The organism is Microlunatus sp. M237, assembly GCF_056896895.1.
Genome location: NZ_JBXHBL010000005.1, coordinates 57,672 through 173,014, shown reverse-complemented (window position 1 = coordinate 173,014; position 115,343 = coordinate 57,672). Strand labels below are relative to the sequence as shown.

Here is a 115,343-nt window from a genome sequence, read left to right as displayed (position 1 = left end):
CGACGGATCCGAGCGATCCGACTGGCCCGGTGGATCCGTCGATCGCCGACGGCAGCGAGCTGGTGGCCGAGGCGCGCCGACGGGCCGACGGTCCAGACGACGTGGCCCAGCACGACCCGACCGGGCTCGGCCTGGCCAAGTCGATCGCCGAGTCACTCGGCGCTTCGGCCAAGCGTCGCCGGACTCGGCCGCAGACCCGACGCCGGACCGAGCCTCAGTCCTCCGGTGCGCACCCCGATGACCGTGATCCGCAGCCACTGGGATCAGCGCTGAGCCGGCTGGTGGACAGCAAGGGGTGGTCGACCGACATCAGCGTGCACACCCTGCTCGCCCGCTGGCCGGCTCTCGTGGGCCCGACCAACGCCGCCCACTCGCACCCGGTGAGCTATCGCGACCAGGTGCTGACCGTCCAGACCGACTCCACCGTCTGGGCCAGTTCGCTGCGTGCGATGGCGCCGCAGCTGGTTGCCATCCTCAACGACCAGCTCGGGGACAACACGGTTCGACTGGTGAAGGTGCTGGGACCCCAGGGGCCGTCCTGGAAGCGCGGCCCGCTGTCGGTCCGCGACGGACGCGGACCTCGCGACACCTACGGCTGAGTCGACCGCGCTTGCGCGACGTCAGCCGCGGAACGGGGCGGCGCCGTCGCCACCGTTGAGCTCCATCGTGTCGAACGTGGGTGCCGGCGGCCTGGTGGTGACCGGTCGGTCCAGATAGAACCACGAGGTCGAGGCGATGTCGTCGGCCAGCGGCAGATACCGACCGCCGCTGTGCCAGCCGAGTGCCTGGACATCGACGCGGCTGATCCCCGTGCTGAAGTGGATCGGGTCCAGCACGTGCCAGCGATACAGGCCGAACCGCTGCTGACTGCGATACAGCCCGTCGGGGCGGATGACCTGTGGCATCCCGAGGTAGGGCGTAGTGAACTCGACGTAGCCGCGGCCGGGCACGTCGAAGTTCCAGGCGCCGCCGAAGTAGTCCTCGGTGCCCGTGCCGCAGATGCTCGGATAGTCGGTGTCGTCGTCGAGATAGAACTTCAGCTCGCCCTCACCCCACCAACCTGGCGAGTTCACCCCCCAGGCCAGGTACGTCCCCACGTAGTGCCCCTGGCCTTCGATTCCTTCCAGCAGCACATGCGTGGTCTGCCGCTCCAGCGGGTTGCTGCGGCGCCATTGGGCGTGCAGCCGGCCCTGGTCGGGCGCGGTGTCGTCGCCGACCTCGTACGTCAGCTGGTAGTAGACGACGACGTCGGCGGTGGAGGTGTTCTCGATCGTCAGCCGCGCCCCGTCCCCGAACGGCATCGGCCAATAGCAGTTGAAGCCGCCGTGTGGGTTGGCGGCGACCGGCTGGGAGGACACCTGCGCGAACTCGCCCCAGCCCTGGGCGAAGAAGTCCCCGTACGGCACCTCGATGGCCGGCTCGTCCGCACCGTCCCAGTAGGCCCGCAGCACCAGCGTCCGCCAGTGGTCGCGGTGGGTGGTGATCCACAGGTGGGTGATGGTGCCCGCGCCCTCGATCACCGCGAGGTCGAAGGTGGAGCCCGGTGCCACCACCACGCTGGGGGAGAGCTTCCAGCCCTCACCGAGCTCGCGGGCGGCGTGCGCGCCGGTCCCGTCGGTGGCCCGACCGCCGCCACCGGGGGCGCCGTCGAAGTTCTCCGGACTGATCGAGCGGGTCCGGACCGGGCGCAAGGTGGACAACGACGTCAGGCCAGCACTGGTCACGGACCACATCCAACCACCGCTGCTGTCCAGTGTGGCGCAGGCCGCACCGCGCGTCGCACCCCCGTGCGGCGCACGTCACACCCGCGGTGGACCGCGGGGGCATAGGATCTCGCTCGATGCGTCCCCTGGCCATGCTCTGGACCGAGCTGAGGATCCTTGTCGTCGACACCGGCAAGGTGTGGTGGCGACTGCTGCCGCGGATCCTCACCATCTATCTGCTCGGCTGGCTGGGCTTCCAGGTCGCCCTCAAGGTCGCGGCGTACGGCGGTGACCTGTTGGGCGCCTGGGCCTCGCTAGCCGTCTTCGCGTTCGGTTTCGTCGCCCAGCTGGCCGCCGTCGTCGTGATCTTGCGGATGGCGGGCCGCGAGCTGGGCATCCGGGAGATGATCCCCGAGGACGAGGCGGCAGCCGACGAGCGGGACACCAGCCTGACGCACCTGCTCGCGGTGACGTTGCTGCCGTTCCTCGGCATCTACGCCGCCTTCGGTGAGGTGTCGGAGGCAGCCACGCAACTGACCAACGAGCAGTTCTTCAAGAACGGGATCTTCGGCAGCCAGTCGGGTGTGCTCGCCGTGCTCAACGCAATGGCCACCAACCATCCGTGGCGGCTGGGCGCGATCGTCGTCGGCGTCTACGTCTTCCGCCGAATCGTGGACCACCTGCATCAACGCACCCGGTGGCGGCCGTTGGGCATCTCGGTGGCCCTGATCGAGGCGTTCTTCGTCTTCGTCGTGGTGGTCGGCGGTATCCGGATCTGGCAGCGGCTGCAGATCTGGCTCGAGGACCGTGCGGTCATCGGTTGGATCGTGGCGGCCAAAAACGCGGTCGTGGACGCGCTGTCGATCTTCTCGGTCGAGCTGCCGGAGCTGGTCGGTCGGGCCGCCTCCTTCGTGGCCGAGCAGGTGTGGCCGTTGTTCTGGGAGGAGATCAGCCAGCCAATCATCTGGCTGGCGGTGGCCGCACTGATCTATGGGTCCCGGGTGATGTCGGTGGCCGAGCTGTGGCGCAAGGGCCAGCCCTTGGCGCAACGGGTCACCGTTGTCACCCCCTTCGCCAGCCGCGCCGCCAAGCTGGCCGAGCGTCGGCCGGGACCGCCGCCGGCCGGGCTGACCAAGGTCGCGATCGAGATCCGCGAGGCGTTCCTGGGCGACATCGACGACAAATACCTGCCGACGGTGCACTCGGTACGGCTGGTGCTGCGCGCCGGTGCGGTCTTCCTCGGGGCCTATGTCCTCGTCTACTCGGTGCTCGCCATCCTCAGCAACTATCTGCGCAGCCTGCTGCAGTTCATCATCGGCGGCCGCGACGTCACCTTCTGGGTCGTCGCCTCACCCTGGACTGATCTGCTCTACACACTGCCGATCGAGCCCTTGCGGCTCTGCCTGCTGGCCGTGGCCTTCCGCCGCTGCCTCGAGGTGTTCCGCTCCCGGGCGGCGACCCCGGTCAGCCGGCCCACGGCCGCGCCCGCCCAGGTGCCCTCCGGTGCCCCGGCGGCCGGGCGGTCGGCATGAGCGTACGGACGGCGCGGCTGCAGCGCTCCCGGCTGGTGGCCCTGCTGGTGGCCCTGGCCTGCCTGACCGTCTCCGCCCTGGGGCTGCGGCTCAGTGAGCCCGGTGACGAGTTCCGGGTGCTGGACGCCCAGGTCGGCCAGCCGCTGCGGATCGAGCAGGGTGTGCTCACGGTGGAGTCGGTGCGGGTCGGCACCAGCCTGCTGCTCGACCAGGAGAAGCGGCTCGAGACCCAGGGGATGTATGTCGTGGTCACCGCCACGATCGCCAACACCGAGCGGATCGATCCGCTCAGCCTGAACTCGGTTCGCCTGCTCACCGAGCAGCGGACGTACGAACCGATGACCTCCACCGACGCGCTGCGGGCCGCGCCCGGCTTCGTCACTCGCGGCGACCTCGCGTTCGAGGTGGACCCGGCGCAGTTGTCCGGTCTCACCGTCCAACTGTGGAGCTCGGGCATCCTCGTCGGCTACCACGACCGCGCGCGGGTCCCGTTGGGCATCACCGAGGACAACGCCGACCAGTGGCGCGCTGCGGCCGACGGGCAGCAGGTCGCGATCACCGAATACCCGGTGTCGAAGGGAGCACGATGAGCGACCAGCGGCCGTCGACGCCGAACACCGGGTCGACACCCCCGCCAACGGCGGCAGGATGGGACGCGCCAACGGCGGCAGGATGGGACGCGCCAACGGCGGCAGGATGGGACCCGCCGGCGGCGGCAGGATGGGACCCGCCGGCGGCGGCAGGATGGGACCCGCCGGCGGCGGCAGGATGGGACCCGCCGGCGGCGGCAGGATGGGCCCCGCCCGCGGTAGCCGACTGGAAACCGGCCGCGTCGGCAGGAGCGGACCGGGCGGCGGCCCGAACGCCGATGTCGAGCATGCTGACCAACCGGGCCCGGAGCTGGTTGCTGCTGTTCTCGGCGGCCTGTCTGGTGCTGATCTATCTGGTGATCTGGACGACCTACTCGGTCACCCACGTGGTGTCACGGTTCGAACAGCTGGAACCCGGTGCGGCGGCCACGCTGAACGACGCGCAGTTCCGGGTGGTCAGCCTGCAGCAGTCGTCCGAGATCGGCAGCAGCAACGGCAAGAACGCGGTGGCCGAGCCGGGCACCGTGTGGGTCGTCGCGGAAGTGGAGGTGCTTCGCAGCGCCGAGAACGACAGCTTCCTGTGCAATCTGAACCTGGTCGGCGCCGACACTCGGGAGTGGGAGGTCGCGTCCGGGGTGTATGTGGATCGCGACCTGCCCAACCGCTGCGACACCGACGACATCGTGATCGGCCAGCCCTATCGCTATTCGGCCATCTACGCCGTGCCGGAGCAGCTGGCCGAGGAGTTCTACGGACTGGCGCTGGAACCGTACGACGGCAGCCCTTTGCTCGTTCTGCGCCCGCCCGCCTGATGCGGCCCCGGCGGAGTCTCAGTCAGTCAGCTCGGCGGCGAAGGTGTGCCGCCCGGCGCCGCGGATCTCCGCCGCGCCCGGCAGCTCCACCAGCGCCCGGACGCCGACGGGGACGGTGAGGTCGACCTGCAGCTGTCCGGCGCGTCGCTGCCACGCCACCCGCAGCTCTCCGTACGGCGTCCGCACAGTGGCCTCGGCGCCGTCGAGCGTCAGCACCGAGGGACGGACACGGGCGGTGCGCCACCCCGGCTCGACCGGCGACATGCCAGCAACGGCGCCGAACAGCCAGTCGTCCACCGTCCCGAGGAAGTAGTGCCCGCGCGAGCGTGACTCCAGCTTCCAGTGCTCCCAGAGGGTGTTGGCGCCCTCGGTGACCCAGTAGCCCCAGCTGGGGAAGGTGGTCTGCTCGGCGACCCGCCGGGCCACCTCCGGATGGCCGTAGCGCGTCAGCACCGGCAGCAGATACTTGGTGGCCAGCGCCCCGGTGGACAGATGGAAATCGCGCTCCGTCACGTCCCGTGCCAGCCGGTCGGCGACGGCCTGGGTGTGTTCGGCGGGAATGAGGTCGAAGGCCAGCGACAGGGCGGCGTGCGCCTGTCGATAGCAGCTGTCACCGGTGCCGCGGACCTCGGCCGTGGCCGGGTCGAAGAAGGCGGCCAGGAAGGCGGCCCGACACGTTCCCGCGGCGGTGCTCCACTCGGTGCCGTCCTGGCCGAGCACGCCGGCGACCTCGGCCAGCGTCTGGCAGGCCGCGATCAGATACGCCGTGGCCGAGACGCGGCTGTCCTCGGGCGGGTTGCCGCCGCCGGCGTCGGTCTCGGGGCTGACCCAGTCACCCAGGGATGTGTCGGCCAGGAAACCCTCGGTCCGGGCCAGCTCGAAGCGCAGCCAGTCCTGGGCGTCCGGCCACATCTCGGCCAGCACCCGCCGGTCACCACGCTGCCGGTAGATCTCCCACGGCACCAGCACCAAGGACGCGTGCCAGGTCGGGGCCGGGATGTCTGCGGTCCAGCCACCATGCGGCGCAATCACCTCCGGCGCGCCCTTCCCGTGGCGCGACGCGGCGATGTCGGCGGACCACTTGGCGAGCAGCTCGTGCGAGTCGAGGTTGAGCAGCATCAGCTCCGCCCCGACCATGCCGTCGCCGGTCCAGCCGTTCTTCTCATACTTCGGGGTGTCGGTCGGGATCCCGTGCAGGTTGTTCACCACCGAACGGACCGTCAGCTCGTGCACCGTGTCGAGCAGCTCGCTGCTGCTGTGGAACGACCCGGTGCGCTCGACGGCGGTGTGCACCAGCTTGGCCCGCAGCCTCGGCAGTGACGAGGCGCGGACCTCGACGTGCTGGAATCCCTTGTAGCCGAACCGGTTCTCCCAGCGCAGCGGTCCGCCGGCCAGGATGATCCGGTCGGTCTGGAACCGGCCGTCGAAATAGCCCTTCTCGTCGTCGTAGTTGGGCGTTCCGTCGGCCCGCAGCTGCTCGCCGTAGCGGAGCTCGACGACGTCGCCGGCCGCACCCTCGGTCTCCACCTCGACCCAGCCGGCGATGATGCGGGGAAACGAGACCACCCACCGATCGGGGCCGAGCTCGGTGACCTGCTCGGGCTCAAACTCCTCGATCACCTCGATCGGCTGCTGTCGCTGGTGCACCAGCCGTCCCCGGGGACCGGGGCGCAGCTCCGCCGCGATCCAGTCGGCGTCGTCGAAGCCGGCCCGGTCGAAGTGCGGCGCGGCCAGTCGGGCGTCGAAGTCCTCACCGGCGTAGAGGTCGTCGCTCCGGGTCGGACCGTCGGTCGCCCGCCATTCCTCGGTGGAACAGATCGTCTCGGTCCTGCCGTCGGCGTACCGGATGACCAGCAGAAGCCGCAGGCAGGGCTCGTCGTGCCAGGGCGCGGTCTCCCAGTTCCAGGTGTTGGCCCCGAGCATGCCGTAGAAGCCACGACCGAGCTCGGCGCCGAGGGCGTGCGTACCGACCGTCAGCCGGTGCGTCACGTCGGTCACCGTGTACTGCGCGGTCACGTCGTAGTCGGTGAAGCCAGGACTCAACAGATACGGCTCGCACGGTTCTCCGTCCAGCCCGACCCGGGCGTAGCCGCCCGCCGCGACGACCAGGAACGCCTCGCGCGGCTGCTCGGGGATCGCGAACTCTGTCCGCAGCAGCGGGGCGGCGCCGCTCTCGTGCGGTGAGCCGATCCAGGAAGCGCCGTGCCAGTCACCGTCCAGCACCCCGGTGCCGAAGGTGGACTCGGCGGTGAGCGCACCGGCAGTCGTCTGCACCTCCAGCTGCCACCGATACCGGGTCAGCGAAGCCAGCGGAGCGCCGCCGTACTCGATGTCGACCTGGTCGGCGGAGTCCACTCGGCCCGAGCGCCACACCTCACCGTCGGCGCCGATCACGGTGATCGACCAGGCGAGCTGCTCGACGCCGTCCTGATCCGTGTCGACCATCCAGCCGAAGCGCGGCACCACGTCCACACCGAGAGGCTGGCAGACGTGCTCGACGACGAGCCGGTGCAGGGCGAGGGTCATTCCGGACTACCTTCCGTTGGGGTGTGGCCGCAGTGGTGACACACCCGAGCTGGGTGAGGGGCGGCGCGGCCCGTCATCCTGCCAGCGCCCTCCCGCCACGCTGACCGGCACTCTCTCGTCGAGACGGCTGGGTCTCCGCCGGCGACCTCAGGAGTACGCGGCTGCCGGATCTGAGGTGCGGTTGCGGTAGGTGATGGCGGCCACCACGACCGTGCACAGGCTCAACGCCGCGGCGCTGAGGGCGAGGGAGGTGTGGATTCCGGTGAGGATCCCGAGCATGCCTACGGTGAGGCCGCTGCCGGCCCGGAGGCCGCCGGACGACATGCCGTAGAGCCCGACGATCCGACCGCGCTCCTCCGGTGGAGCGGTCAGCTGGACCACGGTCTGACCGACCGAGGTGGACACCATGTTGGCGACGCCGGCCACGACGAGGAACACCAGCGCCAAGACATAGGAGTGGATGAGGGCGAAGCCGACGGTGCTGAGGCCCATCACGAACGTCCCCACCATGGCGGTGCGGACGCTGGGCACGACCCCGCCGGCTGCCTCGAGGACGAATCCGCCGACCACACCACCGACGCCGGTGGCGAAGAGCAGCAGCCCGTACGCGGCGCCGGCACTGCCGACCCCAAGGTCGCCGGCCAGCGCCGGCATCGCCGCCTGGACCGCGGAACCGATGAAGAACGACCCGAGCCCGGCCAGCACGATCATCGACATCAGCACCCGGTTACCGCGAACCCGTCGCAGCGTGAGCATCGCCTCCCGGAGACCGAGCCTGACCCGCGGCCGGGCGTCGCCCCGGCTGTGCCCGGTGAACTTCGTGATCATCAAGAAGATCGTCAGCGGGAGATAGAGGGCGGCGTTGACGAAGATGCCGGTGGTCGGGCCGAGGCCGAGCAGCAGGGCTGACCCGACCACTGGGCCGCAGAGGACGCCGAGGCTCTTGAAGGTGGCGTTCAGACGTACCGCGCTCGGCAGGTCCCGAGTGCCGACGAGATCGTGCAGCATCAGCTGCTCGCCCGGGCCCCACATGGCTCCCGCCATGCCGTGCAGCACCAACAGGACGCACGCGTGCCACATCTGGAGCGAGTCGGTGAGGAACAAGATGCCCCAGGTGATCGACACCGTCATGAACAGCGCCTGCCCGGCCTGCACCACACGGCGGCAGTCGAACCGGTCGGCGAGGGTGCCGAAGTAGACGGAGAACAGCAGGAACGGCACCCAGTGGCTGATGACCTGGAACCCGACCAGGGATTCGGAGTGGAAGGTCTGCCACAGCACCCAGTAGGTGATGACGTGCTCGATGTTGTCGGCCATCATCGCGATCCCGCTGCCGAACAGGTACGGCCGACAGTCCTTGTTGCGCAGCGCCGCGAACCTGGCAGGTCGTTCGGGAGCCGGCCGGTGCGCGGTCGTCGAGTCACACGAGGCGCACATCGGTTCGCCCCCTCCGATCTAGTTGCGGTCAGTCGACGTCAGCCGGCAGCACCTTGACGGGCAGCTGGAGGTCGTAGGCGTAGTTCGAGTTGCCCCACTCCTCCTCGCCGGTCTTCAGCAGCGAACGGTCACCGAACTTCTGGTCGAAGACGACGAATCGCAGCGTCTCGCCTGGCTGGTAGTCCTCGGGGTATTCGAACTTCACCGAGTAGGTCGTGGCCGGCAGACCCGGCTGGAACTTCGCCGAGCTGCGGAACAGCTCATTGGGTGGGCCGATGGCCTGGGCGGTGGCGACCTGGGTCTGGCCGGAGGCGGGGTCGCGGCTGGCGAACATGCCGCGCTCGCCGACCGTGGGAGCGATGCTCTCGTCGCCGGTGGTCCGGCCGGTGCCGTGGACCCGCACCTCCCAGCGGATCTCGTCATCGAACTGCTTCTTCTGCTGGGCGGTGACGTGGGTGAAGGTGAACTCGTACGGGCCGGTCGCCACCACCGCACCGGGCTCACGGGGGCGGAGCAGGTCGGTCCGCCGCTCGAAGCCACCGAGGGCGTAGACCAGGCCGACCAGCAGAGCCACGGCGGCGACCACTGCAATCACGACCAGGCCGGGGGAGAGGCGGCGACGCGGTGTGGAGACCTCGCTCGGCAGTGACCAGTTCGCGTCGACGTCGTCGGAGTCGATCCACAGCACCGGCGCCGTCGGGACGGGCGAGGGCGTCGGGTGCACGGACGACGGTGTCGAGCGCTGGGGAGGCTGGGGGTCCGACACGGCGCTCAGTCTAGAGCCGGACCGGCTCGGAGGTGGTGGGGATCGGCAGTGTTCGGCAGGCTCGATGCAACCAGTGGGCGGCCTGGTCTGTGTGGCGCCACGAGGCCCGCAGAGACCCCAGGGCCGTACCGGGACTATCGGGCCACCCCCACAGAAGTCCAGAGACTGCTTCTGGTGGCTCTGAATCCCATTTCTGCTCACGTTGTGGGCCCCAGGAATGCCGGAATCACTGTCTAACCGGCTAGAATAACTATGTTAAACGAGCGGTCGGGCTCTGTGGTCCGGCTGGTGTGCACCCACCGTGCCGCCTGACCTCCCAGCCATCGGAGTCGGTGCGGCGCACGTACGACAGGAGCCCAGATCCGGTGACGGACGAGACCCCCACGACCAGTGTCCAACCCGATGACGAGTCCTTGAAGGGTTTCCTCGCCAAGGAGACCACCACGGAGCTGCCAGTCGAGGAAGAGCACCCAGCGTCGGTGCACGGGACGTCCGCCTCCTCCGGTCACACCACCAACGCGTACGACTCCGAGTCCATCACGGTCCTCGAGGGTCTTGAGGCGGTCCGCAAACGTCCCGGCATGTATATCGGCTCCACCGGTGAGCGCGGGCTGCACCACCTGGTGTCCGAGGTGGTCGACAACGCGGTGGACGAGGCGATGGCCGGCTACTGCGACGACATCCAGGTCTCGCTCCTCGACGACGGCGGCATCCGGGTCAGCGACAACGGGCGCGGCATCCCGGTCAAGATCCACCCCACCGAGGGCATCTCCGCGGCCACGGTCGCGCTGACGGTGCTGCACGCGGGCGGCAAGTTCGGCGCCGGTGGTTACAAGGTCTCCGGTGGCCTGCACGGCGTCGGCGTCTCCGTGGTCAACGCGCTGTCGACCCGGCTCAACGTGGACATCAAGCGTGACGGGCACCGCTGGAGCCAGGACTTCGTGCTCGGCGTGCCGACCGCCCCGCTGGCCCAGCACGAGGAGACCGACGAGACCGGCACCACGGTGACGTTCTACGCCAGCCCCGAGATCTTCGAGACGACCGTCTACTCCTACGACACGCTGGCGACCCGGTTCCGCGAGATGGCGTTCCTGAACAAGGGCCTGTCCATCAGCATCACCGACCGGCGCAGCGGCCGGGTGGACGAGCACGGCAAGGTCATCACCGACACCTTCCGCTACGACGACGGCCTGATCGACTTCGTCAAATACCTGATGAAGGCGAAGGAGCCGGTGCACACCTCGGTCATCGCCGTGGACGCCGAGGCGCCGGAGTCGGGCATGAGCCTCGAGCTGGCGATGCAGTGGAACACCTCGTTCACCGAGTCGGTGCACACCTTCGCCAACGCCATCAACACCCATGAGGGCGGCACCCACGAGGAGGGCTTCCGCTCCGCGCTCACCAACACGGTGAACAAGTGGGGCGAGACCTGGGGCATGATCAAGAAAGCGGACGACCGCGTCTCCGGTGACGACATCCGCGAGGGTCTGACCGCGATCGTCTCGATCAAGCTGGCCGAGCCACAGTTCGAGGGCCAGACCAAGACCAAGCTGGGCAACACCGAGGCCCGGTCGTTCGTGCAGCGGATCGCCAATGCCGAGCTCGGCGACTGGTTCGAGAAGAACCCGTCCGAGGGCAAGGACATCGTCCGCAAGTCGCAGGCTGCCGCGGCGGCCCGGATCGCTGCCCGCAAGGCGCGCGACCTGGCCCGCAACCGCAAGGGCCTGCTCGGCGGCGGCGGGCTGCCCGGCAAGCTGAGCGACTGCCAGTCGACCAACCCCGAGGAGTGCGAGGTCTTCATCGTCGAGGGCGACTCGGCCGGTGGCTCGGCGAAGGGTGGTCGCGACCCGCGGATCCAGGCGATCCTGCCGATCCGCGGCAAGATCCTCAACGTCGAGAAGGCCCGGATCGACAAGATCCTGCAGAACAACGAGGTCCAGGCGATCATCTCCGCCCTCGGCACCGGGGTGCACGACGACTTCGACATCGAGAAGCTGCGCTATCACAAGATCGTCATGATGGCCGACGCCGATGTTGACGGCGCCCACATCCGTACCCTGCTGCTGACCTTGATGTTCCGGTTCATGAAGCAGCTGATCGAGGCCGGGCACGTCTATCTCGCTCAGCCGCCGTTGTTCCGGATCGGCTGGTCCAACGCTCCGCACGAGCTCGCGTACACCGATGCTGAGCGGGATGCGCTGCTGCGGCTGGGCGCGGAGGCGGGCAAGCGGCTGCCGCGCGAGAACGCGATCCAGCGCTACAAGGGTCTGGGTGAGATGAACCCCGACCAGCTCTGGGACACCACCATGGACCCGGAGCACCGGATCCTGCTGCAGGTCACGCTGGACGACGCCGCCCGGGCTGACGAGATGTTCTCGATCCTGATGGGCGAGGACGTCGAGCAGCGCCGGACCTTCATCCAGCGCAACGCCAAGGACGTCAGGTTCCTCGACATCTGACCCCGACGCGCTCGGGCTGATCGCCCGGGCGCGTTCTGCCCGAACCCCCGAGCCCCACACTGACGGAGCAGCTGCATGACTGACATCCCTACCCCTCCCGCGGACCGCCGGGAGCCGGTGGACCTGCAGGACGAGATCCAGAAGTCCTATCTCGACTACGCCATGAGCGTCATTGTCGGACGGGCCCTGCCAGACGTCCGCGACGGCCTGAAGCCGGTGCACCGGCGCATCCTCTACGCGATGTACGACGGCGGCTACCGCCCCGACCGCGGCTGGAACAAGTGCGCCCGCATCGTCGGCGAGGTGATGGGTCAATATCACCCGCACGGCGACTCCGCGATCTATGACACCCTCGTCCGGCTGGCACAGCCGTGGGTGATGCGCGCCCCGTTGGTCAGTGGCCAGGGCAACTTCGGCTCACCGGGCAACGACCCAGCCGCCGCCATGCGCTACACCGAGTGCAAGATGGCGCCGCTGGCCATGGAGATGGTCCGCGACATCACCGAGAACACGGTGGACTTCAAGGCCAACTACGACGGCAAGGAGCGCGAGCCGGTCGTCCTGCCGGCCCGGTTCCCGAACCTGCTGGTCAACGGCTCCACCGGTATCGCGGTCGGCATGGCCACCAACATCCCGACCCACAACCTCCGCGAGGTCGCCGCTGCCGTGCAGTGGTCGCTGGAGAACCCGGAAGCCTCCCCCGAGGAGCTGCTCGAGGCGGCGATGGAGCGGGTCAAGGGCCCGGACTTCCCCAACGGCGCGCTGATCGTCGGCCGCAAGGGGATCGAGGACGCCTACCGCACCGGTCGCGGCTCGGTCACCATGCGCGCGGTGGTCAACATCGAGGAGGACAAGACCGGCCGTACGCTGCTGGTGGTCAACGAGCTGCCGCACATGGTCAACCCGGACAACCTGGCGCTGAAGATCGCCGAGCTCGTCAACGGTGGCCGACTGACCGGCATCGCCGACATCCGCGACGACACCTCCGCCCGCACCGGGCAGCGGCTGGTGATCGTGCTCAAGCGCGACGCGCAGCCCCGGGTGGTGCTGAACAACCTCTACAAGCACACCCAGCTGCAGGACACCTTCGGCTGCAACATGCTCGCCCTGGTCGACGAGGTGCCGCGGACGCTGCGGCTGGACCAGTTCATCTCCTACTGGATCACCCACCAGATCGAGGTCATCCAGCGGCGTACGCAGTATCGGCTCGATGACGCCGAGTCGAAGGCCCACATCTATCGCGGTCTGGTCAAGGCGCTCGACGCCCTGGACGAGGTCATCGCCCTGATCCGGCGCAGCGCGAGCACCGACGAGGCCCGCGAGGGCCTGAAGGAGCTGCTGGAGATCGACGATGTCCAGGCCGGCGCCATCCTCGACATGCAGCTGCGGCGGCTGGCCGCTCTGGAGCGGCAGAAGATCATCGACCAGCTGGCCGAGTTCGAGCGGATCATCGCCGACCTCAAGGACATCCTGGCCAACCCCGACCGGCAGCGGCGCATCATCGCCGCCGAGCTGACCGAGATCGTCGACAAGTACGGCGACGACCGGCGGACCGAGATCATCTCCGCCGACGGTGACCTGTCGAACGAGGACCTGATCCCCGACTCCGAGGTGGTCGTCACGATCACCCGCGGTGGCTACGCCAAGCGCACCAACACCGATCAATACCGGGTGCAGCGTCGCGGCGGCAAGGGTGTCCGCGGCGCCACGCTGCGTACCGCCGACGAGGTGGAGCATCTCTTCGCCACCACGAACCACCACTGGATCTTGTTCTTCACCAACAAGGGCAGGGTCTATCGCGCCAAGGTGTGGCAGCTGCCCGAGGCCGGCCGCGACGCCAAGGGCGGCCACGTCGCCGGGCTGTTGTCGTTCCTGCCGGATGAGCACATCGCGCAGGTGCTGGCGATCCGGGACTACGACCCGGACTCCTACCTGCTGTTGGCCACCAAGCGCGGGCTGGTGAAGAAGACGGCGCTGCCGATGTATGACTCGCCGCGCCAGGCGGGGATCATCGCCATCAACTTCCGCGACGACAACGACGAGCTGATCGGTGCCGAGCTGTGCACCACGGCGGACGACGTGTTGCTCATCTCGCGCAAGGGTCAGGCGATCCGGTTCCCGGCCGACGACAACCAGCTGCGGCCGATGGGCCGAGCCACCTCCGGTGTGACCGGGATGAAGTTCCGGGCCGACGACGAGCTGTTGTCGCTGTCGATCATCTCCGCGTCGATGGAGGAAGACGACCGGTTCGTCTTCACCGTGACCGACGGCGGCTTCGCCAAGCGCACGCTGGTGTCGGACTACCGGCAGCAGGGACGTGGCGGTCTGGGTATCAAGGCAATGAAGCTGAATGAGGACCGCGGGTCCCTGGTCGGTGGTCTGATCGTGTCCGAGAACGACGAGGTCATCGCCATCCGGCACAGCGGGCAGATCACCCGCAGCGCGGTGAACGAGGTGCCGGTCAAGGGACGTGACACCATGGGGGTGAAGTTCGTCGGCGTACGCGACAACGACTCCGTGGTCGTCATCGCGCTCAACCCCGAGACAACTGCAGAGGTAGTAGCCGATCTGGGCACGCCGGCCACCGATGACGACGCGACCGCGGCGGCACCGGCGGAGGTCGAGGACGAAGACGCCGACGGCGCCTTCGACGTCACCCCGGGCCAGGTCGACAGCCAGCTCGAGGGAGTCGAGAACGAGGCCGGGCCCGACAGCCTGGTTGAGGAGACGGGTCCTGAAGAGCCGGCGTCCGCGACGGACAGCACCGAACCAGACGACACTGTGTCCGACCAGACGCAGGCCGAGGAGGATGACAGTGAGTGAAGGCAACCGGGGCTCGGATGACCCCCAGAGCAAGCCTCCGCGCAACGGCCAGGCTCCTTCGGCAACCCCCGCCGGCCCTGACCTGACGGCCAGCCGGACCGAGTCGGCGGCGACCCGCAACCCGGCTGCCGGCGCGTTCCGGCCCAAGGGTCAGGCGGGGACCACTCCCCGCCCCGCCTCCGGTTCGGCCCCGGCCGCGCCGTCCGGCTCAGCCGGTGGCTCGTCTTCGGTGGCGCCGAAGCCGTCGCCCGGTCCGCGCCCCACTCCTCGGCCGACACCGGGTGGCGCCCCGCCGAAGGTGTCGAAGCCGTCGGCGGGCGGTTCCCCGGCGGCTCCACCCGCTCGGACCGCCGCCCCGCAGCCGTCGCCCACCCGCCCTGGCGGGGACCGGGCCGACCAGGCCCGGCCCGCTGCGCAGAATGGCACCGGAACCGAGGCGAAGAAGTCCGCTGCCGCCCCGTCCTGGGACCAGCCGAAGGAGGCTGGTGCGGCCAAGCCGTCCTGGCGTGACCGGCTCGGGTTGGGCCCGAAAGACCAGACCGAGGCTGACCGTCCCGGCGAGACGGCCAAAGCCGCCGAGCCGGCGAAGGTCTCGGCCGGTGCCCCGGCGGCCCGGGTCCAGCAGCCCGCCGCTCGCTCCGGCGCCGCCGCTCCGCAGCAGCGCACCGCCGAGCCGACACGCTCGGACGAGTCGGGACCGTCGACCGCTGTCATCCCGGCAGTGGGGGGTGCCACGGCCGGTGCCGCGGCCGGTGCCACCAAGAGCGAGGTCGAGACGCTGCGAGGGGCCGAGACCAAGGCCAAGGTCGGTCAGCCCCGTCGCACCCGTAAGGCGCGGCTCCGCCTCTCCCGTCTGGACCCGTGGTCGGTGATGAAGACGTCGTTCCTGTTCTCCATCGCCGCCGGCATCATGCTGGTCGTCGCGGTCTACGTCGTCTGGACGGTGATCGGCTCCTCGGGCCTGTTCGACTCGGTCAACGAGATTGTCAAGAGCGTCGTCTCGACCCCGGGTGACACCACGCCGTTCCGGATCGAGGAATACATCAACACCCAGAAGGTGATGGGCGTGACCGCGCTCCTCGCCTGTGTCGACGTGGTGATCTTCACCGCGCTCGCCACCCTCGGGTCGTTCCTCTACAACCTGGCCGCCACCATGCTCGGCGGGCTGGAGATCACCCTCGCCGAGGACTGAGTCCTCGCCATACGTTCGAAGGTCCGCCACCCGGCTGGGTGGCGGACCTTCTTTCGTTCTCAGGCGCTCGTTCTTTGAGCCCTCGCTCGCTGGGTCCCGGGGGTCAGTGACCTTCGCTGATCTCCCAGCCCTCGCCGCACGGTCCGCCGTCGGGGGACTCGTCGATCGTCACCTCGACACCGTCGCGGTCGAGCAGCGGCTGATAGAACCGAGCCACCTCGACGCTGGCCTCGGGGACGTAATGGAAGATCAGCGACCGGCGGAACCGGTCGGTGCTGCTGTTCGGCTCCGAGCCGTGCACCAGGCTGCCGTGGAAGAACAGTGCGTCGCCGGCCTTGAGCTGGCTCTGCACCACCTCCAGGCCGTCGGGGATCGAGACCTCGACGTTGGCGAATGACTTGGTCATGTCGGCCTCGTCCGGACAGACCACCGCGTAGCGGTGGGAACCCGGGACGACCTTGAGCCCGCCGTTCTCGGCGTCGCAGTCGTCGACCGCGATCCAGGCGGCGATGCAGGTCTCGGGGTGGGACTGCAGGAAGAGGTTGTCCTGGTGCATCGCCTGACCGCGGGCGGACGGTGGCTTGAAATAGAACATCGACTGCGCGGCGAGCGGGGTGCCCACCAGCTCGGTGACCACGTCGAACACCCGGGGGCCGAGCAGCCAGCGCCGGGCGAGCCTGCCGACGGCCGAGTCGAGTCGCCGGTGCGGCTGCACGAACCGGGGGTAGCGGGCCAGTGGGTCGTCGTCGGGAACGAGGTCATCGAACCCGAAGCTGCGGTCGGTCTCCACCTGCGTCATGAACGTGTCGCGGATCTCGGCGATCTCGTCGGCGGTCAACAGCCCCGGCACGTGGATGACGCCGTCGCGGGCGTACTGGGTCTGCCGATCGGTGTCGGGATGTACGGCAATATGGGACATGCTCTGAGTCTGATCGAGATTCCGGCTTGCCAACAGCCCGAGAACCACTGACTTCATGGAAGATCGTGCTGTGCCGCGAACTGAGTCGTTCATCCCCGAGGTGCACCGGGTGCAAGCCGGGACCCTCGACGAGGGCCAGGGCTATGAGACGTACCGGTCGCGCGGGACGCCCGACTGGTTGCTGATCCACACCGTGGCTGGTCGGGGGCATTTCGGCACCGCGGATCGCGACTTCGTCGCCGTGCCTGGTGACACCACGCTGCTGCGTCCCGGCGTGCTGCATGACTACGGCGTAGAGCAGACCGCCTCGCGCTGGAGCATCGCCTACGCGCACTTCTATCCGCGGCCGGAGTGGCTGCCGCTGCTGGATTGGCCCGAGCTCGCGCCGGGGGTCGCGCGCCTGCACGCCGGTCCCGAGGTCGCCCAGCGAATCCTCGACAGTCTCGCCGCGGCGGCGCGGTTCGGCCGCGGCCAGCTGGATCCGCATGAGCGCTTCGCCTACAACGCGCTCGAGGCGGCGCTGCTGTGGTGCGACACGGCCAACCCGCGCTCACGCGGCCTCGACGAGCGGGTGCTGCGGGTGGTCGAGCACATCGACCGCGACCTGCGCGCGCGACTGGACCTGCCCGAGCTCGCTGCCGTGGCCGGCCTGTCGGTGTCGCGGTTCAGTCACCTGTTCACCAGCCAGCTCGGCGTCAGCCCGCAGCGCTATGTCGAGGCGCAGCGGATCGCCGCCGCCCGCCAACTGCTCGACCTGACCAGCCGTTCGGTGGCCGCGGTGGCCCGCGAGGTGGGGTTCGACGACCCGCTCTACTTCTCCAGCCGGTTCCGGCTGCACACCGGCAGAAGTCCGCGTCAGTATCGGGCCCGCGCGACAGGTGATCCAAGTTGAGGCAGGTGTCCCCGATGGGCTAGTCTCTTCCTTCGTGCGCGTGGCTCATTGACGCTCACTTCCGCGAAGATGCGGGCCTATAGCTCAGACGGTTAGAGCGCTGCCCTGATAAGGCAGAGGTCAGTGGTTCAAGTCCACTTAGGCCCACCCAATCCAAACCCTCACTGACCAGGGCGCGGAGTATCGCACCTCCTGCGGGTCTCGGGGAGCAACCAACGCTCGGGGGCGTACGGGACTCACCGCAACCGTTCCTCGCGCAGATCGACCAGGTTCGACGGTCGTGTGACCCGTGTTTCCAGCAGTGCATCGAGCCGGCCTCCGCTCAGTCGGTGGGGACCTGGGCTACGGCGAAGAAGTGTGGCCTCTGGTCGAACCACGTCGAGCAGGCCCCCGCAAGCTTCCCTGGACGGCCATTCGCGCCACAGCCGAGCGGTACTGCTGAGACCCGGTCGTCCACGACGGCAACTTCCCGACGTGACACGGATGCTGACGCGCCCGTCACACACCTGCAGAACCCAGCCGTTGCGATCCACGCCGACGCCTGCAGCGCGGCTCCGACCGGACGACGAGGAGCCTTGCGCTCTGTGCCGCTTGGCCCCCCTCACTGCCACTGATCACCGAACCAGGCTTACGGGACACCGCGACTGCCCCGGCCCTCAGCAAGCGCTGACTCTGCTCCCGTGTCGCAGGACGGTCGTCAATCGAAAACCGGATCGCAGACGATTGTGTGCGAGTGGTCGAGCGCGCGGGCGCCACTCTGATACGCAAGAGTGGCGGACGGATGTCGGACACCCTGATTTGGTCGCGGCCGTCAGTAGCGGACGCGGAACCCGAAGAGCCGCAGCAGGAGGAAGACAGTGAGGACGGCGAGTCCGGCGACCCTGATGAACCAGTCGGTGGCGGGAGCGCGCCGACCGCGTGCGATGAGCCGGTAGGTCAGCAGTCCGACGAAGGTACCCAGGCTGTTCATCACAACGTCGGTTACATCCGACGCGCCGATCCGGAGGGCGTACTGCAGGGTTTCGAGCGTTGCGCTGAGCGCGAGGGCGACGAGGAGCAGCCGCCACCAGACCACTGTCCGGAACGTCATACCCAGCAGCAGGCCGAGCGGGACGAAAGTCACGAGGTTGGAGACCGCCTCGCTCCACCCGATCCGCTGGAGGCCGTGGAACGGGACGAGATTGAGGCTGCGGCTCTGGTGATTCAGCAGCACTCCCGGGATGTCGTACGAAAGCTTGAACAGGGTCAACCACAGCAGCGACAGCAGATAGAGGATCAGCAGCGCCCGGGACAACGGGCTGGGTGCCGCGCTCATCGCCCCAGCCGTGGGTCGTGGGTGGGATCGGCGTACGGGGTCGGGCAGCCCTGCTCGACGGCAGTCGGCCGGAGCTCGTAGTGCCACGGTTCGTTCCGGAAGATCTGACAGAGCCCGTACCGGTCGCCGTGCCGAGCGAGCCAGGACGCGGCTGCCGTCGGGCCGATGTCCACGGCATCGCCGGTCTCGTGGGGGGAGGTGCCCGGTCGGGCGACCCACCGAGCCGCCTCGGCGGCCGACCCGTAGGTCCTCACCGCGGCGCGGAAGAGTCGCTCCTGTTCGGCCGTGGATCGCCAGCCGCTGTTCACCCGGAACCGGATGAAGTCGTGGGCGGCGTCCGTCGAGGCCCGCCGCCGCGCGTTCAGCAGCTCGGGGTCGATTCTGGTCACCGCGAGTTCGCCGTCGAACTCCGTCGGATCACGGTCCGACGCTTCGCCCGGGGGTGTGGCGGCCGATCGGATGTCTGCTTCGGGGTCCGCTCTTTCGAGCTGGTTGGACCGGGTCGAGGTGTCGGGGTGGTTGACCGAGGCTCCGACCTCGTGAGCGGCGGCGATGACGGCACGGGCTGGGACAACGCCTGCAACGTCGGGTAGGCGAGGGCGACCGCCGCGATCGCTATCGCGACCAGCACCGCGGACACGAGAACGATCCGCCGGGCGGGTGACGTCGTACGGGACATAGCCGCCAGTCAACGTAGCCGCTCGTTGCCGTGGCATATGCGATTTTCGATACGCCGGCGATAGCAAACCACCGGTAGCGTCTGGTCATGCGCGTACTGGTTGTCGAGGACGAGCCCTATCTCGCGGAGGCGATCCGCGACGGCCTGCGGCTCGCGGCCATCGCCGCCGACCTCGCCGGTGACGGACACACCGCGCTGGAGCTGCTGGATCTCAACAGCTACGACGCCGCCGTCTTGGACCGCGACGTCCCCGGGCCCTCCGGTGACGAGATCGCCCGCCGGATCATCGAGTCGGCTAGCGGCACGCCGATCTTGATGCTCACCGCCGCTAGGCGGCTGGACGACAAGGTATCTGGGTTCGAGCTCGGCGCCGACGACTACCTGACCAAGCCGTTTGAGCTGACCGAACTCGTGTTGCGGCTGCGGGCGCTGGACCGGCGCCGCGCCACCAGCCGGCCACCGGTGCGCGAGCTGGCCGGTCTGAGACTCGATCCCTTCCGCCGCGAGGTGTTCCGCAACGGCCACTACGTGCCACTGACCCGCAAGCAGTTCGCGGTGCTGGAGGTCTTGGTTGACGCCGACGGTGGTGTGGTCAGCGCTGAAGACCTGCTGGAGCGGGCCTGGGACCGTAACGCCGACCCGTTCACCAACGCGGTCCGGATCACCGTCTCCGCGCTGCGCAAGCGCCTGGGTGAGCCGTGGCTCATCGCAACGGTACTCGGCGTCGGGTATCGGATCGACCCGGAGCCCGGAGGCGGCGGGTCGTGACCAGGCCCGCCGGGATGAGCGTCCGGCTTCGGCTCACCCTCAGCTACGCCGGCTTCCTCGTGCTCGCCGGCCTCCTGCTGCTGACTGCGGTGTGGTGGTTCCTGCTGCGTGGGCGGGTGAATCTGTTCCTACCCGACCTGGCCGACTTCCTCCGCGCACTCGACCCGCGCAACTTCGGGCCGCGCGTCTTCCTCCCCGCCGCGGTGCTGGTCTTGGCATTTCTGCTCGTGTTCGGCCTGGTCGGCGGCTGGATCCTCGCCGGTCGGATACTGGCTCCGCTGACCCGCATTACCGCCGCGGCCCGCCTCGCAACCAGCGGGTCCCTGACCCACCGGGTCGCATTGAACGGGCACCGAGACGAGTTCCGCGAGCTGGCCGACGCCGTCGACGCCATGCTCGCCCGGCTCGAGCGGCAGGTCGCAGAGCAGCAGCGGTTCGCCGCGAACGCCTCTCACGAGCTCCGTACGCCGCTCGCCGTCATCCAGACGATGCTCGACGTCGCCCGCGCCGACCCCGACCGCGACCCGGCCAAGCTGCTGGAGCGGCTGCGGGTGGTGAATGCCCGGGCGATCCACCTGACCGAGGCCCTGCTGGCTCTCAGCACCGCCGACCAGCGACCGGTCGGCGACGACGTGGTCGACTTGTCCCTGCTCGCCGACGAGGCGACCGAGATGTTGGTGCCGCTCGCGGAGAAGCTCGGCGTGGAGATCCACACCAGCGGGACAGTGGCGCGCACCGTCGGCTCGACGACGCTGCTGCTGCAGCTGACCACCAACCTCCTCCAGAACGCCGTCGTACACAACCTGCTCCGGTCGGGTCAGGTGTGGCTGACGACGGCGGAGCAGCCAACCGGCCCCGTGCTCGTCGTCGAGAACACCGGCCCGCCGCTCACCGAGTCGCTGGCGACGCTCACCGAACCCTTCTGGCGCGGCAGCGGCCGCGTGCACGACGCCGCCGGAGCCGGTCTCGGACTCACCATCGCCGAACGGATCACGTCGGCGCACTGCGGAACAATGACGCTCGCCGCCCGAGCCGGCGGCGGCTTGCACGTCACCATCCAGCTACCCAGGAGCCGGTGACGAACTAGGCGGTCCCGCGAGAGGGTCGTCTCGCGGGGCAGCACGACCAGTCTGATTTCGCGCTCGACCCTCGATATGCGGTAGTTCGCCGCGGTCGAATCCGGCGTTCTAGTAGAAGGGGTGGGGCAGTCGCGGAAGGACCGGCACTATGCAGTCCCACGCAGTACCCGGCATGTCTGGGTCCAGCCAGAGCACGCCGGCGGACGCTCCGTTGCAGGGTTACGTCCTGGTGGCGTCGTCACTCCTACCGCTGGACTGCTCTGGTTCTTGGTCAGCGGCACTGACGAACAGGGCAGGCCGACCGCCGCCCAGCAGTGGGTCCCTGCGGAGCGGCGTACCCGGCGCGATCTGACCCGAACAACGGGGGCCGCGTCCGCTACCTCGGCTGAGGACCGAGCCAACCGATGCAGTCCTGCGGAATCTGGCTCTTCTAGATCAAGGGCCTCGCTGCGCTCGGCCAGCCGGCGCGTGTCCTCGCTTCGCTGCTGGCCGCGCCGTCCGCGGGGGGCTCAGTAGATGATCGTCGGGTAGGGCCCAAGTGCCGCACCTAGTTGGTGAGCTACCACCAGAAGGTCCGCAGCACGGCGAGGAGAGGGCAGGCTAGTACTTCGCCTCGAACCCGAGAACTGACGGCCGTTCGGAGGGTGGGAGGCCGACGCGGAGGGGGCGAGAGCGACTCACGAAGTAGCGCACGAGTGCAGTTGGTGCGAACGAGCGCAGAATTTCTCGGCTGCGACCTGCTCAGCTACACGTGCCGGCTGCGGCACCGGAACGCTCTGCAAGGCAGAGGTCAGTGGTTCAAGTCCCGTTAAGCCCTCGGACTAGGGATTCACGAGATCGCCCTCTCGGTCATCCCGAGGTGAGTGTCTATCGCCCGCGGGCGCCCCAATCCGAATTGCCTGCATCGTCATCGATGTCCCCGGGTGCGCTCAGTGGCCGTGGCTCGACGATTCGTCGGAGTCGACGATCGTCCGAACACCCGGCCCCCCGGAAATGGCAGCCACGGTGGCGGACGCCGCCGCGTCGATCTGAATACGCGGGTGCTCGGGTCGTTCGTTCTCATAGAAGGTTCCTGGGCCATAGAACTGGCCGTACCGCAGCACGGTGCCGCCGGCACCCAGAACGAGGGCCTCCAGGTATGCGACCGCGTCGGCTCCAGGCCCCGTCGGCAGCTGCCAAGCGACACTCTGCGCAACGAGGCGGGAGACCTGTGCCTCGTGGGCGGCGGCGACGAGATTGCGCGTGCCCTCCCTCCGGAGGCGAGCGTTGTCATCGCGTTTCGACGGCAGAAGATCCCGTCGGTCAGGGAGGTCGGTCAGTTGATGAACGAGAGCATCGGGTGCGAACGCGACGATCGCAGCCATGACCGCGGCACCGTTGAACGCATCGACCTGGAACGCGGTCACCCCCTGGTTCCGGAGCCACTCGACCCCCGCGAGCGACCGTGACATCCGGGCGACGTCTTGTCCCTCTGCTCGCAGCAGCTGAACCATCCGCCGACCGATCACCCCGGTGGCGCCGGCGATGAAGATGCGCTGCGCCGAAGGACTCGGGTCGGGGGCATGCTCGCTGGGTGCGCTCATGCGGTCACCGCGGTTTCATCCCGGTCAAGGGAACTGTGATCGCGCCTGCAGTGCACCATCAGGCCCTCAGGGCAGCGGCGACGCGCGTCACGTCGGCCTCCGTGTTCCAGACATGGAACGCCGCCCTCAGATTGCCGGCGCGGGAGGACGCCCGGATGCCCGCCGCCTCGAGCGCACTCAGGTCGCCACCGCTGGTGTCGGGCCAGCAGATGATGGCCTGGTTCTGACGAGCGATCCCGAGCTCGTCGCACAGGCGGTTGCCGAGCCCGACGTTATGGGCCCACACTTCCTTGACATCCAGCCCGGCGAAGAGCTCCAGGGAGTGTTCCGCGCCCACCCACGCATGCCACGGCGGCGAGACATCAAAGCGCCGCGCATCCTGCGACAGTTGCATTGACGGTCCGTAGCAGTTGTCCCAGATCGTGGAACCTGCGTACCAACCGGCCTGGATGGGCAGCAGCAGCGACTCAATCTCGGGTGTGAGGGTCAGAAAAGCCACCCCGCGTGGAGCACAGAGCCATTTGTAGGCGTGACAGATCGTGGCATCGAAGAGCGACGCATCGACGGGAAGGCATCCTGCCGCCTGCGTCGTGTCGCACAGGGTGAAGGTGCGATGCCGCGCAGCTGCCTCGACGATGGACCGCGCATCCGCGACGGTGCCGCTGGCCGACTGGACCATCGAGAAGGCGACGAGCCAGGTGGAGTCGGTGATCGAATCCGCGAGCGCGATGAGCGGGACGGATCGGACCGTGAGATCGGTCTGCATGAAGGGGAAGATGATGGAGGAGAAGTCGCCATCGGCAACCAGGATCTCGGAGCCCGCGGGCGCCGCGAGGGCGAAGAGCGATGCGAGGACCGAAACCTGAGAGCCGGTGGCCACACGGGAGGCGGGAACGCCGACCAACTTCGCGTAGTGCCCCCGCGTGCGATTCATGAGGTGGTCGTAGGCCACCGGATCGGCCGTGCCCGTTTCCCAGTGCTCGAGGTCGGCGAGGAGCGCCGCCACCGTCTGCCGCGGAGGGAGTCCCATCGTGGCCGCCGCGAGGTATCCGCCGGTGGTGGAGAAGCTTGAGCGGGCTGCCTCGAGGTGCGTTCGTTTCATGCCTCCAGTACAGCCCAATGCTGCTTATGCCACCAGAGCATATGTTGCATGGAACCCATGCCTTACAGGAATATGAGGGAATGGAACCGGATCTCGACCTGGAGTCATTTCGAATCGTGCGTGCGATCGCCGAACGAGGGTCCATCACGGCGGCAGCGCACCTGCTCGGCTGGAGCCAGCCCTCCGTCAGCAAGCACCTCCGCAAGCTCGAAGCGCAGGTCGGTATGCCCGTCGTCCAGCGAGTCGGCCGTGGGGTGCGGCTGACGGAGGCAGGGGAAGCGCTCGCGACGCACGCGGGGGTCCTGACCTCCGCGGTCGATGCGGCCAAGCACGACCTCGCCGAGCTTCGCGGTCTGTCGACCGGACGAGTGCGGATCGTCGCGTTCCCGACAGCGTCGTCGATGCTGGTGCCCGAGATTCTCCAGCGGCTCCGAGAGCACTATCCCGGCATGACCGCGACCTACGAGGAGGCAGAGCCACCGGAAGCCCTCGGCATGCTCCGATCGGGCAGGGCAGACGTCGCGATCACCTTCCGTTACGCGGATGGCGACAGGCCCGACACGTCGGCCACGCCCCTGCTGTCGTTCCCGCTCTTCACCGAGGAAGTGCTCGCCGTGCTCCCGGCGGACCACCCGCTCGCGTCCCAGGATGCCGTCCCCCTGTCGGACCTTGCCGGCGAGCGCTGGATCGCGGGGTGCCCGGTCTGCCGGGGGCACCTCCTCGCCGTATGCCGCAGTGCCGGGTTCGAACCGATCGTGAGTCTGGCAACTGACAATGTTCTTGCAGTGCTTCAGCTTGTCTCGGCGGGCATGGGAGTCGCCCTGCTGCCCCGCCTGGCGTTGGCGTCGACCTCGTTGCCCACGGGCGTCGTGGTTCGCAGCACATCGCCGGCGGGTCAGCGCTCGATCGAGGCTGCGATTCAGCCGGGGTCTGAACGGATCCCCGCTGTCGCAGTCACCCTTCGGTTCGCTCGGGCCGTCCGCCCGAGCAGCGCTGGGGTGACCTCGGGCTAGGCGGTCGACTGCTGGCCGCTTGCTCACTGCGCCGCGGAGGAATGGCGCGCTACTGAGACGCCGCAGCTCGGGTCCTCCGCAGCACTGCGCGAGTCGATTGGTCGAGGCGAGCCGCCCCACCCGGGTCGAGTGTGCCGAAGGTGAGAGGGACCTCCCGACCGCGATCGATCGCAAGAAGCGGTTGATCAGGCGGCGCATCGATGAAGCCGTGAATCGGGGTGATCGATTCGGTCACGGAGCGGCCGAAGACGCGAGCGGCCCCTCGAATCGCCACCCGGAGGGGCGCGGGCAAGGGGGAGAGATCACCGCTTCGGGTGAATCCAGGGGAGTGAATGCCCTGCGTCACGGGCGCCAGTCGGTCGAGGCGTTCGCTGGATGGGCCTCTCGGAGGAGACGGTGCGTCCGCTAGTCGTCGCGCTGGACGCCTACACGATCGGATTCGCGCTCACCACTGGGCCTTGCGGCGACCTCACTCCCGCGCTGCTGACGACCTTCCGCGCAGGGCTGGACTGGATGCTGGACGGCTTCGAACGCGATGTGATCCGCCGCCGCTGAGGCGAGCGACGCGACTGTCCTAGCATCCAGCTTGGCTCCCCGAATCGTGGCGAAGAGATTCCCGACTCGTGCCGGTCATTGCCCGCCGCCAATCCTCAGCCATGGGGACGGCCCGATGCCGGCTCACGTTCTTCCCATCTGCACGGCCGCCTACCGTTCTGGGCTGGCGAGCGTTTTCATCATCCATTGGGCCCGTTCAGCTACGTGATGTTCTCGATGGTCCCCGTCGACCCACGTGTAACGGTCGATGTAGTCCACGCCCGAGTACGCATAGCCCAGCCGAAGGTAGAGCGCTTTCGCGCGCGGGTCATCGACGCCAAGGCCCACGCTGCGATGGCCGCGCGCTTGCACCTCGTGCTCGATGAGGGCCAGCATTTGCGTACCGATCCCTCGGGATTGAAGATGCTCGGGCCACACCTGCAGACCGTTGATCTCTGGACACCGGGGTACCTCCGTTGCAGCGCAACCGTCCCATCGGACCTCGCAGGATCCGACGAAGTGCCCGGGCGCCTGCTGACAGGACGCCAAGTAGTAGGTGCTGGTACCGGCTTCCTGGCGCGAGAACCTCAATGAGTGGGTGCGGCTGTTACCGGTTGGTGCCCACGCTTCCAGGTCGGGAAGGTCACCAGCGACGCACGGGCGCAAGAACACATCGCAGGTTGGCACGCCACCATCCTCAGCGATCTGACAGGCATCGTCCACCAGCCTGTGAACCTGAGAGGTTGGTCCCGCTCGCCGGCGATGCAGAAACTGAACCCCACGTCCTGGGCCAGCCGTGCGCGCCGTCGCTCGATGCATGCGGCGCGGTCATTTGTGTCCGCGCGAGAGGGTAGTGAAGACGACCCTGTGCCGGCCGCGCAGAAGGCGACGCTGCCCGGCCATCTCAGCCTCGATCACTGCGCTTGTAGTTTTGTCTCAAAATCACAATACTGCCCGCATGGCCATACCCGTGGAACAAGCCATGGCGCTTGCCGATGCCGTCCGAGCGGTGTCGAGGGCGACGGTCGCGGCGACTCGGGCGACCCAGGGCCTGCCGGCCTTGCCGGAGGCTCAGATCGCCGTGCTCCGCATCCTCCGATCGTCTCCGTCGATCACCCCGGCTGAGATCGCCGAACGGCTTGGGCTGGCCAGGCCGACCGTCAGCAACCTGCTGCGCGACCTCGAAGCTGCCGGTTACGTGACGCGTGCACGCTCAGACGCCGACCGACGCTCGGTGATCCTGAGCATCACCGAGCAAGCCCGCGACGTGCAGGACGCTTTCCATCGCGGCCGTGGCGAGGTCGTCACCTCCGCCTGGGCCGCGCTCGACGAGAGTGACCGCGTTGCCCTGGCCGCTGCTACGCCGTCGTTACGTCGACTGGCAGACCGGCTGCACGAGAGCACCCCTCCGACATCGAAGAAGGAGCCCAACCGATGATCAGCTCGATCGAGCTCAACCAAGGGATGGGCGGCGAATCATGACAGGTGTCGCGCACGCCTCGGCGGCGGAGAGCGTCGCTGATTACGCGGCGCTGCCCGGCCCGGGCGGACGAAAGTCCAAGATGCCGGCGCTGGATGCCAAGGCCTGGACGCTTCAGGTGGCACTCTCGCAGCGTCCGTGGAGCTTCGTCGCCTCCATTGCCATGGCGGCGTCCTTCGTCTGCAACGGCCTGACGCCGTTGGTGGTGGGCCGGGCCGTGGATGAAGCCATCGCCACGTCGTCGTTGAGTCGGCTGGGATTCTGGCTCCTCGTGCTGACCGGGCTGTATCTGGTCGCCGCCGGCGTGAACTGGGTCGCGCGCTTCATGCTGGTCCGCAGCCAGCAGCTGGTCAGCCACGACCTGCGCACCATGGTGACGGACCGGATCCAGGACCCGCGGGGGTTCGCGGGTCGGGAGCGCACCGCCGGGGGTCTGCTGTCGATCGCGTCCTCAGACACCCACCGGGTGGGCGAGATCGTGATGATGACGGTGATGCCGGTGGCGGAGGCGGCGTCGATCACCTACGGCGCCATCGTGATGTACACCATCAACCCCTGGCTCAGCCTGGCGACTCTCGTCGGCGGGCCGCTGCTGGTGATCGTGGCGCTGCGCGTGGGCCGCCCGCTGCAGCGGCGTTCGGTCGCCCGCCAGCAGGCCATTGCCCAGACTGCCGCCACCGCGGTGGACGTGGTCCAGGGACTGCGGATCCTCAAGGGACTGGGCGCGATCACCACTGTCCGTGGTCGCTACGACGCTGTGTCGGGGATCGCATACGCCAAGACGGTCCAGGCCAACGCGGCCGAAGCCCGTCTCAACGGTGCCACCGACGCCGCCGGTGCGATCTTCGTCTCCGGCCTCGGCATCGCCGCGGGTGTGCTCGCCCTCAACGGGACCGCGACGATCGGTCAGCTGATCACCGTCGTTGGCCTGACCCAGTTCTTGATCACCCCGATGACGATGCTGGGCAGGAACCTCGCCTCGCGATGGGCCTCGGCGGAGGCCTCTGGACAGCGGGTCCGCGAGGTTCTGGGCGCCGGGTTCGAGCGTACCGACGAGGTGGACGTGGCTCGGTCCAGCCGCTTCATCGACGCGCTGCCGACCGGACTCAGCGTCGTCCACGGTGTTGACCACGAGTTGATCTCTCGACTCGAGTCGCTGCCCCGGAGTCGGGTGATCGTCGCCCCGCACGCCGCCGACCTGTTCGATGGAAGTGTTGCCGACAACGTGTATCCCGACCGCGCCATCGCCGAGGAGGCTCTCCGGGTCGCCTGCTGTGACGACATCCCCGAGGGCGCCGACAAACGCGTGGGCGAAAGCGGACGCATGCTCTCCGGCGGTCAGCGGCAGCGAGTTGCCCTGGCCCGCGCCGTCGCCTTCGACCCCGAGGTCCTCGTCCTCCAGGATCCGACCACGGCAGTGGACTCGGTGACCGAGCAGGACATCGCCGATCGGGTGTCGCGTCACCGGGCCAACAAGATCACTCTCGTCTTCAGCCAGGCCCCCGCGTGGCACGCCGTGGCGGCCAACCACCTGAGCCTGGCGGACCTGCTCACCCTCACCGGCGAGCTGTCGGGGGAGGCCACCCGATGAGCGAGACGATCATGAACGGTTCCGCATCCGCCAAGCCAGATCAGGGGATGCGCTTCCCGATCGCCAACCTGCGGCAGGTCCGGCGCGAGGTGGCGCGTCAGCTGGGTCGGGTGCCGCATGCGCGGCGCTGGTTCGTGCTGGCGGTGGTGCTGCTGGGCGTGGGCTCGTACGCCACCGTGCTGGTGCCCCAGCTGATGGGGACGATCGTCGACCTGGTTCTCGGCGACGCAACCGCGCGATCGATGTGGCGGATCGGCGCCGAGCTGATCGTCGTATCCGTCCTCGGCGCGGTCCTGAGTGCTGCCGGCTTCTATCTGGTGGCGAGGCTGTCCGAGCGCGTGATCGCGACCTTGCGCCAGGACATGATCGGGACCGCCCTGGGACTTCCCACCCACCAGGTGGAGGACGCCGGCACCGGTGATCTGGTCAGCCGGTCCACCGATGACGTCGCGGAGCTCTCGGCCGCCGTGACCGAGACCCTGCCCACCCTGTCCACCTCGCTGTTCTCGATCGTCGCCACCGTCGTCGCGCTGTCAACGCTGGATTGGCGTTTCCTGATCATTCCGATCGTGGTCGCGCCGGTGTACTACGTCGCCGCACGCATGTATCTCGCTCGGGCACCGAAGCGTTACGCAGCCGAGCGCGCCGCGATGGCTGAACGGGCCCGCCGGGTGCTCGAGGCCATCCGGGGTCGTGCGACGGTACGCGCGTTCTCGATGGAGCACCGGATGCACACCGAGATCGAGACCGCCTCGTGGAGCGTGGTCCGCAAGGGGATCACGGCCCGCACGACCATGCTCGTGCTCAACACCTGGACGCTCGGGATCGAGCTGATCATGCTCGCCATGGCCCTGTCGATGGGGTACTACCTGGTGTCGACCGATGGCATCACGGTGGGTGGGGTGACGGCAGCCGTGCTGATGATCATCCGGTTGCGGGGGCCGATGAACACGCTGATGCGGGTGCTCGATGTCATCCAGTCCGGGTACGCCTCGCTCGCCCGCATCGTCGGCGTCGTCGCCGATCCACCCGTGCCGGTGCCCGACAGCGGTGCCGACGCACCGCGAGGTCGCGTCGAACTGCGGAATGTCAGCTTCAGCTACGGCGGCGACTGGGCCGTCCGCAACGTCAACCTCAGCATTGATCCGGGCGAGACCGTCGCCATCGTCGGGGCGTCAGGCGCCGGCAAGACCACGGTGGCAGCACTGCTGGCCGGCTTGCGGATACCCGACGAGGGCGAGGTCCTCGTGGACGGGTACCCGGTGTCACAGCTCTCCGACACCGAACGCATCGCCCGGCTCGCCACGGTCAGCCAGGAGGTGCACGTCTTCTCCGGGACGTTGCGCCAGGACCTGACGCTCGCCAAGCCGGACGCCACCGACGCGGAGCTCTACGCCGCACTCGAGCGCGTCCACGCCCACTCGTGGTTCGATCGGCTTCCCTCAGGTCTCGACACCGTGGTCGGCGCCCGCGGTCTCCAGCTGGATCCGGTCGCCGCCCAGCAGCTCGCACTGGCCCGCATCTTGCTCCTCGACCCGGCCATCGTCGTCATGGACGAAGCCACCGCCGAGGCGGGCTCGGCCGGGGCCGAGGCGTTGGAGGATGCGGCCGACGAGGTGACCCATGGCCGGTCGGCGCTGGTGGTGGCGCACCGTCTCGACCAGGCCTCCCAGGCCGACAACATCCTTGTGATGGACCACGGTGAGATTGTCGAACGGGGCACCCACGACCAGTTGCTAGCCCGCCGTGGCATCTATCACCGTCTGTGGTCGGCGTGGAGTGTCGGTCGACGGGAGCTCGACGCCGACCCTGTCTGAGGAGGCCTGTCCCGCTACGAGGTCCTTGGGTGGGGCCACCCGCCGATCGAAGGTGGCGTCGTCAGCGCTTGGTCTCGTACCTGGTCAGCAGTACGCCGTGGGGAAACGTCCGGGACTCCACCAGGTTCAGGTTCACCCAGTTGTCCAGGGCCGGAAAGAACGGTGCGCCGCCGCCCACCAGGACCGGGTGGGTGACGATCACGTACTCGTCGATCAGCCCGGCCCGCATGGCCGCCGCGGCAAGGGTCGGGCCGCCCACGTCCATCGGACCGCCATCCTCCGCCTTGAGCCGGGCGATCTCGGTGACCGCATCCCCGGTGACCAGGCGCGCGTTCCAATCGACCGGGATGGGCGTCGAGGAGAACACCACCTTCGGCATGTCCCGCCAGCGACCGGCGAACTCGATCTGGGCCGGTGTCGCGCCGGGCAGCTGGTCGCCGGTCGGCCAGTGGGAGCTCATGTTCTCCCACAGCTTGCGCCCGTACAGCATCAGTTCGGTGGAGGCGACCCGGTCGGACCACCACTGGAACCACTCGTCGCTGGGCACGCCCCAGCCGAGGTCGTTGTCGGGCGTGGCGATGTAGCCATCCAGCGTCAGGTTCATGCCATAGGTCAGTTTTCGCATGCGTCATCCTCGGTGAGTCGATACTGAGGTGTCCAGACAATTACGGCGGGCAAGAATCATCGGCTACACGGCACGGAGACCGGTTGACCACCGCGCCAAGCGGATGCCGCGTGCGGGGACGCCCAAGCGGACGAGACTCGCGGCGGCCATGACATTTCGGCTGCGTCGAGTGGGCGTGGTGTGATCGTGACATGGCCACCGAGCTGAACACCCCGGACGTCGGCGGGCTCGATGACGTTGTGCGCGCTCTTCGCAGCTGGCAGCGCGAGGAGGCGCCGGTCCAACTGCATCCAGGTGACCTGGGCTGGCAATGGCGGTTCGGCGCGGAGGCGGTGGCCGCCGCGGTGCGGACCTGGAGGCGCGACGGCGACATCCTCGCGGTTGGGTTCCTCGACGGCCCCGACGTGCTGCGGCTGACCGTTGCGCCGGCGGTGTGGGGCGAAGACGGAGTGGCCCGCGACGTGGTGTCAGATCTGTCCGATCCCGATCGTGGCATCCTGCCTGCGGGGAAGGTGTCAGTCGAGGTGCCCGACGGCACCCGGATCCAGGACCTCCTCTCCGAGGGTGTCTGGACTGCCGGCGAGTCGTGGGCTCCGTTGCGTTTGAGGCTGGCCGGGCCGGTGGACCGGCCGCGCCTGCGGGTGGAGGTGGTGGAGTCGGCTGAGCAGGTGTCCGAGTGCACGGCCGTTCACCGCTCCGCCTGGGGATCCGAGGGTTTCACCGACGAGAAGTGGCGCACGATGGCGGCTGGGTCGCCGTTCGCTGACGCCCGGTGCCTGCTGGCGCGTGACGCCCAGGGGATCGCGGTAGCCACGGTGACGGTCTGGTCGGCTGGACCGGACAGGCCGGCTCTGCTCGAGCCGTTGGGTGTCCACGCCGATCATCGCCGGCGCGGTTACGGCGCGGCGATCTGTGCGGCGGCGGCCGCGGAGCTCCGGGAGTTGGGCTCGTCGAGTGTGCTCGTGTGTACACCGAGCGCCCTCCACAGCGCTATCGCTACCTACGAAGCGGCCGGCTTCGAGAGAGGTTCCGAGCGTCTCGACCGCACCCGAGACGCTTGATCGACAACGTCCACTGCCTCGCTTGCATAGGGTGAGTCCCACCGGGCATCGATCAGAGCGCTCCCCCCAGTGTGGGTGGCCGCGCTCAAGTGCGCCGCGACCAACCCGCTCTCACGGCCGGAGAAGGTGGTCAATTGCCTGACACACGTTCTGTTCGATCACCGGCAAGAAGCGACTGCTGAGCAGGTAGTACTTGGTGGAGTCGTCCGCCTCGTACCCACCGTCGGCGAGCTGCCTCGCCGTCGGAATGTAGCCAACCATGCCGTTGCTGTAGGCCACCGGAAGAGTCCGGCCGCCGGAGTCGTTCTTGATCTTGACGCCGTACGGTGTGGTGACCTCACCACTCATGGCGAGCAGTTGGACGCCGTCCCCGAGGATGACCGTCTGCAACCGCAAGGTCTCGGCCGGGATCAGGCGGTGGGGATGAGCGAGCATCCCCCGGGCCCACTCGCCGGTGACCCCGGGACTGTCGGTCAAGCCCTGCAGCGTGGACAGCGCCGGAACCTCCTCGAACGGCAGTTCGGCCTCGGCCCACTCGGTTCGCAGTGCAGACTCCGCCACGCTCTGCTGCGGGCCCTGCACAATAGCCAACACCGCGGTGGCGAAGTCGTGGCCCAGCTCCGCAGCCCGAGCGAGCCCGGCTCCGGCCGCGTCTTGGGGGTTGATGTCACCACAGCAGCCTTGCAGCGGAAGGGCCATGCCGCCGGTGTGCTCCTCCAGCTCCGACATCGCATAACCGAGATAGTCACCACTGACGCGATTCTCCCCGGAGACGACCGGGTGACAGCTGTAATGGACCAGCATCGCCTTGACGTCCGCGCCGCGTCGAAAGGTCAGCACCGTCAGCTCGTCGTCGGTGAGCGGCTCGGGGTAGTCGGCCGAGATCGGCCGCCGGTGAGTCGCGAGTGCATGCGCCGCTGACCCGCGGCTCAGGGTCACCTCCTCCCGGTCGACCAGTGCAGCCGCCCCGGCCTGGCGCAGCCTGGCTTCCAGCAAGTCGAGATAGCGCGGATCCACCGCCCCCATGCTGGCGGCTTGGAAGTGGTTGGTCTGTGGGCCCGAATGGCTGTGCGTCGCCGTGAACATGATCGTGTCGGGAGCCAGGTCGAGGGTGTCGGCGAGTGCAGTCCGAAAGCGGTCGTCGTCCTCGGTGCTCCAGTTCAGCAGCTCGGCCGATACGACAGCGGCCGAGGACTCACCCGATTCGACGAGCGCCACCCGGAGCTTGATCGGGTGAGCCACCTCGTCGGTGGTGGCTCCTGCCCGCGCAGCGAACCCGGTGATGGCAAGAGGCCAATCGGGGGTGATGTCGGCAATGCCAATGCCAATTCTCATATGTTCAACCAATCTCGGGGGTGATGGAATTCGGTCACAACACCATCGAAGCGGTGTGCCCGCGTCGCGCCAGCCGGTGGCCGTCCGAGTCTGACTATTGCAGATCGCTGCGGCGGACAATCAACCGACCATGATCATCCGCCCCGCTGGCGCCGGGGGGCGTGTCGGCGCGTGACGCCACGTTGTATAACGTTCGTGATAGCCGATGCCCGGACGGCGACACCAGTCCAGGGCTGAAGATCATCGCGCCGCAGCGGTCTTTGTCGGAGAGCTCGAGCGAGGACAGCAGCTTGGCGGTGGCCCATCCGCACCACAAGGGAGACCATTGACCGGGGTGGAACCACAGACAGCGGATGTTGTCCGAGAGAGGCTCCGGGCGCGAATCGCCCGGTTGCCCGAGAACACCAAGCTTCCCAGCGAGCGTGATCTTTGCTTAGAACTCGGCACGTCACGGATGACACTGCGGCGGGCGATGGACGAGCTGGTGAGCGAGCATTGGATTTTGCGCCGACCCCGGCAGGGCAGCTTCACGCGTAAACCACCCGTCGAGGGCAGTCTCGGCGTGATTTCCTTTGCTCAAGACATGGCTAGGCGGGGGCACACCACCGCCACGACCACCCTCGAGTTCAGGCGGGTCCAAGCGTCGCGGGTGGTGTCGCGCCGACTGCGGATTCCAGAGTCCGATCCCGTCTACGTCTTCAAACGAATGCGTGCCGTCTCGGGAACCCCCGTCGCCGTTGAGGAGACGTCGGTGGCTGGCAGCACCGTACCGGGACTGAGCGAAGATGATCTTGACGGTTCCTGGTTCTCATTGTTGAAGCGTCGGTACGGGATCAGCATTGCTCGTGCTGAACTCTCAGTGTCTGCGGTGGCGGCCCCCGATCGGGAGACCGCTCGCGTCCTCGGCATCGACCCCTCGGGCCCGTGCTTGCAGGTGAGTGGTCCCAGCCTGAATGCTGACGGCCGCGTTGTCGATAGCTCGGTGGCGATCTATCGCGGCGACGCGTTCGAGCTCGCCTTCGAGTTACGCGGTGGTATCAGCCCTGTTACTCCCTGATTGCTCTCCTAGGGCACCAGGCATGGCTCTTCGGCGACCACGGGGTTCAGGTATACCAGCGCTGTAATAGTGGGCGGGCAGGGAGGCGGACGCGGCAGCATTTTCCCTAGCCAGCGCGCTATTTGCCGTTTGTGCGCCGGGAGAATGGATGGATCGCTGGTCTACCGAGATTGCTTGCTGGTGATCTTGGCAGCGTGCCAAGGTGACGGAGTCCGGCTGAGCAGTCGCCGCCGATTCCACTTCCTTAAGAGGGCCAACCATGACGCACGCCATCTCGCGCCGCTCGTTTCTCGCCGCCACGACAGCCACCGTAAGTCTGTCCAGCGCGGTCCTGATGTCGGGCTGTTCCGCCCTCTCAACAGACCCGAACAGCAAGAACAAGGGGTCCACTGATCCGGCTGCGCTCGATGCCAAGGAGTCGCCGATGCTGACCGAGCGGGTCAAGAAGGGCGAGCTGCCTCCCCTGGAGAAGCGGTTGCCGGCCGAGCCGCTGGTCCTGCAGCCCTTCAGTGAGGTCGGGCGGTACGGCGGCACCTTGAATCGTGTCCAGATCAGTCCATCCCAGAACGACCTGATGTACATCGGCCGGGGCAGTCTTCTCGAATGGGACAAAGATCAGCGGATGCCGGTGGAAGGGCTGGCGATCAAGAACGAGATTCTCGAGGACGGCAAGGCGTTCAAGTTCCAGCTGCGCAAGGGACTTCTGTGGTCCGACGGCAAACCCTTCACGACCGCCGACATCGAGTTCTTCATCGATCATGTCGCGTCCAACAAGGAACTGAACCCGTCGTTCCCGACCTTCCTGACCACCCACGGGGAGCCGGTCGAGTTCGAGAAGGTTGATGACGTCACCTTCGTCCTGCGCTTCAAGCACACCTACGGCCTGCTGCACGACTACCTCGCCGTGAACTACAACACCTTCAACCTGATCAAGCCGGCCCATTATCTGAAGCAGTTCCACAAGGAGTTCGCCTCTGCGGCCGAGCTGAAGGCCCAGCTGAAGAAGCACAAGATGGCCACCTGGGTCGATCTCTTCCAGGCGATGGACGACCCGTGGACCAACACGGAGCGGCCCATGATGGGTCCGTGGTTGCTGACCCGGGCCTACAACTCCGGGGCCACTCAGCGGGCCTCGCTGGAGCGCAACCCTTATTACTGGAAGACCGACCCCGATGGTCGGCAGTTGCCTTATCTGGATCGCATTGAATACACCTTCGGCGACGCGGAGACGAACGCCATCAAGATGGCCAACGGCGACATCGACCTCCAAGGCGTCGATGTCCCCTTCTCGGCTGTTCCGGTGCTGGTCGGCAACGAGGAAAAGGGGAACTACAAGGTCTATCGCTGGCAGAACGACAGCGGCATCCTGCCGATGTTCATCAACCAGACTCACAAGGACCCGGTCCTGCGCAAGCTCTTCCAGACGCTCGACTTCCGGGTCGGGCTGTCGCTCGCGATCAACCGCAAGGAGATCAACGACTCGCTGCTGGCTGGGCAGGGAACACCGGTTCAGCCGGTGGCCCAGCAGGAGGACATCTACTGGAAAGAGGGCTTCGGCCAGAAATACCTCGACTTCGATCCCGACGAGGCCAACCGGCGACTGGACGCGGCCGGCATCAGCAAGCGCGGTGACGACGGCATGCGCCTGCGGCCGGACGGCAAGAAGATGCAGATCAACGTCCTCACCTTCCCGTTCGCCGAAGCGGTCGACGTCCTCGCCGGCTTCGAGTTCGTCAAGCGGCATTGGGCCAAGGTCGGCATTCACATCGAGATCACCTCGGTGACGCCGGAGCTGTTCTACCAGCGGGCACCACAAGGTGACTACGACTTCTGCGGCTACGGAGGCATCGGTGGCTTCCACTGGGACATCGATCCGCTGTGGTACGTACCGACGTCATCGCTGACCTACTGGGCCAACGGCTTCGGGGTCTGGTATGAGTCCGGTGGTGAGTCGGGGATGAAGCCGACGGGCATCTACCGCGATCTTCAGCTGTGGTACGAGGATCTCAGCGCCACCAGCGACCGGGACGAGCGGATCAAGATCGGCCAGAAGATCCTGCAGGCCCACGACGACAACGTCTGGATCATCGGCATCGCCCGGGCACCGTTCCGGCCCGTGGTGGTCAGCAAAGACCTGAAGAACGTCCCCGAGAAGATGATCCACAGCAGCCGGGTCGGCATGGACGAGGCCGTCATGGTGGAGCAGATCTTCTACACCGACCCCAGCAAGCATGAGTGAGCTCGCCCCCGGGATCGGAAGGCTGATCAGGTGACGCGCTACATCCTCGTTCGGCTGGTTTACATGGTGCCGACGCTGTTTCTGATCTCGATCGTTGCGTTCGCTGTCATCCAGCTGCCGCCGGGGGACTATCTCGGCACTGTCGTCGCGGGCCTGCAGCGCCAAGGCCAGCGGATCGATCCGGCCTATCTGGAGGCGTTGCGACAGCAGTACGGGCTCGACGGCTCGATCATCACGCAATACACGAAGTGGATCACCAACATCGTGCTGCACCTCGACTTCGGGTATTCGTTCCAGTTCGGCCGTCCGGTGTCGGACGTGCTGCTGGACCGCCTCCCGCTGACGGTGGCGCTGACGGCGTCGACCCTGGTGCTGTCCTGGGCCATCGCCTTGCCGGTCGGCATCTATTCCGCAACCCACCAGTACTCATCGCTCGACTACATCGCCAGCGGCTTGACCTTCCTCGGGATGGCCATTCCGGGTTTCTTGATCTTGCTGGTGGCGATGTTCGTCCAGTTCAAGTTCTTCGACTGGAGCGTAGGTGGTCTCTTCTCACCGGATTGGATCGATGCGGACTGGAATCTGGGCAAGGTCCTCGATCTGGCCAAACATGTGTCGGTGCCGATCATCGTGCTGGCGCTGGAGGGGACCGCGGGGACGATCCGTGTGCTCCGGGCCAACCTGCTCGATGAGCTGCATCAGCCGTATGTCACCACGGCCCGGGCCAAGGGCCTCACGGAACGCACTTTGATCTTGCGCTACCCCGTACGCGTCGCACTGAACCCGTTCGTCAGCACCATCGGCTGGGTCCTCCCGGCTCTGCTGGGCGGAGAAGTGATCATCTCCACCGTCGCCGGACTGAACACGACCGGGCCGGTCATGCTGCAGGCCCTGAAGAGTCAGGACATGTATCTGGCCGGCGGCGCAATCCTGATCATCAGTGCGCTGACCCTGATCGGCACGTTGCTGTCCGACATCGCGCTCGCCGCGATCGATCCCCGTGTCCGCGCGGGCTACAACTAGATCGGAGATCGGAGACTCGTGCTCGACACCACAGTTCCGCCGCTCGACACCGCGGGCCCGCCGCAGGAGAAGAAGGACCCGGCAGCACTGGCCGAAACCTCTCAAGCCAAGCTGATCTGGCGGCGGTTCCGCCGACATCGGCTGGCTGTCGCCAGCCTGGGCATCATTCTGCTCGCCTATCTGGGTGCGATCTTCTGTGAGTTCGTCGCCCCGCACGGCAAGGACGTCTATCGTGCCGAGCTGTCGTCGGCGCCCCCTCAGTCCCTGCACCTGGACTGGGACGGCGGACCGCAGGTCTTCGTCTATGGCTACACGTCCGAGGTCAACCAGCAGCTGCAGCTGAGGGAGTTCGCGGTGGACGAGGGCCACCGCATCCCGCTGCGGTTCTTCGCCCGCGGGGACGCCTACGAGCTGTGGGGACTGATCCCGTCCACTGTCCATCTGATCGGTCCGGTCGATCCTCAGGAGAGGCTCTTCCTGCTCGGATCGGACAGCCAGGGACGCGACCTGCTGTCCCGGATCATCTACGGGTCGCGGGTGTCCTTGTCGATCGGCCTGCTGGGGGTGACGCTCAGCCTGTTCCTCGGGATCGTGGTCGGCGGTCTCTCCGGCTACTTCGCGGGTACGGTCGACGTGGTCCTGCAACGGGTGATCGAGTTCATCATGTCGATCCCAGCGTTGCCCCTGTGGCTGGGACTGGCGGCCGCAGTTCCTCCCGGCTGGGGCCCGCTGAAGACATACTTCGCCATCACGGTGATCTTGTCGCTGATCGGCTGGACCGGACTCGCTCGGGTGATCCGGGGCCGCTTCCTGCAGATCCGCAGCGAGGACTACGTTGTGGCGGCCCGCTTGGACGGTGCCGGGCAATGGCGGGTGATCTTCCGTCAGATCCTGCCGGCCTTCACCAGCCACATCATCGCCTCGCTGACGTTGGCCATTCCCGGGATGATCCTGGCCGAGACGGCTCTGTCCTTCCTTGGTCTGGGGATCCAGGCTCCGGCCGTCAGTTGGGGTTCGCTGCTTCAGGATGCACAGAACCTGCGGGTGGTCGCGACGGCGCCGTGGCTTCTCCTGCCGGGTCTCGCGGTGGTCATCATCGTGGTTTCGCTCAACTTCGTCGGCGACGGCCTCCGCGACGCCGCCGATCCGTTTGCCGCATGATGGGACAACAGCCTGTGGAGATAGCAATGACGGGGACCGAGCGAGCCCCGCTGCTTCAGATCAAGGATCTCAGGGTCGGGTTCGACACGACCGACGGCCAGGTGAGCGCCGTCGACGGCGTCGATCTCCACATCAACTACGGCGAGACTCTGTGTGTCGTCGGAGAGTCGGGTTGTGGCAAGAGCGTCACCGCCCGAGCGATCTTGAATCTCATCACGCCGCCCGGCCGCATTCTGGGAGGCGAGGTCCTCTTCAACACCTCACCGCGTGGCGTCGACGCCCCCGTGGTCGTGGACCTGGCCAGCAAGGCGACGCCAGGTGCGCAGCTGCGAGCCGTCCGCGGTAACGACATCGCGATGATCTTCCAGGAGCCGATGAGTGCTTTGTCGCCGGTTCACACCATCGGCCGTCAGATCATGGAGACGCTGATCCTGCACGAGGGCCTGAACAAGAAGGAGGCCCGCGCGCGGGCCATCGACGAGCTCGAGCGGGTGGGGATGCCGAGGCCAAGACAGGTCGTTGACTCCTACACCTTCCAGTTGTCCGGTGGAATGAGACAACGGGCCATGATTGCCATGGCGCTGGCGTGCCGGCCCCGACTGTTGATCGCCGACGAGCCCACCACGGCGCTTGACGTCACCACCCAGGCGCAGATTCTGGAGCTGATCGCCGGGCTGAAGGAAGAGCTCGACATGGCGGTCCTCTTCATCACCCATGACCTCGGCGTGGTGGCCGAGATCGCGGACCGGGTCAACGTGATGTATCTGGGCACCGTGGTCGAGGGGGCTGAGGTCAACACGCTCTTCGATGAGCCGAAACATCCGTACACCCGAGCGTTGCTGAAGTCGATCCCGCAACTGGGCAAGCCGAGGGGGGTGCGTCTCCAGACGATTCGCGGCATGGTTCCCAGCCCGCTGGAGCGGCCGCCCGGCTGTCCGTTCGAGCCACGATGCCCAGAAGCGTTCGGCGAACCGTGCCGGACCATCCGGCCGGAACCGGTGTCGGTCGGCGGCTCGACGGCACGCTGCCTGCTGCACGAGCCTGCCGAGAACCTGATCAAGATTGAGGAACGAGCCTCGTTGGTGACCGTCGACGATCATGCTGAGACCACGGCACATGGCCGAACCAGGGGAGACGCCCGATGACGACAGATCACCAGCCGGCGCCGACGCGGCGACCGGAGCGGGACGACCGGGTGCTCTTGGAGGTCAAGGACCTGTCGCTGGCGTTTGCCTCGCGATCGAGCATGTTCTCGCGGCGGCGGCCGGCCGTCCAAGCCCTGAGCGAGGTCAGCCTCGAGGTCAAACAGGGGGAGACGCTGGGGATCGTCGGCGAATCCGGTTGTGGCAAGACGACACTCGGACGCTGCATCCTCCGTGCCCATAAGCCGGACAGCGGCCAGCTCCGCTATTTCCCAGAGCCTGGCTCAGACGGCGTGGACCTGGCCCAGCTGTCGCAGCGAGAGCTGCGGCCCTACCGGCAGCAGCTGCGCGCCGTCTTCCAGGATCCGAGCTCGTCGCTCAATCCACGCATGACCGTCTTCCAGATCATCGCCGAGCCGTTGCGGCCGATCGCCGACACGATCCCCGAGGGGGTGTCGGCCCGGGTGGCAGAGACGATGGAGCTGGTCGGACTCCGTCCCGAGATGCTCCGGCGCTATCCCCATGCCTTCTCCGGTGGGCAGAAGCAGCGGATCGGGATCGCCCGCGCCTTGGTGACCCGGCCACGGCTGATCGTCGCGGACGAGGCAGTCAGCGCCCTCGACTTGTCCATTCGGAGTCAGATCCTGAACCTGTTGCAGGACCTGCAACAGGAGATGGGGCTGACCTACATCTTCGTGTCGCACGACCTGTCGGTGATCGAGCACCTCTGCGATCGCATTGCCGTGATGTACGGCGGCAAGATCGTTGAGACGTCCGATCGGTCTCTGTTCAGCCGACCGCGCCATCCCTACACCGAGAGTCTGTTGGCCGCCGTGCCGGCCAGCCATCCGCGGCTGCGGCACCTGAGCGGCAGGTCCGCAGCCAGCGGTGAGGTGCCTGACTTGTCGGCGCTGCCGTCGGGCTGCGCCTACCATCCGCGCTGTCCCTATGCGATAGATGCGTGCCGCGAGACCGTCCCTCCGCTGGAGGGCGTCGATGACCATCGCAGTCGCTGCATTCGCTCCGACGAACTCAGGCTGAGCGGCATTGTGGCGATCCCGGATGCCTGATGCCGTGACGACAACCCGAACCCACCAACCCAGAGGAAACCCATGAACACCCTTGCTCTTCACGGAGGAACACCTGTCCGGCAGCAGCCCTATCCCTCCTGGCCACAGGCGGACGAGAAAACCGAGGCCCGAGTCCTCGACGCGGTCCGAGCCGGCATCTGGGGCGATGTCGACGGCCCGAACAAGGCCGCGCTGGAGGGGGGCTTCGCCGAGTTCCATCAGGCCAAGCACGCCATCGCTGTCTCCAACGGAACTGTGTCGCTGGAGATCGCCCTCGCGGCGTTGAACATCGGCGTCGGCGACGAAGTGATCGTCCCCAGCTATACCTTCTTCGCCACCGCCGCTGCGGTCATCGCGGCCAATGCCCGACCCGTCTTCGTCGACGTGGACCTGAACACCGGCTGTATTGACCCAGTCGCCGTCGAGGCCGCGATCACCCCGCGTACCCGAGCCGTCATCCCGGTCCACTTCGCCGGCCATCCGGCCGATCTGGATGCGCTGACTGCGATCTGTGCGGCGCATAGCCTCGCCCTGATCGAGGACGCGGCGCAGGCCCACGGAGCGGAGTATCGAGGGCGACCGGTCGGATCCACGGGCGACTTCGGGTCATTCTCCTTCCAGGCGTCGAAGAACATGTCCTCGGGCGAGGGCGGCATTCTGCTCTCGAACGACGACCGGCTGGCGGAACTGGCCTGGAGCCAGCATCACTGCGGCCGGCTGCCCGGTCGCCCCTGGTATGAGCATCACAGGCTCGGCGGAAACCACCGCTTGGGCGAACTCGCCTCAGCCCTGCTCTTGCCGCAATTGGAAATGTTGCCGCAGCGACTGCAGCAGCGGGAGGCGAGCGCGCGGATCCTCGACGACGGGCTCGCCTCGATCGAGGGAGTGATGGCCGCCGGGCGGGCTGAGAGCACCACGGTCCACGCCTACCACCTCTATCCGATGCGTCTCGACTCCGAAGCGTTCGGCGGCATCACCCGGAAGCGCTTCGTGGAAGCGCTGCAGGCCGAAGGCATCCCTGCCGGAGCGGGCTACGGGACGCCGCTGCACCTGCAACCGGTGTTTGTCGACCATCGCTTCGACACGCTGCCTGGGGACGAGCGTGCCGACGGTCCGGTGGCCGGCTATGCATCCCTGGAGCTGCCGGTCACCCAGCGGCTCTGTGACGAGCAGGTATGGCTTCCACAGACGGTGCTGTTGGCCGACGCTGATGCCGTCGGCGATGTGGTGACAGCGATCAAGAAGGTGCAAGCCAATATCGCCTCGCTGCGCTGAGTTCGACCTCCACGGCTCGGCTCGTACGGAAAAGACGACGATGGCGTCCAATTCGCGTTTCTCGGTCGGCCTGATCGGGGCGGGAAGCATGGCCGAGGTCCATGCTCGAGGGTGGCAACACGTTGGCGCGCAGGTGCTGGTGTTCTCACCGACCCGTGGTGAGGCATTCGCTGGCCGGCTGGGCTGCCGCTGGGTTCCCAGCCTGGTGGAGCTGCTGGAGAACTCTGACGCGGTCGACGTCTGTACACCTACCGACTCCCATCCAGAGCTGGTGCTGGCCGCTGCAGTCGCAGGAGTCGATGTCCTGTGCGAGAAGCCGCTGGCCACGAGCTCGCAGGTCGCCGAGGAGATGATCAGCACCTGCGCCGCCCGTGGGGTCAAGCTGGTGCCGGCCATGGTGGGCCGCTACTTCGATGCCTACGCGGTGCTGCAACGCCACGCGTCCCAAGGGCTTGTGGGGACCGTGGTCGCCCAACGCTTCGACCGGTTGGGGGCATCGCCACAGGCCCGGTGGTATCACGACGAGGAGAGGTCGGGCGGTTTGATCTTCGACCAGATGATTCATGATCTTGACCTGGCCCGGTGGGTCGGTGGCGAGGTGAAGAGCGTGTATGCGCGCGACTCGGTGTCGGCTGCACCGGGAGCGCCGTCGGCAGCAGCGCCACCCCTGCGGACGGCCTCGGTGATCCTTACGCACGAGAACAACGCCATCAGCACTGTGACCGGCACCTGGGGACCCCCGAGCACCCAGTTCCGCTCCGGTTGTGAGATCGCCGGCAGCCAAGGACTGCTTCAGCATGACAGCGCGGCGCATCCCGCTCTGCACTTGCAGGTGGAAGCCACCGACTCGGCATCGGAGACCGACGCGGACGCGGCCCCACAGCTGTTGCCCGACACCGGCCTGATCAACGATCCGTACGTGGCCCAGATCAAGGACACGTATGCCTACTTCCAGGGCGGGCCAGCACCCCGCGCGGTCGCGGCGGATGCACTGGCGGCGGTCCGTATTGCCGAGGCCGCGTTGGCATCACTCGCCTGCGGACATGCGGTTCCCGTCGCGAAACCAGGGGTGCGATGAAGATCGGCATCATGTCGTTGGCTCACGAACGTGCCGATCACTATCTGCGCAGTCTGGCGGAGATGGCCGATGTTCAGGTGTTGGCGGCAGATCCCGACTCTGGACAGCGACCCGGCGGCGCGCTGCACGGACCTGATCAACAGCGGCGCGTCGGAGTCGACTATGCCGATTCCTATCGTGACCTCCTGACCTGGGGGCCGGACGCTGTCCTGGTCCTCTCCGAGCCGGCACATCGTCGTGAGCTGGTCGAGTTGGCTGCCGCGGCCGGGGCACACATCTTGTGCCCCGCCCCGCTGGCCTCGTCGGTGTCGGACGCCGAAGCCATTCTTTCTGCCTGCCGGCGGGCAGCCGTCGGGCTCACCATCGCTCAGCCGGCCGCCTATTCACCCGCTGTCGTTCTGCTCAATCGTCAGCTTCGACAGGGGCAGCTCGGGACAGTGATCGCGCTGCACGGCAAGAGTGTCAGCAAGGTTCCGACTCACCGGTCCGGCGGCGGAGCGCTGATGGATCGCGCCCCCGCCGTCCTGGGCCTTCTTGATGATCTGCTCGGAAACGTGATGCCCGATGAGGTCTACGCGGCGACCAATCCGACGCTCGGGCCCAGCTACGCGAGCGGTGAGTCTGCGGCCGCGATGTCTCTGCGTTACCCCGGGAACATCGTGGCGACGATCGAGAGCTCGTGGTGCCTGCCCGACTCCTATCCCACCGACCAGGTCCTGAAGCTCCAAGCGGTAGGTACCCGTGGAACGGTGCAGCTGGACGTCTTCGGACAACGGGTCGACGGCCACTCCGAGCTCACCCGCAACCAGGTCTGGTTGGGCTACGACCTCGACCTGGAGACACAGGTGCTGACGGAATTCGTCGCGTCGCTCCGGCAGGGAGTGGCCACCGACCAAGGCGATGGCGCCTCCGGACTACGCCTGCAACGCATCATCGCGACGGCGTACGACTCGGCCCTGTCCGGCCGATCGGCCCAGCCACTCTGACGGCCTCTGACGTCGAGTGCGCGCTTCGCGCCCATCGCTGTCAGGACAGTGGGCGCGAAGTGCGCAGTCGGAGTCGGGCAGCCCGCCGGACAGTCAGTGAGACACGCCGAGATTCGACGTCGGAGCCGATGAGATCGGAGTTCGTACCAGGTCGTACCAGCCATGACTGATATCGACACTGAGCTGGGCAAGGTCGTAGTGAACCGGGCGATGTCGCTGGACGGGTTCATCGCCGGACCGGACAACTCCATGGACTGGATCTTGGAATACACCAGCGACGACCTCTTCCCCGAGGTCATGCGGGCCACCGGCGCCATGCTCGTCGGCCGGGGCACCCACGAGGTCTCCAAGCAGATGGCGCCCGAGAACACCGACTACGACGGCGGACCGATCTTCGTCCTGACCCACCGGCCGCCGGCGGAGCCCGAGGAAGGGATCACCTTCCTCACCGGCGACCTGGCTGACGCCATCGAGACGGCACGTGCCGCCGCGGGCGGAAAGAACCTGGAGATCCTGGGCGCCGACCTGGCCACGCAGTGTCTGAAACAGGGTCTGGTCGACGAGGTCCTGGTCTACGTCTTGCCGGTGCTGATCGGCGACGGGGTGCGGTTCTCGACCTCGGGTCTGGGCAGGATCGAGCTGGAGCCGCTCAGCAACGCGCAATCGGGGCCGGTGACGATGCTTCGCTTTCGGGTACGCGGATAAGCGATTGGCGCCCGAATCGAAGGTTTCGGGGTGCGTGGGGAGATGTTCCACGAGAAAGACGGTGTTGTTAGCCGATGCTGATGGCGTCCGTGACGTGGTGGCAGCGATCGAAAAGGAGCACGCCAATACGCAAGCCTGCGCTGAGATCGCCTCAAGCTCCCGCGGGGTCGAGGTAGTGCGCGATCGCTTCCCGGGGGCCGTCGCCAAGCGCGAGCGAAGCAGCGTGCAGCTCTGACACGAACGATTCGTTGTCGCCGAGCTCGCCGAAGACCTCGCGTTCGGTCAGCAGGGGGCGGGGGTCCGGTCCGTCCTGGCGGGCGAGCGAGCCGAACTGGTCACGTCGTACGCCCTCGACCTTGATCGTGTCCCCGGCGTAGTCGGTGCCCTCGAGATAGCGGAACCAGCCGGCGACGGCCAGAGTCATCAGCGAGTGAGGCCGTTCCGCGGCGATAGCCTCGGCCACCGACGGCAGCAGGTAGGAAGGCATCTTCGTCGAGCCGCGCCGGCACAGCCGGGACAGCTGGTCAGCCATCAGCGGGTTGCTCAATCGCTCCAGGAGCGAGGTCTTGTAAAGGTCGAAGTCCAGGCCCTCGACCTGCGGCAGCAGTGGGATCACCTCGTCGAGGAGACCCAACACGAAGCGGGTGAAGAGGGGGTCGGCCATCACCTCAGCGCTCGTTCGATGTCCTGCGAGGTAGCCCAGGTAGCCCAGAGCGCAGTGACTGGCGTTGAGAAGGCGTTTCTTGGCGAGCTCGTACGGTGCGACGTCGCGAACGAACTGGACGCCGACCTCCTCCAGCGGTGGCCGACCGGCGCAGAAGTTGTCCTCGATGACCCATTGGGAATACGACTCCGTCACCACCGGCCACCGGTCCGCCACTTTGAACTCGGCGGCGATCTGGTCGCGATCCTGCGGCGTCGTCTCCGGGGTGATGCGGTCGACCATGCTGCTGGGGAACGTGACATGCTCCTCAATCCAGAGCGCCAGCTCGGGATCGCGGAGCCGGGCGAACGACGTGACCATCGAGCGAGCTGCCTCGCCGTTGCTCGGAATGTTGTCGCACGACAAGATCGTGAACGGCCCGGTCCCGGCCTGCCGGCGTCGGTCCAGCGCCTCGACCAAGAACCCGAACACGGTGTCCGGACGGCCAGGGTCCTCCATCTCTGCCGTGACTGTGGGGTCGTCCGCGATGAAAGTGCCCGTCGGGTCCAAGACGTAGCCGTTGCCGGTGATGGTGAGGGTCACCAGCCGAGTCCGCGGGTCGGCGAGCACCTCGAGGACCTGCTCCCGCTCGGTCGCTCCATGCAGATAACCCACGATGGACCCGATGAGGCGAGGTCCGGATCGCTGGGGACCCCGCTCCACGACAAGGTAGAGGCAATCTTGCGCCCGGAGGACCTCCCCGATCTCGACGCTGCGCAGCCCCACCCCCACCACACCCCAGCCGTCCGCGAGCCCACGTTGGGCGAGCTCGTTGAAATACACCGCCTGGTGCGCACGATGGAATGCGCCGACACCGATATGCACCACACCGGGACCCAGCGCTGACCGGTCGTAGCCCAGTGCTCCCACCCGCTCTGAGACGGCCTCCAGCGTCGCGTTGCTCAACGGCACCTCCGAGTCGAAGCCGGAGACCGACGAACCCAGGTCCTCCTCCGATGAAGTCATCCACTCCGCTCCTCACTAGGCCGGCTGTCCAGCTTTGCCTCATTGGCGTTCGTCGACTGCCCTGGACGGCCATACCCATGTTGCTCCCTGGCCAGCGAGTGCCCGTGCGGCCGCCCACTGGCGGCGGGAGACAAGCCCGCCATGAGGCCCACCGCGCGGACCTTGTGACCGGTGCCACCGGAGGTTCCGTTGTCATGGGTCCTGCCGGTAGCCGTCCCAGCTGGGAGGGCTGACGACCGTTGGTCCCGCTTTCAGGCCGTTGTTCTCGACCGAACCCTTCTGATACCCGGCGAGCCGTTGTTCAAGCGGCCTTGCCACGCCGGAACCTCGCGTGGCGTCAGCGCGCTGACCACCCAACCGCCACCACTGCGCGCCGTACGGGCAGCTGGAAAGTTCTGGGTGCCAACCTGGCCACCCAGTGCCTACAGCGAGATTCGCATGGCCTTCTCCGACGCCGACCTGCCGGGGACCATCCGCAGCGTCGGGGCGATGACCCGGACGCTCAGAGCCAGTCGGCCAGCTGCACCGGCTGCCGGGTCTGCGACGACGCCACCGCCGCGTACGTCGTGGCCAGGCTGCCGAGGTTGTTGCGACCGGAGATCCCCGGCTCGTAGCCGCCCTGGATGGCGGTGACGAACTCGGTCAGGCTGCCCGCCCGGTCGGTACGCTCCACCGTCGGCAGATCCAGCTTCTCCACCGAGTCGCCGCGACGGATCCGGACCTCGTCGGACCGCCAGCCCTGGGGGCCGTCGCCCCGGCTGGTCCACCACACCTCGGCGTCGGCGAAGTCCATCCGCCACTCACCGGCCCAGGTGGTGCGTACGCCACTGCTGACCCAGCTGCCGCGATAGCTGACCACCAGGTCGTCGCCGCACTCGATCAGGGCCACGCCCTCCGACGGTCCGGTGAACAGCGACCAGGCGGGATCCCAGGTGCGGCAGTCGATCGCCGTGACCTCGCGGCCCAGCACCGTACGGATCAGGTCGAAGTGGTGGATGGACATGTCGACCAGCAGCGGCTCATCGAGGGCGTGGTGCGGCGTCGCCACCCCGTTGGCGCCGGACATCTGGCGGAAGTCGAGCTCGACGGCGTGCAGGTCCCCGAAGGTCCCCTCGGCGATGATGGCCCGCACCGCCGAAACGGCGGGGAAGAACCGGTAGTTCTGGCTCACCGCGACGGTCAGCCCACGGGAGTCGGCGAGCTCGATCAGCTCTTTGGCCTGCGCCACGCTCGGCGCGAACGGCTTCTCGATCAGGACGTGCCGGCCCGACTCGAGCGCCGCCTTCGCGGCGGGCACGTGCCCGACCAGGCTGGCGGTGACCAGCACCGCTTCGGGATCGGTGGCCTCGATCGCCTCCTCCACTGTCTCGAAGCAAAGCTCAGGGGTGGTCAGTCCGGCGGCGATGGCCAGCGACCGCGACCCCTCGAACACGTCGGCCGAGCCGACCACTTCGACCTCGGGGACCTGAGGGATGACGTTCTTGGCCCAGTCCCGGCCGAATCCACCCAGGCCTACTTGGACGATGCGCATGCGCTTCTAACCTCTCGTCGATGTGAGGCCGCCGACCGTCTGGACCCGGACCTCCTGTGTTGCCGCGGCGACCTTACTCGGTCGGAGTGAGAACTGAGACGGGAAGGTCAGCGTTTCGAGTGCGGGCGGCCCGAACCGAAGCGTTCTGACCCCTCGCCCGCGAATCTCCTACGGGAGCTCTCGGCCGTTACGACCGCCCCCTGTCCCGGAGTACGGGGCGCCGGGATCCCAGTCATCACCTTGCTGCGATGGCCCTGGGTCGAGCGGCAACTGGACGCTCGCTCCGACGCGGTTGGACAGGTAGGCAGCCTCCACCACCTCGAGCGCCCGCAGGGAGGTCTCGGGAATGCGGTAATCCACAACGCCGGACGAGATCTGGGCAGCCAGGTGCTCGAGATGGCGTTGGTGTCCGCTCGCAGCGAAAGGTGGCACGTCGACTCGGACCCGATGGCGATCCGGCGTCACCAGGGTGTACCAGCTTTCCCATGCGCCGTACTCGACATAGCCGGAGGATCCGACGATGCGTATCAGGCAGGCAGTCGGTCTGGCGACGGGAACGACGTCACCGGTGTTCAACAACAAGCGCACCCCAGCCGTCGTTCGCGCCATCGTCATTGCCTCGGTTTCGACTTGCATGCCGTCGCGAAAGGTCCGGGTCGAGCTGTCGGCGGCGGTCAGCACGACTTCTACCGGGTCCGGATCGACAAGAGACACGAAGTACTGGATCCAGTGGATACCCGCGTTGATGATGTCCCAGCCGGTGCACTCCATCTCGACGAAGATCAGTTGTCCGACCATGCCTGATCGCACGAGCCGCATCACCTCTAGAGCAGCGCTGTGGGCCATCAGGCCGTGCGGAACGACCAGAGGCAGATCACGGTCGCGAAGCAGGCTCAGAATCTCAGCCCCAGCGGCGGTGGTGTCTCCGAGCGGCTTCTCGACCAGCATGCCGCGGATCGACCCCGACCCGAGAGCGCACCGGGTGAGCTGCAGATGAGTGGGTGCGTAGGTCGAGACGCACACGACGTCGGCTGGCCTCTGTTCGATCAGCTCCTGCGCCGTGGCGTACGTGGGGACAGACCCTCCGGTCCGCTGCTGGACTCGTTTGCGGGCGTCTTCACGGACATCCGCCACCCCGACAAGATCAAATCGTTCTGAGGCCAACAGGGCATCGATACTGAGGCTGCCTCCTGCCCCGGCCCCGATCACTGTTGCTGTCAGACGCTGCTGGTCGCTCGGCATGCGCGATGGATCTCCGTTCGGTGAGTGCGGTGGCTACCAGGGTTGATCACGTCGACAAACTCCATCCCGACCGCCATGTCGTCAGGTTCGTCAACGCCCGCCGCGCAAGATCATCCTGAGTCGGGGCGAAGGGACGCCAGATGGAGGCTGCAGTGGCGATCGAGGCGTTGTCAGCGGTGAAGGACTCGAATCCGAGCATCCCCCGGTAGCCGATTCGCTCCAAGCCGACGCGAATGCCGTCCCAGTCAAGGTGGTCCTCTCCCGGCGCTCCCCGGTCATTGCCGCATACCTGGAGATGCAGCAGTCTGGCGCCGACGAGATCGAACGCCTCGTCGAAGCTCTTCTCTTCAATGTTCATGTGGTACGTGTCAAGGTTGATGCCGATCGCGTCGCGGGGCAGCGGGTCGATCAACTCCATGGTCTGCTCCGTGGTGGTCAAGAAGCTGGTCTCATAGCGGTTGAGCGGCTCAATCGCCAAGCGAATGCCGCGATCCCCTGCATAGTCCAGCACCGGAGCGAGCGACCTCCGAAGCTGCGCCACGGCGTCTCGGCGATCCTCCGCGCTCATCCGCCACGTTCGTCCCACCGAGGTGTACATGGGCCCGATGACGAGTGGCGAGCCCTGGGTGACGGCAACGTCGACGGCCCCACGCAGGTAGTCCTGGGTGGAGGTGATGACGGCTTCGTCGGCGCAAGCCAACTCCCGGCCGGGTCCGAAGACCGCTCCAACCACCGAACGGAGCCCGTGCTCGCTGAGCAGGTCACGCGCTGCGGCCGGGTCCCAGTCGCCCAGATTCTCCAGGGCGAGCTCAATCCCGTCGTAGCCCCACCCCGCGACGGCCGGCACCGTGGTGGCCAGCCGGGCATCGTTGAGGGGGGAGTGCCAGACGAAGGTGTTGACAGCGATCGGTAGCGCGGCGCTGAGCGGGTTCATGCGCAGTGATTCTCCCTCGGAGGAGGTGGAGACGGTCATGGGCCGGTCACCGCGGCCGACCGGCACAGTTGCTCGACGTAGTGACCGTTATGCGCGGCCGCGCCATCCGGGTTCGCCTCGGCTTGCGGGGACTCGTCCTCAAATGTCACCCAGCCGCGATACCCGCGACCGGCCAGATGCTCCAGCACGGCGACGATGTCAACGATGCCGGTCCCGGTTTCGGCCCAACCCCCGTCTGGAGCAAGGTCCTTGACGTGTACGTGGTCGACCCGGTCACCCCACTCCCGAACCACGGTGAGCGGATCCATCCCACCCTTGGCGATGTGACCCAAGTCAGGGGTGTACCCGATCTGGGGCGGTAGCAAGTCCGCCATCTTCTGGTAGTCCTCGCTGGTGCGGAACAGTGAACCCGCCGGGGAGTTGGGGTGGAAGGTGCACCGGACCCCCGCTTCAACCGCGCGCTGCGCCACGGCGTGCATGCGATCCATCACCGTGAGCTGCCGGGCTTCGACGTCCTTTCGGTCGAGACTGCGTCGGTCCGGGCCGGGCAGCGGACAGAGGACGATCTTCGCGCCGGGCATCGCCGCGGTCGCCGCGATCACCTGGTCGGCGTCTGCCCGTTCCTCGCTCGTCTCCTCGGCGTGGAGCCACGGCTCGGCCAGAACCATGGCCGCGAGCTCGATCTGGTGGTCCGCGAGGATGTCTTGGAGGGCGGTCATCGACCATCGCGGTCCGAGCATCACCAGCTCAGGCTCGAAGCCGGAGAAGCCCGCCGCTGCCGCAGCCTGAACCATGTGTCCGACTTTCCCGGCGTACGTGGCCAGACTCATCTGCCAGCTGTAAGTCTGGCAGGCGAAGCGAAGCGTCCTGAGGTCAGCCACGAAGCCACTCCTCCACGAGATCGTTGAAACGCCCCAGTTCTTCCCAGTGGTGGACGTGGCCGGTCTTGGCGAACAGCTCGAAGTGCGCATCGGGGATGGCCCGGGCCAGCTCTCGGCTGCGGTCGACCGGCACGAACCGGTCCGCCCCGCCCGCGGTTACCAACGTCGGTACCTGAATCGCCCCGAGGCGATCAGTAGCTCGATGGGTACGGCAGGCAGCAATCTGCGACATCAACGCAGGCGCCGCGACGGAAAGCTGCTCCTTCTGCTGCGTCTGGAGTTCGTCGAGGTGCTCGTCGAACCAGCGGGGCGTCCACACCAGAGACTGCAGATGGGCAGTGAACAGCTCCGGACTCTCGTGCTGACGAATCGCTCCGGTCACCTGCAGCACCGTGTCGGTATAGGCATCGCACGATGCCCACGTCGCGACCAGCACCAACCGCGCGACGAGCTCCGGGTGCCGCAGCGCCAGCTCCTGGGCCACGGCCCCACCCATCGAGATCCCGATCACGGCGACGGGTCCCAGCCGCAGTCGCCGAATCAGGGCCGCGTAATCGTCGGCGATCGCGGCGGTGGTGTCAGGTCCAGGCGGTGCCGGTGACCGGCCGGAACCCGGATTGTCCACGGCAATACAGCGGAAGCTGTGCTGCCACTGATCGGTGTGAGGTGCCCACGCAGTGGCGTCGGCATTGATGCCCATCACCAGCACGACGGGGGTGCCGCGGCCCCGCTCGACGTAGTTCAGAGCGATCGGCCCTCGCCCTGTGCCGACCTCCGTCACGATTTCCCTCTCATCTGTCCGCTCCTCGAGCTCAAGCTGCGGCGAGCGTCCAGGCGATCGCGTTGTGCAGCAGCGTGCGGAACTCGGCGGCGTCGAAGTCGCCGGGGTGCCCCAGGCTGGTGTAGAACGTGCGGCGGCCCTGGGGGACACCGACCCACGCGACCGGGCCGGGTGTTGGCTCGCTCTCGGGATCCACCGGAATGCCGGCCAGTACGGGTTGACACCAGGGTTCGAGTTCGGTGCGGTACAGCCATGACCGGAGGTGGAAGGCCGGCGGGAGACCGGCGACCAGTTCTGCAGGGGCATCCGGAAGCACGGTCACGTCAGTGCTGGAGCTGTGTCCATGGTGGCTGCTCCACGGCGAGCCGAGGACGTCGCGGCCGAAGCCGTCGTTCCATGAGGCCCACTTCGAGGCTGGGTCGAAGGAGAACGCGTGGCTCGACGTGCGCAGACCGACTACGGGTTTCGATGCCCGCAGGTATTTCTCCAGAGCTTCCATCTCCGCGTCGGGCAGCCGTCGGAATCGGGTGTACACCATGAGCACGTCGGCGTCGTTGAGAGCATCGAGACCGCCGAAAGAGGACTCGGGGAAGTCGGGCGTGTCCTCGATGACACTGGGCGTCCGGTACTCGAGGGACAGCTGCAGCCGCGCCGCGATCTCCTCGCTCAGTCTCTTCATCGTGGAATGGGAGTCGTACTCGGGTTCGCCGGCCAGCACCATCAACGTCGTCATGCTTCCTGCGCTTTCTGCTGCCCGTAGGGGTACAGGAGGATCTTGCCGCACTCGCCACTGTCTTGAATATCCATCGCGTGACTGACCGCGTCCATCGATAGCCGGTGAGTGACCATGACGTCGATCAGCGGCCGCGCCAACCGAATCATCGACCACATGTCGTCCAGGTGGCACTGGTGGTTCCAGTGCCAGCAGCCATGAATGTCCAAGCCACTGGGCACCAGGGCCGGCAGAGTCGTCTCGGCGGTCCAAGCCACCACGGCGAGGCCCCCCCGCCGCCGCACCAGGCCGGCCAAGGCCCGGGCGGCGTCGGGTGCCCCACTGGTCTCGATACCGCTGTGCGCGCCACGACCAAGGGTCATCGCCCGGACTCGGTCGCCGGCGTCGGCGTCGCGGGGGTCGATCGTTTCCCTGGCGCCGAGCTTGTTCGCCAAATCCCTTCGGTAGGGCTGAGTCTCCAGCGAGACCACGGTCGCCCCCAGGACCACGCCCTGGACGAGGCCACCCAGGCCGACAGGTCCTGCGCCGGAGACGACGACGGTGTCCAGAGCGGTCGTCCCGAGCCGGTCATGAGCGGTGAACGTCGGTCCGAAACCACAGCACGCCATGGTGGCATGCTCCAGAGAGATGTCGTCGGGGACCTTGATCAGCAACCAGTCGGCCTTGATCACGTACTCCGCCACCGTGCCCAGGCCGTGCGTCGAGTGCGACTCGGCGAGCACGTCCCGCTGGTTCTGGCAGTGGATGTGATCGCCACGCTCGCACAACCAGCAGGTGCCGCAGGCGTTCTGCGGCATGACGACGACCCGGTCGCCGTTGCGTACCCGTCGTGACGTCCCGGCATCCACCACGATCCCGGCTGCCTCATGACCGACACGGTCGGTGCGATCTCCGGACCGGCGGCCCTTGAACTCCGTGCACAGCGGCGCCACAAGGACCTGCACCACCACGAGATCGAGATGCGCCTGAGGATCGTCTTGGAGAACAACCTCCACCTCGCCCGGCCCGACGATCGCTGCGGCCCTCATGCGCTGGCCCCAACCGTGGCGAGAGCCTCGTCACGCAGGCGCTCGGCGAAGGGAACAGCGAGCCGGCCGTCGCGCTCCGTCGTGGAGTTGAAGCAGAAGTCGATGGTCCACCACTCGAGGTCGAGCCCGTGGCGCGGCAGCGCGGCCAGCACCTCCTCGAAGGGTACGTTCCCCGTTCCGAACGGCAGGTGCGCGCTGGTCTCGTCGTCGTGCAGGGAACCGTCGCTATCGATCAGGTGCAGGTGACCGATGTGCTCGGCGAGCAGGGCGGCATACTCGGCCACGCCACCCCGCAGCAACTCGGGATCAACACCCTGCCGGGCTCCGGCCACCGCGCCGGTGTAGGCGTGGGAGGTGTCGAACAAGATCTTGAAGTTGGGGTGATCCACCTCGTCGGCCACGCGACGGACCTCGCTCGGTCGGTTCAGCCAGAAGCCCGGCTCGAATTCCCAGACGAGCTGCACACCGTGGTCCGCGCACCGCTCGGCGGCGGCACGCCAGGCGGTGATCAGGCGTTGCCAGCGTACCTGGTCCACCGGGCCGGGCGCCGTGACGGTGTCGGTGCGCAGCGTGGGGATGGACAACTGGTCGCAGAAGCTGACCGTGCTGTCGATCCGGGCCAGGTAGGCGCCGAGGTCGACCTCAGCCGGTGGGGTGCTGCGGAAATCCGGCGCGTAGCCGGAGGCGGCGAGTCCGCTTTCTTCCAGGACCGCCCGGAGACTGTCCCAGTCCCGCGCGGACCGGGCGTCCTCGTCGTGCGGGTGCGGTCGGAAGCCGTTGATCTCGATGCCTTGATAGCCGGCATCGCCGACGTAGCGGCAGATGCGCTCGAAATCCCAGGGCGCCTCCTCGAACGGTCCGAAGGCGAACGCCCAACTGCCAAAGGAGATCTTGGGTCGCTGTCGATGTTCTGTTTCGGATCCGAGGGGAGCGTCCCTCACTCCTGGTGACACTGCGCCTCCATTGATTAAGCCCGCTAGCTCGTTCAGCACCCAAAGTAGGGGCCTTCAGAGCGCAGTGGCTTGCAGGATCCGACACAATGGTTGGAAATTCGAGCACCTTCCTGTGGGCTGCCTGGTCTGGCAGCCGCGAAAGCGGGAAGGCGTATGTAGGGGTCAGCCCTGCTCATGTCCGTGATCGATGCGCAGCATGAGTGGCTTCCGCTCCCCGGCGACAGCGGGTTGCGACTTGTTGCGGTGCCGGCGTCGATAGGCCGAAGGACTCAGTCCGCGTTCGCGGGCGAACTCGTTCGACATGTGGCTCTGGTCGTAGTACCCCGTCTGGTGAGCGATGGTCATCAGCGAGAGATCAGTTGTGCACAGCAACTCACACACCGCGATCAGGCGGACCGAGCGAAGATAGCGGTGTGGTGTTGTCCCGAAGTGCAGCTTGAACTGTCGGTTGAAGTAGCTCGGTGACATCGCCGCGCTCTCGGCCAGCTCTTCCACCGTGAGCCGGCGGTGGTACTCCCCGGCGATCATCTCGATGGCCGGAGTCAGGGGGAGGATCGCGTCGTGAAGGGCGTGTCGAGGCCGCAGACTCTTTGTCACGCCGGCCAACCCCACGATCTTTCCTCCCTCGTCGTGCAGGGGCCACTTGGTGGTGGTGAACCAGTCGTATCCGCCGCTGACGTTGCCGACGAGCTCCACCAACTCGACCACTCGTCGTCCGGACCGCAAGATCCCTTCGTCGTATTCGCGATAGTGCTCCACGAGGTGCTCGGGTGAGAGATCTTCGTCGCGCAGACCGATGATCTGGCCGGCGTGGCGGTATCCCAGGTGGCGCACCAGGGCGTCTGTGCACACGACGAAGCGGCGGCTGTCGTCCTTGACGAAGAACAGGCTGCCGAGCGCATTCATCGCGTCCAGGGTCACTTGGGAAAGGTCCACGCTCCACCCGGCAACCCCGGTCCGGTCCGTCACCACTGAACGTCTCCTCCGTACGCCTGCGCGCTTTGGCCCGCGCTGCCGACCGCCGACGTTGGCGACACGGCCTGTTGAGCAGGAAGCCGTAGTGAAGAGTCAATCGTGTCTATCGCCGACCGCAGGTGTGAAACGCGAATTTACAAGACATGGAGCTTGTTTTCCATGGCTGTCCAACGAGGCTTCCCTTAGCGTGAGTGACACTTCCGCATCAAGGAGCGGAATCCAGACACACGAGACTGGTGGTGACAATGGGGTTGCATCGGTTCTGGAGCGAGACAGGGCGATCGGCGGATTCGCTCAGCCAGCGGACGCCTGCCGGGCGACCATGAGCTCGTCACGAGCTGCCGATCAGGTTCGGCGGAGTGGGCGAGTTCGAAGATCAGCGGCAGCCACCGCCAGCGGAGAGTCCGTGGCGCCCGCGCCCAGCGGTCCAGGGGCACCGAGATCAGCCCAGCGGCGTGGCCTGACGCGGCAAGGGCGTCAGGAGGCGCGTGCCGGCTACCTGTTTCTGCTACCGAACTTCTTAGGTTTTGTGGCCTTCAGCCTCCTGCCGATCGCCGCGTGCATCGCGCTCACCTTCACCAAGTGGAACCTGATCATGCCGCCGCAATGGTCCGGTGGCGACAACTACGAGCAACTGATCAGCGACGAGCTGTTCTGGAAGACACTGGGTAACACCGCGTACTACACGGTGGGCGCCGTACCGGTGGCCGTCTTCATCGCCTTCTGGCTGGCGCTGCTCCTCAACCGGGGCTTCCGTGGGGTCAAGTTGTTTCGCACCATCTACTTCCTGCCGTATGTCACGCTCACGGTCGCTGTGGCGATTGTCTGGTCTTGGATCTACAACCCCGACCTCGGCATCCTCAACTATGCACTGAGCCTCGTCGGCATCGACGGTCCCGCGTGGTTGGAGAACCCGAGCTGGGCGATGCCCGCCATCATCATCATGAGCGACTGGAAGGGCATCGGATATCCGTTGCTGATCTTTCTCGCGGCGCTTCAAGGCGTACCTGAGGAGTTCTACGAATCGGCCAAGCTGGACGGGGCGAGTTGGCTGCAGCGTGTCCGCCACATCACGGTCCCCACCATCGCACCGGCAACCTTCTACATCGTTGTCATCTCCTTCATCGGCGCGATGCAGGGATTCGACCAGTTCTATGTGATGACCCAGGGCGGGCCGGCCTACGCCACGACGACGATCGTGATGTACATCTATCAACAGGGTTTCCAATGGTTCAACATGGGCTACGCCGCCACCTTGGCCGTGGTGCTCTTCGTCCTCATCGCCGCGATCACCGCCTTCATGTGGCGTGTCAACGCGCGCAGCAGCACTAGCCTCGCGGTCGACTGACCGACGTCGACAAGGAAGTCACATGGCAACGGATGTCACCACCTCGCTGCGGCAGAAGCTCAGGCGCTCACGTACGCGGAACAAGATCGGCGACGTGGCCGCATTCGTGGCGGCCAGTGTCGTTGGCGTGCTGTTCATCATCCCTTTCGCCTGGATGGTGTCCACTTCGCTGAAGGACATCTCCGAGGTCTACGCCTTCCCGCCCAAGTTCTTGCCGGAAGCGATCCAGTGGTCGAACTACATCGACGCGTGGAACGCGTTGCCTTTCGACGTGTTCTTCCTCAACAGCATCACCGTCGCCGTGGTGACGACCGTGGGTGTGGTCCTCACCTCGTCCATGGCCGGCTACTCGTTCGCCCGCCTGCGCTACCCAGGGCGGGACAAGCTGTTCTTGGCGTACCTGGGCACGTTGATGATCCCCTTCCCCGTCCTCATGGTGCCGTTGTTCGTGATCATGAAGAACCTTCAGCTGGTGGACAGCCTGTGGTCGCTGATCCTGCCGGCCATCTTCACGCCGGCCGGAACGTTTCTGATGCGCCAGTTCATCCTCACGCTGCCGCGGGAACTGGAGGAGTCGGCGCGAGTGGACGGGTGCGGTTTCTTCGGGATCTACTGGCGGATCGTCCTGCCGCTGATGAAGCCGGTTCTCGCGACCCTGGCGATATTCACCTTCCTAGGTTCTTGGAACGAGTTCCTGTGGCCCCTGATCACCATCAGTTCCATCGACCAGAAGACACTCCCGTTGGGACTGACCATGTTCCAGTCCCGCCTGGCCGGACGCACGCCGTGGGACCAGATCATGGCCAGTGCGACGTTCTCGATCATCCCTGTCCTCATCGTCTTCATCCTCGGCCAGAAGTACTACGTCCGAGGGATTGTCACCACCGGCATTAAAGGCTGAACGAGCCTGTGGCAAGCCCACCACCATCTAGTCAACGAACCACGAGTCAAAAGGAGACGACTATGCCCCACCCCGAAGGTGCCCGCTCACCGTTCAATCGCCGCTCGTTCCTGAAAGGTTCCTCCCTGGCCGTCGGCGGACTGGCCCTGCCCTGGTTGGCCGGCTGTGGCGCAGATGAGGACAGTGGCGCCGGTGGCGATCAAGCCTCCACTACCGGCGAGTGGAAGGCCATGACGTGGGAAGGGAAGGACGAGATGAAGAAGTGGAACCTCCACATGACCAACTTCTTCAAGAAGTACCCCGACCTCAAGTGGTCGGTCGACTTCGGCCTGGAGTGGGAGCAGTACTTCACCAAGCTGCAGACCTCCGTCGCGGGCGGTGCGTCGACCGACATGTGCTGGATGCATGACACTCGCGCGGCGCTCTTCGCGTCCCAAGGCATGCTCGAGCCGCTTGACGACTACCTCGGCAAGGACACCCCTGAGGGGTGGCCGACGGATTTCTACGGCTCGCAGGTCGAGGCCTTCAAGTACGACGGCAAGCAGTACGGCTTCCCCTATGACTGGGCCGCCAGCGGACTCTTCATCAATCTGGACTGGCTTGAGGAGGCCGGGGTCGAGGTGCCTGACGAGAATTGGACCTACGAAGACCTGCTCGTAGCGGCCAAGAAGCTCACCGCCTCGGCGGGCGCTCCCGGCAAACAGTGGGGCATGTCACTGCCCACCGACAGTGGTTTCAGCTATGCCATGGTGCGGGGCTACGGTGGGGAGTTCGTGCCCGCTGGCACGACCGAGATGCACTACACCGACGCCGGCACGGTTGCTGCGTACCAGTATCTGTACGACGCCATCAACACGCACAAGGTGATGCCGAGCAGCGCGCAGATCAACGCTGCCACCGGAGGGAGCGGAGACACGTCGGCGTTCTTCTCGAGTGGCAAGGTCGCGATGCTGCATTCGCTCAACGACGCCGCATTCGTGATGGAAGATCTGATCAAGGGCAAATTTCGCTGGACCGTCGCCCCCACCCCGAGAGGTCCTGCAGGCCGATTCCAAGGCGTTGGTGGCTCGGCCTTCGCGATCCCGAAGGGGTCGAAGCACCCTGACGTGACGTACGAACTGATGAAATTCACCCTGAGCGACCCGGAGAATCTGCCGGTGACCGCCAAGATGGGCTCGATGTTCGTGTCCAACACGAAGTACTGGCAGAACGGGGTACCCGGCAAGGAGGTCCTCGACCCGCAGGTCTTCCAGCACACCTTCTATGACCTGGGTAAGGAGGCTGGTGTCTCGCCCAACTACTTCCCCAACTACGGACGCTGGGACAGCTCGGTCTACAAGAAGAACATGGACAACCTATGGGCCGGGAAGGAATCCGACGTGGCCAAGGTGCTGGCCCAGGTTCAGACGGAGACGCAGCCGCTGCTGCAGGGCTAATGCCGGCCGGGAGGCGACTGGCGGGGCGCCGAGGTCAGGCCGCGCTCTTCGCGGCGCGTACCTCCTCCTTCGGCGTCCGCAGCAGCCCCAGCACCGCGCGCTCGATCTTGCCGTGCGTCGTCCCGTCGGACAGGTCCTGATCCAGCGACGCCAGTCGCGGGGAGATGGTGGCGCCGTCGTTGAACAGGTCGATCAGTCGGGGATCGACGTACGACGCCCGCGCCACCGTTGGGGTGTTCCCGAGATAGGTCGATACCTCTCTCATCGCCGTCGACACCGCACGCTTGCGGGCTGACGGAGTGGTTGCAGTCCCGTTGGCCGCAGCGAGGGCCACGGCGGCGATCACCGTGCCGTGCCAGGTCCGGAAGTCCTTGGCCGACACCTCGCCGCCGACTACGTCCTTGATGTATTCGTTGATGTCGATCGAGCTGACGTCGCGCCAACGCCTGCCGTCGCGATAGGCGAGCAGTTCCGGGCCGCCGCCGCGGCGCCGTTTGAGGTCGGTCACCGCGGCCAGGACCAGGTCGTCGGCGAGGGCGATGTAGCGCTCCTTGCCCGACTTGGCGATGTAGTGGAGAAGGCCTTGCGCTGACAACCCGCGCCTAGGATGATGACCCGCGTCGGTCGAAGCGCTTCGACGGTGCGGCCGAGACCCTACTCCCAGCGAAGTGAGAGTCCCCATGCCCGCAGCCACTGCCCCGATCCGTGTTCTCGTGTGGGGGGAGAACCGGCACGAGCAGGTCGAGCCCCACGTCGCCGCCATCTATCCCGAGGGCATGCACGCCACCATTGCCGACGGCATCCGGGAGAACCTCGGTGCCGACGCCGAGGTCACCACCACGACCCTGGACGAGCTGGAGCACGGTCTGACCGACGAGGTCCTGGCCGCTACCGACGTCCTCGTCTGGTGGGGTCACGCCGCCCACGGCGAGGTGTCGGATGAGGTGGTGGAGCGGGTTCATCAGCAGGTGCTCTCGGGCATGGGGCTGCTCGTCCTGCACTCGGCCCACTGGTCCAAGATCTTTGGCAAGCTGATGGGCACCACGTGCACCCTGCGGTGGCGCAGCGAGCAGGACCGTGAGCTGGTGTGGACGATCGACCCGACGCACCCGATCACCCGCGGCGTACCCAATCCGATCATCATCGAGCAGCAGGAGATGTATGGCGAGACCTTCGACATCCCCACGCCCGACGAGTTGATCTTCGTCTCCTCGTTCAGCGGCGGTGAGGTCTTCCGCTCCGGCTGCACCTTCCGTCGCGGTCACGGCAAGATCTTCTTCTTCTCACCCGGTGATCAGGACTATCCGGTCTATCACCACCGCGACGTCCGCCGGGTGATCGCGAACGGGGTGGAGTGGGCCCGCAGCGACCTGCCCACGCGGTCGATCCCGACGCTGCTCCGCTACGAGACGAACGACTTCTATCAGGGCCACGGCTACGCCGGTGCCATTGCGGTGGAGGGCGAGGAGTGAGCGACGCCCAGCCGCTGAACACCGGCGTCGCGCCGCTGCGGATCGTCCAGGTCGGTGGCGGCGGCATGGGGCGGGCGTGGCTGCGTACCCTCGCCGAGAACGCCGACGTGGAGCTGGTCGGGCTGGTCGACCTGGACCTGGACGTAGCCCGGACCTCGCTGGCCGAGACGGGGTACGGCGAGACGCCGGTGGCCACCGACCTGGCCGACCTGGTCGACGCCGTCGGCGCCGAGGCCGTGCTCAACGTGACGGTCCCCAGAGCGCATCACGCGGTCACCGTCGCCGCCCTCCGCCGCGGGCTGCCGGTGCTGACCGAGAAGCCGTTGTCGGAGTCGCTGGCGGAGTGCCTGTCCATGGTGGCCACCAGCGAGCTGACCGGACAGCTGCTGATGGTCTCCCAGTCACGGCGCTACTGGCGCCACCTCGCGGCGTTCCGCCGCCAGCTCGCCGAGCTGGGACCGGTCGGCGTCTTGACCTGCGACTTCTTCAAGGCCCCGCACTTCGGTGGGTTCCGCGACGCCATGGCCGAGCCGTTGCTGATCGACATGGCCATCCACCAGTTCGACCTGGCCCGGCTACTGCTGGAGAGCGAACCGGTCTCGGTCTACTGCGAGAGCTTCAACCCCAGCTGGAGCTGGTACGCCGGCAACGCCGCAGCGAACGCCGTCTTCACCTTCGCCAATGGCTCCCGGTTCTCGTTCGCCGGCAGCTGGTGCAGTCCCGGTATGGAGACCTCCTGGAACGGGGCCTGGCGGGCCGGCACCGCTGCAGGCACGGCGTGCTGGGACGGCGACAATGCTCCGACGGCCATCCACGGTGAGCGCGAGCTCGTACCCATCGTCGGCGACGAGCCGGAGCAGATCGCCGGATCGCTGGCCGAGTTCGTCGACGCCGTCCGCACCGGCATCACCCCCTCGGGAGAGGTGCACGCCAACGTGCTCAGCGTCGCCATGGTTGCGGCCGCGGTGCAATCCTCGGCGACCGGTCAGCGGGTGCTGATCGCGGACCTGATCGACCAGGCGTACGCCGACGCGGTGGAGCAGGAGCGCGACCTCGAGGTCCGCGCCGTGCTGGAGTCCTGGCCAGATGTCGGCCAGCGGCTGCACCCGGTCTGACTCGCTCGACCCGCTCGATGGCGGTCACAAATTGGTTGGCCGCCCGGCACGACCGCTGCCAGGGTAGGCGCGATGAACATCGACGAAGCCCTGGTCAGACGGCTGGTCGACGACCAGTTCCCAGCCTGGCGCGAATTGCCCATCCGCCGCGTCGACCACGATGGCTGGGACAACCGCACCTTCCGCCTGGGCGAGACCATGTCAGTGCGGCTGCCCAGCGCCGAGCGTTATCGGCTGCAGGTGGCCAAGGAGCATCGTTGGCTGCCGGTGCTCGCACCGCAGCTGCCGCTGCCCATCCCGACCCCTTTGGCGCTGGGCCGACCGAGTGCGGACTACCCGTGGCCCTGGTCGGTCTATCGCTGGATCGAGGGCGACATCCTCGAAGGCGCTCAGGTCGACGACCTGGTCGGTTTCGCCACCGACCTCGGTCAGTTCCTGGTCGCTCTGCGCTCGGTGGACCCGACGGACGGGCCGCCTCCGGGGCCGCACAACTTCCTCCGCGGCGCGTCGCCCGACGTCTACAGCCAGGAGACGTACGCCGCTCTCGAGCAGCTCGGTGACCGGGTCGACCAAGCCACGGCCGCCGACGTCTGGCGGACGGCGATCAGCTCACCCCTGCCAACGCAGCCGGTCTGGTTCCACAGCGACATCGCCCCGGGCAACCTGCTGCTGCGCGAGGGCCGGCTCAGCGCAGTGATCGACTTCGGCGGCTGCGGGATCGGCGACCCGGCCTGTGACGTGGTGATCGCGTGGACCGTGCTGGACGGCGAGAGCCGGACGGCGTTCCGGGATAGCGTCGGACTGGACGACGGCACCTGGGCCCGTGGACGGGGCTGGGCCCTGTGGAAGGCGTTGATCATGATGGTGGGTCAGGGCGCCACCGATGCCGAGATCTACGAACGCAACCGCCGGGTGGTCGAGGCCGTGATCGCTGATCACCGCGGGCTGAGCTGAACCAACCACCAAGGAGTGCCGATGCCGACGATCAAGCCCAAGGCGTTCGCCATGCTGCTCGACCGTGAGCGGCAGCGGCACGCGGTGTGGCGGAGCGAGGACCTGACCAAGACCCCGACCGCCTTCCACCGCCTGCTCGGCGGACACATCGAGTTCGGGGAGAGCGCGACCGAGACGGTGGTGCGCGAGATCGCGGAAGAGCTCGGCGTCGAGCTGACGGATCCACAGCGACTGGGCGTGCTGGAGAACCGGTTCGTCTATCAGGGCGAGCCCGGCCACGAGATCGACTTCGTCTACGTCGCCGATCTGCCGGACCCGCGCGTGCTACCCGACGACGGCGCCACCTTCTTCGAGTTCGACGGTGCCCCGATCTTCGTCGAGTGGCGACCGGTGATCACGAACACTGACATACCGCTCTATCCGTTGGGCACCCAGCAGCTGCTCGATGACTGGCTCGGGCGTTCGACACCGTGACCGGGCTGCGGCGCGGGTCACGGTTTGGTGTGGCGCTAGGTGTGCGGGAGCGAACTAGGCGATAGTGGCGGCGTCTTCGCTGTTCTGCTCCGGAGGCGCACGTCGGCGTGCTGGGACGGCGCGGCCACCAGGAGTTCTCGCTCAGCGCGAACTTGATCAGTCAGCCGGTGGCAGCCGAAGGCTCACTGGGCAACGCGACGACCGCTGATCCGATCGATCTCAATCTGGATCCACAGGTTTCGAATGCCGGCTGCCCACGGGGTGGGATCGCTGCGCGCCCACAGCGACATCAGGACAGGCGGCTCGGGTGTGGCGGAGCCGCGGCCGCGGGCGATGACGCTCCACCCGCTGCAGGTCTCGGGGTCCAGCTCGTCGACCTCGAAGACGACGGGGGTGGGCCTCACCAGTTCCGACATCACCCCGTAGGCCGAGGTTCGGAAGATGATCTTGCCCTCGTGAACCCCGTACGCGACGGGGAAGATCTGAGGTCCGTCTGCCGACTGCCACCCGACGCGCCCCACGGTGCGCGACTGGAGCAGGTCCAGGCACTGAGCCGAAGGAATCTCGTTGAACAGCCGCCCAATGCGGTGGTGGATGGTGCTCATGTGATGTCCCCTTCTCATCTGCGTGGTCAGTTCGGCTGTGACCCCAGTCGCTGAGTGGGCACCTGAGGAGGTGCAACGCCACGCCGTTGTGGTCTCTGTGAAACGGCTCAGCCCCAGAGCAGACGGTCGTCAGGGCTTGTTGCTGTGCCGGACGCCGCCAGAAGGCCCTCCGAGGTCGGTCGCAGCTCGCGCGAGATCTCCCGCGCCCATGCCCTGATGGCATCCCAATCGCGATAGTCCCCGCTGAGCGCGCCCGTGGCCATCCATCGGGCCAGAGGATTGGTGGCACGGTCATGGTCGAGGCGACCGCCGAAGGTCCGCGGCTCTGCCACACCGAGCTCAAGCATGAGCCGGCGGATGGCGTGCGGCGGTGCGACGCGCTCGTGCTGGGCTCCGTCACCGCACGGACCGCTGTGGTACAGGAACGTCGGTCGCTCAGCCAGATCGGGAGCTTGGTGCTTCAGGTAGTCGATCGCCGTCTTGTCCCAGTGACTGAGGTAGATGGCACTGCCGATGACGATCGCGGTGTAGTGCCTGGCATCAGGGGCAGTGCTGCACGGTGCGATGTCGACGGCGAAGCCGGAGGCAACAAGCTCGTCGGCGATGACCTGGGCAATCTCTGCCGTTGATCCCATGCGGGATGCGTAGGTCACTAGGATCTTGTCCATCAGGGTCCTCCTTCACGAAATGCTTACTGCCGTTGGCTTCCTGGCTTCAGCCTCCGCTACCGCGATGACGACCGGTACCGGCCAACGACCTGCGCACCCAGGACCTAGGTCCTCAGGTTTGGCATCCACCGTCGTTCGCGGCCGCCGTAGACAGGTCCGGCGGCGCCGTGGAGTCGGAGGTCCCCGTTCGGCGTGACTTTGGGTCCTAACGGGCGGGCGCTCCAGGCACAAGAGTGAGGTGCATCCTCTGACATGGAAGGCACTCTCATGACCTCCAACTTCATCGTCGTCGGCCTCGACAGTTCGGCCTCGGCTCGAGCGGCGCTCACCTTCGGCGCTGCCTACGCTCGCGCCCTGGGCCTGGAGCTGCGTGCGGTGCACGTGACTGCACTTGCCGCAGGGCCGGCGATCTGGGCCGGCTCCTACCCGAGCGCCCCCTACTTCATCGACGAGGTCGACGATCAGATCACCCGCGCGGTGGAGGAGGTTTATGAGTCCGTCCAGCCCGAGCCGGGATGGCGCCTCGAACACCTCGACGGGGCCTTCGGCAGCGTCCTCGTACGCGAGTCCGCGTCCGCCAGCCTGCTGGTGGTCGGAACTCGGGAGCACACCGGTCTCGGCCGCATCCTGGCCGGCTCGGTGAGCCATTACTGCCTCTCCCACGCCCACTGTCCCGTGGCCGCCGTTCCGGCGCCGGCCGTCGCACGGCACACCACCGCGATCCAGGCCACGGCCGGCTCAGGAGCATCATGAGTGACGTCTCGTACCCCCCGATCGTGGTCGGTGTTGGAGGCGACACCGCCGACAGCTCCGTGGCCGCCGTCCGGTTCGCCCTCGAGGAGGCGCGGCACGACAACGCGCCGATTGTGCTCCTCCACGGCTGGCAGAACCGCAACCAGCTCACCGAGAGCCGGGCCGTGCAGGAGGTCCGGCTGCAGTGCGGGGACGAGTTGCTGGCCGAGGTTGGCCGGCGCGCTGGCGTCCTCGCCCCCGACGTCAGGACCCGTCTTCGTCTGGTCAACACCGCCAGAACGGGCCCGGAAGCCATGCTCAACGAAGCCCAGCGCGCCCGGGTCGTCGTGCTTCAGCGCCGGGAGCTGTCTGCGTTGAAGCGCGTGTACACCAGATCCACGACGATGACCGTGGCCGCCCACGCCCAGTGCCCCGTGGTCGTGGTGCGCTCGGGTGGCCGTCTCGACCTGACGCGGCGAGGGGTGGCCGTTGGCATCGACGACGAAGGTCAGTCTGACCACGCGGTGGAACTTGCCGCGGGCGCGGCCTCTCGGCGGCAGACGCCCCTCATCGCCGTCCACGCCTGGCAACTCCCCGCCGAGATGCTCGCTGACCACGGCACTGCGGCCGATGCCGACGAGATTGCAGCTCGTCGCCGCTCCGCTCAGCGCGTCCTCTCCGAGGCAGTTGCCGACATCGCTCAGCGCCACCCAGGGCTGGTGATCGAACAGGAGCTGGTGCGGGCCACTCCCACTGCGGCCCTGGTTGCTGTGTCAGAGCGCGTGCAGCTGCTCGTCGTCGCTCGTCACACCCGATCGGCACTCACCCATCGCGCGCTCGGGCGAGTGACGGCCTGGCTGATCGACAAGGCCGAGTGTCCTGTGATGGTGACGCCGAACGCGTTCACCGCCCGTTATGACGGGGAAGGCGCAGTCGACACGGCCGGTCGATTCGCATCTCGGCCATCGCCCGTCGCGAACGCCGTACAGTCAGGGTCATGATCGACTCCGCTTCGCGGTATGGCGGGAGTTCTCTGCCACGTCCCTCTGGGTCGACGGAGCAGAGTGCTTCGGCAGCGCAGCCCATCGAGCAGTTGATGGCCGACCTGATCCGGCGAACGGAGGAGGTGATCGACGCCCAGACGAGACTCCGACGGCTGCTGGCAGCCAACCGTTCGATCATCGCCGAGCTGGAGCTGCCGGTCGTGCTCCGTCGGATCGTCGAAGCGGCTCGGGACCTCGTCGGCGCCCGCTATGCAGCACTGGGGGTCATCGGCTCCGACGATCAGCTGGAGCAGTTCATCCACGTGGGCATGGACGACCAGACGGTGAGCGCGATCGGTGAGCTGCCGAAGGGCCGCGGTCTCTTGGGGGCTCTGATCGATGATCCCCGTCCCATCCTGATCCCGAACATCGGCGAGGACGAGCGCTCGGCCGGCTTCCCTTCGGGCCATCCGCGGATGGATAGCTTCCTCGGCGTGCCGATCCAGTCCCGCAACGAGGTCTTCGGCAACCTCTATCTCACCGATCGACAGGCAGGCGGCGCCTTCACGCCTGAGGACGAGGATCTCGTGTTCGCCCTCGCAGCCACGGCCGGGGTGGCTATCGAGAATGCGCGCCTGTACGCCGAGTCGCGTCGTCGACAGGAGTGGTCCCAAGCCTCGGGGGAGGTGACGAGCGCCCTCCTCTACTCCGAAGGCAGCACCGACCCGCTCCAGCTCATCGTGGACAGCGTGCGGCGCCTCGCGGACGCCGACGTGGTCACCCTGGTGCTCCCATCCATCGACGAAGACGTACTCGAAGTGGTGGTGGCGAGCGGTCAGGGTCAATCCGGGCTCGTCGGGATTCAGTATCCGATGTCGGACAGCCTGGTCGAGTTGGCGATGAAATCCGGTCGCGGGGTGAGGATTGCCTCGGCCAGCGCCGATCCACCGGTCTTCATTCATCTCTCCCAGATCGTTGACGTGGATGCCGTGATGGCGGTGCCTCTCACGGCCAAGACCGGCGCTCAGGGCGCCATCACCGCGGGCAGGCTCGGTGGACGCAGCCCGTTCACCAGCGTGGATCTGGAGATGGCAGAGGTCTTCGCGAACCACGCCGCGATCGCGCGAGAGCTGGTGGAGGCTCGTGGCGACCAGCAGCGGCTCGCCGTCCTCGAGGATCGCGACCGCATTGCGCGGGACCTGCACGACCACGTCATCCAACGCCTGTTCGCCGCAGGACTGACCGTACAAAGCGTGGCCGCGGTAACACCGTCGGCTCGTGAGCGGCTCGACCGGGTGATCGGCGATATCGATGACACCATTGGCCAGATCAGGACTTCGATCTTCGATCTGCAAGCCAGTGGAGGGAGGTCGTCAAGCACACGGTCAGTCGTCTTGGAGGTGATGCACCAGGTCACGCCGCTGTTTGCGTTCGAGCCGACCATTCGCTTCTTCGGGCCGGTCGACACTATGGTGCCGGCCAGCATGATCAGCGACATCGAGGCGGTTGTCCGCGAAGCCACCACCAATGCGGCCCGTCATGCTCAAGCGAGTGAGCTGTCCGTGGAGCTCACGGTGGAAGGCGAGTCGCTCACGATCGTGGTCGCCGACAACGGAGTCGGCATCGGCACGCCGGATCGTCTGAGCGGACTGAAGAACATGCGATGCCGAGCTGAAGAGCTGGGTGGCGCCCTGGATATCGACTCCACACCGAACGAAGGGACACGACTGACATGGACGACGCTGCTACCCCGGCCGTGATCAGGGTGTTTCTGCTTGATGATCACGAGATCGTCCGCCGCGGGCTGATCGATCTGCTTGAGGCGACCGACGACATGACCGTCGTCGGTGAGGCCGGCACCGCCGCCGAGGCACTGCATCGCATCCCGGCCGCTCGCCCCGATGTGGCGGTTCTCGATGCGCGACTGCCGGACGGCAGCGGTATCGACGTCTGCCGGGACATCCGGTCCCAACACCCCGAGGTGAAGTGTCTGATCCTCACCTCATACGACGACGACGAGGCGCTGTTCGCCGCGGTGATGGCTGGTGCTGCCGGCTATCTGCTCAAGCAGATCACCGGCCATTCGCTGACTGACGCCATTCGCGACGTTTCCGTCGGCCGATCGCTGATGGACCCCGCCGTCACCGGCAGGCTCCTCGAGCGACTCCGTCATCCCAGTCAGCTCGACCCCCGGTTGGAAGCGCTCAGCAGCCGGGAACGACAGATCCTCGACCTCATCGCCGAGGGCCTGTCGAACAAGGAGATCGGGCTGCGGCTGTTCTTGGCGGAGAAGACGGTGAAGAACTACGTCTCGACGCTGCTGTCCAAGCTCAGCATGCAGCGACGAACCCAGGCGGCGGTCTTCGGCGCTTCGATGCACCGCAAGTAGCGTTGATCACGCCAGCCGCCCGATCGGCTGATCACATCGCGTTCTAACTCCTCTTGGCCGCGCGCCCCCGATGGTCCGCAGACGCTCAGGTGGGGTCAAAGGTCCCCCAAGCACGCGACCGAAGCCTCAGTCGGTCGCGCCGCTGACGCGAAAGACTGCACCCATCAGGACAAACCCTGACTGAACCATCACCCCGCACGTCCAACGACAGGATTCGATCATGACCACCATCCAAGATCCTTCGCGCCAAACCCGAAGTGTCGAAGCCACCCTGTCCACGGACAGTCCGCCGAGGGCCCGTCGCTGGCTGGCGGTGACGAGAATCTCCCTCGGGTTCGTCTTCTTGTGGGCCTTCCTCGACAAGGCCTTCGGCCTTGGCTACTCCACCCCCGCCGCAAGGGCATGGGTCAACGGGGGCTCGCCCACCTCGGGATTCCTCGGACACGTCGAAGTCGGCCCGTTCCGTACGGTGTTCGCCTCATTGGCCGGCTTCGCCATTGTCGACTGGATGTTCATGCTCGGCCTCCTCGGTGTCGGGGTGGCGCTGATCGCGGGCATCGGTCTCCGCGTCGCCGCGGCAGCCGGTTCGTTGATGATGGTGCTGATGTGGGCTGCTGAGTGGCCGCTCGCCAAGTTGACCGTCGCCGGTGAGCCGAGTGGATCAGTGAACCCGGTCATGGACTATCACCTCATCTACTCGATGATCTTGATCGTGATCGCGTTGACCGCCGCGGGACGCACCTGGGGGCTCGGACGGATCTGGGAGTCGACCTCCCTGGTGCAGCGAGCACCGTGGCTCAAGTGACGCCAGCACCAGACGCTCCGCGGAGCTGACCCGGCGGGCACCATCTCGGTGTCAGCCGGGCGTCTGGTCGATGTGGCCCCGTGCCTGTGTATCAGAGTCACACCCGCAGTTCAGTGAATCCGAACCAACAGAGCTGGGAGGCCATCATGAGTAGGAAGATGATCATCGCGGGAGCCGCCATGACGGGGATCGTGGGGTACGCCATCGCGTACTGGCTGGCCAAGATGACCGAGTACGCGGAGCTTCGAGATGCCCAGCGGTATCTCCCGGTGACCGCGCCGAGCGGGATCAGCCCACGAGCCGGGTGAGCCGTCCGGAATGATCCCGAACTGGTTCGTCTATCGGGGGGAGTCCGGCCACGAGATCGACTTCGTCGACGTCGCCGATCTGCCGGACCCGCGCGTGCTGCTCGACGACTGGCTCGGGCGTTCGACACCGTGACCCGGCTGAGGCGCGGGTCACGGTTTGGTGTGGCGCTAGGTGTACGGGAGCGAACTAGGCCATAGTGGCGGCGTCTTCGCTGTTCTGCTCAGGAGCCCTTGTGCCCGTTTCGTCCCCTTCGACCGTACGCCGCACCACCCGCACGGTCCGCTTTCTGGGACGGACCGGACTCGCCGCTGTCGTCTCGCTGTCCCTGCTGCTCGGCATCACCGGCGTCGCCGGCCCGGCCGCCGCTGAACCACCGTCCGGAGGTGAGCCGCGGGCAGTCGACGGGCCGATCGCGAAGCTGTCTGCGAGCCTGCGGGCCGGCAACACCGACGCGACAGTCACCGTCTTCGTGCGTACGTCCGGCGCCGGCGCGCTCAGCGTGGACGCCGCGACCAAGCGGGGACGGCTGATCGGCACCCGGATCTCGCCAGCGGCCCGGGCTCGGGTCCGCTCCATCACCGCCGACGTGACCGCCGTGCAGCGGGCGGCGCTGTCCAGCGACCGACGCACGTCCACCCTCTACGCCAGCACCTACACCGTGCCCGGCGTCGCCCTGACCACCACCCCGGCCGTGGCCCGCGCGCTCGCGCGTCGCTCCGACGTGGTCAGCATCACCCCGATCGTGCCGAAGACGATCGTGAAGCCGGTCGACACCGCGCTCGGCACGTCCGCGCCCACCAACGCCGCCGCCGCGGTGTACTCCCGCGCACTGGAGGCCTGGACCAAGACGGGCCGCACCGGCGCCGGCGTCAACGTCGCCGTGATCGACACCGGCATCGACTACACCCACGCCGACTTCGGCGGACCGGGCACGAAGGCTGCCTATGACGCCGCCGTCGCCCGAACCACCGCTCCCGCCACCACGGCCAAATACCGCGGCGGCCACGACTTCGCCGGACCCAGCTATGACGCGGACTCCACCTCGGCCGCCGACCTCAAGCCCCGCGCCGACGCCAACCCGATCGACGGTCGCGGCGGCGGTCACGGCACCCACGTCGCCGGTACGGTCGCCGGCTACGGCGTGCAAGGCGGCGCGCGCTACACCGGGGCGTACACCTCGCTCACCGCCGCCAGCATCCGCGCCTTCGACCTGGGACCGGGGATGGCACCGGAGGCCGGTCTGTATGCCCTCAAGGTGTTCGGCGACAACGGCGGCTCGACGGCGCTGACCGGCGCGGCGCTGGACTGGGTCGGCAAGCAGCTCACCAACGGCGTCGACATCGACGTGGTCAACCTCTCGCTCGGCTCCGACTACACCGCCGCCGACGACCCGGACAACGCCAAGGTCGACGCCCTCGCCGCCCGCGGCGTGCTGTCCGTCATCGCCGCCGGCAACGCGGGCGACGCGGTCGACGTGGGCGGCAGCCCTGGCAACGCCACCCGGGCGCTGACCGTGGCCGCCTCCGCCGGCAGCACCACCGCCACCGACACCCTGGCCCCGTTCAGCTCCCGCGGCGTGCACGGGTCGTACGCCGATGTGGTCAAGCCCGATCTGGCCGCTCCCGGTGTCAACGTCGTCTCCGCCCGCGCCGGCTCGGGCACCAGCACGCAGCGGATGAGCGGCACCTCGATGGCGACGCCGCATGCTGCCGGCGTGGCCGCCCTCGTCTTTCAGGCGCATCCTCGCTGGACCGGTGCCCAGGTGAAGGCCGGCCTGATGAACACCGCCACCCACGACCTGCGCAACGCCGCCGGCAAGGGCTACGGGCTGCTGGCCCAGGGCACCGGCCGGATCGACGCCCTCCAGGCGGTGCAGAACTCGGTGACCGTCTCGTCGGTGGCCAACCCCGGTCTGGTCACCGCCTCCTTCGGTGTGCTCGAGGTCGCGTCGGCCACCACCCAGCGGCGGGCGCTGACCATCGCCAACACCGGCAGCGCCGCCGTCTCCTACCGCGTCGCGTACGCCGCCCGGGTGACCCAGCCGGGGGTGGCCTTCGGCGTCAGCGCCACGTCGGTGACCGTGCAGCCGGGCAAGAGCGCCACCGTCCAGGTCACGATGACCATCCGCCGACCATCCGACCTGCGGCGCGCCCTCGACCCCACCCAGCCGGCCACCCAGGCCGGCAAGGTCCGCGACTTCGTCACCGCCGCCACCGGCGTGGTGACCTTCACCCCGACGACCGCGACCAGCCCGCTGCGGGTCGGGGTCTTCGCGGCGGCCAAGCCGGTCAGCTCGATGAAGGGCTCGACCCTCACCTTCTCCTCGACCAAGGCGAAGTCAGCCACGCTGAAGCTGTCCGGGTCCACCCTCAAGCAGGGTTCGGGCCGATCGGCGTTCCAGGCCCAGGTGGCGCCGTTCGTGCTGGGTGCCACCAGCGGTGCGCTCACCTTCCCGAACGGTTCCGCGCGGACCACCCTGGCCGCCTCGGACCTCCGGGCTGTGGGTGCCTCATCCACTGCGCCGCTGCTGCGCAACCCGGCCTCGGGCTTCGTCTCCTTCGGCGTCCAGCTGCAGGCACCCAACGCCAACCCGGGCTTCAACGACACCCCGAGCGTGTTGATCGACACCAACGGCGACGGCACGCCCGACTTCGAGACGGTGCTGGCCAAGCGCGACGACGCCGACGCGACCGTGGTGCTGACCTATCGCCTCCGCGACGACGCCGTGGTCGACACCCAGCCGTTCAACGCCATCGCCGCCGACAGCTCCGTCTTCGACAGCGGCGTGGCGGTGCTGCCGGTGCGGCTCAAGGCGCTCGGCTACACCGACCGGTCGCGGTCGACCACGCTGACCTATCAGGTGAGCACCTTGTCGATGTATGCACCCAACCTGGCCCGCTCCGGGTCCTACGTCGTCGACCGGGTCAAGCCCGTCCGGTTCAACGTCTTCGACCCGCCGATGTGGTTCTCCCAGAAGGGCCGCCCGGCCTCCTCTGTGCTGCTGGCCGACAACTCGACTGGGATCACCGTGACCCGGCGGGTGGTGAAGGACTCCACCAAGCTGCTGCTGCTGCACCTGCACAATCGGGTCGGCAGCCAGGGCCAGGGCGTCGCCACCAAGACCCGGCCGACTCTCAAGCCGAAGGCCAAGAAGGGTCCCACGATCAGCGGGACGGCGCGCAAGGGCAAGAAGCTGACCGCCAAGCCCGGCACCTGGACGCCCAGCAAGGCGAAGTTCAGCTATCAATGGCTGCGGGACGGCAAGTCGATCAAGAAGGCCACCAAGAAGACATACAAGATCACCAAGACCGACGTGGGCCACAAGCTGTCGGTGAAGGTCACCGCGCGCAAGGCGGACACCAACACCGGTCGCGCCACCTCCGCCAAGACGAAGAAGATCACCAGGTAGAACCCCTGGTGGCCCCGCGTCCCGACCTGACAGACTGGGATCGAATTCATCAGATCACCAATGTCAGTGAGGACAATGAGCAACGAGATGACAGTTCGATGGGGCATCCTCGGTCCGGGCAGCATCGCCAAGCGGTTCGCCGGGCAACTACCGCACAGCCAGACCGGCCGCCTGCAGGCCGCCGCGAGCCGCAGCCTGGAGAAGGCGCGCTCGTTCGCTGACGAGTTCGGCGCACCCTCGGCCTACGGCAGTTATGACGAGCTGCTCGCCGACCCGGAGGTGGACGCCGTCTACATCTCCACGATCCATACCAATCACCACGAGCTGAGCATCCGAGCCGTTGCGGCCGGCAAGCATGTGGTCTGTGAGAAGCCGTTGGCGGTCAACCACGCTTGGGCGATGGCAGCCTTGGAGGCCGCCCGGGACCATTCGGTGTATCTGGCGGAGGCGTACATGTATCGCTTCCACCCGCAGACGGCCCTGCTCCGCCGGTTGATCACCGAGCAGGTCGTCGGTGAGCTGATCAGCATCGAGGCCTCCTTCGCCTTCAACGCGACTCCGGCGCCGGGCCACCGGCTCTTCACCCCCGACCTCGCCGGCGGCGGCATCCTCGACGTGGGCGGCTACCCGGTCTCGATCGCCCGGCTGATCGCCGGTGCGGCCGTCGGGGAGAGGTTCCTCGACCCGGTCGACGTGACCGCGGCGGGCACGGTGGAGGACGGCGTGGACACCTGGGCGGTGGCCAACCTGACCTTCGCCACCGGCGTCACCGCACGGGTGACCACTGGGGTTCGGGCCGGCGACACCAACTCCGTGACCGTCTATGGCTCCCGGGGTCACCTGGTGCTGCCCAACCCGTGGGTCATCTCGCCTGAGGACCGCGGTCAGATCGTGATCACCACCGCCGACGGTACGGCCCGGACCGAGGAGACCGACCCGGCGTACGCGTACGCGCTGGAGGCCGACGCGGTCGGGCTGCGCGGCGAGGCGCTGGAGTCGCCGGAGATGTCTTGGGCGGACTCGCTCGGCAACGCCCGAGTGCTGGACGCGTGGCGCGCAGCCATCGAGCTGGTCTATCCGTTCGAGCAGCCGACGGCGAACATTCCGGCGGTGACCGCGTCGGCGCTCGGCGTCGGGATCGGCCGCGACCGCCCGGCAATGCCGTACGGCCGCATCCCGGGCCTCGACAAGCCGGTCTCGCAACTGGTGATGGGCTGCGACAACCAGCTCACCTTGGCCCATGCGTCGGTGATGTTCGACGACTTCGTGGAGCGGGGCGGCAACACCTTCGACACCGGCTACATCTATGGCGGCGGGTTGATGGAGAAGCTGCTGGGCCGCTGGATGGCCAACCGCGGCAACCGCGACGACGTGGTCGTGATCGGCAAGGGCGCCCACACCCCGCACTGTGACCCCGAGTCGATCACCCGTCAGCTGGAGGAGACGCTGGACCGGCTGGGCACCGACCACGTCGACCTGTATCTGATGCACCGCGACAACCTCGATATCGAGGTGGGCGAGTTCGTCGACGTGCTCGACGAGCACCGCCGGGCGGGGCGCATCCGGGCGTACGGTGGCTCCAACTGGACCATCGACCGGTTCACCGAAGCCAACCGGTATGCCCGGGCGCACGACAAGGCGCCGATGTCGATGCTGTCGAACCATTTCGGTCTGGCCCGTGCGCACGACGTGCCGTGGGCGGGCTGCCGCCACGTCACCGACCCTGCTTCCAAGGCGTGGCTCGCCACCCACGAGGTGCCGCTGCTGCCCTGGTCGTCGCAGGCTCGCGGGTTCTTCGCTCCGGGGCGGGCGCATCCGGACAACACCGCCGACGCCGAGCTGGTCCGCTGCTATTACAGCGAGGAGAACTTCGAGCGGCTGCGCCGGGCCACCGAGCTGGGCGACTCGATGGGGGTGCTGGCCACCGCGATCGCGCTGGCGTATGTGCTGCACCAGCCGTTCCCGACGTTCGCCCTGATCGGGCCGCGCAGCCTGGCCGAGACCCGCACCTCGACGGAGGCGCTGGCGATCAGCTTGTCCCAGGCACAGCTCGACTGGCTGGATCTCACCACGGACGACAAGCCCTGAGCTGATCTGATCCGCATCTGAGGTGGGCAGGGCCGGTCTGAGGTGACTCAGACCGGCCCTTCGCCGTAAAAGATGGGGAGCTCGGCCGATGTGGCGGCCCCCGACTCAGAGCGAGGCTGGCTCCATCGATCGATGGAGGTCCCCGTCATGAGTCTCAACTCCGACTATGCAGTGAGCATCCTCACCGCCGAGCGGCAGCAGCGATACCGCGCCGAGGCGGCCAACGAGCGCCTCGTCGCCGAAGCCCGCCGACATCGGAGGTACGTCCCCTGGTGGCGGCGCGCGCTCCGCGCCCTGGTCCTGCGTCGCCCGGAGCCTACGGAGCGCACGGGACCTACGGAGCGCACGGGGCCTACGGAGCGTGCGGAGCGGACGGGGCCGACCCGTCCCGACCGGGAGGTCGTCCGCCACTGAGATCGGTCGAGGGTCGCCCCCACCCTCGACCGATCGGTCTCATACCTCGGCCAGCGCCTGGGTGGGCGCCGACTTCGCGGCCCGCCGGGCCGGCAGCACCGAAGCCAGCGCGCCGGCCAGCACCGCCACCGCCACCACCGCCCCGGTCTGCGGCGCCGACATCTCGAACCGTGCCGCGCCGAGTCCCGACTCACGTGCGATGGCAGCCGTACCGACGACGCCGAACAGCACCCCGGCGGCGATCCCGACGACCGCCCCGACCAAGGCCAACATGACGGCCTCGATGGCCAGCATGGCGCGCAGCTGGCGTCGTTGCAGGCCCAGCGACCGCAGCAGTGCCGACTCGCGGGTGCGCTCGACCACCGACAGACCGAGGGTGTTGCTCACCCCGATCAGCGCGATCAGCACCGCCACCCCGAGCATGGCGGTGGCCACGACGAGCAACGTGTCCATCATCGAGTTCAGGCTGGCCGCCTCCTCCAGCGTGCCGCGCAGCACCAGATTGGGACTACCGGCGAGCACGTGATTGACGTCGGCGATGACCGCTGCCGCCTGGTTGCGGTCCGGCGCCGTCGCCCAGACCGCGCCGACCGGGGCGTCCGGATCCAGAGTTGCGAGCCCCTGCTGAGTCACCACCAGCATGTCGTAGTCGGCGACCCCGCTGGCCTGCAGTGTGTAGGTGGCCGTCCGACCGCCATGACTGACGGTGAGCTGGGCCCCCGAGGTGAGCTGCAGCTCCTGCAGCGTGTACGGGTGGACCAGGGCCAGGGCGTCGCCCTGCAGCTGTTCCAGCCCGGCACGTACCACCGTGGTGGCGTCCGGACCGAGCCCGGCCACGACCAGTTCGTCGAGGTCGCCGGCACCGGTGACCGCAGCCCGCACCTGCGGCACCCGGATGGTGGCGGAGATGCCTTCGATGGCGGCGATCTGATCGGCGACCTTCGGGTCCAAGGTCCCAGTGGTGTCGGACACGACGATGTCGACCGGCAGCTCGGAGGAGACGGTCTCGTTGACGGTGGTCTTGATGCTGGCCGCCCCCACCTGCAGCGTGACGATCAGCCCGACGCCGAGCATCAGGGCCACGCAGGTGGCTGCCGCTCGCCCCGGGTTGCGGACGGTGTTGGCTGCGGCCAGCCGCCCGGTGGATCCGGTCAGCCCGGCGACCCGGCCCACCGCGGTGAGCGCCGGCGGCAGAAAGAGCGGTGCCGCGGTGAGGATGCCGACGGCGAGCAGCGCGGAGCCGCCGATGGCCAGCAGCAACGGGCCGAGGTCGGTCAGCAGCGCGGCCGCCACCATGGCGGTGCCGCTGACCAGCAGCAGTGCGGAGATGATCACCGTCGACCAGCGTCGGCGGCGGGTGCCCTCGGCATCCAGCACCGGACGCAGCGCCTCGAGTGGCGTCACCCGCATCGCGCGGCGCGCGGGTGCCAGGGCGGCAACCACGGTGACCAGCAGCCCGATCAGTGCGGCGATCAGCACCCGCCCAACCGGCACAGTCAGGCCGTGGTCGAGAGAGCCGCTGATCGCGCTGGCGACTGCCGCGATCAGCACCCCGAGGACCACCCCGGCCAGCGAACCACCCAGACCGATGATCAGCGCCTCGGCCAGGATGCCGCGGCGCACCTGGCGGGTGTCCGCGCCGACGGCGCGGAGCAGGCCGATCGATCGCCGCCGCTGCGCGATCAAGATGGCGAAGGTGTTGGCGATGATGATGGCGCCGACGAGCAGTGCGATCGCGCCGAAGGCTTGCAGCAGATAGCCGAGCACATCCGCGCCGTTGGTCACGTTGGTCACGGCTCGATCGGTCAGCTCGGCGGCGGTGTTGACGTCCGCGTCGCTGGGGAGCGCGGCGCGCAGCGCTGTCACCACATCTTCTGGATCGCTGCCCGGCGCGGTGGCGATCAGATACGTCGCAAAGCTGCGAGCGTCGGGCTGGCTGAAGTAGTCGAGGTGAGCGAAACCGGAGTCGCCGACCCCGGAGAGCATCGAGCCCTCCTCGTCGGTGATGCCGCTGACCGTGACGGTGCGGCCCGGGTTGTCGATGCCGTCGTCGAGCTTCAGCGTCGAACCCAGGGCTAGTTGGTGGCTGGATGCGGTGGCGCCGCTGACGGCGATCTGGGTTTCGTCGGCCGGCCAGGATCCGCTGGCCAGGTCGGCCCAGCGGAACCTGGTCTCGGTCGGGAGGCTGTCGAGCTTGATCGTCCCGCGGCGCTCTGCGCCGACGAACTCGGCGTAGCCGCTGTAGATGGGCTCGAGGAACTCGACGCCGGGAGTGCTGGCGATGGCGTTGCGGTATTCGCCGGGGGTCTTCTCCGTGGTCTCGACGACCGCGTCACTGACCGAGGTCCGGGCCGCCACCTGGTCGCCGATGGCTGCGCTTTCGGTGGCCAGGAAGCTGAGACAGGCGACCAGGAAGCCGACACTGATCATGATCGACAGCCCGACGGCCGCAACCCGACTGGGATGCGAGCGGATCTCGAGCAATGCGTTGCGCAACATCAGACCCCCAGCGACTTCATCGCAGCGAGCACGGTGTCGGCGGTCGGGGCGTCCAGGTCGTCGACCAACCGCCCGTCGTTGAGCACCAGGGCGCGGTCGGCGTAGGAGGCGGCCAGCGGGTCGTGGGTGACCATGACGATGGTCTGGCCCCGCTCCCGGCTGGCGCTGCGCAGGTATGCCAGCAGCGCCTGACCGTTCTTGGAGTCCAGGGCTCCGGTGGGCTCGTCGGCGAAGACGACGTCGGGTCGCGAGATCAGGGCGCGGGCGATCGCCACCCGCTGCTGCTGACCGCCGGACAGCTCGCTCGGGCGGTGGTCGAGGCGACCCTCCAGGCCCAGCGAGGTGACCAGCTCGGTCAGAGCCGCCTCGTCCACCTTGCGGCCGGCCAGGTCCAGCGGCAGCAAGATGTTCTGCCGGGCGGTGAGGGTCGGCAGCAGGTTGAAGGACTGGAAGACGAAGCCCACCTTGTCGCGGCGGGTCCGGGTCAGCTCGCGATCACCCATGGCGCTGATCTCCGCACCGGCCAGGAACACCCGGCCCTCGGTGATGCTGTCGAGTCCGGCCAGGCAGTGCATCAGGGTCGACTTGCCGGAGCCGGACGGGCCCATGATCGCGGTGAACGTACCCCGGGCGAAGTTGACGCTGACACCGTCCAGCGCACGGACCGCGGTACGCCCGTTGCCATAGACCTTGGTCAGGTTGAGGGTGCTGGCGGCAACGGTGGCCGAGGTCTCGTCCGCTGCGTACTGCGCGGTGGGGGACAGGGAAGTGTTCACAATTGCCTTTCGGGCACAAGGGCGGTCATCTCGGCATTCAACCTAGGCAGCGCGGGCTGTCGTGACATCGGAGTGCGGGCCCGTCGTGGGGGAGGGCCGCGCCGCCGTGGGCCTAGCCGGGTACGACCGTGGTCCGATGTTCGCCCGGCACCGCGAGGCGTCCCCCGGCGCGGTGCGCTCGCCTGGTAGGGCGCGATAGCGTTCGGGGGTGGTGGACGCGGAGCAGTCGATGATCACCGCCGTCGGGATCGACATCGGCGGCACCAAGATCGCCGCGGCGCGGGTGCGACCGGACGGCACTCTGGACGGCGAGATGATCACCGTCCGTACGCCGGCGGACGACGGCCCGGAGGCGATCGTGACCGCCGCCGCCCGACTGGCCCGGTCCGTGATGACCGACGCGGTCGCCGGCGTCGGGGTGGGCAGTGCCGGCACCATCGACCCGGACCGCGGGACCGTCCTCGCCGCCACCGATCATCTTCGCGGCTGGGCCGGGACCGCACTCGCCGACGACCTCAGCACCGCGCTGGGGCGGCCGGTGACGGTGGACAACGACGTGGTGGCGCACGCCCGGGCGGAGCACCGCTGGGGTGCCGCCGCGGGACGCGAGCGGCTGGCCGTGCTGGCCATCGGGACCGGGCTGGGCGGGGCGGTCCTGGACGGCGGCCGGGTGGTGGGCCATGGCTGGGGCGGCCAGCTCGGGCATCTGCCGGCGACCGCGGCCCATGGTGTGCCCTGCGCCTGTGGCGGAACGGGTCATGCCGAGGCGGTCTGCTCCGGCTGGGGCCTGGCGACCCGCTATGCGGCTCGGACCGGCCGGGCCTGCTCGGCCGAGGAGATCGGACGCGCCGCCGCGGCGGGCGACCCGGACGCCACCGCCGTGCTCGCCGACGCGGTCGAGGCCGCTGCTGATGTGCTGCTCACCACCTCTGCGGTGGCCGGGGTCGAGATCGCCGTCCTCACCGGTGGGGTGGCTGCGATCCCCGGCCTGGTCGAGGCCATCCGGCACGCGAGCCAGACGCGATCGGGTCGGACGGTGAGAGCCCCGGCGGTGGTGCCCAGCCGGTTCGCCGGATCCGGCGCGATCCTGGGTGCCGGCGCCCGCGTGTTCGCAGAGCTGGCCGAATCGGAGGGCGGAGATGTCTGAGGTGCTGGAACGGCTGCGCGGCGGCTTGGTGGTGAGCTGTCAGGCGTACGACGGCGAGCCGCTGCAGCACGAGGAGTCGATCGCCCGGATCGCCGAGTCGGTACGTCTCGGTGGTGCCCGCGCCGTCCGGCTCGAAGGGCTGTCCCGGATCGTCGCGGCCCGGCCGCAGCTGAGCATCCCGATCATCGGCATCTGGAAGGACGGCGGACCCGATGAGGTCCGGATCACCCCGACGGTGCGCCAGGCTCAGGCCCTGGCCGAGGCCGGCTGCGAGGTGGTCGCGATGGACGGGACCCGGCGGGCGCGTCCGGACGGCAGGCCGCTCGCCGACAGCATCGCCGCGGTGCACGAGCAGGGGGCGTTGGTGATGACCGACTGCGGCAGCGTGGCGGACGCGGTGGCCTGCGCTGAGGCGGGGGCCGACCTCATCGGCACCACCCTGGCCGGGTACGTCCCCGGTCGGCCGCTGACCACCGGACCCGACCTCGACTTCATCTCCGCCTGCGTCGAGCGGCTGGCGGTGCCGGTGCTGGCGGAGGGCCGGATCCACACCCCGGCCCAGGCGGGGGAGGCGTTGGCCCGGGGCGCCTTCGCGGTCTGCGTCGGCACGGCGATCACCCACCCGACGAGCATCACCCGCTGGTTCGTCGACGCCCTGTCCGGGTGAGCTGGGCGTCGCGGTGGCTCAGTGGCTGATGGTTCCTCGGCGGGACTCCAGGACGGGTGTGATCAGCCGGTCGGCGAGGATCCCGGTCGCCACCGAATAGACGGCCTTGTGCAGCACGTCCACGACCAGCTCCTGTGTGGGCCAGGAGGTCGGTGGGGCTCCGGCGCCGGTCGCGTTCTCCAGGGTCTGGTCGAAGCCGAGGCGGACGAAGGTGTGCTTGACGTTGGCCATCGGGCCGCGGATGCCCGTGACGGCCCAGACCCCGCGCAGTGAGCCGAGCAACGCACCCGTCCCCCAGTGGATCAGGTGGTTCCAGCCGACCGGCGTCTGGTCGTCGCCGGGTCGGCGCCCGAGCATCGTCAGCAACGTACGCGCCGGGACGTAGGAGTTCGGTCGGCCGGTGACGGCCTGCTCGACCTTCTCGCTGGCGGTCATCACCGCAACGCCGGCCAAGCCGCACCCCGCTCCCATGGCGGCCGATCTGGCGAGGGTCGAGACCCGAGATGGTGGTGTCGGTCGCACGGTTGCCTCCAAGACTGGGGATGATCCGGTCGGACCTGGCTGCTCAAGTCAGCCGGGGCCGTCGAAATGGTGTTACCCACCACCAGCCCAGGTATCCCCGGCAGCCGCGGATCCCCGTCGGTTCGGTGGGGCGGTTGCCGACCCGGGGCGGAAGTCACGACTCGCGCCGCTCGCGCAGCAGAAAGGTCGCGGTGGCGGCCACGCCCGGGTCGGGGTCGTCGGCGAGTCGTTCCAGGGAGCGCTGCGCGCAGGGCCCGGCAAGCTCGGCCAGCGCCGCGGCCAGCCGCCGGCGACCCGTCGCTGAGGCGCCCGGCAGCGCGTCGGCGACGGCGGCGGCAACGGTGTCCGCGCCGGGTTGCTGCGCGGCGAGGGCCGCAAGCGCGTCGGCGGCTTCAACGTCGTTGCGTCCGTCGACGATCAGAGCGATGAGCGCAGGGATCGTGTCGTCGGTGCCGTGGGCGGCGCGGGCGAGCACGGCGCGGGCGCTGACGACCGGGTCGGCGTTGCCGACTGCGGCCGCCAATGCCGCGGTGGCAGCCGGAGAGCCGATCTTCTCCAGCGCTTCGACCGCCCGGTGTCGTTGCTCGGCGCTGGTCGAGTCAAGCGCTTCGGCCAGGAACGGGATCGCTTCGTCACCGATGCGGGCCAACGCCCAGGCGATGGCGCCGGCGACATGGGGGTCGCGTTCGTCCAGCACCGCCGCCACTAGCGGAGCCGCGTCGCCGTCGCGCTCACTGGTGAGGGAGAGGGCGACGCGCTGTCGGCTCGACGGATCGCCGGCGGTCAGTCGTCGCATTAGTCCCACCGTGTGCATCACCTCCGACCATGCGGCCGGATTGCTGGCCTGCACCTGAGCCAGCCTGGCCAGCAGCTCCTCTTCGCGGGCGAGACGTTCGCGTGCCTGGCCGATCAACGAGTCGACCAGCGCTGCCGGGCTGAAGGCGGCGTCGCCGAGAGCGTCGGCCACCTCACGAAGGCTCAGTCCGAGAGAGCGAAGTCCCTCGACCTGGAAGAGCCGGCGAAGATCATCTTCGACATACTGCCGATATCCGCCGTGGGTACGCCCGGTCGGACAGACCAGGCCGATGCTGTCGTAGTGCCGCAGCATCCGGGCGCTGATACCCGACAGCTCAGCGACCTCACCGATCAGCATCGTGTCCCTCCACCACCAGCGGCGCCCCGAGCAGCGCCACGGTCCGTCTCGCTTCTGCAATGGCGGCGTCAAAGCCCTCGTCTGGATTCTCCATGATCCGGGTGGTCGCCAGGGCATGCGCGCGGACTCCCGCGTCGGGGTGTCCCGACGCGCGCTCGACGACGGCCACGGCGGCCGGTCCGAGCGCGACGAAGGCGCGGCTGAGGCTGAGCTGCACCTCGCGCCCGCCGCGGTTGAACTGGGTCGACAGGGTCTCGGCCAGCGCCGGCTCGAGGCCGTCGGGAACCACGCCGGTCGCCACCCGCCAGGCCGCACGGGCGACCTCGTCGTTGTCGTCATGCATGAGCTCAGGAGAGAGCGCTTCCCAGGTGCGCGGGTCTTTGAGCTTGGACAGGGTGTGCAGGGCCTGGCTCCGCGCCTGCGGAACCTCGGAGGCAAGCTCAACGAGCACGCGGTCGACGGTGACGGTGCGGTCCTGGCGGATCAGGGCCCAGGTGAGCATGTCGCGTACGTAGAAGTCGGGCTCCACCGCGCACCGGGCAACCAGCACCTCGATGTAGTCCGGGTTCGGGTGCACGCCCGCGGTGAGCGCGGCCTGCAGCCGGGCCGACGGGTCGGCACTCTCCAGCGCGGACGTCAGTTTCTGGGCAGCGGTTGCGTTGTGTCGGGTCATCTCGACCACCTCCAGCCGTCAGTACAGACCTTGTCACGCTGTCAAGGTCAAGTCGTACGGCGAACCGCAGGTGGCGATCGAGGTCGGAGGGACCGGACGGGACGGCGGACGGCTCAGCGCTCGACGACGCCGGTCTCGTAGGCGAACAGCACCAGGCCGACCCGGTCGCGGATGGCCAGCTTGGACAGCAGCCGGCCGATGTGGGTCTTGACGGTGCCCTCGGCCATGTAGAGCCGGGTGGCGATCTCGGTGTTGGTGGCCCCGCCGGCGATCTCGGTCAGCACCTCGATCTCGCGGCCGGTGAGGACCGCCAGCCGGGGGTCCGGTCCGTCGCCGCGAGGCGTTCCCGGCAGGGTCGGGACCACGTGGGCCAGCAGCCGGCGGGTGGCGCTCGGGGCCACCACCGCGTCGCCGGCGGCCACGTTGCGGATGGCACTCAGCAGCTCTTCGGGGCGGGCGTCCTTGAGCAGGAACCCGCTGGCGCCGGCCTTGAGGGCGGCGAAGACATACTCGTCCAGGTCGAAGGTGGTCAGCACCAGCACCTTGACTGGGTTGTTCAGCTCGCTCAACCGCCGGGTGGCCTCCACGCCATCCATCTGCGGCATCCGGATGTCCATCAGCACCACGTCGGCCCGGACCCGGCTCAGTGCGGCCACGGCCGCCGCCCCATCAGCTGCCTCGCCGACCACCTCCAGGTCGTCCTCGGCCTCGATCAGCATCCGGAAGCCGCCGCGGACCAGGGCCTGGTCGTCGACGAGGAACACGCGTACGGTCATGACCGCCTTTCCTGCGGTGGGGTCCAGGTCGGTCCGGGCATCAGGCCCGGGCGGGCGTCGGGGATCAGCGGCAGCGAGGCGCGGACGACGTAGCCGCCGCCCGGTCGCGGACCGGCGGAGAGCGTACCGCGGTGCAGCGCGATGCGTTCGTGCATGCCCCGCAGGCCATGGCCCATCCCGTCGGTGGTGGCGGCCGCGCCACGTCCGTCGTCGGAGATCTCCAGCTCGATCGACGTCGCGGTGTAGGCCGCGACGACCCGGGCCACGGCGTTCGGCCCGGCGTGCTTGAGCACATTGGTCAGCGACTCCTGCACCACCCGATAGGCGGTCAGCCCGAGCGCCTGGCTCACCATCGGTGGTTGGCCGAAGCTGGTGAACTGGGCGGCCTCACTGGTCTTGCGCACCAGCTCGGGCAGCTCGGCCAGCCCGGGCGTCGGCAGATACGCCGCCTGCTCCGGCTCGGGGCCGTTGCGCAGCAGCCCGACCATCCGGCGCATCTCCTCCAGCGCCTCGCGACTGGTCTCCGCGATGGTCCCCAGCACCTCGGGTGCCCGTTCGGGCCGCTTGGCCGCGATCGCCTTGCCACCCTCGGCCTGGACCACGATCACCGACAGCGAGTGGGCCACGATGTCGTGCAGCTCCCGGGCGATCCGCTGCCGTTCGGTGACGGCGAGCATCCGTGCCCGCTGTTCCTGTTCCGCGAGGACGAGCGAGCGGCGCTCCGCCTCGGACCGGGCCCGCTGGCGGGAATTCTCGGCCCAGTCGCGGCGGCGTACGCCGAGCAGATAGGCCCCGGAGACGATGCCGGCGCAGGCCAGCACGGTCATAGCCATCGGCGCCAGGCTGTCCACTGGGTCGCTGAGCCAGATCCAGCGGATCGGACCCAGCAGCGATCCGGCCAGGCCGGCGGCCAGGGCGAGCTGCGCCTGCGGCCGGGTCGACCACCGGGCGGCGCTGTAGATCAGGATCGGCACCGCGACGATGCTGAAGGTGGGGCCGGGGACGGTGGCGACCTGCACCAGGGCGATGCCGACCGAGGTGGCCAGGGCGATCCGCGGCAGCAGTCGACGAATCATCACCGGCATGGCCATCAGCACCGAGAGGATCGAGGCCCAGACGCCGCCGTTGGCGTACGTAACGGTGCCGAGCAGCGCGACGACGACCGCCAGGCAGAAGTCGAACACCCAGCTGGGGTCGCGGATGAAGGGCTCGGGATCCTGGTGCGTGCTCATGACCGGGCCAGCCTAGATCGCCGTCAGGCGCCGGACATCGGCCTACGGTCTGACCTCAGCTGCGCTCCACCGGACCGGTGAAGCTGACCGGGTCGTGGATGTCATCGGCGCAGTCGACGGTGTAGGTGACCTTGCCCAGGGCGCTCACCGGCACCGCGAACCCGATCTGGGCCACGGCTTCCGCACCGATCTGGATGACGCCGCTGAAGCCGCTCTGGAGCTCGCCGGTCTCGTCGATGATCATCGGTGCCTCGGTCTGGTTGCCGTAGGTGGCGGTGACCCGCACGCTGTCGGCGAAGAACTCCTCCGGCGTGCCGTTCTCGATCCGGACCGACACGATGACGATCTCACCCTTGGTCGTCTCCGCACCCTTGTCCTTGGCCTGTGCCTTCGCGGCCACGGTGCCGGCGATCTCGATCTGCAGGCCGTCGTCGAACTCGGCGATGTCGGAGAAGGTGAAACCGGTGTCGTCCTCGTTGGCCGGCGTGCTGTTGTCCACCGGCCCCTCCTCGCTGGGCTCGGTCTCCTCGGTCGGGTCGTTCACCACCCGGCCGCTGGGGTCGCTGGGCTCCGGCTGGTCACCGGCGGTGGAGCAGCCGGCCAGCAGCAGCAGGGCGCACAGCAGGGCGGCCAGGAGTCGTCGCATGACCAAACGGTAGTCGGCCTTGCTGTGCTCGGCCCAGCAGCACCCGCCGCGGCTCAGCCGGGGTCGTGGGTGGGCAGGACTAGGGTGGGATCGTGAAGTGGAAGCTGATGCTGACCGCAGGTGCCCTGGCTGGATGGGTGGTGCTCGCCGCCCGTCGCCGCAACAACCAGACCGAGGCTGACGCCGAGCTCTGGGCCGAGGCGACGGACCCGGTCACGCCAGCCTGAGCGAGCGCTCCGACCGCTCTCGCTGCCGGGCACGGGCCCATGACTCCGCTAGGCGAAGACCCCGCTAGGCGAAGACCCCGCTAAGCGAAGACAACGGCGATGAGTCCGAGGCCGAGAATCAGGTCGAACCCGATGCAGGCTTCGGCCAGCGCACGGGACACCACCAACTGACGGCGGTAATGGATGACGTCCCAGATGGCGTGACTCGCCAGCACGAGCCCGGCCAGCACTACGCCTGCCCGGGGATCCCAGGCCAGCGCGATCACGGCCAGTCCGCAGACGATGCCGAAGGCCCCAACCTGGGCGAGCAGGACGCGCCGCGGAGCCGCCCGGAGCAGGCCGACGATCATCAGGGCGACCCCGGCCACGCTCAGACCCGCCCACCAGGGCATGCCGATCAGTTCGCTGGCCACCACGACCACGAAGGTCCCGGGGATGGTCGCCCAGGCGACCCAGCGCCGTCCCAGGGCAGCCGCGGCCAGATAGCACAGGGCAGCGCCGCTGGCCGCGATGGCCAAGGTCTCTCGGTTGGCCGCACCGGCGAGCAACATCAGGGCACCCACCAGCAGTCCCATCGCCAACGGCCAGTGAGGCCAGACGGTGTGGCCGGGATGGTTGCCGTCGGCAGCGTCGTCGGAGACGGAGTCGGTGGTCTGGGTGGTCATGAAATCCCCTTCCTCGAGGTGGACCGCGCCCGGCGCCCGGCGATGGGACGGGAGCGGCGGCGCACAGTCGCAACGTAGTGTGAACGCGTGTTCACGAAACGCTAGATCATGTTAGGTTCGGGCGTCAACACCTTTGGAGGACGCCATGACGCCGCCTCGCCCGGCTGCCGATCTCGACGCGATGCGCGACAACCTCCTCGCCCATGCCCGGGCCGTCATCGCGCGAGACGGTGTCGACGGCCTAACGATGCGCGCTCTCGCCCGGGAGGCGGGTGCGGCTGTCGGCCTGTCCTACAAGGCGTTCTCGTCCCGCGACGAGCTGCTGCAGGAGCTGACCCGGCGATCGCTTGACGAGTTCGCCGCACAGATCGACGCGTGGGCGGCACGACCGGGCGGCCGGCTCGCCGATCGCCTGATGGAGTTCTCCGACCTGCACGCCGCCTCCGACGCTCCCATGCTGGTGGCCCACCTGAGCCATGAAGCCGGTGGCAAGGAGCTGCTGACGGAGGCGGTTCAGACCGGCAGGACGCGGTCCTGGTCCAGCGTGATGACGGAGTTCCTGCAGCGCCGGCAGCGTGACGGCACCGTCCGCGACGACGTGGATGTCGAAGCGTTCGCGTTCATCCTGACCGCAGCGATGCATTACGTCCTGATGAGCGAGGAGCCGTTCCCGGGACCCGACCGGGCGACCCTGGGGCGCTACTTCGCCGGCGTCGCCGCTCAGCTCACAGTCACCGCCGAGGCCTGACGTCCGCCAGCACAAAGCCAGGCCTGCAGTCACGCCGGACCTGTGCCCGACCGCCTACCGCGCGTACGGCTGACGATCCGGGCGGCCACGACGGCGACTCCGACGGCGGCGCCGGCCAGCAGCAGGACCATCGCCGCCGGATAGAGACGGAAGGCGTCAGCGGCGGTCGCGGAGTTGCGCTGCAGGTTCGGGGCGACGACGAAGAGCACCAGGGCCAGGACGGGCACGATGAGCTGAGGCACCAGGCGAATGATGAAGCGTGGCGGCCCCCAGGTGCTGCGTCGATCAACCCAGCGCGGTGCGCGCCGCACGCCACGAACGCCGAGCGCCACCACCACCACGGTCAGCGCGCCGAGAGCCAGATCGATGAGGGTGGCCGTCGGCGCGCCCGCCTCCACCGGTTCGTCGGCCATGATCGCGATGACCCCTGAGCTGATCTCGTAGCTGTGTTCGATCGTCGGCGTATAGCTGTTGAGCATGACCACCACACCGAGGTCCCTGCTGGGCACGAGGTCTTGCTGTGCAGTGAACCCGCGCAGCACACCGCTGTGGGAGATCCGGGCCGGCGACACACCGACGCTGCTGTGCCGCCAGCCGAGGGCATAGCTGCCGGCGCCGGGCTGGGACAGATGCGACTCACGCACCAGCGCGGCGGAGAGGACCTGCTTGCCGTCGGCCGATCGCCCGTCCCGCTGTTGCATGATCATCCAGCGACCCAGGTCCGCCGCGGTGCTGACCACGCCCCCTGACCCCGCCACCATGGACTCGAGCTCGGGGATGGCCAGGGCCCCGCCGTACGCCGTGACGTGGCCATCGCGAAGGTTCGGCCGCGCGGCCCGGCTACTGATCGTCGTCGCGCTGTCGGTCATGCCGAGCGGGAGAAAGACCTGGCGGCGCAGATAGTCCTCGAACGACTGGCCACTCACCACCTCCACCAGGCGAGCAGCCGTCCAGTAGTTGGCGTTGCTGTAGCGGAAACGCGCGCCCGGATCCGCCTCCAGCTGCCACTCCTTGAGCTGGCTGATTCGTTCTTCGAGGGTGGCAGCGGGCGGCACGATGGTCGGATTCGGCAACCCCGAGGTCTGGCTGAGCAGCTGCCGCACAGTGATCACTTTGCCGCGGCGGTCGTCCAGGACGAACCCGGGAAGATAGTCGGCCACCGGTCGGTCCAGCTCGACTGCGCCCGCATCGACCAGCTGCAAGACGGCGAAGGCCGTAAACGTCTTCGACACCGAAGCGATCCGCAGCGGCGTCCTCGCCGTGATCGGCTCGCCGGTGGAATCGAAACCGTAGCCGGCGGTGTGCACCGGCTCGGCGTCGCGGACGATCGACACCGCAGCCCCGGGAAGCCCGTGCCGGGACAGGTAGCCCGTGACGAAGGTATCGACCCGTGCCGGGGCGCTCGGCTGATCCGGTTGATCGGTGGGTTGCGCCGCCGCGGGAGCAGCGGTGGCGATCAAGGCGAGCAGCAGCAGGAGCAGGGGAAGAGGTCGCCGCCTGGACAGCGGTGCGGTGATCATCGGCCCAGTCTCGTCCCGGTGGGGCCGGCGGGGCGTCCGGCGTCAGTCGGTCCGGGGGTGGACCTTCGACGCAGGCCGGACCCACGCGGGGTGGACCAAAGGATGACGGTCGTGATCGTTGCGTCGGGCTAGCTGGGCTGGGCGTCCGTCCCAGCCTCGGCGAGCAACAGGGCCAACTGCACCCGGTTCTGCAATCCGAGCTTGGCCAGCGTCCGGCTGACGTGAGTCTTCACCGTCGTCTCCTGCATCTGCATCCGCCGGGCGATCTGCGCGTTCGACAGCCCGTCGGCCACGCCCCGCACCACCTGCAGCTCTCTCGGGGTGAGGGACTTCAGGCTCGTCCGGGCACGGTCAGCAGACGGGGACTCGCGGTCGGCGAAGGTGTCGATGAGGCGGCGGGTCACGCTCGGGGCCAGCATCGCGTTGCCCTCCACTGCCGATCGGACCGCGGCGACGAGGTCACGCGGGGGTGATTCCTTGAGCATGAAGCCGGCGGCACGCAGCCGCAGTGCTCGGTGGACGTACTCGTCGTGGTCGAACGTCGTCAGCATCACCACGGCCGGCGGGGAAGGCAGCTCGACCACTCTGGCCAAGGCCTCCAGCCCGTCCATCACCGGCATCCGTACGTCCATCAGCACCACGTCCAGCGGCAGCCGGCGTACGGCGTCCACGGCCTCGGCACCGTTTCTGGCCTCGGCCGCCACCACGATGTCAGAGCTCGACTCCAAGATGGAGCGCAGCCCTGAGCGGACCAGATGCTCGTCATCGGCGATCAGGACGCGAATCATCGCGATGAGACCTCCACGCCAGGAGGGCTCGCGAGGGGCAGGCTGGCCGAGACCCGGAAGCTATCACTGTCCTGTCCGGCGGTGAACGTCCCACCGACCAGGGCCACGCGTTCACGCAGCCCCACCAAGCCGAGTCCGCTGCTGGGGAGCGGATTCCGCCGACCATTGCGCGTCCGGTTCTGCACCGTCACCGCCAAAGTCTGCGGTGACCAGTCGAGGGACACCTCCGCCACGGACGCACCCGCGTGGCGGTGAACGTTGGTCAACGCCTCCTGGACGACGCGGTACGCGGTCGCCTCCACCGCTTCGCAGGATCGGGTGGGGACTCCCCGGTCGTGGCGGAGGACGACGAGACCCGCGCGTTGGGACTGTTCGATCAGCTCACCGATCTGGGCCACGCCGGGCGTCGGAGCTGTGCTGGCCAGCGACTCACCGTCATCGTGCAGCGCGGAGAGCACGTCCCGAAGGTTCGACATCGCCTCGCGCCCAAGGTCCTGCACCAGCTCTGCCTCCGCCCGAGTGCTGGGTTCGGCGGTCCGCATGTCGATGGCGCCGGCGTGGATGACCATCAGCGACACCTTGTGAGCCACCACGTCATGCATCTCGCGTGCGATACGGGCCCGCTCCTCGGCGCGCTCGCGAGCGACCACCGCCTCCTGTTCCTGGACGAGTCGCTCGGCCTGGTCCCGCAACCCGGCCAGCACCCGACGGCGTTCGCGGACCCACCACCCGATGACGAGCGGGACGACGAGGGCACCCAGAATCGTCGTCCAGGCGCCGGCCAGTCCAGCAACCGCCGGGGGAGCGCCGGGCACGATTGCGCAGACGATGATCACGATGGTGGCCGCACCTACCCAAGCGGCAGCTACCGCCCGGGACCGCTGCGACGCCACCAGGTAGGACGCCAAGAAAGCGGCCGGCCACACGCCCGCCAGCGCGAGACTGGCCAGTGCCACCACGATCAGGAGAGACAGCCACCGATTGGCCAGATAGGCCGCCCCGGCTCCGGCGATGGCCAGCGCGACCACCAGTGGCTCCCGCCACCCCGGCAGGATCAGCAGCGAAGCCGAGCCGACGGCCAGCGCCGCCAGCCACCATCGAACAGCCCAGGCTCGCCTCATCAGGCTGGTCGTTCCTCGGTCAGCCAGGAGCACGCCCTCATGCTATGCCGATCGCTCGGGGTCGCGGGGGATGGTGGTTCGCCCACCGCCGCGGGGAATCTCGGCCAGCAACCGGGACCTGACCACAGCCGTGGCGGAAAAGACTCTCCGATTTGTGGTTGGTCGCGGGGCGATCGAAAATGCGACTGCGCCCAGACGCTGGGCGGGATTTCGCATGAAAATCCACGGCCTCCTGTCGGGGGTTCAGGCGGTCGTGGACTTCCTCTCCATTATACCCAAATGCGAGATATTAGTGGACAATTCCGGTTCCTGCGCCGAGATATCCAATTATTCTGGGCGTCGCGAAATTGTGAATCGATAATTCGGGCCTGCGTCGGCGTCTGTTGGGCCGCAGCAGCACCGCAATCTGGCCTAGTCAGGCGCCAGCTGCGTGCCCTTTCGGCGACGTCGGTGCTGATCGCCGCAGCTGGCTGGCCCGGTCCCTGCTCGATGGCGGCGGCGGCGGACAATCTCGCGGCTCGTGGTCGGATCAATTCAGACACTTCGGGTGTACAGTGCAAGCGCAGGGCAAAACGGCATACCCATTCGGGGGAAATCTCGGGGGAGAAGAATTGGGTGCAGTTTATTTCTGCTGGTGATCTCGGAGGGGAGCCTGCCGATTCTGGTGCTTCCCTTCGAGGTTCGCTCCAGCACCGATTTCCGCCCGCGAATCGCCCACCACCGCCGCGTACAGCCGACGAATAGTCGCTGCTGCCGAGCGGCGTCGAGCACTCCGCCTGACCCCGGACACGCGGTGCGTGGGTATCGCCGAATGGCTCGCCAACTCTTGACGGGGGACGGCAGCGACGGGCAACGGGCGCGTCGGCCGTGACTCGGAGGAGCTGGTCATGAACCACATCGAGCAGAACGACACGTCACCCCAGATCGGCCGGCGCGGACTGATCATGGGCGCCGGGATCGCCACCTTGGCGGCGACCTCACTGACGGGCCCCGCACCAGCGGAGGCCAAGCCGCCCGGCCCGGGCGGTTCCGCGGCGTCGAAGTCCAAGCCGCTGGCCACCCCGGTCACCACCACCGCCGCCTCAGCGCCGACCAGCGGCTACACCTATCGCCACGTCAGCATGTTCGACTTCGCGGCGGAAGGGGCCACGCACCGGCTATGGGGTGGTTCCGGAACATACGGGGGCGCCTCGGCGACGACCTTGTGGGCCTCGGTCGACATCCCGGCGGGTGCACTGATCCGCGACATCGAGTGGTACGTCTACAACTCCAGCGGCGCTAACGCCACCGGCATGGGACGGCTGTGGGTGGCCGGCAGCGGCTATCTCAGCGATGTCGTGACGGACGTGACCATCCCCAGCGGCGGCGGGATCCAGGCCCGGCGCGGGGTCGTCCCGTCGGCGGCCTACGGCCCCCACCCGCTGGGGACCAAGCTCAACCTCGGCATCTACACCCCGGCCAGCGGGGCGATCCAGGTCAACGGCGTGCGGGTCGGCTTCAGCCAGGGCGCGGGCAGCACCGGCCTGCTGCCGACCCCGCTGCGCGCGTACGACTCCCGCAGCAGCGGTGGGAAGCTGGCGGCCGGTTCGACGCGGGTGATCACCTTGCCGGCGTCGGTGGTCCGCCCCGGGACCGCTGGGGTGCTGGCCAACATCACCGTCACCGGGGCCGAGGGCTCGGGCTTCCTCAAGGTGTTCGCAGGCAACGCCGCCACGCCGGCCGCCTCGGTGATCAACTACAAGCCCGGCGTCGACATCGCCAACGCGATCACGGTCGGGGTGTCCAACTCCCGACAGATCAAGATCTTCACCAACAAGAAGGCGCACGTCATCGTCGACCTCACCGGCACCGTCGGCTGACCCGTCCGGGGAGGGTGTGGCCCCACCTCGCCCGCCGCGGGGCGAACAGGTGACAGGATCGGCACATGCCTGATTCCCGCGTCGAAGCCGCCGCCAACAACGCCGGGTGGTGCGACCTCGTCTGCCGCGCCCAGGGACTGCGTACCCGCTGGGACGCCGACGGCTGGTCGGTCAGCCACCGCTCACCCGCCGGCTATCCCGACGCGGTCACGCTGGTCCCCGGCGCGGACGTCCAGGCACTGCTGAGGCGGGTCGAGACCGGTGCCGGCTGTTCGGTCAAGGACAGCTTCGCCGACCTCGACCTGACCGCCGACGGCTTCCAGGTCCTGTTCGACGCGACGTGGATCCGGCACTCCGCCACCGAACCGGCCCTGCTGCCGATGCTCGACTGGCACGAGGTGGGGAGCACCGAAGAGCTGGCCCAGTGGGCGGCGGGGCAGGAGCTGAACGTTTTCGTCCCCGCCTTGCTGGACGCCGAGGACGTGTATTTCTTCGCCGAGGCGTCGTTCGGGGCGCGGTTTGTCCTGCACCGCACCGACCAGGTGGTGGGCGTGTCCAACGTGGCGACCGGGGAGGCGGCCGCGGAGTCGGTCTGGTCGGACCTGGTCGCCATCGCCGGCCGGACGTACCCCGGTCTGGATCTGGTCGGCTACGAGCGCGGCGCGGACGTCGAGGCGGCCCTGACGGCCGGTTTCGTGGGCACGGGACCGCTGCGGGTGTGGCTGCGCTGAGGCGCATGGCGGGCCGGTCGGAACAACGAATGTCGGCCGAGTTCACACCTTGGCGCAGATGTGTGCAAGGATGAACCTGCTGTTGCAGTTCTTGAGCCGTGGTAAGTGCTACGCCCCTAAGGATTTTGCGTGGGCGGTAGCGTCCGACAGCAGTCCGAGATCGTGCAGTGCGATCCCGACATGTAGGAGTTTGAAATGGCACAGGGAACAGTCAAGTGGTTCAACGGCGAAAAGGGCTTCGGCTTCATCGAGGTTGACGGTGGCGGCGCGGACGTGTTCGTGCACTTCAGCGCGATCGAGTCCTCCGGCTACCGTTCGCTCGACGAGGGTCAGCGCGTGGAGTTCGAGACCACGCAGGGTCCGAAGGGTCCGCAGGCCGACAAGGTCCGCCCCCTCTGATCTCAGATCTTTTGATCTAGATCTCCAAAGCTTGTGAAGGAGCGTCGGCCATTGGCCGGCGCTCCTTTTGCTATGCCCTGACGCGGATCGCTTCGTCGGGAGAGACTTGGGCCCGTGCCCAGCTCAGCGATGTTCGACAACGCCTCGTTCCCCCTCGGCCCGTTCGTGCCGTACGCGGGGAATCCGATCCTGCGTCCGCAAGGCGGCACCTGGGAGTCGGCGAATCTCTACAACCCGGCAGCGCTGGTCGACGGCGACGAGGTGGTGCTGCTGTATCGGGCGCACGCCGAGGACATCGTGTCCCACGTGGGGCTGGCCCGCAGCCGCGACGGCTTCCACTTCGACCGCGAGGGCGAACCGATCCTGTCGCCGAGCGAGGACTACGAGCGGTACGGCTGCGAGGACCCGCGGATCGTCCTGATCGACGGGACCTACTATCTGACGTACACGGGCTGGGACCGCCGCAGCGCACAGCTGTGCCTGGCGACGTCGACCGATCTGCGGCACTGGACCAAACACGGGCCGCTGTTCGACAACTTCGACACCTTCAAGACGACCGACCCGCGTGGCTTCAACTGGTCGAAGGCCGGCGTGATCGTGCCCGTGCAGCTGCAGGGTCGCTGGTGGATGTACTTCGGTGAGGGCGCGATCTATTGGGCGACCAGCGATGACCTGATCCATTGGACGCCCGGCACCCCGGACACCGAGCCGATGTATTCCCCGACACCGGGCTCGTTCGACGCCGACCTGGTGGAGATCGGCACCTCCCCGGTGCTGACCGACAACGGATTGTTGTTGATGCTCACGAACGGCGCGATTCGCACGGTCCACCCGGACGGTCGGGTCGAGGTCGACTATCGCTGCGGCCAGATCGCGATCGACCCCGACAACCCGACGACGGTGCTGGCGCGGCTCCAGGTCCCGTGGCTGCGGCCGCAGACGTTCGAGGACCTGAACGGTCTGGTCTCGAACGTCACGTTCGTCGAGGGGCTGGTGAAGTTCCAGGGGAAGTGGTTCGCCTACTACGGTCAGTCGGACACCACGCTCGCCGTGGCTGTTCATGATCCGGCCTCCCCCTGGGGCTCGTCGCTGCGGGAGTGATCTGGCTCCTGCTGTGCGAGCCTCGCGTCGATGGCTCCGCACCTGAGAGCCGGCCCGGCGGGGCGCGTGTGCCACGCTAGGCCGCGGCAGTCATCGCAGATTGAGCACCGGCGGTAGAGCTCGATCTTGTGCACAGGCTTGAAGGACCTGGAGATTTGTCCACGGACGTGCGTCACAGCACCGCCAATGAGGGAGGGAGCTGCTAAGCTTTCGCACATGAGCTCGAATGCTGCATCCTTTCGCTATGCGGACCTCTTCGCTGGCATCGGTGGGTTCCACGCGATGTTGGACCACGCCGGCGGCCGATGCGTGTACGTCTCGGAGATCGACGGTGAGGCCAGCGCGACGTACCTGCGCAACTGGGTGGACCACCTGCCCACCGAGAGTCAGCCACAGGTCAACAAGGACATCACTCTGGCGACCCCGGAGCGTGGTGACGTTGACGTCCCTGAGCATGACGTGCTGGCAGCCGGTTTCCCGTGCCAGCCCTTCTCCAAGTCTGGCTTCCAGCGGGGCATGGTTGAAGCGCGCGGCACATTGTTCTGGAACATCGCGCGCGTACTGGAAGAGCGGACGCCAGCCGTGGTGCTGCTCGAGAACGTTCGCAACATCGCCGGGCCGCGGCACACCCATGAGTGGGAGGTGATCATTCGGACGCTTCGTGAGATTGGCTATCGCGTGTCCTCGACTCCGTCGGTGTTCTCCCCACACCTCCTTCCGCCATCGCAGGGCGGGACACCACAGGTGCGAGATCGTGTCTTCATCCTCGGCACGTTTGTGGGGCCGGAGCGGGCCCTCCGTGAAACGGACGTGCGGCCCACCGTGGTCCGAGCCCCCGTTGATGCTTGGGACCCGAAAAAGTGGGATGTCGACTGGGTCCTCGATGACGACGAGACGATAGACAACCTTGATCGGTACCGGCTGACGGCTGAGGAGGAGCGGTGGGTCACAGTCTGGGACGGTCTCGTGACTCGGATGTGGGATGAGACCGGGCGCCGACTGCCAGGGTTCCCGTTGTGGGCTGACCACTGGGTGCCGCACAGCTCCTTGGATCCGGCCGAGCTGGAGCTGCTGCCGAAGTGGAAGCGGGACATTCTGAACAAGAACGCCCTCTTCTACGATCAGTTTGCGACGGACGTCATTGAGCCGTGGAAGGACGATTTCCCGGAGTTTGCGGCGTTCCCGGCGTCACGCAGAAAGCTGGAGTGGCAGGCACAGGACACCAAGTCGCTGTGGCAGACAGTCATGCATTTCCGCCCGTCAGGTATCCGAGCCAAGGCTCCGACCTACCTTCCCGCGCTGGTCGCGATCACCCAGACGTCAATCGTTGGTTCGCGTCGACGGAAACTGACGCCGCACGAGGCTGCGCGTCTACAAGGTCTGCCCCGTTCGTTCTCTTTCGAAGGTCAGCGCGACTCGGCCTCGTACAAGCAGGTAGGAAACGGCGTGGCCGTCGGGGCGGCATGGCACGTGTTTCGCACGCACGTGCTCCGCGACCGAAAGGATCTCCCTGAACGACTGGTTGCAGCAGTAGCTGCCGCCGACCAAAACGTGTTGTCAGACGCGCTGTCGCCGGCAGCCGTAGAATTCGAAGTCAGCTTTGCCCAGGACCACCAATCGGCCATCATCGACGGGTGACCTGGTTCCCAAGTACATAACCCTCGGCGGCGATTGCGGCAACTCGATGACCAGCGACGTCCCTATTCTGCACAATGGCGGTGCGATTCTGATCTAGTAGGCGCGTGCTCACCGCGCCTCCCGATGACCAGTCCTTCCTGCCCGCAGACTCGTTGGCTGAGGCCATCGAGCGAATTTACTCCCTGACCGGGGCGAGCGCCGAGGACAGTCCGGGCGGGGGGAGAGCAGGCAAACGTGCCCTCATTGCATTGCGCGACGCCCTTGGACTCCAGATCGACGTCGTCCGGACCCCAGCTGCCATGGCCGACGCGATCGCAGTCGCTGTCGTCGAGTCAGGCAAGAGTCGACAGCGCAAGTCCGCGTTCACGCCAAACATGTCGAGGCATTCTGGGTCCCGAACAGCGAAGGGCTGCGCCGCGGACAAGTTCGAGATGCGCATGCGGAAGCCTCGCCAGGGGCATGCGTGTGGCTCGCTACGATTGGCCAGCACGGGACCGCACTAGTCGGACGCTGACCCGGCGGACCGTCCGTAATGAAAGGACGCGGCCGACGCTGTGGTCAAACCGTACGAGCCTTGGGCGTCGTCGCCCGCTTCGCGTGCCGTCATGCAGGTCAACCGCCGTAGGAACACGAAGCCCGAGATGGCCGCTTGTCGGCTTGTCCCGCGCTGGCGGCTTGCGTTCCAGGATCGATGCAAAGGCGATCGCGGACCTCAACCGTCGTGCGGACCTTGTGTTCAGGCGAGCGCGGGTGGCCGGACGCTTCACGGCAGGCGAACCTTCCCGGTCGAGGGGCAGATCAGAATGTGGACCTTGGTTGGCATGCAGACCGCTCGCTCTTCGGGTGTCGAAGGCGATCACGTCGGGGCCGTCCCTTGAAGTCGGCAGCCTTCGTCAACCCTTTGCAGGCGAACGCGGGCAGACGAGCCGTGTTCACGACATTGATGCCGGGTGGCCGCTATGCATTGCTCGACAACGGTTGCTTCGTCTATCCCACGGGCGTGCTGCTGTGCACGAGGCCCAGGTGCCCGCGCGCAGTTCCCCGCTGGGGCACCGGCTCTGGCTGGGTCTAATCAGGCTGCGTCGGCCTCGGGGAGGATCACGCCCTCGAACACGAGACCCTGGCGGATCGACGTCATACCCGTCGCTAGGATCTGGCGGATCCGTTCGCGGGACACACCCCAGGCTTGACCAATTTCCTCGAGCGCCGCGCTCTCGTCATAAGGACGCAGGCCGTAACGGCGGCGGACGATGTCGGCCTCCTTCTCCGTCAGGTACTCGAGAAGTCGCTCGGCGTCATCGAGAAAGAGGCCGCGGATTTCGATTTGCTCGGGCGAGCCCTGCTGAGCGTCCACCAAGTCGCCGAGCGTGAAGCCGTCATCGCTCAGGGGCATGTCGAGCGAGAACGCGCCGGGCGCAAGTCTGAGGCACTGGTCGACCTTCAGGACAGTGGTGCCGCAGGCCGTGGCCAGATCCTGGCGCGAGGGCGAGCGCCCTTCGGCCGCCAGTCGCTCCCGAGTAAGGATGACCTTGCGGACGAGTTCCCACATGTGGACGGGGAGCCGGACCACCCTTCCCTCGTTGGCCAAGTTCCTGGTGACGGCCTGCCGGATCCAGGGGGTCGCGTATGTCGAGAACTTGTTGCCGGCGGCCGGATCGAAGAGTTCGACGGCCCGCAAGAGCCCGACAATGGCGCTCTGGACCAGGTCTTCGTACTCCAGGCCCTGGTTCTGGTAGCCCTTGCTGATCGAGTGCACCAGCCCGATATTGTGGAGGACCATTGCCTCGGCCGCGGTGCGGGCCTCTCCGGTCAGTGAGTTGAGCCCGCCCTGCTTCAGCGGCCTGGCGTCTGGACGGGCCATTAGGGTTAGTCCGACCTCCTCCTCGGCGGTCAGAAGGGTTTTGGAGAGCCGCTTTGAGGATGCGCGGCGGTCGAGCTCGAGACGACGATGCGCCGCGTCGACGGGATCAGTCTGAGGTCCCGACGTCGCAGGACCGGTCGGAGGTTCGACCGTCTGCGCCCCTGGCCAGGGATCTAGTTCCACCATGTCCTCCACCACCCGGATCCGGGCTTCGTCGAGCGCCTTGTCGAGCTCGAACCGAAGTTGGAGGGGAAGGTCCGGGAAGAGTTTGCCGACCTCGCGAAGGGTCCGCTCAACTTTCGACCGTGCGACTGAGCTGTCGCTCAGGTGCGGAGCAAGGTGCGTTACGACGGATCGACGTGCGAGCTCACGTCGCCGTGCGCCGCTCGCCTGTCCGTCCATATCTTGCTCCACTTTCTATTGAATGATGGGACCTTAATCTCTCGAGCCGACACGCGGGACGAGTTCGCGAATGTCGACGGGATTGCACCCGACATGCCGGCCCTGGTGTAGAAGTTCTCTGCATGGCCCGGGGGCGACTCGGGACGACCTGGGAGGTTTGATAGTGCTGGACGAGAGCACCCTATGGCGCCGGTGCGAGAACACTTGGGCGCAGTGGCTGACCGACAAAGGCAGTGCCGTGACTCGGCTGACGGATGCCACCAGCAACACTGCTCATTCTGGTGCCCCGTTGCTTCAGATCGGCGACAAACGTCTCCGAGCCCCTGATCTGCTGGCGACCAGCAAGACGGGCACAGAGTACTGGGAGGTTAAGACCCGGTCGCGAGCAGACATTGACCAGCTTACGGGTCAGAGCCAGCACTGGATGGAGTACGCCGCGTTCCGCGACTACCTCGCGGTGACGCAGTTTGCCGCGAAGGTGTGGGTGGTTCTCTTCGAGACTCCAACAGCGGTGGCTGTGGGTCGGTGGTTGCGCATCGACGTCGAGCGGCTGCGCGACGTGGGTTTCCTGACCCAGCGCCGTGGGCTCGGTGGTGCTCTGGTTGAGGCGTGGTCCTGGCCGGTAGCGGAGATGGAGCCGGTCGACGGTCCGACCGTTAATGTGCCCGCCGCCGACGTGCCGCTACTGCCGGACGAGGGGAGCGAAACGGTTCTAGCCGTCGGCGAGCTGGCGCCGATCGAGCGCCGGCTCCGGTCCCGCAAGCGACGCTCCAACCCGTCGACAGAGCCCGATGAGCCGGCGCAGGGGGACCCGACGGCGCCGGACCCAGAGCTCGTGATGCCTGGTGGATCGGAGGTGCTCCTGGAGCACTGGCTCCAGAGCGAGCCAATGCTCGCGCTCGACGTCCTGCGACGCACGCTCGGGATCTCGTTCCTCCCGCGGTACTCCGTACTCCGGGTGGGCTTGGACGGCATCGACGCCGACGAGTTGCTGGGCCTCCTGCGCTACGGGATCCGGGTCTTCGTGGTCTCCACTGAGATGCCGGACTTGAGAATGGACCCCACTGAGCTGCTCGCCTTCAAAGACAGCCGGATGCTGGAGTGGGCGGTCGTCCCCGAGGCGGCCGGCTGCGACGCCTGGATTGTGGATGGACAGGTGCCTGAGAGCACCCCTGAGCAGGCCATCCGTGCGGTTCAGGCGGCAGACGATCGCGGTGAGGTCAACCTCGCCCAGTACCGCATTGTGCATGCGCCGCTAGGCGCCGATGTAATGGTCCGCGCCGGCGCTGGCACCGGCAAGACCGAGACGATGGCCGAACGGACCGTCTTCATGCTGGCCACCAGTAGTGCGCGGGGCGTGGGCACGGCCAGTGCGACCGACCTGCGCGCGGACGAGATCGCCCTGGTCACCTTTACCCGAGAGTCGGCAGCCGAGATGCGCCACCGGATCGCTCGGACGCTCCTGCTCCGCCAACGGCTCTGCCATCGTTGCGTGCTGCCGGCACTCGCCTGGATGCTGCAGCTGGCGTCGGCTGACATCGTGACCATCCACTCGCTGGCCAAGCGCGTGACGGCGTCCGGGGCGGGCGCGCTCGGTCTCGGCCCGGAATTCCGGGTCGCCCAGCGGACCATGGATTTCCGCGCTGCGGTGTACGACGCGCTCTCGTCCCGGCTCACCACGATGATTGCGAGCTACGGCGACGAGGTGCCAGCGGCCTATGAGTGGCTCCAGCATGTACAGGAGGTCTGGAATGCGCTGGAGAACAACGGGGTCGACCTCTTCGGGCTGGGGACTAAGCATGAAGAGGTCTTCGTCGACTGGGGGGAGGCCTCGAGCACCGGTCTGGAGAAGGCGGTCGTGCAGGTCACCCAGGAGGTGGTGCTCGACGTCGCTAGGGCGATGAAAGAAATCTCGCTCCGGGACCAAACGCTGCCGGCGAACCAATTGGTGCCTTCTGCAACCGCGTCTTTGCTGTCTCAGGCGACCCCCCTCGTTCGCCGCTACCGGCACTTGTTCGTCGACGAGTTCCAGGACACCGACGCTGCCCAGATCGACCTGGTGCTAGAGCTGCGCGAGCGCCTTGACTGCCGGCTGTTCGTCGTCGGCGACGTGAAGCAGGGGATCTACCGGTTCCGCGGTGCCGAGGGTAACGCCTTCGAGGAGCTCCTTCGACGGGTGCACGACCGCGGGCTGCAGGCCATGACCGACTTCGGGCTCACCCGAAACTTCCGCTCGGGCGAGACACTGCTCGACTCCCTGCACGCCTATTTTGACCAATGGGGGCAAGGCGAGATGCTCCTTTACGGGCCCTCCGACCGGCTGCGACCGAACCACCGCGACTGCGACGGCAGCCGCGAGATCGTCATCGACTCGGTCAAAGCGAAGGACTTCGCTACAGCCGCCGCCGACCGAGTGGCGCGCTGGAGGGACCTGCATCCGGAGGACAGCGTAGGGATTCTCTGCCGGCAGAACTGGCAGGCCCAGGCCGTGCAGACCGAAGTTCGGGCACGCAACATCTCCTGTGAACTGCGGGTTGGCGGCAGTTTCTTTGAGTCTCCAGCCGCGCGTGAGCTGCGGGTCCTGCTGGAGGCCGCGGCGGACCCAGAGGACGACGTCGCGCTGCTCGAGCTCTGCGAGACCCGGTGGGCTGCGCGGATCCTTGAGGGTCAGGGTCCTGTCGGCATCGACTCCGAAGTGTGGGGGCCTGCCGGAGAGATGCCGGTTGCCTGGGCGGCGCGGATCGCTTCGGCGGCCGACGGTGGAAGCTTCCGGCGTGACGACCTGGACCTGCTCCGCCGCCGAATGAGTAGCCTGCGTCGGATGCTACGGGACGTGCCGGTGCTGGCATGGGTGGTCGAGATGGCACGGGTTTTCGAGCCAGAGGCGTACGCCGTCGCGGGGGAGGACGACGCCGAGCGGGTTAGGTACGGCCGGTGCCTGGACCACCTGATCACCGTGATCGACGCGCAGTTCCAGGACGGCACGATCACGTTGGAGCGGCTACTTTTCTGGTTGCGGTTGCAGGTAGCGACCAACCGCAGTGAGGACGAGCCCGATGTTGAGACCGACGGGAAGGTGGTTGCATTGACGGTACACAAGGCGAAGGGGCTCGAGTTCGACCGCGTGGTGGTTCCTAGCACGAGCTCGCAGTTTGGGCCGCGGGAGTCGGTGGCAACCCGGACCAGCGTGCTGCGTCCGCATGGTGGGAAGCCTCGAATCCTTTGGAAGTGGAAACCAGGCACTTCAACGCTGAACTTCTCGAACGTGCCGCCTTCCCGCCATGCTGACTGGGCCGTTGACGCGCTCGACACTACCCGTGAGGAGACCCGGTTGCTGTACGTCGCCATGACCCGTGCACGCGAGGAGCTGCTGGTGTTCGTTGCTCCGAGTACAAAGCCCAAGGAGAAGCCCCAGAGTTGGGCCGAGCTGATTCGGCAGGTGCCTTGATGGGGGCTTGGGGCGCCGTGGCTCTGCCCCGGGTTAGCCAGCCGGCGATCACAGCCGTCCTGGAGTCGATGGACCGGACCTGGGAGTCGGTCGCGCACGTCACTGCAACCACGACACTGGCGCATGCGATCAGGAAGACCGGGGTCCTCGCGTTACCGGTCGCGACGTTGGTGGACCTTTTGGTGATGCCGGGGATGCCGTCTTCGTTCGAGTTGCGCCTCGAAGCCTTTCCGGGGCCAGACGTCTTCGCTGCGAACAGCCTTGCCTACACCGAGCAGGTGGGAGCATGGCAGGACGAAGCGTCGGCCCGTCGCCTCCGGATAGGGATCAAGGTCGACGATCTGTTGCGCCAGTTCGTCCGCAAGGAGTCAGACAACGTCACGGGCCGTGCCCTCGTCTCGTCCAGGCGTGAGTATGCGCGGACGATACATGCACTGGTCAACGCCGGCGTGAACCCGCGAGGTCTTGTCGTACGCGACCACCTCGGCCAGGTCGCGGCGCGGGCCTGGGCCCATGCCGAGGACGAAGAACCCGCACTGAGAAGGCCGCGGGAACTGCTCTGGGTGAACCACGAGGACCTCAAGAACGGAGCGACCTCAGACGCCCGCGAGGCCGCCGCCCGAGTCAGGAACCTGCTGCGTGCCGCCTTTGGGGACAGGGATCGATGGACACTGGTCCACCACGGGTTCTACTTTTACACCCCGCCTCAGTGGGCCATGTTCCAGCTGTTGCGTCAGATCGACGAGGTTGACCAGGTCTTCATAATCCACGACGACGGGAGCAACCCGGCGTTCAGTTCGTGGCGACACTACTTCCGCAGCGAGTTGGCCATGCCTTCTCCGGTGCTGGTGCCGGGGTCCGAAGGGGTCACCAGTGCTGCTGCAGCGTTCCGCGGAATGCTCTTGGGTGAGCCCGCCGGCGACCTGTCCGCGCTTGAGGTGCGGGAGTGTCGCAGCGCCACCGAACTGGTGCGGCTGTGGCAGCAAGGGCTAGGCCAGGACCGCGCTGACAGCCCCAAGGCAGGCGTCGAGGAGGTCTCTACCTCAATCAGGTACGCCGCGGCGGCCAAAGAGGTTGATCGACTCGTTCAGCGTCTGGGGCGGACAAACGAGGTCGTCAGGCCGCGGCTCGCGGAGTTGCCGGTCGGCAGTTTCTTGATGTCGTTGCATGGGTGCATCCGTCAGGAAACCGACGGGCGGACGTCGGTCAACCTCGACGGCACGGCACTGCTCGACATCGTTGCGTCAGGCTTTCTGGACGTGTCAGCCCCGCCGCGGCCCTCGGTCCTGCGCCGGGTGTTGCCCTACTTCGAGGACTGCCGCAGCAGCGCCGCCTGGGTCCAGCGTGCGAGCCTGCTAACCCGTACGGTTCGTGACCGAGTGACGCCGCTCGGTGCTCGGGTTGACGGGGTGAGTGACGTCGATCGGCTGAGCGCGGCTGCGTCCAACGCCTCTCGCCTCGCGCCCTGGGCAGACGTGACCGTCGACGAGGCAGCCGCGATCGAGCGGGCCGTCCGAAGGGTGGTGGAGCTTGTAGAGGAGATCACGGCGCGTGAGCGCATCGCCCTAGGTGACCATCTGGAACAGGTGCAGGTGCAGTTGCGCCACGCACTTGTCCAGGCGGATGAGCGCGAGCGCATGAAACTGGAGATCATGCTGCGCGGCTTCGGCGTCGCACTGGAGGACGAGATCGACGTCGCTGGTCTGGTCGACGTCGTTGCCATGCTGCTCGGTCGCTCAGCGGAGCAGCCGGCCGACGCCGACCAGGAAGACCCTACCCGCGGCGGGACAGCCTCGGTCCAAGAATTGCGAGGCCTCGATGCTCTTGGTCTGGTCCGGCAACCCCATGATCTGCACTTGGCCAACCTTGCCGAAGACGTGTTCCCGAGCCGGAGCGCATCGGTGGGCTGGCCGTTCGACCTGGAGGACCTCAGGCAGTCCAGAGATGACGCGGTGGAGCCGATATCAGTCGACCTGTTCGCGGTGCGCGGCTCAACGAGTGCGCTCGGCGACATGTATCTGTTCTGGCTGGCGCTGGACGGCGCTGAATCGGGTCATTCGATCACGCTGAGCTGGCAGTCCGATGTGGGCGGGAACCAGCGTCGGTTGTCGCCATTGGTTACTCTCCTGACGGTGCCCGACCTGCGCAGTGAGGCGGTACGGGCGATCGCTGGCGGGATCACGGTCGGTGCGGTCCCGACTGCTGCAGACCGCCAGGCCGAGGCGGTGACGCCGAGTCCGCGCGACCTCGAGGCCGCCGACGATGCGCTGGACACTGTGATGGCTACGCTGGACAGGCGCACGGTCGCAGCCGCCGAAGCCTGCCCGCGGCGGTTCGCGATCCAGTGGGCGCTCGGTCCAAGCGCCGCATTCGGGGCCGATTTCCTGCAGACGATGTTGTTTGGCAACTTGGCTGGCGCATTGATCAAGACGGAGCAGGAAAACGCCCTAGGCGCACAAGCGACGTCGAATGACCTGTGGCCTCATTTGACTGAGGGACAACGTCAGAGCAGCCGGGCCAAGTGCAGGGTCAAGCCCGGCGGTGCACTGCCGGAGTGGGTCTTCACCTTGACCGGAAGGCAGGGAAACACCAAGCCGTTCGATCGCGCTTATCAGGCAGCGTTTGGGGCGAGGCGGACGGATAGAGACGACCTTGTGCCGCCCGGCACCGGGTTTCTTCCAGCCGGAATCGACAATCCGGACGTGTGCAAGTTGTGCCCCGTCCAGGCCCGGTGCTCCCAGCGCAAGCCTGCGCGAAAGTAGCTGACGGGGAGTTTCCTCGGCGGTGTCTGCAACCGGTTGGTGTCGACGAAATGAATGTGCCGTTGCGGGCGGAGAGAGTCGCCACTGCCGCAGATCGTTTCGACGTGCCGGCCCGGCCAGAGGATGCCATGCGGGCGTCCATAATCTGCGTACTTACCGGGAAGCTGTTGCAAGGCGCAGCGCCTCAGGCCAGTGGTCAAGGCTGGACAGCCAGACGTTGCCACTAAGCGGCCGAGGTTGTAGACCGGTTCCCCAGAAGAGACCAACGTAGATGGTTGATCTCGGGTTGCTGCGGTAGGCGTCACGGTAGGCCAGCGAGTTCAGGGCTGCAGCACGGGCTGCGTCGCCGGCGTCGCGGCGGTACTTGACCTCGACGACAGTCAGGGTTGGCGCGCCTCCCGCGGGGCGATGGTCGAGGACAATGTCAGGCCGGAGGGGTCCACTGGCGATACGGTGGTCGCGGAGGATGCGGTGGTAGTCGTCATGGGTGGCTAAAGCGCGCGGGGTGTCTTGGTAGTGCACGGTCAGGGTGGAGCCGTCAGGTCTGGTGTGCTCAATTCTGATCTGGCCGCGGACGAGTCGAAGACCTTGGCTAGCCCAGCCGAGCTGCCGAAGGATCTTCAAAGTGGTGAGAAGCGTAACTAGCTCGAGCAAGGCGCCGTCAGTGGCGGGAATGAGGGCGGTGGTCTCGACGAGCTGGCGGAGGAGGGTCTCGTCCTGAAGGTCGACGAGGTTGTGGTGGAGCTGCCAGAGGTCGGTGACGGGCTGGAACCGTCGGGCAGCTCGGCCGCGCCGCGTGCGATGCAGGTCCCGGGGGTGCAGTGGGTCGGTGACCGTACGGAGGACCGGGGAAGACTGGAGCCGGGTGGCGGTGGTTCCGAGGGCGACGATGCGGGCGCCGACCGGGGAGGAGGTCGTCCCGGCCCACGCGAGTTGGTAGTGGGCGCGGCGGACCGCGCTGAGGGCTGCGACGAGAAGCCGGTTCTCTGGGGTGGACATAATGCGTTCGGTGGGTCGGGTGGCGTACCCGAGCCGGGTGCCGCGGACGCCTCGCATGGCTAGGGTTGCGGGCCAGTCGACGGGTCCGCGGATCCGTTCGGGGTGGTCGTCTATGGTGACGGCGGTCGAGGCCGTGAGCCGACGGAGCAGCTCAGGGGCCGCGTCGACTAGTGCCGCGGCCTCGGGCGATAGCAGCAGATGCAGGGCGGTGAGGTAGTCGCGGTCAGTGCGAGGCAGTTGAAAGAGAGCGGCGGCGGTCGGAAGGATGTCCTGGGTACTGGTCGAGGCGGGCGAGACGTAGCGCCAGAGTTGGTCACGGATGACGCCCGCCTGCTCGTGGCGGTCCCAGCGGCGGTTGAGGCTCACGACCCAAACAGCGTCGCAGCGACAACGGCCTCGCCGGCCGAAGGTATCTCGACCTCAGCCGAACGCGGGCGCGTCATCTCTTGGTCGTGCTCGTCGTTGCGTTCGAGGATGTCGTCCGATAGCTGGTCAGGGTCAGCTTGGCCCGCGTCGTCGTTGCTGACGGCGGCGCGGTCCAACTCGAGGCCGAGGACCTCGCGAAGGACGCGGACAACGTCGTTGCGGCGTCCGGGCACCGCTCTGGTGACGAGCTGTAGGAGGTGGGCGCCGCGGCTCTCGTCGAGGCCCTCGAACTGGGGCAGCATGAGGGCATAGAAGACCGTGAACACGGTGTCGCGGGGGCTGCTGCCGGCCAGCACCAGCTGGCGTGCCAACTTGGCGGCATCGATGAAGATGGCCGGCCCAAATTGCTTGAGCCCTCGTAGCGGCAGAAGGGCGACAACTGCTGCAACAGCGCCGGCCGTGACGCTGGGGTTTGGGTCCTCGGCGTTCTCGTTGATGAGTTTCAGGTAAGCGTTGTCGTCGGGGGCTGGGACCTCGACGAAGGCGAACCGGCGCATCAGCGCGAACGACATCTCGAACAGCAGCGACTTGTCGAAGTTGTTGATCGTGCCGATCATCCTCCAGTCCCTGGAGACGACGATGTCCTGGTAACGGGAATCCTGGTTGGCGGCTGACCAGGTTATCCGGACGGGCAGGTCGGACTCGGCGTCGTTGTAGGGGAGGGTGACGTCGGCGCCCGCCAGGACTGTGAAGAGCTGCCCGAATGCCCGGTCGAAGTTGGACCGGTTCATCTCGTCGACGACTAGCCACAGGTCGCTCGCGATGGCCTCGACGAACCGGCCTGGCCGGTAGGCCAGCTGGTTGTCGGGTGTGGGGGCGAGACCGCCAATGGTGTCGTAGGTCGACCAGTCGGCGGTGGCGGTGGTCAGCAGGTGGCCGGCGCACAGGTTCTGAGTGGCGGCTACCTGGGCGACTAGAACGGCCAGGGTGGTCTTCGCGGTACCGGGTGGGCCGGTGAGGATAACGTGCTTCCCACTGTTTAGCGCGGCAACGAGCGCGGTGACCGTGGTCCTGGGCAGCAGCAGATCCTGCTCGAGGCATGCGGCGGCGACCCGGTCGACGGTTAGCGGCTCAGGCTCCTGCCGTCGCCCCGTGCCCAGATCGACGATGCGGTCGAAGCTGGCGCCGGTGATCTTCACGATGGAGTGCTGGGAGTTCCAATGCGGCGGGGCCCCGTCGACCTTCGGGACGGGCTGCGCAAACCGGGTGTACTCGGCGAACCGCGCAACCCAGGTGGGGCGGCCCTGCTCGTCGAGCGGGCCCTCCTCCACGCTCGAGATGTGGCCGTAGCCCACAAAGCACATCCGGTTCTCAGTGTGGCTGCTGGTGTTGTAGTAGACGAACTGGCCACCACCGGCAGCGACCAGAGCCTGCGCGCTGGTCACGGCCTCATGGAACCCGTAGTAGTCCTCGCCATCCCGCTCGGTGAAGTCCTCTTGTGAGGATCGGTTGAGGATGAACGAGGCCACGGTATCCGTGGTCTCGGAGATTGTGGGAGCGAGCGGCGCTGCAGCAGAAGCCTGGTTCCGCTGACCCCGTCGGTACTTGTTGGGCCAGTTCTGCCGGCCCAGCTGGAACGCCAGCGCGAGGACCTCCTTGGCCTGCGCCGGGTCGAGGGCTTGGACCTTCTCCACTAAGGCGTAGAAGCGGGCGTACTCGGTGTCCGGGTTGAGGTCGGAGGTGATCTCGGCCTTGCGGATGAATGGCTGGTTGTTCATCACATTTGTGCTGTCGGTGCGCATGTCAATCTGGTGGTCTCGGCCGTAGCGGACCAGCGCGTTGCCTACAAGGGAGGAGGAATACTCATCGCTGGCCTGGATCCGCCGGACGTTGACGTCAGGGGACAGCGCCCGCGCAACCAGCGTCACACACAGCACGGGCAGGTACGTCAGCGGGGTGCTGCGCTCGTAGAGAAAGAGGATGTCCTCCCGCCACCCGGGGTGGCTGGTCTCGAGGGTCCCCTGGGAGGTGGAGGTGCTGAGCTGGTCTACAGACTCCAGCAGTTGGTTGATCTGCTCAGTGCTGAGCGGCAGGGCCATGGTCGATGACCATACCCGGCACGGTCGGGCTGCACGGGCGATTCTGGGCTGTCAGCTAAGCTTTTGGCCATGGCTGACCTTGCGTTTCGCTTCATCGACCTGTTTGCCGGCATCGGCGGTTCACGCGGCGTTGACGGCGATGGGCGGCAAGGCTAAGTACGCCGTCGAGATCGACCCGGCGGCAGCCGGGGCCTACGCGCGGAACTGGCGCCGCAAACCCCTCGGTGACATCACCAAGACGCCATCTACCAGCAGGTCATCGTCCCAGGGCATGGCGTGCTCGCGGCGGGATTCCCTTGTCAGCCGTTCTCCAAGTCGGGCGCCCAGCGGGGCATGGACGAGACTTGCGGGACGCTGTACTGGAACATCCTGAAGATCATCGACGTCCACCGGTGGAAGGTCGTGCTGCTGGAGAATGTGCGGAACCTGGCCGGTCCCTGGCACCGCCACAAGTGGCAGGTCATCTCCGAGATCCTGACCGGCCCGGACTATCGGGTCGTCGCTACGCCGGCGGTCCTCTCGCCGCACCTCCTCCCGCCGACCCGAGGCGGACGCCCCAGGTCCGAGAGCGGGTCATCATCACTGCGACCTACAACCCCGGCGGCGTCGACAGTGACCGGCCAGGTGGCCCCGTCGCCCTCCCTAGCACGCGTCGAGGGCTGGGACCCGAGCGTTGGGCACCTCGACAGCGACCTCCCGCTGGACGACACTACGCAACGTAGACGGCTGTAACCTCACCGACCGGAACGTCACTGGATCACGCCTGGGACGCCTGGGTGCAACTCATGAGGGAGGCACGGGAGGGCCGGCGCCTCCCCAGATCCCGATCTGGGCGGCTCCTTGGCCGACTATCAGGAGCCCATCCCGGCCGGCACCCCGGCGTGGAAGCGGTCGCACCTGCTTAAGAACTACGACCTGTACACGCCACAAGGACCCACTGGGCGATTGGGCAGGCCGCAGGGGATCTTCAAGGAGGACGGCTCCAGCAATGACGTGTTCCCGGCCTCGCGCCGCCAGCTGGAGTGGCAGGCCCAGGACACCCCCGCCTGTGGGACACCATCATGAACTTCCGGACCTCGGGCATCCGCGCCAAGCGGGCCACCTACGTCCCGGCTCTGGTCGCCCTCACCCAGACCAGCATCATCGGCCCCCGCGAACGGCGGCTGCCCCTCCGCGAGGCCGCCCGCCTCCAAGGCCTGCCTGACAGTTTCAACTTCGGGAACCAGCCCCACGCGACGACCTACCGGCAACTCGGGACGGCGTCAACGTCGGTGTCGCCTGGCACATCATGCGGGAGGACGTTCGCCGGGATGCTGACATCCTCAAGCACGCCCCCAGGCCTGAGGATTATCGACGCAGTTCAAGCCGCACCCAGCTCCACCGACAGCATCCTCAACATATAGCCTGATCGACCGACTCACGGTTAACCTGCGCAGGAGGTGACCATGCCGGTGGAGCGTTGGGTGACGACCACAGCGGGGACCCACCTCTCCGGCCGTCGCAGGACCGACACCGTCCCCGAGGTGCTACTTCGAAAGGCACTTCACGCCCAGGGCGCACGCTTTCGCCTGCACCGGCGCCTTGCCCCCGCTTGCACACCGGACATCGTCCTGCCCGGCCGCCGGGTAGCCGTCTTCGTCGACGGGGACTACTGGCACGGGTGTCCCGAGCACGGCCGCAAGGTCCCGTTCACCGGTCCCAACGCCGGCCTCTGGGAGGCCAAGATGCGGCGCAACAAGGAACGAGACCTAACCGCCACGACGACAGCCGAGGCCCTGGGCTGGACCGTTGTCAGGCTCTGGGAGTGCATGATCAGATCTGACCCTGCCGCTGCAGCCACCGTCGTCCTGCACGCAGGCGAGTTGTCGAGATCCGACCGCAGCCCTAGCCTCCACCGCCGCCTGCGCGATCGGCCGGAGGCCCATGCGCACCTCGGGTGTGAGGGTGTTCCCGGTGCGGCAGGCTGCGTGAACTGACCGAGGCTGGCCACTCGCGGTTGATGCCAGTGAACGCTGCCGTCGATATGGACCTTGCTCAGTTCCACGCCGGGCTCAGCGAGACCATGTTGGGGTACGGCGGATTCGCCGGAGCGGCCAAGAATCTCATCGCACCTGGAGGCCTGAGCCATAGCGCGCGGTCATGACCAGCCTGGCTTCCACATCGGACGGCCTGACCTGACGGTGCTGACCGCACCCAGTCGCCCCGTCGAGCACTTCACGTCGGAGTCACTCGCAGCTTCCCCACTGCGGCTGGGATGTGTTCGACCGCGTTCTCGTACGCCGACGGGTTGGGCTCGGAGACTCCTGTAACTTGAGCCAAATCTGACTGGCTCAGACCAGCCGCCCGCCGCGCCGCCGCCCGCATGTCCACGGACATAGCCTAGAGAGGGCTGTAGCGCCGGGAAATGCTTCTGATTCCAGTCGCGGCCGCCGGTGGCGAATCGCAAGCTACCCGCTCACTTCCCCACCAGTCTCCCGGAGGACCGGGCGAATCAGCATGTGATAGACCGAGACTCAACAGAAGCGATGCTTTGACTAGGCGTCTATCCAGTGGAGCCAAGGGGACTCGAACCCCTAACCCCCTGCTTGCAAAGCAGGTGCGCTACCAATTGCGCCATGGCCCCGCGGTCGTTCCCGACCGACGCACGATCGTACGCCATCACCGCACCCCGGCACAAAGCCCCAGGGCGCCCCTCCAAGCCACCCGCCGGCCCGAGCGCCGCCAGGCAGCCCTAGACACCCCGAGCGAGGACATGGCCACCCTTCGGAGGAGCCACGTAACCTTGGGCCCATGTGGTCGCAGCGCGAAGTCATCAGCTATGCGCTGCAGCGACGGTCCACCCTGGAGTCGCTGCGGCGCCCCGGCCGTCAGTTGGCTCGGGCCGATGCCTGCGACGCCGACCCGATGCTGTTGCGGGCCGCCAAGCACCACGGCGAGCCGAGCGACGCGGAGTGCCCGGTCTGCAAGTCCCCCGATCTGACCCTGCTGCATTATGTCTTCGGCGAGCAGCTGGGGCAGTATTCGGGCCGGATCAAGCGGATCGCGGAACTCGAAGGCATGGCTCACGAGTTTGGAGAGTTCAAGGTCGTCGTGGTCGAGGTCTGCCCAGCCTGCAGTTGGAACCACATGATTTTGTCGTATCTCCTGGGCGACGGCGTCAAGCGGAAGCCGCCCCGCCGCCAACCGACTGTTGAGGACATCTATGGCTAAGCGCCCCACCGGGCACCCCACCGACGACACCGCAAACGCTCGACCTGACGGCAAGCTGCCGCGGTCGAACCGTCGAAAGTGGTCACTACGGATCGTCAAGATCCTCGTCGCCGGGCTAGTGCTCGGCCTGATCGGCACCACCGCGGTGGTGGCCATCGGCTATCAGACGACCGACATCCCCACCAAGGGCAACCCCGAGTTCACCACTGCCACGAGCTTCGTCTACTACAACGACGGCAAGGCCCAGCTGGGCAGCTTCGCGATCCAGAACCGGCAGCCGCTGACCTTCGACGAGATGCCCGACACGATCAAAGAGGCCGTGGTCGCCGCGGAGAACCGGTCGTTCTGGACCGACCCGGGCATCTCGCTGCGCGGCATGGTCCGGGCCGCCTGGGTGATCGCCCGCGGCGGCAGCCTCCAGGGTGGCTCCACCATCACCCAGCAATACATCAAGATCATGTATCTGACCCAGGACCAGACGCTCAAGCGCAAGTTCAAAGAGCTGTTCATCGCCTACAAGATCAACCAGGAGCGGACCAAGGAGGAGATCCTCGAGGGCTACCTCAACACGATCTACTTCGGCCGCGGCGCGTACGGGATCCAGGCGGCGAGCAAGGCCTACTTCGGCGAGGACGCTAAGGACCTCACCGTCCCGCAGGCGGCCGTCCTGGCCAGCGTGGTCAACAACCCGAGCCTGTTCGACCCCTCGGTCGACGACTCCAACACCGAACGCCTGCTCGGCCGCTACCGCTACGTGATCCAGTCGATGGCCGAGACCGGCGCCATCACCGCCGACGAGGCCGCGAAATACTCCGCCAAGCTGCCCAAGTTTCCCGACATCCCCACCAACGAGCGGTACGGCGGCCCGAAGGGCTTCCTGCTGAAGATGGTGGAGCGTGAGCTGATCGCCGAGGGCTTCGACGCCGGCCGGATCTCCGGCGGCGGGCTGCAGATCACCACCACCTTCGACAAGAAGGACCAGGACGCGGCCGTGAAGTCGGCGCAGAAATACACCAAGCAGGCGGCCAAGGCGGCCGACGAGAAGGCTTCCGACCTGCACGCCGCCGTCGCCTCGGTCGACGTCGGCACCGGCGAGGTGCTGGCGCTCTACGGCGGCCCGGACTACGTGAAGAACTCCCGCAACTGGGCCACCACCCCCCGGCCGACCGCCTCCACCTTCAAGACCTACGCCCTGGCCGCCGGGCTCGAGAACGGCTTCAGCCTGCGGACGATCTTGCAGGGCAACACCTTCACCCCGCCCGGCGACACCAGCACCGTCCGCAACGAGTTCAGCAACCAGTACGGCCCGGTCAGCCTGCTGCGTGCCACCGCGGAGTCCATCAACACCGCCTTCGTCGACCTGACCACCAAGATGACCAACGGCCCGAAGAAGATCGCCGAGACGGCCGAGGCCGCCGGCGCTCCCAAGGGACCGGGCTGGGACCTCAACTCCCGGATCGCGCTCGGTGCTGCCGAGGTGAGCCCGCTGGACCAGGCCAACGCCTACGCCACCTTCGCCAACGACGGGGTCTACGTCGCACCGCACGTGGTCAAGGAGGTCAAGGACTCCACCGGCAAGGTGCTCTATCAGGCCTCGCCGGAGGAGAAGCGGGTGGTCAGCGCCGACGTCGCGCACGACGTGACGTACGCGCTGCGCGACGTGGTCGAGGAGGGCACCGGGCGTACGGTGCAGACCCTCAACCGGCCCATCGCCGGCAAGACCGGCACCAAGGACGGCGACAAGGACGACATCACCTCCGCCTGGTTCGTGGCCTACACCAAGCAGATCTCGACCGCGGTGATGTATGTCGCCGGCGACTCCGGCAGCGAGGACCTGGACGACTACGCCCGCCCCGGCGACCAGACCTTCTTCGGCGGGACCTACCCGGCGCTGACCTGGGCCGACTACATGGAGACCGCCACCAAGGGGCAGAAGGTGCTGCAGTTCCCGGAGCCGGCCTTCGTGAACGCCAACAAGGCGCCCGCGCCGCAGCCGAGCCGGACCCGCAGCGCAACGCCGCAGCCGTCCGAGTCGGAGAAGTCCCCCTCGCCCGAGCCGAGCGAGAGCGACGAGCCGAGCGAGTCGAGCAAGCCGACCGAGTCCCCCAAGCCGACCGAGTCGAGTGAGCCGACCGAGTCCCGCCGCCCGAGCGCGTCGACCAAGCCGAGCAACCCGCCGACGACGACCAGGCCGACGCAACCGGTCCCGACGACCAAGGCGCCGACCAAGCCGGCCCAGCCGAGCACCCGGCCGAGCTCGCGGCCGACCAATAGCGGACGCGGGGGAGGCGGCTCCGACGGCGAGGCGAGCGATCCCGCGGACGCCGCGGACGGCAACTGATGGGCGCCCCGGCGCCACCAGTCCGACCGGCGCCGGGGGACAGGGCAGCAGCTGAGCCGACACCGCCGAGTCCGGCACCGGACGCCCCGTCGGTGAGCGACCCGTTCATTCGTACGCTCAGCCAGCGGTTCGGCGGTCCGCTCGGCCGGCACGCCGCGGTGAGCGGGTCCCTGGTGAACCCGACCCGGTTCGCGCTGCTGGCCGGGGCGCTGGTCTATCTCCTCGGCGCGCTGTTCCACCTGCCCTGCCGGGCCACCGTCGTCGGCCAGCAGGTCGACCAGTTCAAGTGGATGTGCTATTCCGACATCGGCCTGCTCTATAGCGGGCGGGGTCTGCTGCAGGGCAACACCCCCTACCTGGACAGCGGCGACTATCCGGTGCTCGAATATCCCGTGCTGACCGGCTGGTTCCTCGAACTGGAGCGGCGAATCACCGTGGCCCTGGGCGCACCGAGCGGCACCGGACTCAGCGAGCAGCAGCAGGTCGACGCCACCGCGATGTTCTTCAACGTCAACATCGTGGCGCTCGGGTTGTTGTTCCTGCTCGCCGTCTGGGCCCAGGTGCGTACGGTCGAGGGTCGGCCCTGGGACGCCATGATGCTGGCCGCCTCGCCCTGCGTGGCCGCCGCCGGACTGGTGAACTGGGACATGCTGCCGGTCGCCCTCACCGCCTTGGGCCTGATGTGCTGGGCTCGGCGCCACCCGGTGGCGGCCGGGGTGCTGCTCGGCCTGGGGATGGCGGCCAAGCTCTATCCGGTCTTCCTGCTCGG

General features: G+C 67.6%; 100 protein-coding genes, 2 tRNA genes and 1 pseudogene (1 of these 103 only partly in view). 62 read left to right on the top strand and 41 right to left on the bottom strand.

The features are described from left to right. Positions 1-29: 29 nt before the first annotated feature. Positions 30-599, top strand: a complete 570-nt coding sequence (locus tag AC1XX3_RS18510; RefSeq protein WP_483322656.1) for a DciA family protein — start codon at positions 30-32, stop codon at positions 597-599. Positions 600-620: 21 nt separating this feature from the next. Here the strand turns inward: AC1XX3_RS18510 and AC1XX3_RS18505 are convergent, their stop codons facing one another. After that, positions 621-1,724, bottom strand: a complete 1,104-nt coding sequence (locus AC1XX3_RS18505) for a glycoside hydrolase family 172 protein (RefSeq protein WP_483322655.1) — start codon at positions 1,722-1,724, stop codon at positions 621-623. A gap of 116 nt (positions 1,725-1,840) precedes the next feature. Here AC1XX3_RS18505 and AC1XX3_RS18500 point away from each other — a divergent pair, with 116 nt between their 5' ends. The 3 genes from AC1XX3_RS18500 (at position 1,841) to AC1XX3_RS18490 (ending at position 4,637) form a co-directional block, all read left to right on the top strand. Further along, positions 1,841-3,235, top strand: coding sequence for a hypothetical protein (locus AC1XX3_RS18500; protein ID WP_483322654.1), 1,395 nt, complete (start codon positions 1,841-1,843; stop codon positions 3,233-3,235). After that, positions 3,232-3,825 (top strand): DUF4352 domain-containing protein, encoded by a 594-nt coding sequence (locus tag AC1XX3_RS18495; RefSeq protein ID WP_483322653.1) that lies wholly within the window; start codon positions 3,232-3,234, stop codon positions 3,823-3,825. The genes AC1XX3_RS18500 and AC1XX3_RS18495 overlap by 4 nt, the downstream gene beginning before the upstream one ends. Before the next feature lie 287 nt (positions 3,826-4,112). Continuing rightward, positions 4,113-4,637 (top strand): hypothetical protein, encoded by a 525-nt coding sequence (locus AC1XX3_RS18490; RefSeq protein WP_483322652.1) that lies wholly within the window; start codon positions 4,113-4,115, stop codon positions 4,635-4,637. Between the two features lie 18 nt (positions 4,638-4,655). Here AC1XX3_RS18490 and AC1XX3_RS18485 read toward each other — a convergent pair whose 3' ends face one another. The 3 genes from AC1XX3_RS18485 to AC1XX3_RS18475 form a co-directional block, all read right to left on the bottom strand. After that, positions 4,656-7,163: a family 78 glycoside hydrolase catalytic domain gene (locus tag AC1XX3_RS18485; protein WP_483322651.1), complete on the bottom strand. Its 2,508-nt coding sequence runs from the start codon at positions 7,161-7,163 to the stop codon at positions 4,656-4,658. 147 nt (positions 7,164-7,310) lie between these two features. Further along, on the bottom strand, positions 7,311-8,600 hold the full coding sequence (locus AC1XX3_RS18480; protein ID WP_483322650.1) for an MFS transporter: 1,290 nt from the start codon (positions 8,598-8,600) through the stop codon (positions 7,311-7,313). 28 nt (positions 8,601-8,628) lie between these two features. Next, positions 8,629-9,366, bottom strand: a complete 738-nt coding sequence (locus AC1XX3_RS18475; protein WP_483322649.1) for a hypothetical protein — start codon at positions 9,364-9,366, stop codon at positions 8,629-8,631. A gap of 479 nt (positions 9,367-9,845) precedes the next feature. On the opposite strand from AC1XX3_RS18475, the gene gyrB reads away from it, so the two are divergent. From gyrB to AC1XX3_RS18460, 3 genes are all read left to right on the top strand, one after another. Further along, positions 9,846-11,825 carry a DNA topoisomerase (ATP-hydrolyzing) subunit B gene (gene gyrB, locus AC1XX3_RS18470; RefSeq protein ID WP_483322710.1) on the top strand — a complete coding sequence of 660 codons (1,980 nt, stop codon included), beginning with the start codon at positions 9,846-9,848 and terminating at the stop codon, positions 11,823-11,825. 75 nt (positions 11,826-11,900) lie between these two features. Then, positions 11,901-14,648, top strand: coding sequence for a DNA gyrase subunit A (gene gyrA, locus AC1XX3_RS18465; RefSeq protein ID WP_483322648.1), 2,748 nt, complete (start codon positions 11,901-11,903; stop codon positions 14,646-14,648). Further along, positions 14,641-15,840 (top strand): DUF3566 domain-containing protein, encoded by a 1,200-nt coding sequence (locus AC1XX3_RS18460; RefSeq protein ID WP_483322647.1) that lies wholly within the window; start codon positions 14,641-14,643, stop codon positions 15,838-15,840. The genes gyrA and AC1XX3_RS18460 overlap by 8 nt, the downstream gene beginning before the upstream one ends. A gap of 103 nt (positions 15,841-15,943) precedes the next feature. Here AC1XX3_RS18460 and AC1XX3_RS18455 read toward each other — a convergent pair whose 3' ends face one another. Continuing rightward, a complete protein-coding gene (locus tag AC1XX3_RS18455; RefSeq protein ID WP_483322646.1) occupies positions 15,944-16,759 on the bottom strand; it encodes a phytanoyl-CoA dioxygenase family protein in 816 nt (271 codons plus the stop codon). Positions 16,760-16,814: 55 nt separating this feature from the next. On the opposite strand from AC1XX3_RS18455, the gene AC1XX3_RS18450 reads away from it, so the two are divergent. Both AC1XX3_RS18450 and AC1XX3_RS18445 read left to right on the top strand, forming a co-directional pair. Next, entirely contained in the window at positions 16,815-17,651 is an 837-nt protein-coding gene (locus tag AC1XX3_RS18450) for a helix-turn-helix domain-containing protein (RefSeq protein ID WP_483322645.1), read from the top strand. 73 nt (positions 17,652-17,724) lie between these two features. Further along, a tRNA-Ile gene (locus tag AC1XX3_RS18445) sits at positions 17,725-17,798 on the top strand. A 664-nt stretch (positions 17,799-18,462) separates the two neighbouring features. Here the strand turns inward: AC1XX3_RS18445 and AC1XX3_RS18440 are convergent. Beyond that, a complete protein-coding gene (locus tag AC1XX3_RS18440) occupies positions 18,463-18,966 on the bottom strand; it encodes a VanZ family protein (protein WP_483322644.1) in 504 nt (167 codons plus the stop codon). Then, the gene (locus AC1XX3_RS18435; protein WP_483322643.1) at positions 18,963-19,355 is read right to left on the bottom strand and encodes a M15 family metallopeptidase; all 393 of its coding nucleotides are present in this window, start codon (positions 19,353-19,355) and stop codon (positions 18,963-18,965) included. Before AC1XX3_RS18435 ends, AC1XX3_RS18440 begins: the two co-directional genes overlap by 4 nt. Positions 19,356-19,732: 377 nt before the next feature. On the opposite strand from AC1XX3_RS18435, the gene AC1XX3_RS18430 reads away from it, so the two are divergent. After that, positions 19,733-20,413, top strand: coding sequence for a response regulator transcription factor (locus tag AC1XX3_RS18430; protein WP_483322642.1), 681 nt, complete (start codon positions 19,733-19,735; stop codon positions 20,411-20,413). Continuing rightward, positions 20,410-21,492, top strand: coding sequence for a sensor histidine kinase (locus AC1XX3_RS18425; RefSeq protein WP_483322641.1), 1,083 nt, complete (start codon positions 20,410-20,412; stop codon positions 21,490-21,492). The genes AC1XX3_RS18430 and AC1XX3_RS18425 overlap by 4 nt, the downstream gene beginning before the upstream one ends. 929 nt (positions 21,493-22,421) lie before the next feature. Here AC1XX3_RS18425 and AC1XX3_RS18420 read toward each other — a convergent pair. Both AC1XX3_RS18420 and AC1XX3_RS18415 read right to left on the bottom strand, forming a co-directional pair. Continuing rightward, positions 22,422-23,075 (bottom strand): SDR family oxidoreductase, encoded by a 654-nt coding sequence (locus AC1XX3_RS18420; RefSeq protein ID WP_483322640.1) that lies wholly within the window; start codon positions 23,073-23,075, stop codon positions 22,422-22,424. 58 nt (positions 23,076-23,133) lie between these two features. Continuing rightward, positions 23,134-24,177: an aminotransferase class V-fold PLP-dependent enzyme gene (locus AC1XX3_RS18415; protein WP_483322639.1), complete on the bottom strand. Its 1,044-nt coding sequence runs from the start codon at positions 24,175-24,177 to the stop codon at positions 23,134-23,136. Positions 24,178-24,194: 17 nt separating this feature from the next. Between AC1XX3_RS18415 and AC1XX3_RS18410 the strand changes: the two genes are divergently transcribed. Both AC1XX3_RS18410 and AC1XX3_RS18405 read left to right on the top strand, forming a co-directional pair. After that, positions 24,195-25,190, top strand: coding sequence for a LysR family transcriptional regulator (locus AC1XX3_RS18410; RefSeq protein WP_483322638.1), 996 nt, complete (start codon positions 24,195-24,197; stop codon positions 25,188-25,190). A 375-nt stretch (positions 25,191-25,565) separates the two neighbouring features. Beyond that, positions 25,566-25,745: a hypothetical protein gene (locus AC1XX3_RS18405; RefSeq protein WP_483322637.1), complete on the top strand. Its 180-nt coding sequence runs from the start codon at positions 25,566-25,568 to the stop codon at positions 25,743-25,745. A 150-nt stretch (positions 25,746-25,895) separates the two neighbouring features. Here AC1XX3_RS18405 and AC1XX3_RS18400 read toward each other — a convergent pair whose 3' ends face one another. After that, positions 25,896-26,543 (bottom strand): GNAT family N-acetyltransferase, encoded by a 648-nt coding sequence (locus tag AC1XX3_RS18400; protein ID WP_483322636.1) that lies wholly within the window; start codon positions 26,541-26,543, stop codon positions 25,896-25,898. A 139-nt stretch (positions 26,544-26,682) separates the two neighbouring features. Between AC1XX3_RS18400 and AC1XX3_RS18395 the strand changes: the two genes are divergently transcribed. Genes AC1XX3_RS18395 through AC1XX3_RS18385 form a run of 3 tightly spaced genes read left to right on the top strand, consistent with a single transcriptional unit; the run spans position 26,683 to position 30,612 of the window. Further along, positions 26,683-27,162 carry a MarR family winged helix-turn-helix transcriptional regulator gene (locus AC1XX3_RS18395; RefSeq protein WP_483322635.1) on the top strand — a complete coding sequence of 160 codons (480 nt, stop codon included), beginning with the start codon at positions 26,683-26,685 and terminating at the stop codon, positions 27,160-27,162. A 40-nt stretch (positions 27,163-27,202) separates the two neighbouring features. Beyond that, on the top strand, positions 27,203-28,795 hold the full coding sequence (locus tag AC1XX3_RS18390; protein ID WP_483322634.1) for an ABC transporter transmembrane domain-containing protein: 1,593 nt from the start codon (positions 27,203-27,205) through the stop codon (positions 28,793-28,795). Continuing rightward, positions 28,792-30,612: an ABC transporter ATP-binding protein gene (locus tag AC1XX3_RS18385; protein WP_483322633.1), complete on the top strand. Its 1,821-nt coding sequence runs from the start codon at positions 28,792-28,794 to the stop codon at positions 30,610-30,612. Before AC1XX3_RS18390 ends, AC1XX3_RS18385 begins: the two co-directional genes overlap by 4 nt. Positions 30,613-30,673: 61 nt before the next feature. Here AC1XX3_RS18385 and AC1XX3_RS18380 read toward each other — a convergent pair whose 3' ends face one another. Further along, entirely contained in the window at positions 30,674-31,237 is a 564-nt protein-coding gene (locus AC1XX3_RS18380; protein ID WP_483322632.1) for a dihydrofolate reductase family protein, read from the bottom strand. A 191-nt stretch (positions 31,238-31,428) separates the two neighbouring features. Between AC1XX3_RS18380 and AC1XX3_RS18375 the strand changes: the two genes are divergently transcribed. Then, positions 31,429-32,298, top strand: a complete 870-nt coding sequence (locus AC1XX3_RS18375; protein ID WP_483322631.1) for a GNAT family N-acetyltransferase — start codon at positions 31,429-31,431, stop codon at positions 32,296-32,298. Positions 32,299-32,409: 111 nt separating this feature from the next. Here the strand turns inward: AC1XX3_RS18375 and AC1XX3_RS18370 are convergent, their stop codons facing one another. Continuing rightward, positions 32,410-33,633, bottom strand: a complete 1,224-nt coding sequence (locus AC1XX3_RS18370) for a hypothetical protein (protein WP_483322630.1) — start codon at positions 33,631-33,633, stop codon at positions 32,410-32,412. Between the two features lie 205 nt (positions 33,634-33,838). Here AC1XX3_RS18370 and AC1XX3_RS18365 point away from each other — a divergent pair, with 205 nt between their 5' ends. From AC1XX3_RS18365 to AC1XX3_RS18320, 10 genes are all read left to right on the top strand, one after another. Continuing rightward, positions 33,839-34,690, top strand: coding sequence for a GntR family transcriptional regulator (locus AC1XX3_RS18365; protein WP_483322629.1), 852 nt, complete (start codon positions 33,839-33,841; stop codon positions 34,688-34,690). A 259-nt stretch (positions 34,691-34,949) separates the two neighbouring features. Then, complete coding sequence (locus tag AC1XX3_RS18360) at positions 34,950-36,929, top strand: ABC transporter substrate-binding protein (RefSeq protein WP_483322628.1); 1,980 nt, start codon at positions 34,950-34,952, stop codon at positions 36,927-36,929. A gap of 30 nt (positions 36,930-36,959) precedes the next feature. Further along, a complete protein-coding gene (locus tag AC1XX3_RS18355) occupies positions 36,960-37,952 on the top strand; it encodes an ABC transporter permease (RefSeq protein WP_483322627.1) in 993 nt (330 codons plus the stop codon). A gap of 18 nt (positions 37,953-37,970) precedes the next feature. Further along, a complete protein-coding gene (locus tag AC1XX3_RS18350; protein ID WP_483322626.1) occupies positions 37,971-39,113 on the top strand; it encodes an ABC transporter permease in 1,143 nt (380 codons plus the stop codon). 26 nt (positions 39,114-39,139) lie between these two features. Further along, positions 39,140-40,258 (top strand): ABC transporter ATP-binding protein, encoded by a 1,119-nt coding sequence (locus tag AC1XX3_RS18345; RefSeq protein WP_483322625.1) that lies wholly within the window; start codon positions 39,140-39,142, stop codon positions 40,256-40,258. Then, positions 40,255-41,325 (top strand): ABC transporter ATP-binding protein, encoded by a 1,071-nt coding sequence (locus AC1XX3_RS18340; RefSeq protein ID WP_483322624.1) that lies wholly within the window; start codon positions 40,255-40,257, stop codon positions 41,323-41,325. Before AC1XX3_RS18345 ends, AC1XX3_RS18340 begins: the two co-directional genes overlap by 4 nt. 42 nt (positions 41,326-41,367) lie before the next feature. Then, positions 41,368-42,600, top strand: a complete 1,233-nt coding sequence (locus AC1XX3_RS18335) for a DegT/DnrJ/EryC1/StrS family aminotransferase (RefSeq protein ID WP_483322623.1) — start codon at positions 41,368-41,370, stop codon at positions 42,598-42,600. Between the two features lie 40 nt (positions 42,601-42,640). Further along, positions 42,641-43,678: a Gfo/Idh/MocA family protein gene (locus tag AC1XX3_RS18330; RefSeq protein WP_483322622.1), complete on the top strand. Its 1,038-nt coding sequence runs from the start codon at positions 42,641-42,643 to the stop codon at positions 43,676-43,678. Continuing rightward, complete coding sequence (locus AC1XX3_RS18325) at positions 43,675-44,664, top strand: Gfo/Idh/MocA family protein (RefSeq protein WP_483322621.1); 990 nt, start codon at positions 43,675-43,677, stop codon at positions 44,662-44,664. The genes AC1XX3_RS18330 and AC1XX3_RS18325 overlap by 4 nt, the downstream gene beginning before the upstream one ends. A 162-nt stretch (positions 44,665-44,826) precedes the next feature. Further along, positions 44,827-45,369 carry a dihydrofolate reductase family protein gene (locus tag AC1XX3_RS18320; RefSeq protein ID WP_483322620.1) on the top strand — a complete coding sequence of 181 codons (543 nt, stop codon included), beginning with the start codon at positions 44,827-44,829 and terminating at the stop codon, positions 45,367-45,369. 151 nt (positions 45,370-45,520) lie between these two features. Here the strand turns inward: AC1XX3_RS18320 and AC1XX3_RS18315 are convergent, their stop codons facing one another. From AC1XX3_RS18315 to AC1XX3_RS18270, 10 genes are all read right to left on the bottom strand, one after another. Beyond that, positions 45,521-47,038, bottom strand: a complete 1,518-nt coding sequence (locus AC1XX3_RS18315) for a mannitol dehydrogenase family protein (protein WP_483322619.1) — start codon at positions 47,036-47,038, stop codon at positions 45,521-45,523. Positions 47,039-47,540: 502 nt separating this feature from the next. Further along, positions 47,541-48,569, bottom strand: coding sequence for a Gfo/Idh/MocA family protein (locus AC1XX3_RS18310; protein WP_483322618.1), 1,029 nt, complete (start codon positions 48,567-48,569; stop codon positions 47,541-47,543). A gap of 168 nt (positions 48,570-48,737) precedes the next feature. Beyond that, a complete protein-coding gene (locus AC1XX3_RS18305; RefSeq protein WP_483322617.1) occupies positions 48,738-49,811 on the bottom strand; it encodes a Gfo/Idh/MocA family protein in 1,074 nt (357 codons plus the stop codon). A gap of 46 nt (positions 49,812-49,857) precedes the next feature. Beyond that, complete coding sequence (locus AC1XX3_RS18300) at positions 49,858-50,745, bottom strand: sugar phosphate isomerase/epimerase family protein (RefSeq protein WP_483322616.1); 888 nt, start codon at positions 50,743-50,745, stop codon at positions 49,858-49,860. Positions 50,746-50,780: 35 nt separating this feature from the next. Continuing rightward, entirely contained in the window at positions 50,781-51,626 is an 846-nt protein-coding gene (locus tag AC1XX3_RS18295) for a sugar phosphate isomerase/epimerase family protein (RefSeq protein ID WP_483322615.1), read from the bottom strand. Continuing rightward, positions 51,619-52,335 (bottom strand): alpha/beta fold hydrolase, encoded by a 717-nt coding sequence (locus AC1XX3_RS18290; protein ID WP_483322614.1) that lies wholly within the window; start codon positions 52,333-52,335, stop codon positions 51,619-51,621. Before AC1XX3_RS18290 ends, AC1XX3_RS18295 begins: the two co-directional genes overlap by 8 nt. Positions 52,336-52,438: 103 nt before the next feature. Next, the gene (locus AC1XX3_RS18285; RefSeq protein ID WP_483322613.1) at positions 52,439-53,140 is read right to left on the bottom strand and encodes a ThuA domain-containing protein; all 702 of its coding nucleotides are present in this window, start codon (positions 53,138-53,140) and stop codon (positions 52,439-52,441) included. Beyond that, positions 53,137-54,168, bottom strand: a complete 1,032-nt coding sequence (locus AC1XX3_RS18280; RefSeq protein ID WP_483322612.1) for a zinc-dependent alcohol dehydrogenase — start codon at positions 54,166-54,168, stop codon at positions 53,137-53,139. Before AC1XX3_RS18280 ends, AC1XX3_RS18285 begins: the two co-directional genes overlap by 4 nt. Beyond that, positions 54,165-55,109, bottom strand: coding sequence for a sugar phosphate isomerase/epimerase family protein (locus tag AC1XX3_RS18275; RefSeq protein ID WP_483322611.1), 945 nt, complete (start codon positions 55,107-55,109; stop codon positions 54,165-54,167). The genes AC1XX3_RS18280 and AC1XX3_RS18275 overlap by 4 nt, the downstream gene beginning before the upstream one ends. A 174-nt stretch (positions 55,110-55,283) precedes the next feature. Further along, positions 55,284-56,057: a helix-turn-helix domain-containing protein gene (locus tag AC1XX3_RS18270; protein ID WP_483322610.1), complete on the bottom strand. Its 774-nt coding sequence runs from the start codon at positions 56,055-56,057 to the stop codon at positions 55,284-55,286. Between the two features lie 445 nt (positions 56,058-56,502). On the opposite strand from AC1XX3_RS18270, the gene AC1XX3_RS18265 reads away from it, so the two are divergent. The 3 genes from AC1XX3_RS18265 (at position 56,503) to AC1XX3_RS18255 (ending at position 59,781) form a co-directional block, all read left to right on the top strand. Continuing rightward, positions 56,503-57,444, top strand: coding sequence for a carbohydrate ABC transporter permease (locus AC1XX3_RS18265; protein ID WP_483322609.1), 942 nt, complete (start codon positions 56,503-56,505; stop codon positions 57,442-57,444). Between the two features lie 22 nt (positions 57,445-57,466). Then, complete coding sequence (locus tag AC1XX3_RS18260) at positions 57,467-58,345, top strand: carbohydrate ABC transporter permease (RefSeq protein WP_483322608.1); 879 nt, start codon at positions 57,467-57,469, stop codon at positions 58,343-58,345. Between the two features lie 62 nt (positions 58,346-58,407). Continuing rightward, positions 58,408-59,781 (top strand): ABC transporter substrate-binding protein, encoded by a 1,374-nt coding sequence (locus AC1XX3_RS18255; RefSeq protein WP_483322607.1) that lies wholly within the window; start codon positions 58,408-58,410, stop codon positions 59,779-59,781. A 34-nt stretch (positions 59,782-59,815) separates the two neighbouring features. On the opposite strand, the gene AC1XX3_RS18250 is transcribed toward AC1XX3_RS18255, so the two are convergent. Then, on the bottom strand, positions 59,816-60,376 hold the full coding sequence (locus tag AC1XX3_RS18250; RefSeq protein ID WP_483322606.1) for a hypothetical protein: 561 nt from the start codon (positions 60,374-60,376) through the stop codon (positions 59,816-59,818). 85 nt (positions 60,377-60,461) lie between these two features. On the opposite strand from AC1XX3_RS18250, the gene AC1XX3_RS18245 reads away from it, so the two are divergent. From AC1XX3_RS18245 to AC1XX3_RS18230, 4 genes are all read left to right on the top strand, one after another. Further along, entirely contained in the window at positions 60,462-61,253 is a 792-nt protein-coding gene (locus AC1XX3_RS18245) for a ThuA domain-containing protein (protein WP_483322605.1), read from the top strand. Next, positions 61,250-62,368, top strand: a complete 1,119-nt coding sequence (locus AC1XX3_RS18240; RefSeq protein ID WP_483322604.1) for a Gfo/Idh/MocA family protein — start codon at positions 61,250-61,252, stop codon at positions 62,366-62,368. Before AC1XX3_RS18245 ends, AC1XX3_RS18240 begins: the two co-directional genes overlap by 4 nt. A 72-nt stretch (positions 62,369-62,440) precedes the next feature. Beyond that, positions 62,441-63,322: an aminoglycoside phosphotransferase family protein gene (locus tag AC1XX3_RS18235; protein WP_483322603.1), complete on the top strand. Its 882-nt coding sequence runs from the start codon at positions 62,441-62,443 to the stop codon at positions 63,320-63,322. A gap of 21 nt (positions 63,323-63,343) precedes the next feature. After that, positions 63,344-63,796, top strand: a complete 453-nt coding sequence (locus tag AC1XX3_RS18230; RefSeq protein WP_483322602.1) for an NUDIX hydrolase — start codon at positions 63,344-63,346, stop codon at positions 63,794-63,796. Between the two features lie 182 nt (positions 63,797-63,978). Here AC1XX3_RS18230 and AC1XX3_RS18225 read toward each other — a convergent pair whose 3' ends face one another. Further along, positions 63,979-64,401: a pyridoxamine 5'-phosphate oxidase family protein gene (locus tag AC1XX3_RS18225; protein ID WP_483322601.1), complete on the bottom strand. Its 423-nt coding sequence runs from the start codon at positions 64,399-64,401 to the stop codon at positions 63,979-63,981. Positions 64,402-64,508: 107 nt separating this feature from the next. Next, complete coding sequence (locus tag AC1XX3_RS18220) at positions 64,509-65,069, bottom strand: flavodoxin domain-containing protein (RefSeq protein ID WP_483322600.1); 561 nt, start codon at positions 65,067-65,069, stop codon at positions 64,509-64,511. Positions 65,070-65,336: 267 nt separating this feature from the next. Here AC1XX3_RS18220 and AC1XX3_RS18215 point away from each other — a divergent pair, with 267 nt between their 5' ends. The 10 genes from AC1XX3_RS18215 to AC1XX3_RS18170 all read left to right on the top strand — a co-directional run bounded on the left by AC1XX3_RS18215 (position 65,337) and on the right by AC1XX3_RS18170 (position 76,198). After that, on the top strand, positions 65,337-65,822 hold the full coding sequence (locus tag AC1XX3_RS18215; RefSeq protein WP_483322599.1) for a universal stress protein: 486 nt from the start codon (positions 65,337-65,339) through the stop codon (positions 65,820-65,822). Continuing rightward, the gene (locus AC1XX3_RS18210) at positions 65,819-66,802 is read left to right on the top strand and encodes a universal stress protein (RefSeq protein WP_483322598.1); all 984 of its coding nucleotides are present in this window, start codon (positions 65,819-65,821) and stop codon (positions 66,800-66,802) included. The genes AC1XX3_RS18215 and AC1XX3_RS18210 overlap by 4 nt, the downstream gene beginning before the upstream one ends. After that, positions 66,799-68,544: a sensor histidine kinase gene (locus AC1XX3_RS18205; protein ID WP_483322597.1), complete on the top strand. Its 1,746-nt coding sequence runs from the start codon at positions 66,799-66,801 to the stop codon at positions 68,542-68,544. The genes AC1XX3_RS18210 and AC1XX3_RS18205 overlap by 4 nt, the downstream gene beginning before the upstream one ends. After that, positions 68,517-69,173 (top strand): response regulator, encoded by a 657-nt coding sequence (locus tag AC1XX3_RS18200; RefSeq protein ID WP_483322596.1) that lies wholly within the window; start codon positions 68,517-68,519, stop codon positions 69,171-69,173. Before AC1XX3_RS18205 ends, AC1XX3_RS18200 begins: the two co-directional genes overlap by 28 nt. 220 nt (positions 69,174-69,393) lie before the next feature. Further along, the gene (locus AC1XX3_RS18195; protein WP_483322595.1) at positions 69,394-69,978 is read left to right on the top strand and encodes a hypothetical protein; all 585 of its coding nucleotides are present in this window, start codon (positions 69,394-69,396) and stop codon (positions 69,976-69,978) included. 146 nt (positions 69,979-70,124) lie between these two features. After that, a complete protein-coding gene (locus AC1XX3_RS18190) occupies positions 70,125-70,286 on the top strand; it encodes a hypothetical protein (protein WP_483322594.1) in 162 nt (53 codons plus the stop codon). Positions 70,287-70,296: 10 nt separating this feature from the next. Then, a complete protein-coding gene (locus tag AC1XX3_RS18185) occupies positions 70,297-70,419 on the top strand; it encodes a hypothetical protein (protein ID WP_483322593.1) in 123 nt (40 codons plus the stop codon). Between the two features lie 100 nt (positions 70,420-70,519). Continuing rightward, a complete protein-coding gene (locus tag AC1XX3_RS18180; protein WP_483322592.1) occupies positions 70,520-73,696 on the top strand; it encodes a S8 family serine peptidase in 3,177 nt (1,058 codons plus the stop codon). Positions 73,697-73,783: 87 nt separating this feature from the next. Continuing rightward, positions 73,784-75,784 carry an aldo/keto reductase gene (locus AC1XX3_RS18175; RefSeq protein WP_483322591.1) on the top strand — a complete coding sequence of 667 codons (2,001 nt, stop codon included), beginning with the start codon at positions 73,784-73,786 and terminating at the stop codon, positions 75,782-75,784. Positions 75,785-75,931: 147 nt separating this feature from the next. Further along, positions 75,932-76,198, top strand: coding sequence for a hypothetical protein (locus tag AC1XX3_RS18170; protein ID WP_483322590.1), 267 nt, complete (start codon positions 75,932-75,934; stop codon positions 76,196-76,198). Between the two features lie 39 nt (positions 76,199-76,237). Here AC1XX3_RS18170 and AC1XX3_RS18165 read toward each other — a convergent pair whose 3' ends face one another. Together AC1XX3_RS18165 and AC1XX3_RS18160 are read right to left on the bottom strand one after the other, a co-directional pair. After that, the gene (locus AC1XX3_RS18165; protein ID WP_483322589.1) at positions 76,238-78,697 is read right to left on the bottom strand and encodes an ABC transporter permease; all 2,460 of its coding nucleotides are present in this window, start codon (positions 78,695-78,697) and stop codon (positions 76,238-76,240) included. After that, positions 78,697-79,419, bottom strand: a pseudogene (locus AC1XX3_RS18160) (ABC transporter ATP-binding protein); the annotation flags it as partial. The gene AC1XX3_RS18165 and the pseudogene AC1XX3_RS18160, both read right to left, overlap by 1 nt. Positions 79,420-79,681: 262 nt before the next feature. On the opposite strand from AC1XX3_RS18160, the gene AC1XX3_RS18155 reads away from it, so the two are divergent. After that, positions 79,682-80,620, top strand: a complete 939-nt coding sequence (locus AC1XX3_RS18155) for an ROK family protein (RefSeq protein ID WP_483322588.1) — start codon at positions 79,682-79,684, stop codon at positions 80,618-80,620. Continuing rightward, positions 80,613-81,287 (top strand): N-acetylmannosamine-6-phosphate 2-epimerase, encoded by a 675-nt coding sequence (locus tag AC1XX3_RS18150; protein WP_483322587.1) that lies wholly within the window; start codon positions 80,613-80,615, stop codon positions 81,285-81,287. Before AC1XX3_RS18155 ends, AC1XX3_RS18150 begins: the two co-directional genes overlap by 8 nt. Positions 81,288-81,305: 18 nt before the next feature. Here AC1XX3_RS18150 and AC1XX3_RS18145 read toward each other — a convergent pair whose 3' ends face one another. The 6 genes from AC1XX3_RS18145 to AC1XX3_RS18120 all read right to left on the bottom strand — a co-directional run bounded on the left by AC1XX3_RS18145 (position 81,306) and on the right by AC1XX3_RS18120 (position 86,289). Beyond that, positions 81,306-81,722 (bottom strand): hypothetical protein, encoded by a 417-nt coding sequence (locus AC1XX3_RS18145; RefSeq protein WP_483322586.1) that lies wholly within the window; start codon positions 81,720-81,722, stop codon positions 81,306-81,308. A 241-nt stretch (positions 81,723-81,963) separates the two neighbouring features. After that, complete coding sequence (locus AC1XX3_RS18140) at positions 81,964-82,962, bottom strand: HEAT repeat domain-containing protein (RefSeq protein ID WP_483322585.1); 999 nt, start codon at positions 82,960-82,962, stop codon at positions 81,964-81,966. Next, complete coding sequence (locus tag AC1XX3_RS18135; protein WP_483322584.1) at positions 82,949-83,635, bottom strand: HEAT repeat domain-containing protein; 687 nt, start codon at positions 83,633-83,635, stop codon at positions 82,949-82,951. The genes AC1XX3_RS18140 and AC1XX3_RS18135 overlap by 14 nt, the downstream gene beginning before the upstream one ends. Before the next feature lie 113 nt (positions 83,636-83,748). Continuing rightward, complete coding sequence (locus tag AC1XX3_RS18130; protein WP_483322583.1) at positions 83,749-84,411, bottom strand: response regulator; 663 nt, start codon at positions 84,409-84,411, stop codon at positions 83,749-83,751. Further along, positions 84,408-85,643, bottom strand: a complete 1,236-nt coding sequence (locus tag AC1XX3_RS18125) for a sensor histidine kinase (protein ID WP_483322582.1) — start codon at positions 85,641-85,643, stop codon at positions 84,408-84,410. The genes AC1XX3_RS18130 and AC1XX3_RS18125 overlap by 4 nt, the downstream gene beginning before the upstream one ends. 55 nt (positions 85,644-85,698) lie before the next feature. After that, complete coding sequence (locus AC1XX3_RS18120; protein WP_483322581.1) at positions 85,699-86,289, bottom strand: hypothetical protein; 591 nt, start codon at positions 86,287-86,289, stop codon at positions 85,699-85,701. Positions 86,290-86,381: 92 nt separating this feature from the next. Between AC1XX3_RS18120 and AC1XX3_RS18115 the strand changes: the two genes are divergently transcribed. Beyond that, on the top strand, positions 86,382-86,516 hold the full coding sequence (locus AC1XX3_RS18115; RefSeq protein WP_483322580.1) for a DLW-39 family protein: 135 nt from the start codon (positions 86,382-86,384) through the stop codon (positions 86,514-86,516). A gap of 80 nt (positions 86,517-86,596) precedes the next feature. Here the strand turns inward: AC1XX3_RS18115 and AC1XX3_RS18110 are convergent, their stop codons facing one another. Continuing rightward, a complete protein-coding gene (locus AC1XX3_RS18110; RefSeq protein ID WP_483322579.1) occupies positions 86,597-87,181 on the bottom strand; it encodes a hypothetical protein in 585 nt (194 codons plus the stop codon). Between the two features lie 145 nt (positions 87,182-87,326). Here AC1XX3_RS18110 and AC1XX3_RS18105 point away from each other — a divergent pair, with 145 nt between their 5' ends. Further along, entirely contained in the window at positions 87,327-87,929 is a 603-nt protein-coding gene (locus AC1XX3_RS18105) for a TetR/AcrR family transcriptional regulator (protein ID WP_483322578.1), read from the top strand. A 29-nt stretch (positions 87,930-87,958) separates the two neighbouring features. On the opposite strand, the gene AC1XX3_RS18100 is transcribed toward AC1XX3_RS18105, so the two are convergent. The 3 genes from AC1XX3_RS18100 to AC1XX3_RS18090 all read right to left on the bottom strand — a co-directional run bounded on the left by AC1XX3_RS18100 (position 87,959) and on the right by AC1XX3_RS18090 (position 91,391). After that, a complete protein-coding gene (locus AC1XX3_RS18100; RefSeq protein ID WP_483322577.1) occupies positions 87,959-89,449 on the bottom strand; it encodes a serine hydrolase domain-containing protein in 1,491 nt (496 codons plus the stop codon). Between the two features lie 128 nt (positions 89,450-89,577). Next, positions 89,578-90,237: a response regulator gene (locus AC1XX3_RS18095; protein ID WP_483322576.1), complete on the bottom strand. Its 660-nt coding sequence runs from the start codon at positions 90,235-90,237 to the stop codon at positions 89,578-89,580. Further along, a complete protein-coding gene (locus tag AC1XX3_RS18090; RefSeq protein WP_483322575.1) occupies positions 90,234-91,391 on the bottom strand; it encodes a sensor histidine kinase in 1,158 nt (385 codons plus the stop codon). Before AC1XX3_RS18090 ends, AC1XX3_RS18095 begins: the two co-directional genes overlap by 4 nt. 854 nt (positions 91,392-92,245) lie before the next feature. Here AC1XX3_RS18090 and AC1XX3_RS18085 point away from each other — a divergent pair. The 5 genes from AC1XX3_RS18085 to dcm all read left to right on the top strand — a co-directional run bounded on the left by AC1XX3_RS18085 (position 92,246) and on the right by dcm (position 97,086). Then, on the top strand, positions 92,246-93,217 hold the full coding sequence (locus AC1XX3_RS18085) for a hypothetical protein (RefSeq protein WP_483322574.1): 972 nt from the start codon (positions 92,246-92,248) through the stop codon (positions 93,215-93,217). 65 nt (positions 93,218-93,282) lie between these two features. Continuing rightward, positions 93,283-93,948 carry a hypothetical protein gene (locus AC1XX3_RS18080; protein ID WP_483322573.1) on the top strand — a complete coding sequence of 222 codons (666 nt, stop codon included), beginning with the start codon at positions 93,283-93,285 and terminating at the stop codon, positions 93,946-93,948. A 195-nt stretch (positions 93,949-94,143) separates the two neighbouring features. Continuing rightward, on the top strand, positions 94,144-94,347 hold the full coding sequence (locus AC1XX3_RS18075; protein ID WP_483322572.1) for a cold-shock protein: 204 nt from the start codon (positions 94,144-94,146) through the stop codon (positions 94,345-94,347). 114 nt (positions 94,348-94,461) lie between these two features. Further along, positions 94,462-95,448, top strand: a complete 987-nt coding sequence (locus AC1XX3_RS18070) for a glycoside hydrolase family 130 protein (protein WP_483322571.1) — start codon at positions 94,462-94,464, stop codon at positions 95,446-95,448. Between the two features lie 216 nt (positions 95,449-95,664). Further along, positions 95,665-97,086 carry a DNA (cytosine-5-)-methyltransferase gene (gene dcm / locus AC1XX3_RS18065; RefSeq protein WP_483322570.1) on the top strand — a complete coding sequence of 474 codons (1,422 nt, stop codon included), beginning with the start codon at positions 95,665-95,667 and terminating at the stop codon, positions 97,084-97,086. A gap of 1,072 nt (positions 97,087-98,158) precedes the next feature. On the opposite strand, the gene AC1XX3_RS18060 is transcribed toward dcm, so the two are convergent. Beyond that, positions 98,159-99,349: a sigma-70 family RNA polymerase sigma factor gene (locus AC1XX3_RS18060; RefSeq protein WP_483322569.1), complete on the bottom strand. Its 1,191-nt coding sequence runs from the start codon at positions 99,347-99,349 to the stop codon at positions 98,159-98,161. Positions 99,350-99,512: 163 nt separating this feature from the next. Between AC1XX3_RS18060 and AC1XX3_RS18055 the strand changes: the two genes are divergently transcribed. After that, the gene (locus tag AC1XX3_RS18055; protein WP_483322568.1) at positions 99,513-102,797 is read left to right on the top strand and encodes a UvrD-helicase domain-containing protein; all 3,285 of its coding nucleotides are present in this window, start codon (positions 99,513-99,515) and stop codon (positions 102,795-102,797) included. Between the two features lie 68 nt (positions 102,798-102,865). Continuing rightward, positions 102,866-105,559, top strand: coding sequence for a hypothetical protein (locus AC1XX3_RS18050; protein ID WP_483322567.1), 2,694 nt, complete (start codon positions 102,866-102,868; stop codon positions 105,557-105,559). 153 nt (positions 105,560-105,712) lie between these two features. On the opposite strand, the gene AC1XX3_RS18045 is transcribed toward AC1XX3_RS18050, so the two are convergent. Together AC1XX3_RS18045 and AC1XX3_RS18040 are read right to left on the bottom strand one after the other, a co-directional pair. Continuing rightward, positions 105,713-106,924 (bottom strand): hypothetical protein, encoded by a 1,212-nt coding sequence (locus tag AC1XX3_RS18045; protein ID WP_483322566.1) that lies wholly within the window; start codon positions 106,922-106,924, stop codon positions 105,713-105,715. After that, positions 106,921-109,023, bottom strand: coding sequence for an AAA family ATPase (locus AC1XX3_RS18040; protein ID WP_483322565.1), 2,103 nt, complete (start codon positions 109,021-109,023; stop codon positions 106,921-106,923). The genes AC1XX3_RS18045 and AC1XX3_RS18040 overlap by 4 nt, the downstream gene beginning before the upstream one ends. 276 nt (positions 109,024-109,299) lie before the next feature. On the opposite strand from AC1XX3_RS18040, the gene AC1XX3_RS18035 reads away from it, so the two are divergent. The 4 genes from AC1XX3_RS18035 (at position 109,300) to AC1XX3_RS18020 (ending at position 110,999) form a co-directional block, all read left to right on the top strand. After that, positions 109,300-109,755 carry a DNA cytosine methyltransferase gene (locus AC1XX3_RS18035; protein ID WP_483322564.1) on the top strand — a complete coding sequence of 152 codons (456 nt, stop codon included), beginning with the start codon at positions 109,300-109,302 and terminating at the stop codon, positions 109,753-109,755. Positions 109,756-109,863: 108 nt separating this feature from the next. After that, positions 109,864-110,088: a hypothetical protein gene (locus AC1XX3_RS18030; protein WP_483322563.1), complete on the top strand. Its 225-nt coding sequence runs from the start codon at positions 109,864-109,866 to the stop codon at positions 110,086-110,088. Further along, a complete protein-coding gene (locus AC1XX3_RS18025; RefSeq protein ID WP_483322562.1) occupies positions 110,085-110,426 on the top strand; it encodes a DNA cytosine methyltransferase in 342 nt (113 codons plus the stop codon). The genes AC1XX3_RS18030 and AC1XX3_RS18025 overlap by 4 nt, the downstream gene beginning before the upstream one ends. Before the next feature lie 42 nt (positions 110,427-110,468). Continuing rightward, positions 110,469-110,999, top strand: coding sequence for a very short patch repair endonuclease (locus AC1XX3_RS18020; protein WP_483322561.1), 531 nt, complete (start codon positions 110,469-110,471; stop codon positions 110,997-110,999). Positions 111,000-111,573: 574 nt separating this feature from the next. Here AC1XX3_RS18020 and AC1XX3_RS18015 read toward each other — a convergent pair. Continuing rightward, a tRNA-Ala gene (locus AC1XX3_RS18015) sits at positions 111,574-111,646 on the bottom strand. Positions 111,647-111,813: 167 nt separating this feature from the next. Here AC1XX3_RS18015 and AC1XX3_RS18010 point away from each other — a divergent pair. The 3 genes from AC1XX3_RS18010 to AC1XX3_RS18000 all read left to right on the top strand — a co-directional run. After that, positions 111,814-112,233, top strand: a complete 420-nt coding sequence (locus AC1XX3_RS18010) for a DUF5318 family protein (RefSeq protein ID WP_483322560.1) — start codon at positions 111,814-111,816, stop codon at positions 112,231-112,233. Then, positions 112,226-114,574 (top strand): transglycosylase domain-containing protein, encoded by a 2,349-nt coding sequence (locus tag AC1XX3_RS18005; protein ID WP_483322559.1) that lies wholly within the window; start codon positions 112,226-112,228, stop codon positions 114,572-114,574. The genes AC1XX3_RS18010 and AC1XX3_RS18005 overlap by 8 nt, the downstream gene beginning before the upstream one ends. A gap of 92 nt (positions 114,575-114,666) precedes the next feature. Beyond that, a protein-coding gene (locus AC1XX3_RS18000) for a glycosyltransferase family 87 protein (RefSeq protein ID WP_483322558.1) crosses the window boundary here: on the top strand, positions 114,667-115,343 show its beginning. The gene runs 757 nt beyond the window's last position; only the first 677 of its 1,434 coding nucleotides appear in the window; its start codon is at positions 114,667-114,669; its stop codon lies off the right edge, out of view.

Bases quoted from the DNA above. Each gene is read 5' to 3' on its own strand.
- AC1XX3_RS18500 (WP_483322654.1), top strand. From the start codon at position 1,841: ATGCGTCCCCTGGCCATGCTCTGGACCGAGCTGAGGATCCTTGTCGTC.
- AC1XX3_RS18495 (WP_483322653.1), top strand. From the start codon at position 3,232: ATGAGCGTACGGACGGCGCGGCTGCAGCGCTCCCGGCTGGTGGCCCTG.
- AC1XX3_RS18490 (WP_483322652.1), top strand. From the start codon at position 4,113: ATGCTGACCAACCGGGCCCGGAGCTGGTTGCTGCTGTTCTCGGCGGCC.
- AC1XX3_RS18485 (WP_483322651.1), bottom strand. From the start codon at position 7,163: ATGACCCTCGCCCTGCACCGGCTCGTCGTCGAGCACGTCTGCCAGCCT.
- AC1XX3_RS18480 (WP_483322650.1), bottom strand. From the start codon at position 8,600: ATGTGCGCCTCGTGTGACTCGACGACCGCGCACCGGCCGGCTCCCGAA.
- gyrA (WP_483322648.1), top strand. From the start codon at position 11,901: ATGACTGACATCCCTACCCCTCCCGCGGACCGCCGGGAGCCGGTGGAC.
- AC1XX3_RS18455 (WP_483322646.1), bottom strand. From the start codon at position 16,759: ATGTCCCATATTGCCGTACATCCCGACACCGATCGGCAGACCCAGTAC.
- AC1XX3_RS18450 (WP_483322645.1), top strand. From the start codon at position 16,815: ATGGAAGATCGTGCTGTGCCGCGAACTGAGTCGTTCATCCCCGAGGTG.
- AC1XX3_RS18440 (WP_483322644.1), bottom strand. From the start codon at position 18,966: ATGAGCGCGGCACCCAGCCCGTTGTCCCGGGCGCTGCTGATCCTCTAT.
- AC1XX3_RS18430 (WP_483322642.1), top strand. From the start codon at position 19,733: ATGCGCGTACTGGTTGTCGAGGACGAGCCCTATCTCGCGGAGGCGATC.
- AC1XX3_RS18420 (WP_483322640.1), bottom strand. From the start codon at position 23,075: ATGAGCGCACCCAGCGAGCATGCCCCCGACCCGAGTCCTTCGGCGCAG.
- AC1XX3_RS18415 (WP_483322639.1), bottom strand. From the start codon at position 24,177: ATGAAACGAACGCACCTCGAGGCAGCCCGCTCAAGCTTCTCCACCACC.
- AC1XX3_RS18410 (WP_483322638.1), top strand. From the start codon at position 24,195: ATGCTGCTTATGCCACCAGAGCATATGTTGCATGGAACCCATGCCTTA.
- AC1XX3_RS18405 (WP_483322637.1), top strand. From the start codon at position 25,566: ATGGGCCTCTCGGAGGAGACGGTGCGTCCGCTAGTCGTCGCGCTGGAC.
- AC1XX3_RS18400 (WP_483322636.1), bottom strand. From the start codon at position 26,543: ATGCATCGAGCGACGGCGCGCACGGCTGGCCCAGGACGTGGGGTTCAG.
- AC1XX3_RS18395 (WP_483322635.1), top strand. From the start codon at position 26,683: ATGGCCATACCCGTGGAACAAGCCATGGCGCTTGCCGATGCCGTCCGA.
- AC1XX3_RS18390 (WP_483322634.1), top strand. From the start codon at position 27,203: ATGACAGGTGTCGCGCACGCCTCGGCGGCGGAGAGCGTCGCTGATTAC.
- AC1XX3_RS18385 (WP_483322633.1), top strand. From the start codon at position 28,792: ATGAGCGAGACGATCATGAACGGTTCCGCATCCGCCAAGCCAGATCAG.
- AC1XX3_RS18380 (WP_483322632.1), bottom strand. From the start codon at position 31,237: ATGCGAAAACTGACCTATGGCATGAACCTGACGCTGGATGGCTACATC.
- AC1XX3_RS18375 (WP_483322631.1), top strand. From the start codon at position 31,429: ATGGCCACCGAGCTGAACACCCCGGACGTCGGCGGGCTCGATGACGTT.
- AC1XX3_RS18370 (WP_483322630.1), bottom strand. From the start codon at position 33,633: ATGAGAATTGGCATTGGCATTGCCGACATCACCCCCGATTGGCCTCTT.
- AC1XX3_RS18365 (WP_483322629.1), top strand. From the start codon at position 33,839: ATGCCCGGACGGCGACACCAGTCCAGGGCTGAAGATCATCGCGCCGCA.
- AC1XX3_RS18360 (WP_483322628.1), top strand. From the start codon at position 34,950: ATGACGCACGCCATCTCGCGCCGCTCGTTTCTCGCCGCCACGACAGCC.
- AC1XX3_RS18345 (WP_483322625.1), top strand. From the start codon at position 39,140: ATGACGGGGACCGAGCGAGCCCCGCTGCTTCAGATCAAGGATCTCAGG.
- AC1XX3_RS18340 (WP_483322624.1), top strand. From the start codon at position 40,255: ATGACGACAGATCACCAGCCGGCGCCGACGCGGCGACCGGAGCGGGAC.
- AC1XX3_RS18335 (WP_483322623.1), top strand. From the start codon at position 41,368: ATGAACACCCTTGCTCTTCACGGAGGAACACCTGTCCGGCAGCAGCCC.
- AC1XX3_RS18330 (WP_483322622.1), top strand. From the start codon at position 42,641: ATGGCGTCCAATTCGCGTTTCTCGGTCGGCCTGATCGGGGCGGGAAGC.
- AC1XX3_RS18325 (WP_483322621.1), top strand. From the start codon at position 43,675: ATGAAGATCGGCATCATGTCGTTGGCTCACGAACGTGCCGATCACTAT.
- AC1XX3_RS18320 (WP_483322620.1), top strand. From the start codon at position 44,827: ATGACTGATATCGACACTGAGCTGGGCAAGGTCGTAGTGAACCGGGCG.
- AC1XX3_RS18315 (WP_483322619.1), bottom strand. From the start codon at position 47,038: ATGACTTCATCGGAGGAGGACCTGGGTTCGTCGGTCTCCGGCTTCGAC.
- AC1XX3_RS18310 (WP_483322618.1), bottom strand. From the start codon at position 48,569: ATGCGCATCGTCCAAGTAGGCCTGGGTGGATTCGGCCGGGACTGGGCC.
- AC1XX3_RS18305 (WP_483322617.1), bottom strand. From the start codon at position 49,811: ATGCCGAGCGACCAGCAGCGTCTGACAGCAACAGTGATCGGGGCCGGG.
- AC1XX3_RS18300 (WP_483322616.1), bottom strand. From the start codon at position 50,745: ATGAACCCGCTCAGCGCCGCGCTACCGATCGCTGTCAACACCTTCGTC.
- AC1XX3_RS18285 (WP_483322613.1), bottom strand. From the start codon at position 53,140: ATGACGACGTTGATGGTGCTGGCCGGCGAACCCGAGTACGACTCCCAT.
- AC1XX3_RS18280 (WP_483322612.1), bottom strand. From the start codon at position 54,168: ATGAGGGCCGCAGCGATCGTCGGGCCGGGCGAGGTGGAGGTTGTTCTC.
- AC1XX3_RS18260 (WP_483322608.1), top strand. From the start codon at position 57,467: ATGGCAACGGATGTCACCACCTCGCTGCGGCAGAAGCTCAGGCGCTCA.
- AC1XX3_RS18255 (WP_483322607.1), top strand. From the start codon at position 58,408: ATGCCCCACCCCGAAGGTGCCCGCTCACCGTTCAATCGCCGCTCGTTC.
- AC1XX3_RS18245 (WP_483322605.1), top strand. From the start codon at position 60,462: ATGCCCGCAGCCACTGCCCCGATCCGTGTTCTCGTGTGGGGGGAGAAC.
- AC1XX3_RS18235 (WP_483322603.1), top strand. From the start codon at position 62,441: ATGAACATCGACGAAGCCCTGGTCAGACGGCTGGTCGACGACCAGTTC.
- AC1XX3_RS18230 (WP_483322602.1), top strand. From the start codon at position 63,344: ATGCCGACGATCAAGCCCAAGGCGTTCGCCATGCTGCTCGACCGTGAG.
- AC1XX3_RS18225 (WP_483322601.1), bottom strand. From the start codon at position 64,401: ATGAGCACCATCCACCACCGCATTGGGCGGCTGTTCAACGAGATTCCT.
- AC1XX3_RS18220 (WP_483322600.1), bottom strand. From the start codon at position 65,069: ATGGACAAGATCCTAGTGACCTACGCATCCCGCATGGGATCAACGGCA.
- AC1XX3_RS18215 (WP_483322599.1), top strand. From the start codon at position 65,337: ATGACCTCCAACTTCATCGTCGTCGGCCTCGACAGTTCGGCCTCGGCT.
- AC1XX3_RS18210 (WP_483322598.1), top strand. From the start codon at position 65,819: ATGAGTGACGTCTCGTACCCCCCGATCGTGGTCGGTGTTGGAGGCGAC.
- AC1XX3_RS18205 (WP_483322597.1), top strand. From the start codon at position 66,799: ATGATCGACTCCGCTTCGCGGTATGGCGGGAGTTCTCTGCCACGTCCC.
- AC1XX3_RS18200 (WP_483322596.1), top strand. From the start codon at position 68,517: ATGGACGACGCTGCTACCCCGGCCGTGATCAGGGTGTTTCTGCTTGAT.
- AC1XX3_RS18195 (WP_483322595.1), top strand. From the start codon at position 69,394: ATGACCACCATCCAAGATCCTTCGCGCCAAACCCGAAGTGTCGAAGCC.
- AC1XX3_RS18190 (WP_483322594.1), top strand. From the start codon at position 70,125: ATGAGTAGGAAGATGATCATCGCGGGAGCCGCCATGACGGGGATCGTG.
- AC1XX3_RS18185 (WP_483322593.1), top strand. From the start codon at position 70,297: ATGATCCCGAACTGGTTCGTCTATCGGGGGGAGTCCGGCCACGAGATC.
- AC1XX3_RS18175 (WP_483322591.1), top strand. From the start codon at position 73,784: ATGACAGTTCGATGGGGCATCCTCGGTCCGGGCAGCATCGCCAAGCGG.
- AC1XX3_RS18170 (WP_483322590.1), top strand. From the start codon at position 75,932: ATGAGTCTCAACTCCGACTATGCAGTGAGCATCCTCACCGCCGAGCGG.
- AC1XX3_RS18165 (WP_483322589.1), bottom strand. From the start codon at position 78,697: ATGTTGCGCAACGCATTGCTCGAGATCCGCTCGCATCCCAGTCGGGTT.
- AC1XX3_RS18150 (WP_483322587.1), top strand. From the start codon at position 80,613: ATGTCTGAGGTGCTGGAACGGCTGCGCGGCGGCTTGGTGGTGAGCTGT.
- AC1XX3_RS18145 (WP_483322586.1), bottom strand. From the start codon at position 81,722: ATGACCGCCAGCGAGAAGGTCGAGCAGGCCGTCACCGGCCGACCGAAC.
- AC1XX3_RS18140 (WP_483322585.1), bottom strand. From the start codon at position 82,962: ATGCTGATCGGTGAGGTCGCTGAGCTGTCGGGTATCAGCGCCCGGATG.
- AC1XX3_RS18135 (WP_483322584.1), bottom strand. From the start codon at position 83,635: ATGACCCGACACAACGCAACCGCTGCCCAGAAACTGACGTCCGCGCTG.
- AC1XX3_RS18130 (WP_483322583.1), bottom strand. From the start codon at position 84,411: ATGACCGTACGCGTGTTCCTCGTCGACGACCAGGCCCTGGTCCGCGGC.
- AC1XX3_RS18125 (WP_483322582.1), bottom strand. From the start codon at position 85,643: ATGAGCACGCACCAGGATCCCGAGCCCTTCATCCGCGACCCCAGCTGG.
- AC1XX3_RS18120 (WP_483322581.1), bottom strand. From the start codon at position 86,289: ATGCGACGACTCCTGGCCGCCCTGCTGTGCGCCCTGCTGCTGCTGGCC.
- AC1XX3_RS18110 (WP_483322579.1), bottom strand. From the start codon at position 87,181: ATGACCACCCAGACCACCGACTCCGTCTCCGACGACGCTGCCGACGGC.
- AC1XX3_RS18105 (WP_483322578.1), top strand. From the start codon at position 87,327: ATGACGCCGCCTCGCCCGGCTGCCGATCTCGACGCGATGCGCGACAAC.
- AC1XX3_RS18100 (WP_483322577.1), bottom strand. From the start codon at position 89,449: ATGATCACCGCACCGCTGTCCAGGCGGCGACCTCTTCCCCTGCTCCTG.
- AC1XX3_RS18095 (WP_483322576.1), bottom strand. From the start codon at position 90,237: ATGATTCGCGTCCTGATCGCCGATGACGAGCATCTGGTCCGCTCAGGG.
- AC1XX3_RS18085 (WP_483322574.1), top strand. From the start codon at position 92,246: ATGAACCACATCGAGCAGAACGACACGTCACCCCAGATCGGCCGGCGC.
- AC1XX3_RS18080 (WP_483322573.1), top strand. From the start codon at position 93,283: ATGCCTGATTCCCGCGTCGAAGCCGCCGCCAACAACGCCGGGTGGTGC.
- AC1XX3_RS18075 (WP_483322572.1), top strand. From the start codon at position 94,144: ATGGCACAGGGAACAGTCAAGTGGTTCAACGGCGAAAAGGGCTTCGGC.
- dcm (WP_483322570.1), top strand. From the start codon at position 95,665: ATGAGCTCGAATGCTGCATCCTTTCGCTATGCGGACCTCTTCGCTGGC.
- AC1XX3_RS18060 (WP_483322569.1), bottom strand. From the start codon at position 99,349: ATGGACGGACAGGCGAGCGGCGCACGGCGACGTGAGCTCGCACGTCGA.
- AC1XX3_RS18050 (WP_483322567.1), top strand. From the start codon at position 102,866: ATGGACCGGACCTGGGAGTCGGTCGCGCACGTCACTGCAACCACGACA.
- AC1XX3_RS18040 (WP_483322565.1), bottom strand. From the start codon at position 109,023: ATGGCCCTGCCGCTCAGCACTGAGCAGATCAACCAACTGCTGGAGTCT.
- AC1XX3_RS18025 (WP_483322562.1), top strand. From the start codon at position 110,085: ATGAACTTCCGGACCTCGGGCATCCGCGCCAAGCGGGCCACCTACGTC.
- AC1XX3_RS18020 (WP_483322561.1), top strand. From the start codon at position 110,469: ATGCCGGTGGAGCGTTGGGTGACGACCACAGCGGGGACCCACCTCTCC.
- AC1XX3_RS18010 (WP_483322560.1), top strand. From the start codon at position 111,814: ATGTGGTCGCAGCGCGAAGTCATCAGCTATGCGCTGCAGCGACGGTCC.
- AC1XX3_RS18005 (WP_483322559.1), top strand. From the start codon at position 112,226: ATGGCTAAGCGCCCCACCGGGCACCCCACCGACGACACCGCAAACGCT.